Source organism: Enterococcus sp. S22(2020), assembly GCF_020295385.1.
GTDB classification, from domain to species: Bacteria; Bacillota; Bacilli; order Lactobacillales; family Enterococcaceae; genus Enterococcus_L; species Enterococcus_L dunnyi.
The window spans coordinates 5,281-120,623 of record NZ_JACFUD010000008.1 but is presented as its reverse complement, the minus strand read 5'-3'; the positions used below and the strand labels follow the sequence as shown (position 1 = coordinate 120,623).

Genomic DNA, 115,343 nt, shown 5'->3' with positions numbered 1-115,343 from the left:
TAGAAAAACTGGGGGTCCTAGACTTTTTTGGTCATATCGTCGATCCTGAATCGTTAAAAAATGGGAAACCTGATCCAGAGATATTCGTAAAAGCCGCACAAAGTATCACCGTTGCACCTGAAGATGCAATTGGTTTTGAAGATGCACAAGCGGGAATCGAAGGAATCAAAGCTGCTGGCATGTATGCTGTAGGAATTTCAGCAACAGAAACGCTAGCCGGTGCAGATTTACAAGTTGCTTCGATGACTGAATTAAGTGTTGAACAACTTATCGAGCGTTAAGTATTCATTAAAGTCAAAATAAAACCAGTTGATGCTACGCGCTTCAACTGGTTTTATTTTATCCATCTCTTGACTCTGATTCATTCTGTTTTCTCTACAGAACGACTTAGAGGTTCTTTTTCATGATCAAATCGATCTGTTCATCTGTGCCCATAAAGAAAGAATGCTGCCCAGCTTGTACAAAACCCATTTTTTCATAAAATGCAAGTGCTGGAACGTTCTTCTCCCATACACCTAGCCAAAGAACCTCTTTTTTCAACTCTTTCGCTCTAGAAATAGCTTTTTCATATAGCCTTTTTCCTAATCCAAGTCGCTTAAACTGAACATCGACATAGATACGCTCGATTTCCATTCCATTATCAGCGATCGGCTCTGTTTGTGCCTCACCTACATTCAGTTTTAAATAACCTGCCAATCGATCATTGGTGTATATAAAATAAAATTCTGATTCTTTCGCTGCTAATTCTTTGGATAATTTTTCATTAGAATACGCATTTATCAGGTATTCATTCAGATCATGAGGGTCATTGTCTTTCGCAAATGTATCTGAAAATGTTTGGATACTGATTTGCTTTAATTGTTCTAAGTCACCTGTTCCGATTTTCTTGATTTCTATCATGATACATGCTCCTTCAGAAGTCTGTCATACAAATAAGATTCTATTCTTTAGTGTAACAATAACTTCTTATCTTATCAATTTCAATGGCATTATCACACTAAAAAACGTGAGCGATCAATAAACTTGAAAATCTTCCAATGGCAGGACTTTCATTTTCACTACGCCAACGATCATCTGAACATCCACTAATCCATAGTGACGGCTATCTGTAGCATAGGAACGATTATCTCCCAGCAAAAGATATTTTCCTTTCGGAATCATTTGCTGAGAGATCATATCAGCAATCGTAAAATCTTCGGTGAAATTCATCCCGTTTCGTTGACTTTCATTGACCTCATCGACAATGAACTTTTCATCTATCTTTTGCCCATCTACATAGAGATGATCCTCCCTATATTCTATTATCTCACCTGGAAGTCCGATCACTCTACGAATCTGCGTTGTATTTCCTTTTTTAAAAAGAACTAGATCAAACCGTTTGAGCTCTTTGGTCTTGTTGACGATCACAACGTCATCATTACGCAGAGTTGGGGACATGCCATAGCCTGTGATCGTTGAAAATTGGATAAAAAAAGAGACACCTAAAGGAATCAGCACACTTGCACCAGCAATTGCCAATAAAAGATCTTGAAGCAACTGCAATCTTTTTTTCCGTTGTCTCTTTTTCTTTTTTTCTTCCAGCAAACGTTTTTTAGTGGGTTTAGTTGAATGTGTCTTCATTGTTTTTTTTGATTTTGAACGGTGTTTCTTTCTTTTCTTCGACTTTCCCCATGGAAACGAAGTACTTAAGCTTGTGATTATCGACGTTTTGTTCCGCTTCTTCCTCTTTTTCTTCATCTTCAATCAACCCATTATTTTTCTTCTTTCAACGTAGCTTCATCAACTTTATAATATTTAAATACAGGTTGTTCATAATTTTGTTCAATTTTCTTGATGCTTGCAATATACTCTTCTGATAGTGCAGGATCTTCAAAGAAATTTTTGTATTTCATATTGGCGTTTTGTCCAAGTTCCATGATTGCTTTATAGTAGCGGTTTAGCGCAAGCTGTCCTTCTTTTGTATTCACTTCACTTGCTTTTTTTGTGCCATAACTTGCCATGGATCTAGACAAATATTGGATATTCTGATTGATCTTGTCCTGATCATCTCCTTGAGTTTTTGCTAATTCTACTTGATCATTAAAATCTCGTAGAAGATAATATGCTTTAACGATCGAGTCAGAATCAGTTCCTGTAAGATTCATCGATTGATAGTACTTCACATAAAAAGAGCCGCCTGCCATGATTCCGCTCATTATGACTAGGGCAATAAATCGTATCAAAGCGCCTTTTCTAGCTTTTTGTAATCTACGTCTTCTTATCGCGAATTTTTTACGCTTTTTGGGATTCTTGATCTTTTTACTAGGAAGTTTTTTTAAGTTTTGTGAATAGGCAATCATCCGCAAAAGAGAATAGATAGCAAAAATAATTAATAAAATCGTAGTGGCTATCCCGCCTATAAATATCCATTCTAGGATTGTCACATGATCCCCTCTATTCTACCTGTCTATGTTTTTTATTTATCTGATTACTGCTTGCTTTTTTTGTTGACCTTTTTATTTTTCTTTCTTGAGCTTTTTTTCTTTTTACGTAGGCTATAGATCAGTAAGAATAAGACGACAATGACTGCTAATACGCCGCCCACGATCGCAGCAATTATTTTCCAGTCGATCCCTTTTTCTTGGACTAAACCAACATCTCGTTCATTGAATTTCCCAGCTTCTTCTTTTGTGATCTTAAAATCTTTCGTCCATTCCTTTTTGTATCCTTCGGAGCTGGCTAAAATTTTCGCTGTATACTCACCTGGAATCATCTCTTCCCCGTTCATACTTACAGGAAATTCTAAAAACGTATTTGGCGCCATACGCATTTCTTCTTTTTTCGCTTCATATAAAACAGTTTCACTGCCCTTTTTAGTCACTTGTACTTCAACCATCAGATCGTTCACATAATCAGCCACAACATTAGATAAATTAACGAAAATCGTATTACGATAATTAGATTGTCCTGCACTGACACTATTGAGTTTCAACTCTTTTTCTAGTTTTTTGTCTGTTTCTGTAAGAACCATCGCGATCGCATAGGCATATTTATTGATCACGATCGAACCGCTTGCTTTTCTTTCTTTTTCTGAATCTTGTTTGATCATATAAATACCGCCCAAAATCACACCATCAAAGCTTGTTTCAGGCATTTTGATCTTCATTTCATAATCAATGGTTTTACCAGCTGGCACTTCAACCGTCTTTTCACCTGTTACGATATCTTCAAAAGGGAATTTTAGCGACGCGTCATTTTTTATCTCAACTGGACTATATTCGATCACGCCATTACGATTGGTTTTTGCACCAGTTAACGCGATATCTACTTTAATATCTTCATCACTTGGGTTCGTCAGCGTCATCGATACTGTCTGCTCTTGTCCTGGAGACATTTTCAACTTATAATAACCTGTTTCTTCTATTTGATTTTCTGGATAATTGATGGAATAGGAAAATCCTGCCCCATTTGCTTCTTCTGCTGCAAAGACTTTCGCTGTAGAAAAATTGAGCATGATCAGCAACCCTAAAATGATCCCTGTTATATATTTGGCTAATTGTTTCATCAGAATACCTCTGGCTTTCCATAATATTTAAAAAGTGGTCCTGGATACATGTATCCAGTCCCTATGTAAAATAGGCAAACCGGCGCAAGTGATCCGGTCTGCCTAAAAGACAACCTAAAGTTGCAGTGCTAAATGAATAATAATTATTGAGCAACCATTGTCCAAGTAACTTTAGCAACGTAATCCCCAGTTGGTGCAGAAGCTGCTACCGCTGCTGGAACAGTCAATTTAACAGATGATCCTGTTGTATCTAATGTATTTTCAATACCGTCAACACCAACAAAACCAGCACTTTGTCCGTATTCTGCAAAGTATTCACCTTTACCAGCTCCAGCGTCTGCTGTAGCAACAACAACTGCTGATGCTGCTGGGTCTTCAGTCAATTGGAATACTGTAGCGCCCATTTTTGGCATAGTGCCTAATTGTGCAGTGTTGTAATTTAAAATACCGTTTGAATAGTCGATCGTTGCACCAACTAATTTATTTGAACCGTTAGCAAATTGTTCTGTCATTTTAGCTTGGATTTGGTAGCCGTTTCCACCATCACGCAAGTCTGCCCATTGAACATATTGACCACGTAAACGTTCGTCGTTCATATCAGCAGTCAGTTTTCCATCTGTAATAACTGGATTGCCTAATGCATCTTTTTCAGCTCCGTAGATTTTAACTGGCTGTGAAAATTTTTCAACTGTTGCTGATTGTCTAGAGAAAGTACCAAAGTTTAAGTTAGATACAGCTTGGATGCCGTAAGGACCTTTGTTTGGTTGAGTAGTGATTTCTTCACCACCACCATCTGTAATAGGTTCTGTTGGTTTTTCCGGGTCTTTTGTATCTGTTCCGCCGCCGACTTCCCCTTCAGTGATTGTTACTTTACCAGTTGAGTCTAATTCTGTTGCATCGTCTGCCGCAAAAGCTTGTGTGCTCCCTAGTGTTGATAACCCGATAACTGCTACTAATGAAGCAGCGCATAATCTTGTAAATTTCATTTCTTGTTCCTCCTAGTTTCTTTTTGTGTTTTTTTCATCTATTGAGGTATCTCGGATAAAATCCAAGTTAACTCCGTTTGGTATTGGACCGGATAGATTTTCGTCGAATCCGGTATGCTCAGACTGATTGCTGAGTTTCGGTAAGCTTGCTTTTGATAGGTTTCATCAATCAGCGCTTTTCCAGCTGCATCGGTTTCTGGTGTGAGTGTGTTTGCTTGCGCTTTTTCAGTACCTGATGAGCCGAATTCTATCGTCCATGTGCCTGTTCCACCGCCGGCATCTGCTCTGGCAACTTGATAGGCTTGTCCGATTTCATTGATCGCAATCGTATCTCTTGTCACGGTCGGTGCAATACTTGCGCCAAATGAATTGGCCCAACCTTTATCCAAAGAGAGGACTGCTCCTGTAAGTTGTTGATTCTCTTTATCTTGAATCACTGAATTCGTAAATTGAGTGGTTTGTTTCACTTGTAAGGTCCAGCCATAAGCATCATCTCGTTCATCCGTGATTTGGATATAGCTGCCTCGTGCTGGTGTATCATCCTTAAATAATTGTGCCCTTGCATTATACGTTCTGTTTTTCCCCGTAATTTTGGCACGCCCGAAGTCTAGCGATGACGCATAATCGATCCGCAGTGTTCCTTCTGTAGAAGGCCCTTCTCCTGGATCAACATCTGTTCCTGGGTTTTCTGGATCAACTGGCTTAGTCGTACCGCTTCCTTCTACAGTCACTTTACCTGTCTGATCTAGTGCATCTGCTTCTGAGGCAAATGCTATTTCAGACACAGCAAGGCTACTTAAAGTCATAAGAAGAATCAAACTTAGCTTATTCTTTTTATTCATTACTGTGCCTCCTTCTTTTGTCGTTTCTTATAAAGAAAGACAAGAAGAATCAACAGCAGCAATCCGCCGCCGATCAACCCATAATTTTTAACGAGCTCACCTGTGCTAGGCAGCTTTCCAACTGGCTTAGCTACAGCTTTTTCAGAAGTCACTGGTTCAGAAGAGCTTTGCTGCGGAGGCTGCGACTCTGATGAACTAGTTTCTGTTTCATAGAAGGTGATTTTACCTTCTGTAATGACTTGTCCGCCGACACCCGATTCGGCAAATGCCGTACTAGTGCTGAACAGTACCCCGACAAAAAGAACGGAGAAGATTGCGAATAAAACATTTTTTCTCATTTTCAAAGTTACTCCATCCTTTCGTTATGGGCCTGCTTCAAGAGACCAAGTGATTTCTCCTTGATACTCGCCTGTTTTCTGTGCATCCGCTCCAGTGACTGCAAGTTTGACCCCATCACCATCTGTATTCCATTCTTGACTGATGTTGTAGTCTCCGCCCTTATCCTTTTTGAAGACTGTTTCCGCACTGGTTTCGCTCAGCTCAATATCATTGTCGCCGTATTGATAATGGATCGCATTTTTTAAAATATTCGTATCACCTACACGAGTCATTGGTTTCGTCACACGTGCTTTCACATCCCAAGAGGATTTTTTAGTTGAGCTTCGTGTGTCGCGAACTGTTAAATCTTTCCCCGTGAGCGTTGGATTTTTTACATGTACATCCAATGCGGTAAATTGAATCGTACCGAAATCGATCATATCCGGTGCAGAGGCAAGGTAAACGATACCGCTATAATGATACTGAACAGTCATGTTAGAAGTGACCGTTATATTTCCTTCATTCGCTGGGCGTTGGGTGATTTTATAGCCATCATTTTCTAATGCAGTTAAAACAGCTTTGACGTCATCATTTTTAGTTAAATCAATCACCGTTCCGGTAAGTGTATCGATCGTGATGGTTTTACTTTCATTGACGATACCATCTTCATCGATGAACTCAATGGTGAGAATTGAATTTGTTTCACCTACTGTGATCGGTACTTTGATTTCTTTTGATACGCCTTGAGCTGTCGTGATCACTACGATGACTTCTGTTACGTCTCCTGTTTTAGAACCGGATGTGATTGCTCCTGTTTCTTTATACTTGATAGAAGTGATTTCATCTAATGCTGAATCCGTATCTACTCGTAAGTTCTTGATTAGATCGGCAGGATCAGGATAGACTGTTTTGATATCGATGTTTGGATCGACGGTCAAATCTGGTACAGGATCGGCATCAGGAATCCCTTCGTATTTGATCAGTGACATACTTTCTTCCGTAATATCTGATTTAGCTTCCGTTGTTTTTCCATTGAAAGTAGTTGTTAATGTTACTGTTGGTGTGGATGTTCCTAAACTATCCGATAAGAGACTGTTTTTCCCCATTTCAAGATGTAGATACCCATCTGTTGGGTCATAACTATAGTCACTAAACACAAAATCAGCGTTTGGTTTCGCAACGACTTGATAGCGAATGTTTTTTCCATCAAATTCATCACTCGTTGAGTCTTTTGCTTTGATTTGCCATTTTTGATCTGAAACTTTGACTGGCGCTTCAAATAAATCAGACAAGTCGACTGTTTCATCTTCGTGTAAAACAGGTTTTACCGATTCAATGTCATAGCCTTTTGGTACATTTATCTCCATTACATAAGAATCTGAACGGTATTCTTTTGGATTGAATGCATTTAATGAATCGACACTAAATTTTAGTTTCGTGTAATCAGCTTCCGTATGGGTCGCATCATTTCGTTCACCAATGACTAATGGAATTCCGGCTTTATAACGTACTAGGTCGTTTTCTCCCAGCGGCCATATAAAATCAACAGCACTTATACCAGCACCCGTATCTGTTGCACGCCTCCATTCAGAGGTATTAAAGCTTTGAGTCATTTTACTACTATTGATAAATCGACCTAAAGAAGTTTGTGGTTCAGCAACAAGAGCATTAGCATCCCTTGTACCAGAAATTTGAAGATTGTTGTCAGTGTCAAATCTTCCCCATAGAGATGAGTCATTTCTTACATACAAATCACTCATTGTTGCATCTATCGGTGTGACTACTTTTGCTGCATTAATCCGGTTGTACATCCATAGTCCTGAAACTAAAGCAGGCTCTCCCGTATCTGAGTAGGTAAAATCCCAAGTGTACTCGTAGTCATACGTACTAGCTGTACGTAATTTGCGCATCTTGAACCCTAAGAAAAAAGAACGCCCTTTAGTTGATGGAAATGCAGATTCCGCTGGAAAGTCGGTATCGAACACACTGTAAGTTGGTGCGTAAAATTGTAAACTAGTTATAGAATAAAGAGTAGGCTGTCCGAGAATTGTAAATTTTACATCAATGCTCTTTCCTTGATACGTTCCTGCATGTTTCACCTTTACCCAGTATTCTTTACCTATATTAGCTGTCCCACCAAAAGGAACAGCTTCATATCCTTTCAAGTACAATCTGTCTCCAGTATTTGTAGCAACAGTACTTATATTTGTGCTAGTAAGTGTTGAACTAGCTTCATAACTAGTCTCTGGATTGAGCCTCAATTGTAAAGAATCCTCATAACTAAACTCGAGTGGACTCAACGGATCGATTATCGTCACATCTGGGGTATCCAGTAGAGAAGTATAGCCATAGTTTTCCATATACTCTGGTGTCAAATCTGCTGCATACCCTTTTTCAGGGCGAATCCCCACCAAAACAGCCAGTAATGTCAGACTTGAAAGGATAAACAGTAACATTTTTCTTTTTTTCATTGTCTCACCTCCTTTCAATTGACTCAGATAAATGTGGATTCTATAGGTAGATACCTTAGTCTAAATGCATTTTGTAGCCGATACCGTGTGCGGTCTGAATGTATTTGTCTGCCGGATAGCCATTCCTATCTAACTTTTCTCTTAAACGGAAAACGACATTAGCAACTCTTGGCTTTTGATCGTTGTAGGCCTTTTTCCAGATCGATTGGTAGATTTCCTGATGGGTAAACGGCTTGCCTATATCACTTTGTAACAAAGATAGTAGCTTATATTCGATACGAGTCAGGTTAACTTTACGCTCAAGCTCAGAAATCGGCTCTAATCGATTGTCCATTGGACTATCTTTATAAAACGTAGGCGTCCGTCGTTCAAATTCGATCAATCTAGATGATTTATCCGCGCGATACTTCATTTCATTTTGAATGATCAGCTGTACTTCCTTCGCTTGGGATTCTTCTCCAATATTCAAATTCGCTCCTAATTGTAAATAAACTAGCCGATTGACCATATCTGTTTCTTTTTGGTAGATCACTATGTATGCATTCGTTATTTCCCGAATTTTAATGATTGTTGAGCATGTAGTACTCATTGAAAAAGTTGAAGAATCACTGAGCATAAACACTACATCTATGTCCGAAAGTTCTTGTGTAAGATTCTTTATATCTAATCTTAAAATCTTACAGTCAAGTCCACCAAGAAACTTAGTGGAAAGTTCTTCGATCTCTTCTTCTGAGTATGTCTGATTTAATACACCGATTTGATGCATCTTTCTTCCTCCTCTGCTATTGAAAATAGGGTCAAACTAACTTATCTCACTGATCTTGTCAGTCGAATCATTTGTTTCTTTAATTTGATTCCTTTATACTTATTTTTGTACCTTTTGATAAAATTATTAAAAAGGTTCATTTTATAAAATTCAAAATAAAAAAGAAATAATACGTGCTGTTTTTTTGAAGATAAGCGATATAACTATTAGAATTTTAACTTTTTATTTCGTATTACTATTACTAATAAGTATAAAGCACAGAATCCATTGATAAATAACTATCTATCAGAAATTTTGACTACAGTGTTGACGGCTAATGGAAATAAAAAAAAGAAAACTTCGATCGTTTTCCTTTTTTTATCTCTTAGTTTATTTAGTTGAAATCGTGCGAATTATTTTTGAGATAATAAATTATCTACTTTTTGCATTTCCTTTTCTCTTTGTTCAAATAACGAGTCTGCATATGTGTCCAACGTCAATTTGATCGACTGGTGCCCCAAGATTCTGCTTAAGCTGGCAATATCCATGCCTTGTTCTAAGCAACGAGTAGCAAAGGTATGACGAAGTGAATGGAAATGAATAGCTGAAAAGCTGGTCGAATCGATCATTTTCTTAAATCGATAATTGATTACTCTCGGTTCTGCGAAGCTGTTTTTACTTCTAACAATATAAGGGCTAGTCGCGTGCGCTCTTCTTGCTAATAAGTAGTTCTTCAAATTTTTAGCAAGAGGAATGATCCGTTTGGATTGTGCTGTTTTAGGTGATCCTGCAATCAATTCAGTTTTAGCTTTGGTGCTATTCTCGTCTATGACACGAGTGATCGTGCGATTGACTCGAAGTAAATTTTGTTCAAAATCGATATCCTGCCATTGCAGACCGCTGATTTCTCCGATCCGCAATCCTGAATAAAGGGCTAAAATAACTGGTGAACACTCTGGATCTTTGAAGGCTAAAGCCTCGAGCTCTTGTTGCTCTTTTAAGCTTAGCGCATGAACGGCTGGTCGGGTTTGTTTAGGTAGTTGAACGAAATTACTGGGGTTGTTGATAAGATATTTTTGCTTGATTGCTTCATCAAAGGATTGTTTGACTAGATTCATTACTAGCCGAATCGTTCCAGCAGATAAACCTTGCATTATCAGGAGATCCACAAAGTATTGAATATTTTCTTCTTTGATTTCTTGTATGTATTTTTCTCCTAAATGAGGAATGATGTAACGCTTGGTCAATCGAAAATAGTTCGTATAGGTCGTAGGTTTCACTTTACGTTTGACCGTGATCGATAACCAGTTTCCAAGCCATGTCTCGTAAGTACCTTGATAGTGGCTAAAGTCATAGGAAGTGTGTAATCTTTTTGCTTTTAACACTGTCAGCTTGTCTTTAACATCTGTGTATTTCTTTCCATATACATATCCGTATATAATTTTTTTCTCAGGTGTCCGCTGCTTCACATAACGACCTTCCCAACGCCCATCTTTACGTTTGTAAATGTTCTCCCCTTTTTTTACGATCGTAATCAGTCCTTTCACTTTTGACGGTTTTTTTGACGGCTAACAAATTCTCGACTCAAACAGCCTAAAATCGTCAAAATAATTTATTAATTTTTATATTTAGAGACAAAAATTAATATTAAATAAAAAAAGTCGTTGACATCCACATTTTTTTTATATAATATTAATGCGAACTAACATTTATCCAAAAAAATAAGCTACTTCTTATTAGTAATAGTAATAAGAAGATAGCAAATCGCTTTTGCTGAAACTGTTTCTCATAATTTATCACTTTTATATCTTTTTCGCTAGTTTATTTTTGTAATATAAAATTACAAAAATAATTTTATACTCTAAAGAATATATATATAATAGAAACTACAATTTAATCACTGCACTCTACATTTATCTATGTTTAAAAGCATATTTTAGACAAATAAAAAGAACTTGGGACACGTTGATTTGAGCGTATCCCAAGTTCTTTTTTGAAATGACCTATCGATAGATTATTTTTAGCAACTTCCTTATAATACATATGCATGTATTTCTATAAGGGGGATCTGTACGATGTACGAATTTTTTGACCGTGAAACTAGAACGATGCTGACATTATTACGGACTTTGTATCTTGAAGAGCATTGGTGTTCAACAGAAGAGTTGATGGAGCGGACTGAATTAGACAGAAGAACGGTATTAAAATATCTAAAATTGCTGCAAAAAACTGCTCAAAATCATGAGCATAAAGGATTGATCGATACAAAAAAAGGGGCCGGACATAAGTTTGTTGGAACAAAAATAGAGTATCGAACGCTAACATTCCAGCTCATTACATTGTCGGTGCCTTTTTCGTTTATTTCTGACCTTTATTTTCTAAAAAATATTGATATTGTAAGTTTTTGTGAAAAACATTTTATCAGCGAATCCGTAGTAAAAAAAATCATCACTGACCTAAACAGTTTTTTTTTACCTTATCACATTCAATTAGTCGTAAAAAAAGGAGTTGTAACTGTAACTGGCGAGGAAGTTTCCATTCGCTATTTTGCTTATCTATTTTTCTGGGGCTTATTTAGAGGAATCACTTGGCCTTTCGATTCAGTTATTTCAGAGAGAGAAGCAGATGAATTTCTAAAAAAGCAATTTCCAAGCTGGACTCTTATAAAAAAAGTCTCACGTTCGCAATTTACTTTTATCTTTGCTATCAATATCAGCCGTATCAAAACCGGACATTCCTTATCTTATGAACAATTGCCTCCTTTTACAAAAGATTTGAATCGAGAGGTTTTCTTCTCTACCACTAGTCAAGTTGATTTTAAAACACTGCATTCCGAATTCAATCTGCTTTTTGATATACCAGAAGCCGAAGTAGATTATTTCATATTAGTAGCTCAAACCCGTGTTCAAATGTACCTATTAAACAACTTTCTTAGTAAAGCCCTTGATTTTCACAGGAACAATCAAACAGTGACTTTTGACATATTCAATTTGATCAATGAACAATTTTCAGTAAAAACAAAAATTACTGATACAGAGACGCTCAATATCATCACCAGCTTGATCCTGTCTACTTGTTTAGCTGTCATTCTCTTTCCTAATTTTGACACAACGATCACTAATTATGATTATAACAACTACCTCTATAATACTTATCCATTTTTAAAAGAAGAAATGAAAAAAAAATTGAATAAGATAAACGAATCAGTAGAGTTATCGTATCTTTCTAATCATTCTTTATTGGTCCCCAGATTATGTGAGTTGTATTGTTTAGTTGGACACCCAACTGACTTTAATCCCGAAATCGTGATAAAAATGGAAACAGATCTACCCGTTGTTATGGAAAAGATCCTTTCAAATCAATTACATTCTACCTTATCACCTTTTTCAGGACATCCTTTTTATCACCAATAATACCAAATGAAAAGATTACACCCGATCTGATCATCGCTTCAACTAAGATTCACGGAATAGAAAACTCAGAGATTTTTGTTAGTTATATCAATCCATCCTTTAATACAAAGGACATAAAAATAATTGTAGATAAAATCAATTTGATCAATACTATAAAAGTAAAACAAGAACAATACTCTAATCACTTAGAGTAGATAAGAAAGCTAGGCTGATCTAATAAATGCATGCTTGAGAAATTGCTATATACGTTATTTCTCAGGCTTTTTCTTATGAATAAGCCAAACAAAGATACTGAGGAAGGTAAAAGAGAAAAAGGTTATTCGGATAGAAGGATCGCTCTCATCACACCTATCGCACAATTCTTAAGATATTCTAAAACATTTCATTTTCATTTCTAAACAAAGACATTTATGTTACGATATTATTACAAAAAAAGAATTGGAGTTATGAAAATGAAAAGGAAACTGTTTAGCGAACTATCACCATTGACTTACGAGATATCGATCCAAAAGAATATTCTGCAGAGAAAGCTGCAAGACTTTATTGTCGCAGAGCCGCTTGCTCAAACAAAGCAGCATGCGCTGTTACCTGTATCCGTTTACAAACATACCTCACTCATCCGTAGAAAGTTAGGGAATACAGACTTGACTTTACAGGAAAATAAAGCTACCAATCTTCGCATCGCTGCACCTAAGGTATCGAATATTCTGATCAGACCAAACGAAACATTCTCTTTTTGGCATCTTGTTGGTAAATGCTCAGAAAGTAAGGGATATAAAAATGGTGTGACCATTTTTAACGATACCGTTCGTCCTGGTCTTGGCGGCGGTCTTTGTCAATTTACAAATTTGATCCATTGGATCGTACTTCATTCACCACTTGAAATCACGGAGCACCATCATCACGATGGACTGGACCTTTTTCCAGATTACGGTCGTAAAATCCCTTTTGGAACAGGAACATCGATCGTTTATAATTATCTAGATTACCGTTTTAAAAATAACACTGAAAATACTTATCAGCTCGTGATTTCTCTTAGTGATACTCACCTTAACGGCGAGCTTCGCTCAGATAATGAACAAGCATATAGTTATCATATACATGCTGAAAATGAATACTTTTCAAGAGAAAATGGAGACGTTTTCCGAAATGGGCAAATTTTCAGAAAATGCATTGATAAACGTACTGGAAATGTATTGGAGAAAAGGTTGATCAAGAATAATCATGCTCGTGTGATGTACGACACGTCAAATCTGACTATAATAGAATCAAATTGATTGAACGAATAGAATCATTCAAACAGAGCAGATACCTAAAAAAACGGTCTCTGCTCTGTTTTGGTTCACTATTTAAGCACTGCTAGCTTTTTCCACTTTCTCTGCCTTGGTTCAAATAATTCTTCGTTCGAGAGTATTTCTAACCTAGTGCATAGTTCATCTACGCTGTTTTTCAGTAACTGCCTTTGCTCGATCAATGTATAATTTCCATAGGTTTCATATGGTGGAAAAAAAGGACAACACGTTCGAACGATGCCATCAATTTACCGATCGAAACAAAATTTATGTATCCAAAAACTGACTGTCTTATCGGCAAATGGTCACTTCTTATTATCAAGAAAATGAGCTCTGGGAAACATTATTTTCAACGATTCAAAAAGAAGATTTTGCTGAACTAGGTCCTTCTATCACTGTCTTTCATAATAAAAAAAGTGAGCCAATACAGTAAAATCTGTCTGTTATTCAGACGATTCGCTGTTTTTGGATCACTTTTTTTTGATGATCGATCATATATAGCATTGGCTGACTATAAACATACACATAATCGTATTGTCTTTTTTTTCGTTTCCGATAGATATGTGTCGCCAATTGCTCAATACTTTGCTCATCATTGCCAAAGACAAAAATAAAAAGATTATTCTCCTTATAAATCGTATAATTACCGCTTTGCAGCTTTTTCACTTTATTATCATAGGCTTCAATCAAATTAAACAAGGAATGCCAGTTTGCGATCGAAATACCAACTTTTTTCTGATTATTTTCCGGCAGTGGCAATTCTACACGTAAAATACCTGTTCCGTATTTTTTCTTGATCACTTCTAAAATTTGTCGATCATCGTGAACACTGATATCATCTAGCTGCAATACTTTTAAGACGCTCTCTTTTAACGATTGTGTCACTTCGATACCGATATTTTTTGCTGGATTTTGAATATCAGGCTTATCCAACAGACGTGCATCACGATACTTGTCTGGCTCTGCTTTTTGAAGAATATCTAGTGCTTTTCGTTCATCAGGACGTTCCATCGGTTCCATGTATTCACTCCTTGCGTTGACTTGATATAGATACGATATACTAAACTGAGAAATAACGCAATGTAAAATCAAGCCGCTCAAGGCTATGTCTTCTGCACCCAAAACTTGAGATGATTACAGCAAAAAGCCTGCATATCAATAAATGCAAGCTCTTTGCTATCTGATTTTATTGATTTGTAAGAGATTTCTTAGACCAGCCAGCTAATGTTAGAATCAGTAACATCAGCCCTACTGCTAAAATCCAACTTTGTTGGCTTGTTTCATTCGTTGCCGGCAATTGCTTGCCTGTAGGTTTTGTCGTTCCAGCTGGCTTCGTAGAGCTGATTGTCCCATCAGTAATCGTAACCTTGACTACCTGAGCAAGTTCTTGGATGGCAAACTCATAGCCTGGATATTTTTCTGACAGCTGCTTCATCGTTTCCTCTGCCCAAGTATACGTATAAGTAAATTCCGTTGTTCCAGTTTTTAGTGCTTTCCAATTGCCGTCTTTATCGATTTCTATGATCGACGGATCTTTGATTGAGAATGTAAACGAACCTATCGGATTTTCCATGCCTTCGATTGGTTTGACTTTTAGCTGTCCTGTATCTCCGACTTTGCCTTCGATAGAAGCAAGATCAAGCATCGGTGTAATATTCATTGTACCCATAGGTGTTACTTCCGCTTTGATTACTGTAGCAATCGAATTGGCTCGTAATATACTTCCAGGATTTTTATCTTGGATCGCCTTGTATGATTCATCGGAAAGTTTATAGTCTAAAACAAATTCTGTTGTTCCAGCTTTTAATGCTGTCCATTTTCCGTTTGCATCTACAGAAATAATATCTTTGTGCTCATCCTTGATGTATGCTGTAAACGTCCCTTTAAGGTCACTGACACCGCCCATTGGTTCTACTGTAAATTGTCCTGTGTCTCCAATTTTAGCTTTGATTGCACTTACATTATATTTAGGCGTTATTCCTACTATCTTTTCTTCTGCTACTGTTATAGGTACTTCCTTAGCAATTGATTTTTGAGCTAACTCATGCTCTGGAAATTTCTCCTGAATCTTCTTCAAGGAATCCTTGGACCATTCAAAGTCGATTGTGGCTTTAGTAGTACCAGCTTTCAGTCCTTGCCAAATTCCTTTTTCATTGATAGAAAGAACGCTAGGATCTGCTACTGTGACTTTAAAGGTTCCTTTGAGATCTTTGATCCCTTCTACTGGTTTCACTTCAATACTTCCTTTTTCACCGACAGTTGTTTTGATGGTTGAGACAGTATATTCTGGTGTAATGTCCAACACTTTAGCTTGTTTCTCTGTTTGTACAGTACTTTCAGAACTTGTTGTCATCAGCGTTTCTGTAGAAGAACTAGCTTCTTCTGCGAATGAACGACCTGCAAACGACAATGACACGGTGCAAAACAACAATCCCAACATCAAACATTTTTTATTGATCACCTTACTCCTCCTTAAATTCTCATTATTTAATCCAAGTTAATCGTAGCAAATTTCTAACATTCAAGCAATCTTAATTTTAGCTAATATGAGTTAGAAGCATAAAAAAGCAAGAAATAAGACGCGTGTATGCTTATCTCTTGCTTTGTTTTAATATTTTATTTTGGCATTACATCTGCCGGTATAGCTGATTGATACTTTTGACCACCAACCGTTACTTGATGTTCTGCTTTTGCTTTTTCAACTAATTCAGGATTCGTCAATAAATCGTATGCTGTTGTAGCGATCGTTTTACCAGCGGCTAACAACCCTTTATGAGCTACAGACGACTTTCCATTTGCGACCCATTGCCATGAATGAGGCGGTGTTCCTTGCGGCTCACAGCCGATCAAGACTTGTGCTGTTGGACAAACCCAGCTGACATCCCCAACATCTGTCGAGCCTGATGTTGCATTTGAAAAGGCCAATGGTCCAATTTGGTCTAAGACTGGTAGTGTGCCTAAGCGTTGGATTTCTTCTTCGCTTGCTGTTGGATTCATTTGACGAGCTCGTGTGATCAACCCAGCTTTAGTAGCATCGTCTAGGCTATCATAATATCTTTGGCTATATTCTTGATCTTCTTTCGTTAAGTTCAGATCGCCGAATTCTTTTAGATTTTCATACATTGCCGTTGTCATTGCTTGGTTTGGCAAGTAGTTGGCGCAGGCAGAATCAAAAACGATTTCTAGTTCTGTTTCTGTCATCAATGCTGCACCTTCTGCGATTTTATTGACACGTTTATAAATCGCTTCAGCCTGATCCAATTTTGGTGCGCGGATAAAATAATAGAGGCTTGCTGTTGGTTGAACTACATTTGCTGATTCACCGCCAGCATCCATGAATGCATAATGGACACGCCCTTCATCAATGATATGCTCACGTAAAAATTGGACGCCGATATTCATCAATTCTGCAGCATCTAATGCACTGCGTCCTTGTTCTGGTGCTGCAGCCGCATGTGCCGATCTTCCTTTAAAATTATAATAAATTTGATAGACTGCTAAGCTGCTCAACCCCCAAGCCATACTTGTATCCATCGGATGCCAAGCCAATGCAACATCTAAACAATCAAACACACCGTCTCTAGCCATGAATGCTTTTCCGTAACCACTTTCTTCTGCTGGACACCCAAATAATTTGATCGTTCCAGTTAATTCTTCCTGCTCCATCAAATCCTTGATACCGACCGCTCCTGCCAAAGCGCCGGTTCCCAATAAATTATGTCCACAGCCATGACCATTACCGCCCTCATGTTCGGCTTTTTGTTCGCCAAGATCTGCAACCTGACTCAAATTTCCTAAAGCATCATATTCCGCTAAAATACCGATAACAGGATTTCCGCTGCCATAAGTCGCGACAAACGAGTGCTCCATATTCGCAAGGCCTGTTTCAACTGCAAATCCTTCTTTTTCTAAAATTTCTAAAAATGGTTTCACTGATTCAGCCGTCGCAAATCTTGTTTCCGGTGTTCCCCAAATTTGATCCGCTGCAGCGGTAAATTGTTCTTTTTTCGCATCGATCAGTTCTGTGATTTTTTGTTTTGCATCCATCATATTCTTCCTTTCTTTTTTTAAATCAACATTTCTTTTACCCTAACAAAAACTCCTTTAACGTTCAATCCCAAATAACTCTTTTGCGATTCGCTTACCCGTTTTGGTCCCAGCTAATCCGCCGATCCCAGTCTCCCGAATATCTGCCGGCATACTGCGGCCCACACGATACATAGTTTCTACAACTTCATCTGCCGGAATCTCGCTTTCAACGCCGGCTAGCGCCATCTCCGCCGCACTGATTGCATTCGAAGTGCCTCCTGCATTTCGTTTGATACATGGAATTTCCACCAGTCCTGCAACAGGATCACAGGCTAAACCGATCAGATTATTCAACGCGATCGCAAAGGCATGGCTTGCTTGTTCCGGCGTACCTCCTGCCATTTCAACTAAGGCTGCCGCTGCCATTCCTGAAGCCGAACCGATTTCTGCCTGACAGCCGCCTTCAGCTCCTGAAATCATGGCGTTATTGGCTGTAACGAAACCAAACGCTGCTGCAGTGAATAAAAATTCCAGTTGAGTTTCTTGACTCGCCTGCAGTTTTTCTCTAAAAGCTAACAGCACACCAGGAACGACCCCTGCAGAACCAGCTGTCGGCGTTGCACAGATCATCCCCATTGCTGCATTGACTTCATTCGTTGCCACTGCATAACACAGCGCTTTAACAAAGGTAGTATCTGTCAATACTGTTTTGCTATCTAAATAGACTTGTAGTCTTTTTGCATCATAACCAGTTAAACCTGAATGAGAGCGTACCCCTTGAATCCCTTTAGCCGCAGCTGCTTCCATCGTTTCCAAATTCAAAGTCATCTGATTCATGATCTCTGTCCGGCTGCGTCCGGAGGTTCTGATCTCCTGTGCGATCATGATTTCTGCGATCTTACACTGATTTTTTTTTGCTAGTTGTACTAATTCTTCAATCGATCCAAACAAAAAATTCACGTCCTCTAATTTAGCCGGTCGTCGGCATTACTGCTGTGATGCCCGGTATTTCTTTGATTTTTGCTACTAATTTTTGACTAATGTCACTGACCGTTTCTACAAAAAAGACGGTCTCTTGATTCAACTGCTGAACTTTTACAAATTCAGGGCTTTCCAAAGCATTTTCAACACAAGGAATTGCTGTGTTTGGTTGATCCGCAGTAAGAACCAATCCGTTCCCCTGTTCTTGGTTCAAAATGGTGGAATGGTGATTGATTTCTGTCAATTGAATGCTGCCGCCGCCAATCGAAATGGCTGTTAAATTTAACTTCTCCTGCTCATCGATCAATTCTAAATTGACAGTATTTGAATGTTCCGTTTCTTTCGTACTGACAAGGAATTCAATTTTTACTCCCTGTTCTTCCGCGATCTCGATCGCGTCTGGAATCCGTTCATCATGTGTTTCAAACCCAAGAACACCAGCGACGATCGCAACTGCCGTTCCATGTCCTTTATAGGTTTCTGCAAAAGATCCAAAAAACGTCACGATCAATTTTTGAGGCGTATGCTTATAAAGTTCCCTTGCCATATTACCGATCCTGACTGCTCCTGCTGTATGTGAACTAGAAGGTCCAACCATGATCGGACCTATGATATCAAAGGCACTTTTATATTTAAATTTTCTCTCTGACATTATGCTTCTTTTTTCACTCCTAGTACGCAAAGTCCGCAAAGTAAGCTAGCTGCTGCCATAAAGCCGAAAGCTAATGTAAACGAACCGCCTGCAGCTTTGATCAATTGACCTAAGATCATTGGTGCCAAAAAGCCGCCTAGTGTTCCTCCGGTATTGATGATCCCGATAGAAGAACCAATGATCGACTGATCCATGATTTTGTGCGGCCATGTAAAGATCGCTGTAAAAGCGCTGACCGAAACCATGCTGACTGCGATCAAACAAATCATGGATAAGACTAGATTATTCGAAGCAACAAAAGCAGCAACTAAAATCGCAGCTAAAACAGTAGCGCTAATGATGAAGATCCGTTCTTTTCCTAAGAAAAGTTTTGATAAAAGAGCCCCAGCAAACATTGTTGCTGCTGTTTGGAATACGGCATTCACTGCTAGTAAATAACCGATCGTTTTAATATCGATCGCAAATTTCTGTGCTAAATAGCTTGGCAGCCAAGACATGTTTCCATAAAGCAGGAAATTCAGCAAGAGCATCGCTACAAATAAAACCAAAACATTTCTGTTAGTGATCACCTGACTAAATGTAATTGCCGGTTTATCCTTTGCCCCAGTTTTTGCACTGGCTACTTGATTAGGTACAAAAAGTCCTACTAAAACTAAAGCGACAGCGAACAATGTACCTAACGCCAAATATCCGTAACGCCAATTAGCATTGATCAAGTTTGTTCCTAAAGTAAAGGCTAAAATCCCGCCGATCCCAGACGTAGAAAGAATCAAAGACTGTACGAAGGTTCTACGCTCCTGCGGAAAATTATCAGCAATCGATTTAGAACAGCTTGGTGGATAACCACCATGACCGATCCCCGCAAAAAAGCGGATGACCATAAACAACATCAAACTACTGACTGCACCGAATGCGAATGAAAAAATTGAAATAATTGCTAGTGACAGCATCAATACTTTTTTTGCCCCGATTTTATCTGCTAACCAACCACCTGGAATTTGCATCAACGAATAACCAAGGAAGAAGAATGACATGATCATCCCCGTTTGTCCTGCGTCTAAATTAAACTGCTTGGTGATCGGTAAGACAGCAGTAGAAATCATACTCTTATCCATATAAATCATCGAATAACCCGCCATCAAAGCGAAAATCAGCCCAACACCACTTTTACTTGTTGTTTTTTCAACTTGTGTTTCCATTTTTTTCCTCCATTACTAAAATATAAGAAAACGTTTTCTATGCATTCATTATATAAAAGCCTCAGCATATAGAAATTACTTTAATTGCTCGATACAAGGTCAATATTATTGATTTTTTGGTAAAGAATAAAAAAAGAGCAAAAATAGCAATGCTACTTTTGCTCTTCGTCTTTATTCTCAGTACAATGGCTGCAATAAATATAGTTGGCAAGCATTCAACGTCAGCGTTGCCTCCAACTGATAGCCAGTGTTGGTAATCGATTCTTTCTTCAATTCAAACTTTGGGGCAATTTTCTGCTCTAAATAGCTTTGCAGCTCCCTGTCTAATTCAGCTTGACCACCAATTCTGATCCAGTCATTATAAATTCCGCCATGATCTTTGTCCAACACATATTCTCTGATCAAATAATTCCCCTGCGGCAATCCATCCAACTGAATCAACAGCTTTTTCGTTTGGTATCTCACTTGAAAGGTATCCACCGAATAAAGTGGATCTAAATAGCTAGAATTGTAGAGCAACAATTGATATTGTCCCTGATTTTGAGTCAGCATGTACCCAGAGCCACTCGCTACTATCTCACCTTTCAAATGATTTAAAAATCGAAGTGAAAAGAACAGTGGACGACGCAGTCCTTCATAAAAAAAGACAGATAAGCTACTATCTTCCCGTACATAAGTCTGCCGCTCCTTCACTTTAATATTCAGCCAAAAAGCAATCCCCGTTACTTCTTTAGATAATTCAAGGATCGATTCTAGAATCAGAGCCGAGCGGAAAAAGGTTCCTGAAAAGGTGTTGCCTTCACCAACCAGCGTATTCCAATCCGTTAAAAATAGCTCCGGATCCCAAGCAGATGTCTCCTGTTTTTTTCCTTGTGCATAAGTTGAAACCACTGACTTTACACGTGCAAGCAGTTCCTGCTGATAGTCTTTAAAATGCAGTGCGTGCTCGTCTTTGATAGCTTCTGTTGCATACGGATCTGCATGAAAGCTAATAAAATCAGGTAAACAACGCTGCTTACTCTGCTCCTCAACAAATGTCTGATATTGTTGATATTCTTTTTCTGCTAACGAACGCAAGGACATCAAGCCAATCTTGACTGAGGGAATCAGTTGCTTCAATTTGCGGTAAAAATAGTGATAGCCCCATCGATTCTCTTCACTCCACTGACCACTGTCTTTTGGAAACGACCACTGAACATACCATTGCCCCACTTCTTCACGACCATAACGATTCAAAAAATGCCGTATGATTTTGATTTGTTTATCACACCAGAGCTGAACCTCTTTTTTATCCGTATAATCCTCTGGTAAAAATAATTGGATCATTGGCTTCAACTGAATCTTGATCAAAAAATCAAACCACTGGTTATTTAAAATATACTCAGATACCAACAGGACATCATTTTCAAAATTGGTTTCTTCACAAAAGCCTTCAAATTGAACAAAATCAAAAGCTAACTCTTCTCGTAAAATACACAGCTCTCTTTGAACACCTCTGGCTAGACCCTCACTAGCTGGACCGATCTTGATGATTTTTTTACTAGCTTGATAGGCTGATTCCGGCGTATCTGTCACCGTCAATTCCAGTTTTTGTTCGATTGTCGCATTTTCATCTTCGATATCTTTTTCGACTAGGTATTTTGCCAACTCCTGCAATGCCGCAGCACCAGTGATTTCTTGGTAATCTTCTGATTCTATGGTTTGATCCTCTTGAGTTTTTGCTAAAGAATATTTTTTTCGGTAGCTTGCCGGCGTTACTCCATGTTGTTTTTTAAACACTTGATGAAAGTGTTTAGGATTTGAAAAGCCGCTATCCATAGCAATTTTGATCACCGAGTTTTTTGTTGAGACTAAGGCCTCCGTCGCATGCATCAAGCGAATTTGATTCAAATAATCTGTAAAGGTCATTCCTACCTGCTTTTTGAACAAACGAGACAAGTGATAATAAGACATTCCACTGTTTTCAGCAAGTGACTCTAGAGAAATCGGCTGATCATATTCTTTTTGAATTTGTTCCAGCACTTCATTTATTCTGTCATCAGTTGTCTCTTGCTTAAGCTGAGGAAGTAGATTTCGATCATTTTTAAACGTCTTCACCAAATAATTTAATACGCTGAATAGATGCTGATACACTTCAAGCTCATTTTCGCCGCTTTTCTTAAAATAGGCAGCCATCAAATGAGCCAGCAAGGCCCGTAGCTTATTAAACTCCTCCTTACTTTTGTCTTCTGAGCTTGAACAATCGATATATGGCAGCCAATTTTCTTTAAAATTAGTAGTCAGTGGTTTTCTAGAAATACGTAAATATAGCAGGAGGTTTTTGTCAGAGCTCTTCACCTGATACTGATGCAGCGGATTGATCACTAATAGATCATCTGACTCTAGTCTATATTCCTTTTCTCCGGTGGTTACTGTCATACTTCCGCTCAGCATAAGAAACAGTGTTAAATCTTCACTCATTCGAGCCGGTACATCACTCACTTTCATTAGTGATAGATGAAATGGACGTTGGTTATCTTCTCCCATGATCTTGACCTTCCTTATTCGCTCTAATTTATTGAACAAAATATATCATCAAACGGAAGGGGAAACAAGTTGTCCTTTTTTTACTATATTGTCTATACTAGGAGTACTTAAAAAATAATCGTACGTATAAGGAGGAAGTCATGAAAATCAGTCAAGGAGATATTTTCAGAAGGCGGGAGCAATTGATCGATTATTTACAGCAAAAAGAACAAGCTTCGGTCATTGAATTAGCTGAATATTTTAATGTTTCAGCGGTTACGATCAGAAGAGATTTGCTCTTTTTGGAAAAGAAAAAAATGATCGAACGTTTTTATGGCGGGGTGAAATTGGTTCATGTATCGCAACAAAAAATCGACCACACACTTGAAAAAAGTCATTTTCCAGTCACTGCGTTCATCGATAAATTATCACCATTTTTAACGGATCGGCTGCAGCTCTTTGTTGGTGCTGGACTATTTTCCACCGAGATCATCCATGCGCTATCTTATTTCGACATCCTTATTCTAACAAACGATGCATCGGCGATTTCTATCTCTCATCCAAATAAAAGAGCCCTGATTTCCATTTGTGGGGGTGAATTAGAAAAAAATACCCATGCACTTGTAGGCGATTTTGCTACCTACGCATTCACGAAAGTCGAAGCAGATCTTTGTATTATTGAAGCGGCTGGTTTCAATACTCATGAGGTCACGACAAATACATTGAATGAATCATTTGTTTATCGCACAATGCTCCAGCATACGAACGGACCTAAAATCGTTTATACTCCTGCTGGCAATCTCGAAACCGTCGGATCGTTTATGATCGATCGAACCTTTCTATTTAGTCATCTTTACACGGATGCATCGATTCCAGAGGCTATATTGAACAACTACATGACACACTCGATCGCCATTGACGTCTTAACTGAATAAAAAAGGTATACTAAAGAAGCTTGTTTTCTTATGACATTAGATTCCTTTTGAAACACTCGAACTGTTCATAAAAATACTTTCATGAACAGTTCTTTTGATTGCATTGAATTCCCTGGACCAATCGCTTATTCTAAGTTCAAAGAAAACGCTTTACAAAAATAATAGATTGGAGACACTTATGACTACATTTCCTAAAAACTTCCTATGGGGCGCATCGATTTCCGCCCATCAAACAGAAGGTGCCTATAAAAGCGACGGCAAAGGCCTAAGCGTGCAAGACAAACGCCAAAGAGATAATCATGATATTGCTGACTTTACGGTCGCAGTTGACCATTATCATCATTTTAAAGAAGATATTCGTTTATTAGCCGAAATGGGCATCAAAGTTTTTCGTTTTTCAATTGCCTGGACACGAATTTTTCCTGAAGGTCGAGGCGAGGTCAATGATTTAGGATTGCAGCATTATAACGATGTGATCGATGAGTTACTAAAATACGGGATCCAGCCTTACATTACCTTGAACCATTTTGATTTGCCCCAAGCGTTAGAGGATGAAGGCGGCTGGAGCGTTAGAAGTACCGTCGATGCATTCGTCCACTACGCTGAAACAGTTTTTGAAGCTTATGGTGATCGAGCAAAGCACTGGCTGACGATCAACGAGCCGAACATCATGTTGCTAGTCGATAAAAAAATCTTAGGGAAAGAGATTCCTCTACAAGAAAAATATCAGCAGTTTCACCATTTGATGATTGCAGAAAAATATGCATTTAAACGTTGCCACGAGCTGATCGAAGATGGAAAAATCGGACCAGTACCGAACATCTCACTTGTTTATCCAGCGACTAGTAAGTCAATGGACAACCAAGCAGCACTTTATTTTAACAGCGTCAGAAATTGGGCGTATCTCGATTTTTCTTGCTTCGGCCGCTACAATGCCGTATTCAAAGATTATCTGAACCGTAATGATGTATCGATTTCTTTTGCACCTGAAGATCAAGAATTGATGGAAAATCACTTCCCAGATTTTGTGGCGATGAACTTTTATACGACAGTTACCGTAGAAAAACCAACAGAAAGAGATGGTATGGCTAACGGCATCAGCGATCAGCAGAGTGAAGATATTATGGAGTGGGGCTTTTATAAAGGCTTTACTAATCCTTATTTGAAGAAAAATGAGTTCAACTGGACGATCGATCCGGACGGGTTGAAGACAACTTTACAGACATTGTATGACCGCTATCATTTACCCATCATCATTACTGAAAACGGCTTAGGCGCCAAAGATGAACTTACAGAAGACGGTAAAATCCACGATGCCTACCGAATCAACTACTTACAGCAACATATCGAACAATGCGGCTCAGCGATCGAAGCTGGTGTAGAGCTGATTGGCTATAGCCCTTGGTCAGCGATCGATTTGGTGAGCGTACATGAAGGAATCAGCAAACGATACGGCTTTATTTATGTCGATCGTACAGAACATGATGCAAAAGAAATGACTCGCTACAAAAAAGACAGTTTCTACTGGTATCAAACGTTGATCGAGACAAACCAACTGCCCTCATAAGGAAAGGAGAAAAAAATGAATAAAGTATTTACCTTCTTGGAGACTAAACTAATGCCGCCGTTGAATAAAGTTGCAAATCTGCGCTTTATTCGAGCAATCATGCAAGCCGGGATCATTACAGTGCCATTTACAATTGTCGGATCGATTTTCTTGATCATTAATAATTTACCGCAGATCATTCCGCCATTAGCACCATTTTTTGAGAACACGATCCTGAAATTCGCACCGATTTACAGCGTGGCAACAACCATGTCGATTGGTTCGATCGCTATTTTTTATTGTTTGGCCACTGCCTATTATTTAACAGACATTTATCGTAAGGAAGAAAATGATGGTTTGAGCAGTTTTGTCGGTGCAATTCTAGGGTTGTTCGCATTCTTGATGACGATCGTTCAAACAGATATCGTCGATGGCAGCGCTCAGCTCATACAAAATCAAAGTGAAACGGCCATTACGTACAATGGGGTCGCACTTGGCGGCTGGGTCACTCGTTTTGGCGGAGTCGGCATTTTCATCGGGATCATCACTGCTGTCATCGCTACTCAAATTTACCACTTATGTGTAAAGAAAAATATCACGATTCGGATGCCGGAAGGCGTTCCAGATGGTGTCAGTAAAGCTTTTGCATCACTGATTCCAGCTATTTTCATTGCTTTTGTCATGTTGTTTATCAATACGATTCTAGCTGTTTTCCATACTGATTTGCATGGGTTACTTTCAAAACCCTTTGAATTCGTAAAAGAGTTGACTGGTTCTTGGCTGGGGATCATCGTGATCATGTTATTGATCCATTTATTATGGGCAGTCGGCGTTCATGGGACGGCTGTCATTAAAAACAGCTTCATCAATCCGATTTTACTTGTTGCTTTAACGGAAAATATCGATGGCGGGTCTAATATTTTCGCTGGAGATTTCGTGAATATGTATATTTTTATTGGCGGCGCTGGAAGTACCTTAGGATTAGTTTTGTTGATGATTTTTGCGGCAAAATCAGATCAACTGAAGGTTTTAGGCAAAGCGGCTGTTTTACCTGGCCTGTTCAATATCAATGAACCAGTGATTTTTGGGGCACCGATCGTCTATAATCCTTACTTGATCATTCCGTTTATCGTGACACCTTTGATCAATGTTACGATCGCTTATTTTGCCACTTCTTGGGGATTGGTCAATAAAGTCATTACTGGGATTCCTTGGATCTCACCTGTGGGGATCGGGGCGTTCTTGGGAACTGGCGGCGATTTTCGTGCGGTGCTGATCGGGTTTATTAACCTAGCCGTGTCGATTATTTGCTATTACCCCTTCTTTAAAATGTATGATGGAAAATTGTATGCGGAACAGACAGCTATCGTTGAAAAAGACTAAATCAGTGTAGTTCATGTTTTCAATAGACTTGATATGAATATGCTTGTTTTGCTTTCTCAGTTTATACTATTTATTAAGAGCTTTAGCCATGACTCGAAGAATTTTGACTAAAGCTCCTATTTTTTCTCCATCTACTAATTATTCCCCATAAACTCTCGAAGCTGTGTACTTATTGATCAATGGCGTCAGTAAATTCATCACTAAGATCGCCACGCCAATACCTCCTGGCAAATCTAAGCTGATTCTTAATAACGCTGTAAACACACCACAACCAAGAGCAAAGATATATTTTCCTTTGTCTGTTATTGGAGAAGTTGTATAATCTGTGACCATAAAAATTGCAGAAAAGACCAATGCGCCACTTAACAAATGTGCATTCGCAAATGAAAAATTGAATACACTATAAATGAGTATCAGCAGATAAAATGAACCTATCGTAATTATCGGAACAAACGGGTTGATAATCTTCCGTATAATCAAAAATACTGCTGAAAATAACAGTACAAACTTACAAGTTTCTCCTATCGCTCCACCTAAATTAATACCAAAAAACAAATCAAATACGTCGGGTGTAGTCGTAGAAATATCTCTAGAAAAACTGCCCAAATCAACTAAGGGCGTTACTGATGCCACAACATCTTGCTCTGATGTCCCACCGTTTGTTAACCACGGTGAAAAACACAATTTCAATAAGACACGTGCTGCTACAGCTGGGTTAAGCCAGTTCCTCCCAATTCCGCCAGTCAATTGTTTAATAACGATCACTGCAATAAAATCCCCAACCAATAAAATCCACAATGCTACCGTAACAGGTAAGGTCAAAGCTAAAAGCCAGCCTGTTATCACTGCACTACAGTCACTTATAGTTGTTCGCTTACCGAAAATTGTTTGAAAAAAATATTCAAAACCTACGCAAGCACTAATACTTATCAGAATCATTATCACGGACCAAAAGCCAAAAAAGTAAATAGCTGCAAACGTTGGAAATAATAATGCGATCAACACTTGATGCATAATCCATTGAGAACTCCATTTTTCTTTGATATGAGGACCTGTGAATGATCCTGTACTTATATATTCGTTGTTTATCATCATAGCTCCTCCAATACTTTTTGTTTTGCTGCCCGAATATCATCCAAAATATCAATTTTAGATGGGCAAATATACGAACACGCCCCACAATCAATACAATTCAGCACACCTAAACGTTTCATTTCACTAACATTTCCAGAGCGGTAGGCATGGCTGATAGAAATTGGTTGTAAGTTAACTGGACAAGTATTGATACATTCAGAACAACGAATACAATTTTGTGTCCTTCCGCTATTTACCTCTGCCGATGTAAGAGCTAGTACCAATGACGTAGTTTTAGTTACTGGTTCATTTAAGTTTTGAATCATTTTTCCCATCATCGGCCCCCCATTGATCAGCTTTGCTGGACTTTCAATAAAGCCGCCACAGCCTTCAATAACATGATCGATCGGCGTTCCGATTCTCACGCGTAAATTTTGCGGATGTTTAATTGAATGACCAGAAACTGTTATGATACGTTCTGTTAAAGGCAGATTCTCTTTAAAAGCATAGAATGAGCCTAATAGTGTAGATACATTTATGATCACTACATTCAAATCGATCGGTAATTTTCCTTTAGGGAGCTCTTTTCCAGTCACCGTTTTAATGACAAGTTTTTCAGCTCCTTGAGGATATTTGCTAGGCACTATTTTTAAATCAATGCAGTGATTTTCTATTTTACTTTGCAAATGAGCGATTGCCTCTGTTGATGATTGTCCGATAGCGATCACACATTGTTTGATTGAAAGCATTTCTTGAAATAGAGTGATTCCTTCGATAATTGCTTTCGTATACTCTAAAATAATTCTTCGATCCGCCGTTACAAATGGCTCACACTCTACAGCATTTATGATCAGTGTTTCTACATATTGCTGTTCTTTCAAGAAAAACTTTACATCTGTTGGAAAACCAGCTCCTCCCATACCCACAATTCCATTATCTTTAAGTGCAGATACCACATCCTCAGGCTCTGACTGTGGTATTTCATAGGTATCTTTAAAGTCGTTTCTGATAACCACAACTGTGGTTTTTATATTTCCAATCACTCTCTGTTCAATTTTTTCGACTGTCCCTGAAACTGAACTATGTATATTTGCTGAGATCGCCCCATCTTTTGCGCCAATCAATGTTCCGATTTTCACTGATTCTCCAATAGTCACAATAACTCTTGCTGGTTTCCCAATATGCATATTCATCGGCAAAATGACTTTTTCCGGTGCTTTTAGGTCTTGAATCATAGACAACTCTGTCAGTCGTTTATTCTTTACTATTTTGACACAACCACGCTTTCGCTTTACGCTAAAAAACATCTCTTTCCCTTCTTTCTGTTTGTATTTCTTTCTCACCTGTAGATAAAAAAATAGTAAATCAATGCGGCAACCACAATTGTTAGTTGTAAAACCAAGCCTACTATTTCATATTTTTCTCTTTTCATAGCTGCTCCTTTCATTTTTCTTATCCTTTTTTCGGATCAACTTTAGCATAGCATCCAGTAAAAATGCAGAAAAATTACTTTTTTCCCGCTATCTTCAAAAAATGAACTTTTAAATTTCTAAAATATCCATTTAGATAAAAGAACATCAAATAAACCTCCTTTTCCTACATTATCTACGCTATTTTTTCGACCATACATGTAAATGAATACAAATCAGTATTCAATATTTTCCTTTCATCTAACCAAAATTGGCTTTACATAAAATAAAAAAGCTACCTTTCTTCTACAAATGATCTGTAGAAAAAAAGTAGCTTTTGTTAGTTGATCTAACGATGTTTCGTTTCGAACAATGGACTTACTGGTTTATTTTCATGAATACGTTTGATTGCATCACCAATCAATTCACCAACGCTGACTTCATCGATTTTCTCGATTTTACGGTCATCTGATAAGTAAATCGAATCTGTTACCACTAAACGTTCAATAGCAGAATCTTCGATACGCTGTAAGGCAGGACCAGATAATACTGGGTGTGTACAAGACGCATACACTTCCTTCGCTCCTGCTTCTTTCAAAGCGTTCGCTGCTAGTGAGATCGTACCAGCTGTATCGATCATGTCATCGATCAAGACACATGTTTTCCCTTCAACGTGTCCAATAATATTCATCACCTCAGCAACATTTGCTTTCGGGCGGCGTTTATCAATGATTGCGATCGGTGATTTCAAGTACTCAGCTAACTTACGGGCACGAGTCACACCACCATGGTCAGGTGAAACGACAACCACATCATCGCCTTTGATGTCACGTTCTAAGAAGTAATCTGCAATTAATGGCGCACCCATTAAATGATCCACTGGGATATCGAAAAATCCTTGGATTTGAACCGCATGTAAATCTAGTGTCAACATTCTTGTTGCTCCAGCTTTTTCAAGCATGTTTGCAACAAGTTTAGCTGTGATCGGTTCACGAGCACGAGCTTTACGGTCTTGACGTGCGTAGCCATAATACGGCATAACCACGTTGATTGTTTTTGCACTTGCGCGTTTCAATGCATCGATCATGATCAATAATTCCATTAGGTTATCATTGACAGGACTACTTGTTGATTGGATGATGTAGACATGTGAACCACGAATACTTTCTTCGATATTCACTTGAATTTCACCATCGCTGAATTGATTTACAGAACATTTTCCTAATTCGACACCAACAGCTTCTGCAATTTTTTCTGCTAAAGGACGATTCGAGTTAAGAGAGAAGATTTTCAATCTTGGATCAAAATAATGTTTTGACATGGGGACCTCCGCTTTCTTTTACTGAACAATAGTTTCCTTATAAATAGTAGTCACTTTTCTGAAATAAATCAAGTGATTTTAAAGGATTCCTAAAAATTAAGAAGATTTTCTAATAAAAGCAGAACTTAAGTCGTTAGAAAAAAATACCCAAAATATAAATATGTTAAATTTGCCATTTTCTTTTGAACTTTTATAGGATTTTCTAATGACAGCACTTAAAATATATATTACTATTTAGATGAGTCTCAAAAATGAAAGCGCATTATATTTATGGGGCGTTTTTTATTATCTATATTTTTGCTGAGAGTCACAGTGAGAAGAATTGAACTGATGATGAACAGTACAAGCTATTTATTTGAAAGTATCGACCATTTGTCATTATCTAGCTGTACAAATCAATCCTTATGAAAATAGACAAATGATCAATGAGACTAAAGGCGTCTCAATTCTCATTTTCTACTTTTCTATAGGATCAAACGATTTGTTCCGCTTTAAATTTAAGGAGGAATTTTGTGAAGAAGTCTGTTTTGAAGAAAGTTCATCTAGGGTTACAGGTATTAATGGTTTCCGCATTGCTTGTAAGTACGAGTGCTCCAACCGTACTGGCAATTGAAAACACTTTAACTAATGATACGGGGACGACAGAAACTGCAACAACTGAAAATCCTACTGTATCAAACGCTACTCAAAGCGAACCACTTGCAGAGCAACAAACAGCAGATGTTGCTGAAACTTTACAACGATTAACTATTTTGGGAACTTCGGATGTCCATGGACAATTATGGAACTGGTCATATGAAGATGACAAACAAACACCTGTTGGTCTTTCTCAAGTCAGTTCAGTCGTAGCCAATGTACGCTCAGAAAATCCGAACGGCACGATCTTGATCGATAATGGGGATATCAATCAGGGAACGATCTTGACTGATGATCTGTATAACAAAGCACCACTGATCGATCAGCCAAATCCAATGATCAAAGCAATGAACTACATGAATTATGATGCAATGGTTTTGGGGAACCACGAATTCAATTTTGGGTTAGATTTGATCAAGAAACTGAATAACGAAGCCAATTTCCCTATTTTGTCTGCCAATACGTATGTTAAAGAGACGAATAACCGCTTTGTCGGCGGAACCATGAAAAAAGATATTGATTTAGATGGCGATGGTACGAAAGATTTAACTGTCGGCATCATCGGTTTGACTACCCCTCAAATTCCTTTATGGGACGGTGCTAAAGTCGATAGTCTTTATTTCAATCCTCTAAAAGATGAGGCGGAGAAAGCCGTTGCTGAATTACAGGATGACACCGATGTCATTATTGCATCGATCCACGCAGGTCGTGAAAATTCCGACCCAACAGCAGCTGCTGATCAGGTAATCAATAATGTTGCTGGAATCGATGCGTATATTTTAGGGCATGATCATCGCTCATTCGCAGAAAAAATCCAAGGACCAAATAGCCTAGTTCCTGTCGGCGGACCCAAAGATACAGGAACTGAACTTGTTCGGATCGACCTTGACCTAACAAAAACAGAAGACAAATGGCACGTTGCCAATAGTACTGCTGCAATCGTCGATACAAAAACAGTTGCTGCAGATGAAACGCTCAAAGAACAAACAAAAGAATACCACGAAACTACAAGAGCATTTATTTCTGAAAAAATAGGAACAGCTACAGCAGACTTTTTACCGCCGGAAGAAGTTAAGGGAATCCCAGAAGCTCAATTACGCCCAACAGCGATGATTTCGTTGATCAACAACGTTCAACGAAAAGCCACAGGTGCACAATTAGCTGCTTCTGCATTGTTCAAAGCTGACAGTAAGCTAAATGCTGGCGATATTTCTTATTCAAATATTTTTGATATTTATAAATATCCGAATACATTGGTCAGCGCGAATATCACTGGAGCAAATCTGCTAACATTCATGGAGAAACAGGCAGATTACTACAATACTCCTGGACCGGATGATTTGACGATCAGTTTCAACTCAAATATTCGCGTCTACAATTATGACATCATCTCTGGTGTTTCGTATAAAATCGATATTTCCAAACCAAGCGGTGAAAGAATCATCGATCCAACGATCGATGGTCAGCCGATCGATCCAAATGCAAAATACACAATGGCAATGAATAATTACCGCTATGAGGGTCTGCTGGCACAAGGCTTGATAACAGAAGAACCTCTCGTATCGACAGACCCGGAAACATTACGAGGGTTGATTGCTGATTATATTCGAGAAAAGCAAACACTTGATCCAGAAGAAGAAATCGAAGAAAACTGGGAAATCATCGGATACAACTTTGACAAAAAGTGGCGCGATCTTGCTATTCAATTAGTCAACGATGGTATTTTACACACTGAACCTGCTGCCGATGGACGCACACCAAATGTCAAACCGATCACGAAGCAAGATGTAGTAAACGCTGGTTATGAACCAACTTCGATCACGATCATGCATACCAATGATGTACATGGTCGTTTAGAAGGCAATGGTAAAGACGTTTTAGGTATGGCTCGTTTGAAAACTTACAAAGAACAGATTCAGCCTGATTTGCTTTTGGATGTTGGTGATGTGTTCCAAGGATTGCCGATCTCTAATTTCTCAAAAGGTATGGACATGGCTAAAGTCATGAACGAAGTCGGCTACGATGCGATGGCTGTCGGAAATCATGAGTTTGATTTCGGTTTTGACACAGCAATGGCCTACAAAGATATCTTAGACTTTCCGATCCTTTCCAATAATACATTCAAAGATGGTAAACTAGCCTTTGACCCGTACAAAATTATTGAAAAGAACGGTAAAAACTACGCTGTCATCGGTGTTACTACTCCAGAAACAGCAACTAAAACACATCCTAATAATGTTGTGGGTATAACATTTGCTGATCCGATCGTAGAAACAAAAAAAGTGATCAAAGAAATCAACGAATCTGGAAAAACGATCGATGCTTATGTCGTGATCGGTCATTTAGGCATAGATGAAACAACACCGCATGAATGGCGTGGAGATACTTTGGCTGAAAGTCTAAGTAAAGAGTTTACTGATTTGAACATCACGGTTTTAGACGGTCACTCTCATACTGCAGTCGATGGTGGTAAACGCTTCGGTAATGTGATTTATACTCAAACTGGAAACTATTTAAACAATGTTGGGCTAGTAGATGTCGACTTAGTTGATCATAGTAAAAAGACAGCTTCTTTGACCGCTGCAGAAACTTTAGCAGAGTTGCCGGAAAATCCTGCAGTCAAAGCATTAGTTGATGAAGCTAAAGCGAACTTTGAAGAATGGGGCGCTAAAGTCGTTATTGAAAATAATCCTTATCAGTTTAATGGTGAACGTGATAATGTACGAACTAGAGAAACCAATTTAGGAAACTTGATCGGTGATGCTATGCTTGATTATGGTCAGGAAGGCTTTAACCATCAAACTGATTTTGCAGTAACGAATGGCGGTGGTATTCGCGCTAATATCGAACCAGGAAAAGTAACATTAGGTGACGTGATCGCTGTATTGCCATTTGGAAATAGCATTTCTCAAATAAAAGTAACTGGCGCACAGGTGAAGGATATGTTTGAGTTGTCACTTCGTTCTATGGCGCAAAAAGATGAGAACGGAACGATCATTCTTGATGAATACAATCAGCCAAAACTAGGAGCAAACGGCGGCTTCCTACATGTTTCAAGTACGATCCGTGTATATTATGATTCAACTAAAAAAGGTTCATTGTTGCCAGCAGATGAAGGAAATGGCACTGATAAGACCATCGTAGGAGAGCGTGTCCTTCGTGTGGAAGTACAAGACCGAAAAACAGGAGAATTCGCACCTATAGATGAAGGGGCAACCTATTACATGGCAACCAACGACTTTTTAGCAGCCGGTGGAGATGGCTATGATATGCTTGGTGGCGAACGTGAAGAAGGACCTTCGTTAGATACTGTTTTGATCGATTATTTAAAACAAGCATCCAACTTGCGGTTATTTAACGCTGCGACAAATATCGATCTTGCTCAATATAAGGAAGCTTTCCCAGGTGAACGAATCGTTTCGATTTCAGAAGCTGATTTCAACGAGAAGTTCAAACCAGAACCAACTCCTGAACCAAAACCTGAGCCCAAACCAAAACCGATTCCTAATCCAAATCCAAAAGATCCAGAAAAAGAAAAAACTCCGGATAAAGAAAAAACACCTGACAAGAAAACTGCTGACTATCCAAAAATGGGGGAAAAAGTGGCAGCTTATGGAAGTTTAGGTGTGATACTCATCGGACTTTCTGGATATGGTGTTTATGAATATAACCGAAAACGTAAAGCAAGTTAAAAAAAGAGAAGTGCTGTTATTATACAGCACTTCTCTTTTTTTATTCATTCATATAAGGAAGCTTTTTCGCATACCCTGCTTTATTTTCTTGTCTCGCTCTAGCAATGGCTAAATCGTATTCCTTTACATCTTCTGTAATCGTCGAACCTGCTGCGATCACTGTGTTTGCCTCAATTTGAACAGGTGCGATCAAGTTGGTTGCCGAGCCGATAAAGGCATGATCGCCAACCGTAGTGCGATGTTTATTTTTCCCATCGTAATTCACAAAGACAACACCACAGCCCACGTTGATATCTTTCCCTAAATCTGCATCACCTACGTAGGTCAAATGCCCCACTTTGGTATGCTCTGCAATCGTTGCATTTTTCACTTCTACAAAATTGCCGACATGAACATGTTCACCGATCTCAGCTTTCGGACGAAGATGAGCAAATGGACCGACATCTGCATTTTTACGTACAATACTTTCTTCAACAACTGATTGCGTGATCTTAACATTGTCTTCAATGATACTATCAACGATCTGAGAATGTGCCCCAATGAAACAATCCTCACCAATGACTGTTTTTCCTTTTACATGAACACCAGCTTCTATCACTGTATCAGAACCGATCACAGCGCCTTCATCGATATACGTTGTATCAGGATCGACAAATGTCACTCCGTTCATCATATGCATCTTATTCAAGCGTTGATACATGATTTTATTAGCCAAAGCTAAAGCCACGCGGTCATTGATTCCCATCGCTTCTTCAAAGTCAGACATTTGATAAGCCGCGATCGCTTTACCTTCTTTTTTCAGAATTTCAATAATATCTGTTAAATAGTATTCCCCTTGCGCATTGTTCGTATTGATTTTAGATAGAGCATTGAACAGCGCTTCATTGTCAAAACAAAACGTCCCTGTATTGATTTCCTGAACACGCGCTTCTTGTTCCGTAGCGTCTTTTTGCTCGACGATTTTTTCAACGATCCCAACATGATCACGAATAATACGTCCATAGCCTGTTGGGTCTTCTGCATGAGCAGTTAAAATCGTTGCGCTGGCATTTTTTCCTTGATGATAGTCAAAAAGATTCGTCAATGTTTCAGCGGTCAAGAGTGGTGTATCCCCTGTAATGACTAACGTTGTCCCTGTTTTTCCTGCTAAAAGTGACTCAGCTTGTAATACAGCATGTCCTGTCCCTAATTGTTCTTCTTGTAAAGCATATTGGCTACGCTCACCTAAATGGCTTTTGATTGCTTCAGCCCCATGTCCAACGATCGTTACGACTTCACTTGGATTCGTTTTTTCTACTTGATCCATGATGTGTTCCACCATTGGCTTACCTGCAACAGGATGTAATACTTTGTATAGTTTTGATTTCATACGCGTTCCCTTACCGGCAGCGAGGATGATGACATATCTGTTTTCCAATTGCTTCACTCCTAAAAGTTGTTTTATGTTCATTTCATTACTTCAATCTTCATTCGAATCATGTTTTAGTTTAGCTTACTCCTCGTTCTTTTTCAACTGAACCAATTTGTTTTTTACTATACCAATTAGGCGAAAGTGCGTTATAATAAGTTAAAATTTGTAAAAACTGCTGAATAGCTTGTTCCGTTGTTGCTGAGAATCACAGCGAAAAACTAAGCTGATGATGAACAAGTACAAGACTTTCTTAAGAAAGTCTTGTACATCTGCATTATCCAGTTGCTCAAGCCAGCCTCTCGGAAAAAAGATAAAAATAAATTATGACAAATAACGCCATATTTTATTTTTCCTATTTTTCTGTCAAGGCTAAACGGCTTGTTCCGCTTTTATTGCTATCCAGCTACTCAAATCAATCCTTAGGAAAATAGATAAATTGTCAGTGAGACAGAAAACGTCTCAATGTCAATTTCCTAATTTTCTACAGGATTAAGCGATTTGTTCTGCTTTTATTTTAAGGGGGTGATAATATGATACTAATTCAAACACGCGTATCTCAATCAAAAGCCCAGTCTTGTTGCTGCATATAAAGTACTTTGGTTGGTTTAAGGATCTCCTTTGACACGAAGTACTTTATCACTTGACTGATAGAGAGGAAATCCATCATGACTAAAAAAATACAACCATATCAATTTAATTTTATAAGAAAACAAGCGAATATTTTACTGCAGGCTCATTTATCTGTGAATGATAAAAATACAGTAAAAACACTCCAAGCAATCGTTCTTGAAAAAATCAATGAACAATTTGGTGAAGACCAGGAAGAATTTCAACCACTGCTGGATGGTTTTTTAGACGCTGCAACTTCAAAGCCAAAACTTGATCAATTTTTAGAAGGTCTTAAAGAAGCTGTTCTGCCGTTTTCACCACCATCAAAACAGCAATTGACAAAGCTATTCAAAAAAACAAAGAAATTAAAAATCCCTGAATGGGATGAATTAGATCTTAGAGACTATACTTTTTATAGCTGGAATGACAGTGGCAAGCAGCAAAAATTTATTGTTGCTTCGATCGACGGAAAATTCGTAGGCGTCCAAGGAAGTATTTCACCGACTGTCCAAAAGGGAATCTGCCCGATCTGCCATGAAACATCTGAAGTTTCACTTTTCATGTCTAAAGTAAAAGAGTCTGGTGATGGCATGTACACGAAACGTGGAAACTATATCTGTTACGACAGTGACAAATGTAACCACAATATTGAACGAAGAGAAGAATTGGAAGCATTCGTTCAGAACGTGCTGTTTACAAAATAATTCTGATATTCATAAAGGTCGATACCGTTTAACTGATGGTCTCGATCTTTATTTATCACCTAACCATTCTATCCTATTTTAAATCCTCTTTCGTTCAGTTATACTTAATTCTAACGAGTATAGCAATAGGAATGAAAGAGGGTTTTTAGGTATGTCAGAATCATTCTCTGCACTAACTGACTGGTGCAAGAAAAACAAAACACTCCTGCTTATGACAGTGATTATCTATCAAGCAGTGACAGTGGCAATTGGAATCGTCAATTTCCCATATATGGATGACACCGTTCGTCAGCGCGTTGGCAACACAGATTTCGCCAGCACCTATTCAAGATGGGGCAGTGAACTAGCTTCTTGGTTCGTGCAGGGAAGTCGTCATTTAACAGATATGGGGCTTTTCACGCACATTTTGACTGGATTCATATTGACAGTCGCCAGTGTTATCGTCGTTTTCACCTTGAATAATAAAAAATTAAGTGCTCTCTCTTTGATCGTTTCTACGTTGATCGGATTGAATCCTTGGTTTTTGCAAAGCATCAGTTTTAGATTCGATAGCCCTTATATGGCATTGAGTATTCTATTTTCTGTCCTACCGTTCCTTTGGTGGGAAAGTAAGGCTCGGATCTTTTTTATTCTATCAGCTTTCAGTATTCTCATGATGTGCAACACGTATCAAGCTTCTTCAGGTATCTATATTGTTATGGTCTTAGCACTTTCCTTAAAAACATTATTGGCTGGCGGAAAAATAGGTCCCGTGCTAAAGAAGAGCCTCTTATCAGCAGGAGCTTACATCGTTGCTATGATCGCGTATTTGATCGAAACAAAATTCAACCCTGATTTGGCAAACCGCGGAGGTAACGTTGCGATTGCTGCTTTCAAAGATATCCCCAAAACTTTGGTTGCTAACATATCCATGTATCTGCACAGCATCATCGATCAAAGTACAAAAGTTTGGATGATTTTATTCGTTCTTTTGATTGTACTATTCATTGTAGTGAGCTTTGTTCAGGCTAAAGAGCGGTCGTTAAGTCTTCTGTTTATCGGTCTTTATCTGGTCTTGGGAGCCATTTTAAGTTACGGTGTATTTTTGATTTTCCCAGAAAAATTAGCACTTGCTGCACCTCGATATGCTTACGGCTTTAGTGTTTTCACAGCAATTACTTTGATTCTGCTTTTAGATCATAAACTGTCTCCACAATGGAAAAATATGGCAATAAAAGGAACGATCAGCTTATTCTGCTATTATTTACTATCCTTTCCATTTGTTTATGCTTCGGCGTTACACTACCAAAAAGACGCCTTTGTACGTCAAAGTATGATGCTGGCGATATCTTTAAAAAATCTAGTTACAGCAAATACGAAACAAGTGTATGCAACAATGTTGTTTAAAGACTCACCTGTTTTTAACAACACGAAACAGAATTATCCTATTTTACAAGAAATGGTTCCACCCAATTCAGCCATCTTCTTTCCTAATCAGGTAGTATTCAAAACCTATACAGGCATGGATATAATGATCGAATCGTTTGATTTTGCTACCTTTGATAAAGAACATAGTGAGTTGAAATCTTCTGACTACTATTATGATATTTACGAAAAAGATAACCAGCTTTACGTCTTAGTAAAATAGTTAAAGAGTGCGGGACAAAACTAATAATCAGTTTTGTTTCGCACTCTTTAACGTAATAAACGATAGATAACAGGCAGATTCTTCAATAACTTCCCCAAAAGTCGAACCTGATCGACAGTTATCTCAATCTTGCTCTTGTTCTAAAACATCACCAGTTTGAGCATTGATCTTCACTGTATTTTCTGACAATAGACCTGTTTTGATCGTGATCTCCCAGTAAGTCGTTGCTAATTCTTTCTCCAATGACCACTCGATCGCTTCCCCATCTTTCACTGTTCCTTCAGCTATTTCAGTCGCTTCTTCCAGTGAAATGAGATCTTTCAGATCCAAAGCATTATCTTCTCCTTGATCGTCACGATCGACCTTTTCTTCACGCTCTTTTGTTACTTCGCCTGAATCTGCATCCACTCGAATATCAAATTCTTTCGTTCCCTCAATCCCTTGTATTTTATAAGAATATGATCCAAGAGAATCTTCTAAATCAATTGAAGTGATGGCTGCACTTGGATAGATTTCTTCAAACGCTGCGATTGCATCCGGCAAACTGATTTTGATCGTTTCCAATCGACTACCCACTGCAGTACTCGTCTCATTTTTTGTTTCCAAATTACTTGTCCCAGTCTCTGTTTTGTTGTTGTTCGCACAAGCACCTAGTGTCAATAACATCAAGGCCATGGAAATGATTATTTTTTTATTCATTATTTTCGTCCTTTCATATAGGTTACGCATTTCTATTTCTCATTTTCGGCTTATTTATACTTTTGATCATTTAAACCAAATTCTTTACCAACACCTCCTTTAATGACCTATCTCATTTAATTTAGTGTTCAAGCTTGTTCTAAACTACTTTTTAAGTGCCTCTAATTTTTAATCTTTTCAGAAGCGTAAACGCCTGAATCAACTCGCCTTTTGCATTTTTTTCGAAAGTCGATAAAGGTCCTTACCATTCCACGAATGATCGTATACATCGGAAGCGCGACAATCATTCCTAAGAAGCCTAAAAGATTCCCTGCAATCAACAATAGAAATACAGCAATAATTGGGTGGATCTTACTTACTTTGTTCATTACGATCGGTGATACCAAATAAGATTCACCAAATTGAATAGCTGTTATAAATAGGATCAACAATATGGCCGTTTTCAAATCCTGACTCAACGCATATAAGAGCGCCGGGATCACACCGATAAATGGGCCAAAATAAGGAACGATATCCATCAATCCGCAAATCAATCCTAACAAAAGAGCATTGGGCAACCCAAGTATTTTAAATACCAGATAGCTGCTGACGCCTACGTACGCACATACCATCATTTTTCCACTGATATAAGTAGAAGCAGCGTTATGAAAATCCCGACACCAATCCTTGACCAACTGCTGATAGTCTTCAGGTGTTATTTCCTGCAGCTTACTTGGAATTTTTTCACCATCTTTAAACATATAAACTAGTAATAACGGGATCGTAAAAATAATGATGGCGGAATGAGAAATGACCTCTACGATACCGCTCAAACTCGATCTCGCACCAGAAATCACTTGAATAATGACTCTCCCCATTTGATTCAAGTCCAAAGATTCCAGCAAAGGAGTCACTTTTTCTTCCAATACAGAGCTTTCAACCAGCTGACTGATCGAATAAATAATCGTCGGAATTTGAGCTACAAATTTACCAATTTCTGTAATGATCATAGGCATAACGACTTGGATCCCTATGAAAACTACCGATAAAATCAATAAAACGATCAAAAAGACGGATAGATTTCTTCGTTTAGTTATTCGTTCCAGCTGCTTAAAAATAGGTAAGAATATATAAAAGATAAACACTGAAATCAAAATAGGTAGTAAAATACTTGATACGATCGCCTCTAATGGTCTAAAAATGAACGCTACTTTGGAAAATATAAAGATCGTTGTTCCGATCAAAATTAAGACAGCCAGTATAGCAACCATTTTTGACTTTTTTAAAAGATCCATTTGTACATCCTTTCCCTATCATTTATGTAACTATTTTTTTGAACCACCCTATTGTTCTCCTATACCATCAAAATGATTTCAGATTTACACAAGACTGAGTATAAATAGTTACTTTTTCACTCATATTTCCAAATAGATCTCCCACTATTTACTACATCACAAACGCTTCTTATCTACTTCAATTTGACTCGTTCTAGTGCCCCATCTATTATCTTTTAAAGTCAATAACGCATAAAAGCGAACTAGATGGATAGTAAAAAAGTGAAAAATACCATATAACGGTGCTAATAAGTAGCACAATGGGTGTTTGAACATGTAGTGAACATTCCGAGCATATGCAGAAAGACAAGCCAATAGTAAAAAGAACAGCCAGTCTTTCAATGTTAAATTACCGAAATGCCAAATGATATTATATGAAATAGCACCTAAAAATACGATCCAGAGGAAAATTTCGGTTATTGACCAAATAAAAACCATCGGACGTTTTCTCAACAATTTCATAGACAGAAAGCTTTCTCTAAAAAACGATTTACTCCATCTTGTCTGTTGCTTTAAAAACACACTAATTTTTTCTGGAACGTCAGTGATACATTTAGCTGACTCCTGATAAACCGTTTTTCCACGTTCATTTGCGTAATTTGTCAGACACCGATCGTCTCCAACATGGGCAAGTGACCCAAATACGGTTTGATTTAAATAGCGATCCAAATTATCCATCACAACAGTGCGTCGGTAACAACTGATTGGACCAGAGCAGACCAAAATATTTCCTGTGACAGATTGTGACGCTCGTTCTACACGAAAGGCATTATCATACCTCATATCCAATAGATACGATAATAATGAATTCTTTCGGTTTCTAGCGTTGATATGTCCTGTCACAGCTTGAACGTTTGTATCCTTAAACGGACGCATCAACTCATATAACGTCGAAGGAAAAATTTCTCCATCTGAATCCATCGTGAAAAAAATGTCTCCAGTGCTACGCTCAAACGCATATGCTTGCGCAAATCTCTTCCCTTGGTTATGAGGCAATTGTCCGACAAAAACTTTTTGAACAAAATCTAGAGGAAGTAAATGGTGAATTTCTTCTAAAACAGTATCCAATATATATCGTTGACTACCATCATCAACAATAAATACTTCTTTGATCGGATAGGTTTGTTTCGATAGACCCTCTAATAACTTTAAAAGCGCTGATTTTGATTCATTATAGACTGGAATGACTACGGTCACTTCTAAGTCTGGTGGTGTGCTGGTATCTACCCGATAAAACATCGATAAGCCTGTCTTGATAACTAAATATGAGATCATAAACCAACCATATATACTAAATGCACTCGAAATATGACCTGTTCTCCAAAAACCAATCAATCCTATCAATAAGGCGCAAAACAGGAAAGTAATACACGACAGTATGATATGCTCTCTACGTTTCTTCTTAATTTCCACTAATTTTGCTCTCCTTGATCCTAAGTTTTCTACGTAGATGATGGTTAGATGACCCGCCACCTATCCTAAATACTTTTTCTTCATTTATCTTATACGTTCGACTCATATCGACGATTGCTTTACTTTCGCTCAACAATAATTGATAGTCAATCGAATCATGTTTTGTCAAAATAACGACACAATCATAGATCGAATACATACAGTTATTTTCTTGCATCACCGAAATTATTTCTCCCTGTGAATCTCTAAATGAAGGAACAAATGGATCAAGAATATCTATTTTCGCATGTTTTTGCTTCAATTTTTCGTAGATGTCTAGTGATGGAGATTCTCGAATATCACCAACATTTGGTTTGTAAGATAGACCTACTATCAATATTCGAGCATTCTTGATCGATTTTCCTTGTCCGTTTAAGCTCTCTTGGATTTTAGTTAGTACATTGAAAGGCATGTTCATATTAATATCCTGAGAAAGTTCAATAAACTTGTTGAAAAATTTATTTTGTTTTCCTTTCCAATAAAGATACATAGGGTCTAACGGAATACAGTGCCCTCCAACGCCAGCGCCTGGATAAAAAGGCATAAATCCAAACGGCTTAGTTGCTGCTGCATCGATGGATTCCCAAATATCGATACCCATCCGCTCACACATCATAGCCATTTCATTAATAAAGGCAATATTGATACTTCTAAAGGTGTTTTCAAGCAACTTACTCATCTCCGCTGTTTCCGGGGAGCTAACTATGATGACTTCTTCTATGATTGAGCCATAAAGAATTTTTCCAAGTTCTGAGCTTTCAGCAGTTATCCCGCCTAACACTTTAGGGATGTTCTTAGTTTGAAATTTAGCATTCCCTGGATCGACTCTCTCTGGTGAAAAACATAAGTAATAGTCTTTCCCAATTTCCTTATCCCCTTGCTCAAATTTCTCATAGAACAATTCTCTTGTAGAACCTGGATATGTAGTACTCTCAACAGAAATCAACAACCCAGACTCCATATATTTCTCAATTTTGTTCGCTGTAAATTCTAAAAAACTAATATCCGGCTCTTGATTTTGATTCAAAGGAGTCGGCACACAAACACTCAATGCATCCAACTTACAAATATGTTCAAAATCTGTTGTCGCAACAAATTTCCCTTCTTCTACTGCAGATGCCACTACCTCTTCATTTATATCCAAAATGTGGGAGTACCCAGCATTCAAGCTCTGGACTATCTTTTCATTGGTGTCGATTCCGATAACCTCAAAACCTGCGGATACAAACTCCATTGCTAACGGCAATCCGACATAACCTAACCCAATTACACCAATTTTAGCTTCTCTATTGTTGATTTTCTTTACTAATTTTTCATTCAATGGATCGAGCTCCTATTCATTTTAATTTAGGAAATAAAAGAAATATTGTAGGTAATAAAAAATAATAGAATAGTTGCCCGCTCTTTTTTTCAAGTGACTTTCCTTGTTATTCAATTATGTTTATTTCATTTGAGACTAAACCTAAAAACTTCATCTTAACTTTCCGTATGTATTCTCTTGTATCTGTTTTTCACTTTCGATTTCTTACCTCTTGATATTACTCAAGCTCCAATGAAAATATACTTTTCCAATCATATTTTCAGCAGAGATCAATCCGTATACTCGACTATCCGCAGCATACGGTCGATTGTCTCCGAGTACTAAGTAGTAACCTTCTGGAATTGTTTTTGTCGAAGTTAGATCCTCACTCGTAAAATCTTCAGTGAAATTTTTACCATTGCGTTGACTTTCATTGACTTCATCTACTATGAATTTTTCGTCAACAGGCTGATCATCAACATATAACGTGTCCTCTTTATAAACAATTTTTTCACCTGGTAGTCCGATAAGTCGCCGGGCCTGAACATTATTTTTTTCATTCATAAAAGTAACCAGATCGAAACGCCTCAAGTCCGTTCTTTTTTTGATAAGCAAGATATCTCCATCTCTTAAATTGGGAATCATACTATGTCCCTGAACAGTCGTCACTTTAAAGAAGATGGAACCGATCGCCAGCGATAAAAAGATCGTAAAAACGGTAGTGAGAATAATGTCCCGAAGTACCGTCTTCTTTTTCTTTCCATTCTTCCTTCGAATGGATCCTTTCGTCTTCCTTTTTCGTTGATTTAAGGACTTAGAGACTTGCTTTTTCTTGTTATGTTGATGTGTATCAGACGTTTTCCTTCGTCTGTTTTCTTGATTCATTCTTTTTTTCATCGCAAACAACTCAAATCATTTTTCTTCTGAAAATGCGTCTTCGTTGACCTTATAATAGGCAAATGCAGCCTGCTCATATTCTTGTGCTTTGGCAATATCCTTCAAAAATTCTTCGACTAATGTAGGATTGTTATAAAAATTCTTCGTCTGTGTACTTGCATTCATCCCTAATTGTTTTGTTGCATTGTAATAACGATTCAACACAAGCTGACCTTCTTGAGAATTGACCGTACTAGCTTTTTTCGTTCCATAACTAGCCATGGCTGTAGAAAGATAACGGATATTTTGCTGTAGCTTTTCTTCTTCATCGCCTTGATCCCTTGCTAAAATCAGCTGCTCTTCAAAATCTCGAAGCAAATAATAGCCTTTGACAACAGAATCAGAGTCATCTGCGGTTAGATTCATCGATTGATAGTAAGAAAGATAGCCCGAAGCACCCGCAAACGCCACACTTACGATCATTAAAAAAATCATTAGTTTCAAGCTGCGTTTTTTCTTTTTTTGAAGGAGTTTTCTTTGTCCCGCAATTTTTTTATTTTTCTTTTTGCTCTTAAATTTTTTCTTTGGTAGTTTGGCAATTTTTTTCTTCTGTGTAAAGTACTGAAGCAAGAAGAGGAGGCTGCCGATAAGTGCCAAGATTGCTGCTGCAACTCCTCCTATAAATATAGTTTCCAAAATAGACATTTGCCTCAGCCCCTATTCATCTAGCGGTCGCTTTTTACTCTTGGTTCCGTTCGCTTTTTTCTTTTTTCGTGCTAGTTTTTCTGCTTGTTCTTTCTTTTGCTGCTTTTTACGTAGAAATACGATCAATCCGTAAACTACTCCACCTAATGCTAAAACAGCACCAACGATCATTACGATCAACTGCCAGTTAAAGCCTTTTTCCTGTACTAAACCGACATCCCGTTCATTAAATTTATCTGCGTCTTCCTGTGTGATCTCAAATTCTTCTTTCCACGCCCACTTTTGATCACCGGAGGTTACTAAAATATTGGCCACATAAGTACCTGAAACCATTCTCTCCCCGTTCATACTGATCGGAAATTGGATAAAGGAATTTGGCGCCATGCGCATTGCCGTTTGTTTACGTTCATATAAAACAGCTTCATTCCCCTTTGCATTGATTTGGGTCTCTACTGTCATATCATTTAAGAATGCTGGGATCACATTCGAAAAATCCACGAAAATCGCATTTCGGTAGTTGTTTTGTCCGGCAAATACTTTATTCAGCTTCAAGTCTGGCGTCAGGTCCTGGTCCGATTCTTGAAGTAAAAGACCAATGATATAGGCGTATTGATTAATAATTCGAGAGCCGCCTTCATTAGACACATTTCCATCCTGATCAGCTTTCATCAGCTGGATTCCTCCAGCAATCACTCCTTTTGTTCCTGTTTCAGGCATCTTGATCTTGATTTCAACTGTTTTTGTTTCACCAGCTGCTAAGTCAACTGTTTCTGGACCTGAAACAATATCTTCAAAATCAAACTGTAAAGAAGCATCATTTTCTATTTCCGAATCACCATATTCGATCACACCATTTTGATTAGTAACAGCGCCATTCAAACCAATATTGACCGTAATTTTTTCAGCACTAGGATTCGATAAGGTGAGCGTAATCGTTTGTTCCTGTCCTTTATTCATCTTTAATTTGTAATAACCAATATTGTCTTCCATTTGATTTTCTGGAAAGTTAAGGCTATAAGTAAAACCTGTAGCACCGGCAACATCGTCTGCCGCTTCACTACTGTCATCTGCATAAACCGAACGACTAAAAAGAACACTCGGCAAAAACGTCAACATGATCAATAAAACAATTCCTATTACTCTTACTCTTTTTTTCATCTCTATAACCTCATGTCTTTTTATTTTTTCTATGTATATTACTATTGATTCAAATCATAATCCCGAATAAACGGTGAGAAAAAAGTAGCTCCCTCGGAAATAAGCTAAAATTCACAAAAATTTGAAGAACAATTTTCATGAATTTCTTCTTATTTCTCGGAGCTAAACGCTTTTTTCTCAGCCTCTTTAGGAAAAGCTGATATTATTGAGCAGCTACGACTTTCCAAGTCACTTTAGCTGTATATGTGTCAACAGCCATGTTTGATGCTGTTGCTGCTGGAACAGTTAATTTAACAGAGTTTCCTTCTGTAGCATCTGTACTGTTACCAAAAGCCATGATATAACGTCCTTTTCCTTCTTGTGCTGCTTGATTTGCAGTCACAATTGTTTGAGCGCCACCATTTTCAGTCAATTGGAAAGCTGGTGTTAGATTTGAAGGAATTGCATTTGTGTTATCACCTTGCGCTGCTACAAATCCATTACTGAAATCAATAGTAGAACCGCTTAATGCGTTTGAGCTAGCCCCCGTAAATTGTTGTGTCATTTCAGCAGTTACAGTGTAGCCAAATGTTCCCCCAGCACGGATATCACGCCATTGCACATAAGCACCACGTGTTGCTGCTTCTGGGCCTTCACCGAAGCTTGCTGCTGTTGCATAAGCTGTTACTTCGTTTGCTGATGTTTTGATTGTGCCAAAGTCTAAGTTAGAAGTTCTTTCAATCATCAATGGTCCTAAATCTGGGTTTACAGTTTCGCCTGGTTCTGGATTAACAGGTGGTAAAACCACATCTGGATTTTCTGGATCGACAACGCCTGGGCTTTCTTCGTCGCCACCTTCTTCAACTTTTACAGTTCCAGTTGATTCTAATTCTGTTGGAGCTGCCATTGCTGCTGTCGGCGCTAAAGCACCTAGTGTTAGTGCAGCTACGATCGCTGCTGATGATAGTGTTGTTAATTTCATTTGTATTTCCTCCTGTATGTTTCTTTATAATTTATTTGATAACCTGGACGAATCCAGAAGTATCACATGGTTAAGGTAACTCGGCTAAAATCCAAGTCAGTTCTGTTGCATATTGTACTGGGTAGATTTTTGTTGCATTCGGAATAGCCAATCGAACAGCAGAATTGCTATAAGCCGGCTTTCCAGAAAAATCATCGATCAGCGCATTGCCCGATGAATCTACCACTGGAAGTAATGTTGTCTCCATATTGTTGCTATTTGTTTCAGAAGCGCCAAACGTAATCGTCCAGACACCACGGCCACTGCCTGGTGAAGCTGTTGCTAAGTCATAGGCTGTGCCGATTGAGTTTAAAGCAATCGTTTCCCGGGTAACCGTAGGTGATTCACTTGTTCCACTACTATTTGCCCAGCCTTTATCTAGAGATAAAACGGCACCGTTCAACTCTTGCTCATTGGCATTTTGAATCACTGTATTTCTAAATTGATGATTCTGTTTGACTTGTAAGGTCCAGCCAGTTGAATTGGCACGCTGATCAGTGATTTGGATATAGCTGCCTCTCGGACCAGTCTCACTTCGAAATTGTTGTGCTAATGCATGATAGGTGCGGTTTGTACCTGAAATTTCAGCTTTGCCAAAATCAAGCGACGACACATAATCAATACGTAGAGGCCCTTCTGTGGACGGCCCTTCACCAGGATCAACGACTTCTTCAGGATTTTCCGGGTCTATCGGATTTGATATTGCACTGCCTTCAACAGTTACTGTCCCTGGTTGTGTGATAGAACTATTTGTCGCTTGAGCAGATGAACTAAAAAACGTTAAGCTTGTCAACACAATGATCATGCTGGTAGTGATTTTAAATTTCTGTTTCTTCATCTATTTCTCCTCCTTTACTCGTTTGCGTACTAAGAGTAAAAGAAGGAAGAGCACGAGCAGACCTATTCCGACAAAACTAAAGTTACGGATAAGTTCCCCTGTACTTGGAAGCTTGCCAACTGGTTTTACGACAACCTCAGACTCTTGTTCAGTGGATGACCCTACTTCCGGTAAATTTTCACTCGGTTCGAGAGAATCTTCATAAAATGAGATCTTTCCCCCCGTAGTTACTTGTCCGCCAGCTCCTTCTGTTCCATAAACAGTCGAAGGTACTACGGCTAGGCTGATCAGCAAAATCAAAGAGCTGAGTAAAATAATCAATTTGTTCATTCTCATTTTCTCTCCTCTTACGGCTGTCCAGCCATTACTTTCCAAGTGATCACACCAACATAGTTTCCTGTGTGGACAATATCTGATGATTCAATTTGCAATTTTACACCGTCTGTGCCGGTTTGTGATCCCCAGCTATTACTGATATCAATGCTTCCAGCAGAGCCGTCAGCATTTAGAAAGACTGTTTGTGCATTCGTATCTAAAATCGTTTCTTTTCCTCGATACACGTAACGCAAAGCATTAACCAACTCTTGTCCTTCTGTATTTCTCATTGGGGTCGATAGTGACGCTGTCAGTGTCCAGCCATTTGCTGTATCTGCTCTTGTATCAGTAACGATCAACGGCTGGTCGATCGATGGATCATCTACACGTTTTGTTGTTGCGTTGTAAGTAAGTGAACCAAAATCTAAAGCATTCGGTGCTGACGCTAAACTCAAGATACCTTGTAGTTTGTATCTGACCGTTACTTCTGTATTATTGATCACTACCTCCGTCTCATTGTCAGGACGTTCGGCGATTTCATATCCTGCACTTTCTAAATCAGTTAATTGTTTTGTCACACGCTCTTCTTTAGTCAAATCGATTTTATCTCCAACCTGACTGTCGATCGTGATCGTATAGCCAGGAAGTACTTGACCGAGTTCATTGATAAATTCGACCGTCAATACAGCATCTACATCGACTACTGTCACTTTGATCGTGCCAGTAATATCTTGTGCTAAGCCAGAATCTGCAGCTTTAACTGTTAATGTGACTGTATATTCTTTAGGCTGGATATTAGCGATGTCATTTAACCCGCCAAAATCAGTGACTGTGACCAACTGACTTAAATCTGTTCGTACTCCTCCAGAAAGCATAAATGCTTCTGCCTTAGAGTTCTCCAGAATATAGGTAATCAATTCCTGTTCAGATAGGCCACGAATATCGACGTATGATGCTTCGAAATCTGACCCAGAAACACCAGCACCCTCATCGTATACGATCAAAGTTGAATCAACTACTGTCGTATTAGGATCAGCTTGCCCATCAGCATTGACTGCACGATCTGAAACTTTGATTTTAACTGTATGTTCTCCAGGTGTCTGTGCAGCTTGCGCGGCAGTCTCAGGATCGTCATAAGCAAAATCAAATCCTGTATTAATTGGACTGGTATCTGCCACATCCTTGACCATATCTTTTGGATCAGGTAATCCATCATTTAAAGAAATGTAATAAGTCACTCCTGACGCAGTTGGCGGTGTTTTATCAAGAACCGTTTGTGTCACTTCTTCTGCCTTCAAACTAGCAAAACCGTAAGCATGAATAACAGATCCTGCTGTAAAATAGTTTCCAGAAGGAACGGTGATCGACCAGTCTCCGTTAGCATTAGACTGCGTTGTAAAGTTGTTTCTAAATTCTATTGGCGTCGTCGTATCCTCTACTGGTGAAACCACATTATCTGTAGATGGATCCAATGCAGGTGAAATAGAATTATCAACAGGTACATCCCATAGACGAATATAAGCATTTGGGATTGCATAACCATGAACAGTTATTGAACTTGAATCTCCATGATTATCTGTAGCCACACTATGAATGGCAATATTTGGATCAGGAACTCTCGTAAAAAGAACTCGCTGTGCTTGTGTTGTAAAATTCTGATTGAAATTATTCAATATTGCACTGGTCATAGCATTGGACAGAGTGATTGTCGGCTGTGCATTTCCCCCATAAGTAAGACGCATATTACTCATTGGTTCATATTGAAAATCTGATCCACTATCATCTGCAGAACCATTCATGTTGCCATAATTCCATTGATAAACATTTTGGACAGATACATCCAAAATTCCTCCGGAGGAAATCAATCCGCTACTTGCATTATTAGTCCCTGTTAGAGTTCCATGCTTTTGTAAATTTACTCTAACTGCGTCGCTAAATTGGAATTTCGTTGTTGTTGCTGTTCCTCCCATATATATAAGGTTCTGAACATAACTCGTACTATCACTTTGAACATCTAATGAACCTTTTGCATTAATCGTAAATGTAGATGCTGCATTGGCATGAATTAAATTCGTATTAGAGGCTCCCATGTTTTCACCTTTAACATTTAATGAGCCGTCAATTGAAATTGTTCCACCACTCATCCAGATCGGCGTTTGAGAAGATCCCGTTCCCGTCCCGGGATTTGAATTACCAGTCCCGTTATATGCGGTTGTCAAAACATTCAACATAGCGCCTTCTTTTACTGTTAAAACAGACGTTGTTCCTTGAAGATTAATCACTGTTCCATTGGTCGCGTGGTTATTGATCATGTTTACTGTTGCGTTTTTACCAACAGTCAGTGCAGCAGAATTTCGTAAAGTTACGTTTGTATTCCCGCCTTCTGCCGTAGTAACTGCATTGCCACGTTCAAATGTTACTTGTGCACCTTCTCCTACATCAAAGTTTCCGCCATTTATATCTAAAACATTACTTCCCCGTGATGATAGATAGAACTTGGCATTATCTAAAACTTTGGCAGATGACACACTCAATGAGGATTGGCGTTCATTGTTTACCGACCAGGTTCGTATTGTATCGCCATTTTTACCAATCGACGTATACGTAGCTTGCTGCTCTAAATGAGTGTCTCCATCAATATATAACTCTGTCGTACCAGCTTCCATAAATTGAGAACCATATCCCTGATAGTCCTTCAGCGTCATCTTACCGCCTGAATCATAAATCAACGCTCCCCAATAGTTTCCATGATAAACATCCATATTATTGAAGCTGATGTCCCACGAACGCCCACCATTATTATTTGCAGAAACAAAGTGATGCACGATCGCACCAAAATCCAGTGTATAGCCATTGCCCTCTACAACTACTTTTCTTGCTGTACCAGCAATGTCAAAATAGTTATGCACCATTCCACCACTCGTATTTGCCCGCGTCGTACTTCTAAATATTTGTTGAGAAGCACCTCCAGATGGACTAAATGCAAAATAACTTGTAGCAAATGTACCTGCTGTAGTAAATAAATCTGCTGTAATTTCAATGTTTGGTACATTATAGTCATGAAGTGCGACTAAATAACCAAGCATTGTCTCAACTTGACGAGTGTGGGTGGCTTCACTGCCAAAATTTATTTGAGTATTTGTTCTTGCCGCACCCGTCAATCCATTCGTTGTCGCACTAGCTGCTGTATGAGAGGATTTATAGATTGGTCCCGAAAAGTTTTTCGATATGACATCAATATTTACAAAATCAAAAATCCAAAAACCTTGAGAACTGCCTGTAGTAGAGGCATTCAGTAATCCTATTGCTAAATTTCCAAAGTCAAAGGTATGACCATTTCCGTTAATTGTGATACTACGGGAACTCGCAGCCTTATTAATATAGAAATATACATTCTCTGCACTAGCCATATCCACAGTATCTGTGCTAAATAGACCATCGTAATTTTGTAAAACACCTGACAATCTAATATCATTCTGTAATGAAATCGTTGTGATAGACGTATCCGCTAAAGCTTCAACAAAACTTTGCCAATCTGTGATTTCAGCTGTGTTCTCAGCATTCAGGCTAACTGAAACTTCGTCTGCTAAGGGTTTGATTCCCTCGAGTGCTTTTATTTCCGATGATTCCTCGACAGAAATTTTCAACTCTTGTCGTTTCGTCGAATCTATAGTGTCACTCAATTCAAATGTATATTCACCACTAGCATCTGCGGTAAGCATCAATCGTACATTTTCTTGTTCTACATCCATTGAAATAGTCAATACTCGTTTTGTTTCATTCCAACTAAAAACTGGCAGTTCACTTTCTTTTTCTTCTTGAAGCATATTCTCTTCAGCTTCAATATCAAAAGTTATACCTTGCGGAATGAATAGATTTAGTTCTCTTTTGATTTCTGCCGGAACTTGTTCTATTGCATCTGACTTTTCTTCAACAGTCGGTTGAGGTATCTCTAACTCTGTCTTTTGCCCGAGTTCCTCCATATCTCGTGTATCAGAAATATCTAAATGGAAAGCTTGATTTTCACTAATCTTTTCTTCTACCAACGTAAGAGAAAGGGGCTCTTTAGCAAATAGCTTAGTCGCTGAAAAATAAACTTGTCCAAATACAGCCAAACAAAGAATTGAAACTGTAAGGATGTTGATATACATTAATCGTTTTTTTCTTGTTTTATTCATTTCATTCATTTTCCCTCCTTGTATCTTAAATTTTTAGCTATTATACGCGACCACCTCCTTTAAAAGATTCGTATCTTTATTTGAATCAAGTAGATATCCAACCGAACGAACCGTGCGTAAAATCTTTGGATCAGCACCGCCTTGCTTTAGCTTATTTCTTATATGGAATGCAACATTTGCTATACGATAGGTTTTTATAGAATTATCCACTTCTTCCTTCCCTCCCCAAACATAATCTGAAATTTCTTCATATGTAAATGCCTGATTGACTCTGCTCGCTAACAAAGACACCATTCGATACTCCAAACGTGTAAGGCTCACCTCTGACTTATTCGGTAGTTTCATGCTACAATTTAAGGAGTTCAATTCGAGCTCATTGCTGGCCTTTGATTCACCTATGTTTTTTTCGTCTGTTCTGTGAATCAATTTTAATGTGTTCTCAATGATGACAAACATTTCATCATCCGATATATTTCTGCCAAGATTACCTAATACACCTAATTCAAGGTTGATTTTCTTACTGATTTCATTGTCAGTCTTTGACTTTACCCATATCGGTAAAAGTGATTGTCTTTTGATCGATAGAATCAATTCAAGGACTTGATTTTGATTTTCCTCTGAGCTGTAAATCAATACGCCGTGCATCGTATCTAATTGCGCCAATAATTGTTGTTCATCAGAAAAGTGAAAGTCACATATTTTAATAGAAGTTGGTATGAAATAGTCTTTAGTATTAAAAATTGCCAAATTATACATAATTTGATTTCTCCTTTCTTTTGTTTGTGCACAAAAAATATATTATATTCCCCTTTTTTACACAAACTAGGTTTGTCTAGCCAAAGGACAAATCAAAAAGAACAAAAACAGCCGATTCGAACCAAAAACTCGTCGTTTTTTAATTATTATTTAATTTAAATATATTTTTTTAATAAAAATATGAGAATTTTCTTTATGTTTTTTCTTCAAGAGGAGAAATTTTAGATAAAATCTGCCTTACTTTTTTTGTTATGATTCTAGAATATTATGATTTTGGAGGAAATAATATGAATGAAATAGGTTATAAATTATTATTAGACACATCAACTAAACGAAAAATTACTATTTTAAATTTATTATTGGAATCGGAATTACCTATTCTAATTTCTGAATTAGCTGAAATATGTGAAGTTTCTCAAAAAACCTTAAGAAGGGATATTCAAGCCTTAAGTAAGCTGTTTCCAGATTCATTGATTTTAGAAAACTCTTCATTGATTCTAAATATCTCGACAGATATGAATCCGATTTTGAGCTATATCGAAGAAGAGGTGAAAAACAATATTTTATTTTCTATCGTGGAAGATACTTTCTATGGCCGTAGTGAAACGATCGATTACTTATCAGAAAAGTTCTTCATCGCTGAATCTACTCTTCGTAAATATCTATCTGTTTTAAAAGAGGTATTAGAGGATTTTGATTTGACCCTGAATCTTTCACCAATCGAAATACTTGGAGATGAAGTCAATGCTCGTTACTTTTATTTCCATTTTTTTGAACAAGTGGCAGAATACAATCAACATTCTTATTTAAAAAGCAGGCATATGGACTTGTATGCGATATTGAGGAGTCTACTCCATAATTATGGCTTGATCCTTAATGTTGACTATCATCGATTCGTCCGCTGGATGACCGTCAGTGAACAAAGAATACGGCAGCAAAAGTTAGTCTATCTAGACGCAAAAATTTTAGATAAATATCGCCATAGTGATACATTTATTATGTTGAAAGCAGCAGCGAAAAAATCATTACGTCCAGATTCTTACAACTTGATTACGGACTCTGAAATCGTGTTTGCATTTCTGATTTCCTTAGACACGATCGTTTATGATGAGAAAAGCCACTTTTTGCCAAATAGCTTTTTACAGGCAACAGAGGATTTCGAGCACTTAGTCACTAAATTTTTCCAACATTCCGGTTTGAGTTACCCCTTAAATGTTGAACTAAAAGCAATCATCAAGGCCTTTCTGGTGAATGAAAAAGCATTACAGGAACTTTCTCCTTTATTTCAAAAAAATGATTCTAAATTCAAAGCCTTGATGGAAAAAAAATACCCAAAAACAATCGAAACTTGGACGACCATTCTTAAAGATAATCATGATTTCTTATATAAAGAAGATTTAGCGATCAGCTTAGCTTCCTTAACTGAAGCGAAAGTCAATCGCAGCAGTAAAATCCTTTTTGCTTTGAGCGGAACTTCTGCTGAAACAGCTTATTATAAATATCTGGCGCATAAATATGTACCGAAGACAGCGGAATTGGCTTTCGTATTCAACCAGCCAATCGACAATAATTTGATCGAACGGCTGGATATCGATGTCTGTATTTGTAATTTTCCTTTGCCTTCATCGGATATTGGCTGCACCTTCTTTAAATTTTCTAGTGTGCCTTTAGATCGGGAATGGGAAATCTTAGCTAAAAAACTGACCACTATCTAAGGTATTTTCTACAGCTAAAAGGGACTGGGACATAACTCTACGAGTTACGCCCCAGTCCCTTTTAAAACGAATAAACGGTGGAAGCAGAAGTAACTCCTTCGGAAATAAGCTGAAATTCACAAAAATTTGAAGAACAATTTTCGTAAATTCCCTCTTATTTCTCGGAGTTGAACACTTCTGTCCCATCCTCTTTCTGATTTTATCTATTAATTGCTATCATTCAAACGATGGATCTCTGCCAAATCCTCCTCATCAAATGGTCGATCTTTATAATAAAAGGCACGATCTCTACTATTGATTTCCCGCAACACTTTACACGGATTCCCAACAGCAACTGAATTAGCGGGGATATCTTTTGTTACAATACTACCTGCACCGATCACACTATTTTCACCGATCGTCACTCCAGGACAAATGGTTGTATTCGCTCCGATCCAACAGTTATCTTCAATAGTAACTGGATCTGCATACATCAATCTCCGATGATCCGGATGAATTGGGTGCCCGACCGTAGCAATCGTTACTCCTGGTCCAAACGCTACTTTATTTCCAATAGTAATTTTCCCATCATCAATAAATGTACATCCCATATTCAAATAGCACTCTTCACCTAACTGAATATTGTAGCCGTAACAAAAGTAAAATGGTGGTTCGATCCATGAATTGACTTTTGTCCCAAAAATGTCATCCAAAAGTTGAAAACGTTCTTCTATTTTATCTGGTGACAGCTGGTTAAACTGTCTCATCTTCTTTTTGGCTTGCATCCGTTCCTCCGGCAGGTTTTCACAGTTATCTAAAAACAATTTTCCAGCAAGAATTCTTTCTCTCATCCTCATAAAAAACGTCCTCCCTTATGTACCCATTCTTTATTCCATTAAATACGTGTTCATCTACTAAAAAAGGAAGCAAAAGAAAACTTCTGCTCCACTTTAACAATTGTTTTCAATTAGATTGTCTGCTTGACCAAGCTAGGGTGAACGACCATCACCTGTCTTAAAAATGGGAATTCGCTGACCATTTGATCAAACTCATCACCTGAATCAAGAAACTCCGTTGTTCCTTCAATATAAAAACCAGCACCAGCACCGATCGTGCCTTGAACCTCTCTAGAAGCTAATGTTATTTTGATTTGATTATTTATCGCTAAATCTGCTTGTGTTGAATGCATGCCAGCCATTGGCAGTAAAATACGATCATCTTCTGTCAATTTCAAATAACTATTCCACGTATTCGTCACATGCGCATCATTATTCGCCCATGTCGTCAAAGAAACAGGTCCTTCATGTGCCAAAACTTCTTTAAATTTTTCATTGAACATACCTTTTCCTCCTATTTATATATTGATAAAAAATAAGAATAAACCATTATTCTAAGAGTACCACAAAACGTTGATTTTAAAAGGCGAACAAAAAGTAAAATAATCAATAGTTATTTTAGCAAATACATGATAAATGATCTTCTTTTTAAACAAAATAACTGCTAATTAGTATGACGTAAAAAATAACTTTTAATATCTTCCAGCATGAAATCCTTAATTAAGGTAACCTCCTGTATTCGAGCGCCTTTTTGCAAAACCTCTTCACAAGAAATAAATGACCAGTTCTCTTCATTGCCGCGATATTTAGGATTATTTGCATAGACAACTCCTGTGACTCCTGACCAGATAATTGCAGAACTACAGAGTGGACAAGGTTCAAAAGTAGAATAAAGCCAGTAATCTTGAGGGAGTTTATCTACGTTTAACTTAGCACAAGCCTCCCTTATCGCATTGATTTCGGCATGTGCAGTCGGATCATGGATTGCGGTCACTGTTGTCTCACCCTGTGCTATGATATTCATTTTTTCATCAATAACTGCTGCGGTAATCGAATGGTTTGTCCATTGATTGTGGATCAACTGTGTCATTATTTTTTCATTGGGATGTTCACACATGCTTTCATCACACTCCTATACTTTTTTACTGCTTATCTTTACGAATTTCTTCTGCAGCATTCTCATGGTATGCTGTTCCCATTAAGTAATAATACATATCCGTATTCTTTTCAGTCTGCGGCATGTTCTTCAAACAATCTTTCGCATAATTTTGAATTTCTTCGACACTAATTTCTAATTTGTCTAATAATAATTCGTTTAAAAATTTGACACTTAACAATTCCATTTCTAGCTCTCGAATTTTTTCGTCCATCTCTATCGCCTCTTTCCATGTAGCTAGAGCTTCATATAGCATTGTAACTGTTTACATTTTTTTAGTCACTATTGTCAAAATGATTTTTCTATTACCATCTTCAAATTTCCTATAAATACCTTTTCCGTATAGATCATAGACCCATTACTAAAAGCTGGTTTAATCTTATTTAGCATACTTTTCATTTTTCATTTCTAATCATTTTTGATACCACTGTTTGATTTATATCATATCAAATTGATTTTCCTATGGAGGAAATTCTTAATGTTGAGTCAATTTTTTTAACGGAAAAACTTGAATTAAAGAGCCTTGATTGATTCTTTTGAAAATTGACAAAACTACTTCATTCACTTAACATTAAATATGAGAGATTGATATTTTACATCAAAAACGAGCCTTTTCGATAGTTCATCTAATCAATGATTCAATGAGTACAATTAGAATAATCCTGTCTTAGGAAGAGCTTTTATGAAAGTGGGGAATAGTTATGGACACGTTTAAAAATTTCATGTTTGGTCTCACTAGTCTAGTCGGAGGCATTTGTATTTTTGGCGGTGGAGTTTTGTTTGCTTTCATGTTCGTCCTTCTTTTCATTTCTTGTGTTGTACTAGAGGCTGTAACTAATCGTAGTAAAAGACATATGACTAAATCATGATCTGTTCCTCCATTAATTAATGGAGGATTTTTTATTTATATATTCAAAATCAGAACTTTTTTGAAGTCACTCAAAAGAGCAAAGTTTTTCAACAATTTATTTGTTCAAAATAAGCTGCTAGTTGATCCTGCTCTTTACTTTCTAAGTATATTACAGGAGTTTGTTGAAATCGACTCGTATCTGTATCAACTTGTTGATCCAAGAATTTTGTATATGGACTGATTAGTTGCTTCATTATTTTTAATAAGCTAAATATCTTTTCTTTGGAAGACGTGTCAAATGTTTCTATTAACAACTGATATTCCTCTTCATTAAGAGATACGTTTGTTTTTTTCAAACCCTTGTTCGAAAGTAATTTTCCATGTCATTATCTGAACCAACTCATCTCTTGTCAAATTCAAATAAAACTGATTTACATAAGCAATCTTCGTCCACTTATAAACCAAAGTTTTTAAAGGCTTGGACAATATCGACTTCCATAGTATAAATTATTAACCATGAAAATTCCCTGTCGCAGAGTTAACTGTTACATAAGCATTATCACCAGTGTCAATTTCATTAACAAATACACCAAAATAGCCATTTCCATAATCTACATATTTTTTTACAGTAACTTGATAATTTTCGTATAATTTATTCTCAAATGTTGTTTTCCAATCATCTGTACTCGTATCCTGCTCGGACTCCATCGGTGCTGTACTAGTAGTAATGCTTTGATTATTTTCTTGAGCTGCATTAGCATTTTCCACCTGACTAGAGTTCTCAGGTCTCACATTTTGTGGCAGTTGAGACTCCTTTTCACTTGTTTGTTTCACTGTATTATTCGAAGACTGTAGAGTGCTTGACTCTTTAGTGCTTGTGTTTTGTAGTGAGCTACTTGAGCTTTCATCTACTCTCTCCTTCGCTCCATTATTTGAGCACCCACCCAGTAAAACAGATAAACATAACATTGACACAACTAACATTGATTTCATTTTGCATTCCTCCTTTTAATTAACAAGGTAATTATATTACAATAACATTACATTGTAAATACAATGTAATAATATTTATCTAAATAACCATAATACTTTTTAAATAAGCGTTTTAAAGATTACGATAACATTACAGAAATAGAGTAAATCTGATTAATTTGAACCTAAACTGTCAATCATATATTAAAATTACTGAAATATCCTCATTTTAGTATTCAATTTTGACATCATAATTAACTGAGCGATTTCAAATAGATCGATTTCATTTTTTTGTATAAATTGCGTAATTTTTTCGACTTATTTAGCATATTGAAGAATAAAGCTCATTGAATAGCAAATTTACAAACGGATTTTGAAACTTGCGCCATTTAAACAGGAAATCAACAATTATTGACTCAAATCCAACGTTTTTGTTAATCAAATACGTAACAGAAACGGACACGTTTCTTTGTGTTCATTTTCAGTTGAGCAGTATACTAACTAAGATTGTAACTTTTTGCAGTCCAGTATTCTGATTCTAAATTTTGATAGTTTACAGCAAAAAAACATGCTCTTTTTTTAGTGACATATCTACACAACTCGATTAAATCCTCAAATGTTACAGATTTACACTTTTCTATTATCGATATGTATACTATTATTTTATTCATATACAAGAAGGGAAGTTTTATATGAAAATAGGACAACGTCTAAAAGAAGCTCGAACTTCTAATAATTATTCTCAACAAGAAGTTTCCGAAATACTTCATGTTTCAAGATCAACAATCTCTAGCTGGGAAATTGGCAGGACATATCCCTCAATTGAACTACTAATCAATCTTAGTGATCTCTATGGAATATCTCTTGATCAACTCTTGAAAGAAGACAAAGAAATTGTAAGAGAACTTAATAAAAGCTCACAGTATAAAAAATGGATCGTGGTTCTATTCTTTTGCATTCTCATCCTTTTAATTATACTTCTGTTTACTAGCATAAACTTTTCTGAAAAAGCCTCTTCCACTTTAAATTTCATTCAATGTTTTTATACAGGAGGTATATTTTGAGCACTCGAAGACATTTATTTATACTTTACTTGATCTTATATGTTGCTGTATTTTTATTTAAAATTCCGAATTTCATAATGAATGGTTTTTTGTTGTCACTTTTTAACATGTTCGTATATTTGATACTCTTTTTTAGCGGGTTGGTTTTATATCACTCGACCTTTAAAGACAATTTGAATTGGGTCCTTACAAATAAGCTCAAGACACTTTTAATACTATTTTTAGGTTTCATAGGGGAAAACATCGCTAATCTATTAGCTGCTTTAGTAATTACTTCCAGCAAGATTCCGAATGCGCTTACAAACGATTCAAATATTATTCAAGTTAGTTCTAAATTTCCACCTATAATTATTCTCTTAATTCTAGGGATTGCGGGGCCTGTTGTAGAAGAAATATTTTATAGACAGATATTAGTTACTAAACTTTCCCAAACAATTCCTTCATTATTTGCAATTGTAGTAAGTAGCTTGCTCTTTGCATCTGTTCATGTGCATCATATTACTTTTTCTGAGCTAATACTTGTAACACCTCACTTTTTCTCAGGAATTGTTTTAGGAGTTATTTATATTAAAACAAATAATGTTTTATTTACAATAATTTTGCATGTTTTTCTAAATATCACAGGCCTTATTCCATTATTCTTGAGTTAAGTACGGGAAATAAAATCAATAACGGTAACTTAACTAGACTATTCTGAATATTTTTGGCATTGGCACTTTATTATGCAAAATAGGATAGAGAAGTTCTCTATCCTAGATTTTTATTTTCAGCAATTCTATTGAATATCTGAGATCCTTATCATAGTTACACTCTCACAATATTCAACTGCCTATACTCTATCGGGAAAAAAACTATCCAATACCATTTGTATAAACCTTAAACAAACAATTGAATCGCCATAAATTTTTCCAAAACAACTACTACACTTCTTATTTCAGAGCTCTCAGAGCTGCTATTTTGATTTTCTCCTTTTTTATGTTGTTTATTAGCAAACTTTTCAGCTTCTTCTCTAAGGTCATTGGTAATTTCTAGTGACTGATTTCTATCCATTTCTTCAGCAATATATTGAACATAATCATACGCTTCATAAGGTACCTCAGAGGTATCATTTTCTTTTTGATATTTCTCTACATAATAAATATACTCATTCACTTCTTTTTCTGTCATTGCTCGGTTGATCTGAGTTGGCGCATTTGGATCATCTTTAAAGTCTTCTTTTTCCTCTTTCGTCATCTCTCTGTAGAGATTAGGATGCATCAGTTCACCCGTGCCATTTAAAACATGATCTTTCATGGAATCAAAACTTGCTGCATTTACTTGGACTTCAAAAATTAGAACGCCCATACAAATCAATCCAAAACTTATGATTAGTTTATACCAATTTTTTCTCATTACTCTTCTCCTATCTCTCATATCATTCTACGTATTTTGAATCTTGAAGCTGCCAATTTCCTGTAACAAAATCATATACAACTATTGATTGATCATCTTCTCACTCATGACCATTTTTATACAGCCTTATAGCTATCCTATTCGTTCTTTTTGGATCAATTTTAGAGTTGGTTGTAAGGATCGTTACTCCGTTTAATACCGTTGTCCGACTCGCATTCTTTCTACTGACAAGCATATCAGATTTTTCATTCGATTGTTAGTAATTTTTACATAATGTGTATAAATGACTATGGGTACCCCTGTCGTATTAGAAAATTTATTTTTTCATCAATATTATTCTATAATGTTAGCTTTGGCTTATGCTATTCTTGATCTACAAAGGAGAACGCTATGCTAGAAAACAGACAAATCGTTTATAACTCACAACTAGAAATCGAAGCGCTAGTCTTTGATGGTATCCAGCAAAAATTTCCAAATCATTTCCATGACTACTATGTGATTGGTTATATTGAAAAAGGCAGCAGAAAACTATCTTGTAAAAATAAAGAATATATTCTTAAAGAAGGAGATTTTATTTTCTTTAATCCGTATGATAACCATGAATGTGAATCCATAGATGGTAAACCGCTGATCTATCGAAACCTGCATATTCGCCCAGAGATCATGGAAAAACATGTGCAGGCACGACTATCATTAACTAAAAATCCGCTTTTTACTGTAACTGTTCCTGAAACAATGCAAGAAAATCAACTATTTTTACAATTACATGAACGGCTGATGAATGAACGGGCAAATGATGCTTTTGAAATCGAAGAATTATTTACCTTGCTGTTGAATGATCTACTATCAAATTTTTCAAGTCTTGAAGAATCAAAACATCCGACCATTCCACACAAAATCAATGAAACAAAGGAATTCATTGAAGAAAATTATGCACAAAAGCTTTCACTTGCTGAATTGAGTGTATTCGCAGAAACGAATCAATATACATTCATTCGGCTATTTACAAAATACTTTGGTTTGACCCCTTTTCAATACCTGATCACGACTCGGATCAATCAGGCCAAACGATTATTAAAAAGTGGCATCTCCATCACTGAAATCGCTATGGAAACTGGTTTTAGTGATCAAAGTCATTTTACCCGAGTATTCAAAGCGCAAATCGGTGTTACACCAAAAATGTATCAAAAAATTTTTATTGCTTAAAGAAAGGATGTACATAATGGTATCAGAACAAAAATGTGTGATGCTCATTGATGAAGCATTGCCTATAGGCTTGATTGCCAACACGACCGCTATATTAGGCGCAACTTTAGGAAAAGAATTTCCCGCTGGTATAGGCGCTGATGTTTATGACTCTAATGATCAAGAACATCTCGGAATCGTTAATTATCCTATTCCTATTTTGAAATCCTCTGGAGAGTCATTGAGCACTCTTAGAACAGTTTTAAATGATGAGCGTTATTCAAGTTTGACTGTCATCGGTTTTTCCAATATTGCTCAAACCTGCGGCTCCTATGAACTATATACCGAGAATATGAAAAATACAGCTCCGGAACAGATCCATTATTATGGCTTATGTCTACATGGAAGCAAAAAGTTAGTGAATAAATTGACTGGTAGTTTGCCTTTATTACGTTAAAATACTCTAAAAGAGGTTTGCTATAGCTGCTGATAAAAAATTAGAAGTAAACAGCTTCTTTGATACTACACAAAAAAAGCTGCACTATCTGATCTTAAAACGTCAGATAGTACAGTTCTTTTTTATTATCAAGCTTTTATTTTGAATTACGTTTATTGATCCAATCCGTCGATACATCCATCGCTGCTCGAGTCGCATTGCTTTGATCCATCGAATTGACCATAACAAAGTCATGAATCATTCCTTGGAATCTAATTTGTGTGACATCAACACCTGCTTCACGTAAATGACGGGCATACTCTTCTCCTTCATCTCTCAATACGTCTGCTTCACCATTTAAAATCATTGCAGCAGGCAAGCCTTCAAGATCCTCTTTTGTAGCTTGCAATGGAGAAATCGTTTTGATCGTAGCGTCTTGTCCTTCTGGTAGATAGTTGTCCCAGAACCATTTCATTCCATCTTTTGCCAAGAAATAATTTTCAGCAAATTGATTGTATGATCCTGAATCAAAGGAATGATTTGTCACTGGATAGTACAATAATTGTTGGCTGATTTTAGGGCCTTTACGATCTTTTGCCAACATCGTTAAGACAGTCGCCATATTTCCGCCGACACTGTCTCCTGAAATCGTCAAGCGACTAGTATCATATTCGTCATTAGCATCATCAACTAGTTTTAATAACGTTGCATAACATTGTTCGATCGCTACTGGATATTTTGCTTCTGGTGAACGATCATATTCTGGAACGAACACAATAGAATTTGTTCTAACAGCTAATTCTCGAACTAACTTATCATGTGTATGTGCACTGCCTAATACCCAGCCTGCACCATGAACATAAAGGATCACTGGGAGTTTTCCTGTTGCTTCTTTTGGTTTTACGGTGCGTACATTGATCGTACTGTGATCACCTAGATCCCATTGCTGATCGTTGATGTCAGCTTCAAGTTTTTCCACTGGTGAACTTTGGACTTCTTCAAGTAAATCACGTGCATCATTAACTGGGAGCTGATAGATAAATGGTTCTTTTGCATTTGCCTCACTGAATTCAAGTGCTGATTGTTCTAAAGAAATTCTTTTTACCATACTGCTACCTTCTTTCCAATGTTATACCCTCATATTAAGCCCATATTCCAACTAGTTCAAATAGTACGCTTTATTAAAAAAAAAATACAAGCAGAATTTAATAGAATTCTGCTTGTATTTTAAGCTATTATGCTAAATAGACCATAACCATTTCTTTATAGATATCGATCATTTCCAAATAATTATCAATATCGACATATTCATCGACTTGATGGGGTGTTTCATTGCCCGGACCAAAAATAATCACAGGAAATGCTTGCTTCCCTTTTGTAAATTCTGCTGCATCTGTGGTTCCAGACACACCGACCATCGGAATATCTACATTTACTTGCCTTTTAGCTACTTGCTGCGCAATTTTAGCAATATCCGAGTTCTTTTCACTTTTCACCGAAATTTTATTTGCTTCGATCGTTAGCGTTAACCGATAATTTTCTTTTTGATTCAACTCATCGATCAGCTCATTCATTTTTTTGATGACTAGATCATTATCATACCCTGGAATCGTTCTGATATTTCCTTCCAGACTCGCTTCACTTGGGATACTGTTGATTTGTTCCCCGCCGGAAATCATCGTCACATTATAAATGAAGTCACCTAACACTTCATCAGTGTGTGTTTCACTGCGGAATAATTCATTGGCTCTTGTATAGAAATCATTCAAATGATCGATTGCATTCACGCCTAATTGCGGCATAGAACTGTGGGCATTTTTCCCTAGAGAAGAAACTTTAAAATTGATCGATCCTTTATGTGCATAAACGATTCCGGCATATCCTGAAGGTTCACCGATGACCATAGAAGTCACATCATCAACATATCCTTCTTTGGTCAGCTGTTCAGCACCAAGCTCACCTACTTCTTCACCGACTGTGGCCAATAACCGTAAACGACCATTAAAGTCAGCTGCTTCTTCTTTCAACTCGATCATAGCAATTGCCATAGCTGCCAAACCACTCTTCATATCACAAGTGCCGCGTCCAAATAGCTTCCCATCACGAATTTCTGGTTTAAATGGATCTGACGTCCAGTCTGCAGCATTTCCAGCTGAAACAACGTCCATATGTCCTGAAAAAGCCAAGACCTTCTCACTTTTTTGATTGCCGATTTCAACAATCAAATTATCACGATCCTTATCATATTCTAAAAATGAAGAATCGATCCCATGCTTTTTAAATAGCTTGCTTAAATACTCTGCAACTTCCTTTTCATTACCGTTGACTGATTTGATTGCAACAAGGTCTTTTAAAATTTGAATCTTTTCTTGTTTTTCCATTGTGTATGCCTTCTTTCATTAGATACATCCAAAGTTCTTCATTATGTGTGGAAAAAGGTTGGATATTCCATTTCACACATCTACTATACACCTATTTAAGATTTTTGTTAAATTAAAAAAGGCTTTACTAAGTACCATTTGTACTTGAGTAAAACCAAAGTCAAAGCTATTTTTCTTCGTCAAAATAATTCCCAGGAACTACATTGATCGTCTTCGTTTGAGTGTCTACATCTTTCACATACAACAATGAAGTATAATCTTCGATTGCCCGTTGACCATTGAATTTTGATTCTGCAAAAACAGTGATGCCAACAAGTTCAGCTTCAAACTCTTCGATCAAGCTCTTCATTCCGTTGACTGTTCCGCCACCTTTCATGAAATCATCCACAACCAAGACTCTAGAACCGCGCTTCAAGCTGCGTTTTGATAATTCCATTTTTTCGATCCGTTCAGAAGAACCAGAAACATAATTCACACTAACCGTTGATCCTTCAGTGATTTTTGAATCGCGGCGCACGATTACAAAAGGTACATTTAAATAGTAGGAAACTGCTTGAGCGATCGGTACACCTTTAGTCGCTACAGTCATCACTGCATCTACCTGCTCATCTAAATACTTGGAAGCAATGATTCGTCCAACCTGACGCAATAATTCCGGCTGTCCCAATAAATCAGAAAGATAGACATATCCTCCCGGCAGCAAGCGATCCTGTTCTGACAAGCGATCACACAAAGATAAAACCAATTCCTTAGACTCTTCAAATGGGATTTCAGGAATAAACTGAACGCCTCCAGCAGCGCCTGGAATCGTTTCAAGAATCCCTGTTCCACGCTCTTTAAATGTTTTTTTGATAATTGCCAAATCTTCACTGATCGATGACTTTGCTGACTTGTAGCGTTGCGCAAAATAAGTCAATGAAACCAATGTATGTGGATGCTCTAACAAATACTGCGTCATATCGATCAAACGCTCACTTCTCCGAATTTTCAAATCCGTCACTCCTTTTTCTTTTTATAGATCTATTCGTCATGCTCTTTATGAGTATACCTGCTTAAAATTTAATGGTACGTCCTTTCAATCTATCGTTCCCTATTATAAGGTGTTTGATGAAAAAATTCGAGCATTTTTTGAAAAAAATGAAAAATAGTTCGCAATTTAGAAAACAAAAAAGAAGATAGGAGAAAAAACTTTCGTTTTTCCTCCTATCTTCACTAAAATAAGTTGTAATCAACCGCGGCTCATCTTCTTATTTCGCTGTATCGTCACGATGATCTTTTTGAATACACTGACCAAAATAAACAATCCAATAAAAATCAATGTGATACTGGCACTTGGCGGTGTCTCTAAATAATAAGAACCCGTCAATCCTGTTAACATGCCAATCAATCCCATGATCACACTAATGATGATCACTGTATTAAACCCTTTACCGATCCGCATACCGATCGCAGCTGGTAATACCATGATCGCTGAAATCAACAACGCTCCAGCAATCGGAATCATCACTGCGATCGCAACTCCTGTGATCACGTTGAACAACATCGACATCCAATGGATCGGAAGACCATCGACATGCGCTGTATCTTCATCAAAAGTCAGTACATACATTGGTCGTTTAAATAAACAAAATAAGACCACTAAAACAACAAATAAAACTGCTAAAATAATGACCTGCTGCCAGGTGATCGTCACGATCGAACCAAATAAATAGGACTGGATGCTGGCTGCAGAATTACCGCCGCTCAAATTCATCAGCACAAGCGCTAATGCCAGACCTCCTGACATCAAAATAGCAATCGAGATTTCAGAATATGTGCTATAGATCATGCGTAGATATTCCAAGATCACTGCTGCGATGATCACAACAACCAATGTCATGATATCCGGGTTCCAATTCAGGAAGAATCCTAAAGCAACTCCTGCTAATGATACATGAGATAGTGTATCTGCCATCAACGATTGTCTTCTGATCACAAGAAATACCCCCAGCATTGGAGCTATCACTGAAATGAAGGTCGCCGCTAAAAAGGCTTTTCTCATGAACTCATATGAAAGCATCTCCACTGTGAATCCTCCTTCCGAACCAAACGAATTTGTCGATCCGCGTATGATTTTATATCTTCATGGTCATGAGTGATCATCAAGATCGCTTTGCCATGATCGTGCGCATTATGCCTTAACAGGCGATAAAACTCGTTTCTGGACGTTTCATCCATTCCTGTTGTTGGTTCATCTAAAATAAATAAGTCCGGATCTGTCGCAAAAATACGAGCTAAACTGATTCGTTGCTTTTGTCCGCCAGAAAGTTCCCCGATCCGTTTATGACGCATTTCCCACATACCGACAGCTTTCAATGCTTTTTCCACATGCTGATGATCCCGTTTAGTCAATGGCTTGAACCAGCGACCACGCGGAAAACGACCTGATCGGACCAATTCGATCACCGTACTTGGAAAACCCGCATTAAATGAGGCCACTTGCTGAGGAATATAACCAATACTCAGCTTTTCCCCTTCACTATTTTCTTTAGAAATCGTGATCGTCCCTTTAGTTGGTTTCAACAGTCCTAAGCTGCTCTTGATCAAGGTCGATTTTGCTGCGCCGTTTTCTCCAGTCAAAATCACAAATTCACCTGGATCGACATGATAAGATACACCTTCTAGGACCGGCTCATCATCATAATAAAATGTGAGATCTTTAACTTCTAGATAATGCATGATCTTGCTCCTTTTTTGAGGTTGGAGCAGAAGTATCCATAAGAAGAAACTACTTCTGCTTCCACCGTTCATTTGTACTCAATAGACTAGATTGTATCTCATCTATTTAATGCTTTTTTTCAAGGCTTCAAGATTGGCTTTCATAACAGAAATATAATCTTCCCCTTGTTCTTGTTCTTTTTTCGTGATGCTTTCCAATGGATTAAGTACTGAAAGTTCCACACCTGTTTCTCTAGATAATGTTTCCGCTACTTTTGATGAAGCTGAGGATTCAAAGTAGATGACAGCAACATCATGTTCTTTGATATATTTTTTTAATTCAGCTAAACGACTTGGTGAAGGCTCTTGATCTGGAGAAATTCCTGCAATCGATTCTTGTGTTAAACCATATTGTTTTGCCAAATAACCAAAAGCAGCATGCTGAGTCACGAATGTTTTGTTTTTTGCATCAGCAAAAGCCTCTGTATACTCTTTATCAAGAGCCGCAAGTTTTTCAAGATACTCTTTTGTATTTTGTTCAAATGTTGCCTTTTGCTCTGGGTATTTTTTGATCAATGCATCTCGGATGGTTTCAACTTGCTTTTGAGCCAATATAGGATCCAGCCATACATGAGGGTCTAATTCGTGATCATGATCGTGTCCTTCATGATCTGATTCTTCTTCCTCATGCTCATGTGCCGCACCTTCCATTAAATCGATAGAACCAGCAGCTTCAACAACAGCTACTTTTTTTTGATCGACATTTTCTAAGACAGCTTCGACCCATGTTTCTAATTCATGACTATTATAAATAAACGCATCTGCATCCGTTATTTTAGCAATATCCTTAGCACTTGGTTCATAATCGTGTGGCTCTGTTCCTGCCGGGATCAATAATTGAACGTCACCAGCATCTCCCACAACATTTTTCGCAAAATCGTACATTGGATAAAAAGTTGTGACAACTTTTATTTTACCATCTTTTGCTGCTTTATCAGTTTCTTTTGTTTGTCCGCATGCAGTCAATGTCGTAACTACCGCTATCAAAAGAATTCCTGCCATATATAGCCATTTATTTTTTCTCATTTGGTATCCCCATTTCGATTTATCTTATTTAAATCGTAATATTTACGATTTGGTAGCAAGAACTAATTTAACAGAAGGAAAGGGGTACGTCAAGAGAAAATAGTAAAGTAAAAAAAATCTGTAACCGATAGTGGCTACAGATTTTTTTTCTATTTCAACGTTCTCACAAGATAAACCTCATCACAAAAGCCTTTTAAGCCATTGTAAATCCGCTGAGCACGCGTCTTTTTCTCACATAGAGCAAAAACGGTCGGTCCGCTGCCGCTCATCAGTGCTGCATCTGCCCCATAATTGATCATTCGATCTTTGATTTGCTGAATGACTGGATGTCGTTTGATCGTCACACCTTCTAGAGCATTACCGATTTTTTCAGTCATCAATTGATAATCGTCTGTTTCCACTGCCTGTCTGATCCCAGCAATATCAGGATGTTGAATACTGTTGAAAGACAAGCTGCCAAAAATCGAACTTGTCGAGACACTCATCCTTGGCTTCACTAAAACAACCCAACATTGAGGCATCGAAGGTAAAAACTCGATTTTTTCTCCCCGACCTGTAACAAAAGCTGTCCCGCCATGAATACAATAAGGAACATCTGAACCGATCTGACTACCTAGTTCAGCTAATTTTTCCAACGATAGATCCAGATTCCACAATCGATTCAACCCACGAAGTGTCGCTGCACAATCGCTGCTGCCGCCAGCTAAACCTGCAGCAACTGGGATTCTTTTTTCTATTGTGATTCTGACCCCTTGCGTCAGATTAAACGTTTTCTTCAACAGCTCTGCTGCTTGATAGACATGATTTCTTCTATCTACAGGTAAAAAAGAACTGTCTGTTTCGATCACGATCTTATTTTCCGGCAGCTCTTCAAATAGCAGTCGATCTGCTAAATCCACACTAGCCATGATCATCTCTAATTCATGATAACCATCTTTTCTTTTATAGAGAGCATCCAACCCCAAATTGATTTTTGCGGGTGCTTTTTCTATGATTTCCATTATTTTCACCTATCTAACTCTGTTCCTTCAACCAACTTCACAATCTTTTAAATTCTAACATATGTTGTTTGAGATGTATAGATTTGTAGAAAAGTATTCAATTTTCCTCAGAAAATACGCCCCTTTCTTCTATACAAATAAAAAACCTAAAACAACCAAACTGAGGTTATCTTAGGTTTCATTACAGATAGATAGTCAAATTATGACATTTTCACTTTTACTTGATTTCACTTCTATTTTTAATAATTTTATTTACGATCCCATACTCTAGAGCCTCTTCAGCGCTCAACCAATAATCTCTAGCGGTATCATTTCTCACTTGTTCAATATCTTTACCAGTTTCTTTCGAAATCAGTTGGTTGATTTTTTCTCTTGTACGGATAATTTCCTTAGCAGTAATTTCCATATCACTGGACTGACCTTGTGCGCCACCTGAAGGTTCATGAATCATAAAACGGGTATTAGGAAGACAATAGCGTCGTTCCTTTTCGCTGGATAAATAAATAAGTGCTCCAGCACTGACCACCCAGCCTGAACCTATGATATTTACTTTTGGTTTGATAAAATTGATCATATCAAAAATCAGATAGCCTGAATCAACATGACCTCCATTACTACTAATAAACAAATTGATTGGTTCATCATTGATTGACTCTAATAATAGCAGCTGATTACAAACTTCCTTCGCCATCTGCTCATTTATTTCTCCAGAAATGATCACGGTTCTCGTTCCAATCATTTTTTCAGTCAATACATCTTGTTGTTTTGTTTCTTGCTTGGTGTTTTCTTGCTCATTCATCGCATATCCTCCTTTTTTACCTACCACAATACTACCATAATTCTCTTTACTTATCATAAGTATTACGGAAAAAGAGAGGAGATATCACTCTTTGAGCGATATCTCCTCTCTTTAAATTCCAGATAAACGATGGTAAAAAAGTAATGATTGCTTGAAGTTAAGCACTTCTGTCTATCTTCTTTGAATTATTTTTAGACAGCTTCACTAACAAACTCAATTTCGACTGTGCGAGTCAGCACATCAGAGTAACTATAAGAAACTCGTTCGAATGAGTTTTCATCTGGATCTAAATCTACAACGAAGACAGATGGATATGTTTCTGTCAAAATACCTTTACGTTCAGTTTGACGCTTTCTGCCGGTCTGAGCAACTAATGTGATTTTGCTGCCGATACGACATTCTAAATCTTTCTTAATTGACGCTAAAGTTGTTGGCATTGCATTCACCTCAAACTCCATTGTAACACATACAGATAAAAATTTCAAGTTTACCATAGCAGAAAATGAAATGCAACTAATTCTATCTTATTTTTGATAATTATTTCATGTGAATTTTTCTATAAATTCTCATTTTAATCATAAATAATTGATTTCAATTTCTTTTTTGCTCGATCATAAGCACTTCTGACTGTGACTTCGCGGCTTGCAGTTGCCTTTGCGATTTCTCCAATCTCTTTACCATTCATAAATTCCTGAAACGTCGTTCGTTCAAACGGTGACAGAATCTGAGGTAATTCTTCCAGCTTTTCTCTGATGATCATCTGTTCCAATGCATCTGCAGCTTCAACGCTTGCATAATCAAAAAAAGATTCTCCTTGGCTTTCCATTTTTTGATCTAACGAAATGGATTGCACATCTACAGTCCGTTTCACTGCACATTGTTTTCGCACAAGACTACGAATATGATTTTCAAAGTTCGACTTGAAAAATTTCCCGATCGAAACACTATAAGTTTCTTCATATTTTTCCAAAGAACGGTAAAAAATGATCCGCCCTTCCTGAAGCCAGTCTTCTTTGTCGAAATCTTTCAAATAGTACTTTTTTCGAAAGTTGTATACGAGCGGATGATACTTTCGATACAACCGATCAAACGCTATTCCATCTCCTTTTAAAATGTGTTCATACTTATCCATTCCCTTTTCTCCTTCCAAACATTTCTTTTGCGTAAAATGTTTGGAAAAATCGTACCATTAACCCCAAAAAGGATAGAAGCGAACAAGTGTTTAATCTTTCTTTTTAGACAATTCGTCCATTTTTTCGGACAATTTTGACAATTGTTCTAAATTCCAAGGAGAATTTCTACGAAAATCTTGAAAATGGATATCTGTTGCATGGATGGCTATTGTACGCTCAGATTTTTTTACGCTTTTATACAACTCATTTGCAGAGGTTCGTAAAGCACCCTTAGAAAAAACTAACCATTGCTCTGCCAAATCACTTGTTGCTACGGTAACTTGAGTTAAACGATCATTTTTTTCTCCTGCGATTCGTTCAATGTAGCTATCGGCCGTTTCATCTTCTTTAGTGAAAATAACTGTTAATCGATACTTTTTATAGGTTTGCTGGATTCCTGGAACCAGCTGAGCATCAAAGACAACAATCACTTCTAGATCTTCGTATTTTGCATAATTAGAGAGACGATGCAGCAAAGCTTCTCTAGCATCTTCTAGTTTGTTTTGATTCTTCAATTTCACTAGCTCAGGCCAAGCACCGATCATATTATAGCCATCAACGATGAGTAATTGCTTTTTCATCTTTTATTTTCACCTTCTTTATCATTAGAATAGACGGCCGAAACAATTTTTTCAGCGCTTGATATAATTTATAACGGATTACGTCCTCGATACACTTCATACATCAATAATCCCGCAGCAACTCCCGCATTTAAACTTTGTACATGTCCAGTCATCGGGATCGTCAATAGCTCGTCTACTTCTTTATGCAATCCCTGACTCATCCCACGACCTTCATTGCCAATGATCAATGCAATCGCTCCTTGAGTATTCCACTGGCGGTAGTCCGTGCCTTTCATATCTGTGCCAAAGATCCAAAAATCATGCTCTTTTAAGGTTGCGATACTTTGCGCTAAATTCGTCACACGAGCAACTGGAATATATTCTACAGCGCCTGTTGATGCTTTGGTCACGACTGGCGTGATGCCGACTGCCCGATGTTTCGGGATGATGATCCCATCCACTCCTGTTGCATCAGCTGTTCTTAAAATAGAGCCGAAATTATGCGGATCTTCCAAACTATCCAAAATCAAGAAAAATGGCGTCTCAGTCTTTTCTTTTGTCTTTGTTATCAAATCATCCAGTGTCAAATATTCATAGGCTGTGATCGCCAATACGATCCCCTGATGCACACCATGATCTGTCAATGTATCTAATTTTTGTTTAGGTACCCATTTTACTGGTACTGCATGTTCTTTTGCCAGTATTTTAAGTTGCTCGACTTTTTCACCTTTGCTGTCTTCTTGAAGGAACAATTTGTTGCCGCGTCCTTGCTGAATCGCTTCGATCGTCGCATGGTTTCCGAAAACAAAATTATCTTCAACGGCTTCTTCAGTTGGTTTACGGTCTTTTTTGACGACTTCTTTTTTAAATGACGGCTTTCTTTTTTGTTTGCTGTCTTTGAATGAACGTTTTTTATCATTACGCATCTTTTTCACCTACTTTTTTGATACACCAGTCGATCAATTCTTCCAAGCGTTCTGTTTGTTTTGTTAAATGAAGATACCCCATCAATGACTCAAACCCTGTAGCTATACGATATGTTGTGATATCTGCATTTTTTGCTGAGGTATGGCTTTTAGCATTACGTCCTCGTTTATACATTGTTTCTTCTGTTTCATTCAAAATCTTTTCTTCCAGCATCGCCTGAATCAAAAAAGCCTGTGCTTTAGCTGATACATAATGTGTCGCCATCCGGTGCAGCGTATTGGGTTTTGTTTGGCCTTGCTCTACTAAATAATCTCGAATGTAGATTTCATAGATTGCATCGCCTACATAAGCCAGCGCTAAACCATTCAATTGTGTATAATCTCTCATTCACTTCTTCTCCATCTAGTCCCTTGGGCAGTATCTTCCAAGGTTATTCCTTTATCCTTCAGTAAATCACGAATCTCATCACTGCGGGCAAAATCACGGTTCTTACGTGCCTGATTCCGTTCTTCGATCAATTGATCGATATCGTCATCCAGCAGTTCATTTGAGAGGAAATAAATCCCAAAAATACTCAGCCATTGTGTAAACTGATCTAGCGCCTTCTCTGTAACTATTGCTGATACAGTTTCTTGTTCGCTATATTGGTTCAGCCATTTTGAGAGCTCATAGACTACAGTGATCCCATTTGCTGCATTGAAATCATCATCCATCTCTGTTGTAAAACGAATTTCCAGCTCAGCCAATTCCTGTAAGCGACGTTCGTCTTCGTCTAATCGCGGAGCAGCATTTTCTTTTCTGAAGGACAAATTCTCAAATGCATTTTTCAGTTTCTGAAGGTTGACACCAGCTTCTTTGATCGTTGCCTCACTGTAGCGGATCGGACGGCGATATTGTGTCGTCGCCATAAAGAAACGCAGGATTTGCGGATCGATTTGTTTTGCTAGTTCATGCACTGTTACAAAATTTCCCAGCGACTTACTCATTTTTTCATCATCTTCGCCAATTGTTACATAGCCATTATGCATCCAATAATTAGCAAATGTCTGCCCTGTTTTTGCTTCACTTTGAGCAATTTCATTTTCATGGTGAGGAAATTCTAAATCTTGACCACCGCCATGGATATCAATTGTATCACCTAAATGCTTCGTTGCCATTACAGAACACTCGATATGCCAACCGGGGCGTCCTGCTCCCCATGGTGAATCCCAAGAAATCTCGCCTTCTTTAGCACCTTTCCATAAAGCAAAATCCAATGGATCGTCTTTTAATTCTTGTTCTACTCCTGTACGCTGACTGGCTCCGACTTCAAGTTCATCGATCGATTGGTGGCTAAGTTTTCCATAACCATCAAATTTACGTGTTCGATAATAAACATCGCCCTTTGATTCATACGCATACCCTTTGTCGATCAACGCTTGGATAAACATCAGGATATCCGGCATATGATCCATCACCCGAGGATGGCTAGTTGCTGGCTGCACATTTAACACTTGTGTATCTTCTTCAAATGCCTGAATAAACCGATCTGCCACTTCCGGTGCTGTTATTCCTAATTCATTCGCCGCACGAATGATCTTATCATCGACATCGGTAAAATTGGAAACATAGTTCACTTCATAGCCACGGTATTCTAAATAACGTCTAATCGTGTCGAATGCGATCGTACTTCGGGCATTGCCAATGTGGATATAATTATAAACTGTTGGTCCGCAGACATACATCCGGACTTTGCCTTCTTCTATTGGTTGAAAGGTTTCTTTTTCCCTTGTTAATGTATTATAAATTTGAATCATCGTTCTCCTCCATTCTCTTTCCTTTGATCCTAACGACTTTCGCCGGTACTCCTACTGCAGTCGCATCATCAGGAATGTCAGTCAATACAACCGCTGCTGCACCGATTTTTGCCCGTTCCCCGATTGTGACAGGCCCCAGAATCTGTGCATGTGCGTGGATCATTGCCCCTTTTTTGACTGTCGGATGACGTTTCCCTGTGTCTTTTCCTGTACCGCCTAGGGTAACACCATGAAACAATACAACATCTTCCTCAATTTCCGCTGTTTGACCGATCACAATACCCATACCATGATCAATAAAAACTCCTGATGCAATCCTTGCTCCCGGATGAATCTCTATCCCCGTTAAAAAACGCCAAAACTGTGCGTGGATTTTTGCCAGCAAATACAGCCGATGCCGATAAAGAAAATGTGAAAAACGATGCCAAAACAATGCATGCAGCCCTGGATAGGTAAGCAATGCTTCCAATGTTGAACGTGCTGCAGGATCATTTTTTTTGATTGCTTCAACCGCTTTTTTTAACCAACCCATAACTTTTACTCCTTTCCTTTTAATATCAAAAAAAGCGTCTTTTAAACGAAAATCATTCGTTTAAAAGACGCTTTTGCGTGGTTCCACTTTTTTTCGCAGGTCTCCCTGCCTCAAAACAGATAACGGTTGTTGGCCGTTTTCAGCTACTTGTCGCTGAAACTATTCAAAGATGCATTTCAAAAAGAGCTGACAACTGTTCTCACCATCCACAGTCTCTCTAAAGACACGCGCTTTTTTACTTCTTCTTCTCAATATATTTTGATTATAAAACTTTGTTTAAATGGTCTAATGCTTTTTCTTTTCCTAAAAGCTCAATTGTATCTCCTAATTCAGGACCATGCATTTGGCCTGAAACTGCTACACGAATCGGCATGAATAAGTTTTTACCTTTGACACCTGTTTCTTTTTGAACAGCTTTGATACCAGCTTTAATATTCTCAACATTTACAACATCCATTGCTTCCAGTTGCGCTTTGAATGCTGCTAGTACTGTTGGTACTGTTTCTCCTGCCAAGACTTCTTTAGCGGCTTCATCTAATACTGGATGCTCATTGAAGAATAAGTTTGATACTTCAACGATTTCAGCAGCATAACTCATTTGTGGCTGGTATAGACTAACAACTTTTTTCAGCCATTCAATTTTTTCTGCACTTGGATCGGCTTCAATACGTCCATCTGCTACTAAATAAGGAATACACATAGCTGTAAGTGTATCAAGATCCAATTGTTTCATGTATTGGTTATTGACCCATTCAAGTTTCTTGCCATCAAAAGCTGCTGGCGATTTACTTAAGCGTTCTGGATCGAAAATTTTGATCAATTCTTCTTGTGAAAAGATCTCATCTTCGCCAACAGGTGACCAGCCTAATAATGCAGTAAAGTTGAACATTGCTTCTGGTAAGTAGCCAAGCTCACGATATTGTTCAATAAATTGTAAAATCGATTCATCACGTTTGCTCAATTTTTTACCTGTTTCAGAATTGATGATCAATGTCATATGTCCAAATTCAGGAGCTGTCCAGCCAAAGGCTTCGTAGACCATCAATTGTTTTGGTGTATTCGCAATATGGTCATCTCCGCGTAAAACATGTGTGATTTTCATCATATGATCATCAACAGCTACAGCAAAATTGTACGTCGGCATGCCATCGCGTTTTTGAATAACGAAATCGCCGCCGATATTATCTGATTCAAAAACAATTTCACCTTTGACCATATCGTTAAATGTATAAGACGTATTTCTTGGTACACGGAAACGAATAACTGGTGTAAGTCCTTGCGCTTCTTTTTCCGCTTGCTCAGAAGGTGTTAGGTCTGCACATTTACCAGAGTAATGAGGCATTTCCCCACGGGCACGTTGCGCTTCTCTTTCCGCTTCTAATTCTTCTTCTGTACAGTAGCATTTATACGCACGATTGCTGACTAATAATTGATCGATCAACGGTTGATAAATTTCGCCGCGTTCTGACTGGCGGTATGGTCCGTACTCACCAGGTTTTTCGGGCGACTCATCCCAATCCATCCCTAGCCACGCCAAGTTTTCTAATTGGCTTTTTTCGCCGTCTTCAATATTTCTTTTTTGATCAGTATCTTCAATACGGATGATAAAATCGCCATCATTGTGACGAGCAAATAAATAATTGAATAGTGCTGTTCTTGCATTTCCGATGTGTAAATGTCCCGTTGGACTTGGTGCGTAGCGTACACGTACTTTTGACATTGTGCATTCCTCTTTCTATTTTTCAAGTAAAGCGACCGCGATCGCTCCCATACCTTCTTCATGACCAATAAAGCCCATTTTTTCCATTGTTGTTGCTTTTAAATTGATTTGATTTGTTTCAATCTGGCAGGCAGCAGCAATATTTTCTTTCATTTTATCTAAATGTGGCTTCATTTTTGGTCGTTCAGCTAAAATTGTACAATCAATATTGCCAATAGTAAAGCCAGTAGCTAAAACTTTTTGATTTGCCTCTTGCAGCAGCTTGATCGAATCCGCATCTTTAAACTCTGGATCTGTATCTGGAAATAAATGACCAATATCTCCTAAGCCAGCAGCACCTAAGATCGCATCCGTTATTGCATGTAATAAAACGTCTGCATCAGAGTGTCCTAATAAGCCTTTTTCAAATGGCAGTTCGACACCGCCGATAATCAATTTGCGTCCTTCTACTAATTGATGGACATCAAATCCCTGTCCAATTCGTATCATTTTTTTCACCTAACTTCTTTTTCTTTTCACGATAGCTTCACCGATCAACATATCTTCTGGTGTAGTAAGCTTAATGTTTTCATAGCTTCCCAATACCATAGAAACAGGCAGGCTACTGTATTTTTCAATCAACGAAGCATCATCCGTCCCTAAATATTGCTGTTTTTCCGCTTGTTCATGAACGGCCACTAAGTCAGTCCCATAAAAAGCCTGTGGTGTCTGTATTTGCCATAATGTTTCACGTGGAACCGTTTCTTGAACGAATCCGTCAACGACACGCTTGATCGTATCTTTAACTGGAACACCTAAAATTGCAGCTCTGGTTTCAACAACCTTGCGATGGAGTGCTTTTAACTGTGCCAAAGTAACAAAGGGTCTAGCGCCATCATGGACCATCACGATATTTTCTGGGTCGATCAACATCTTTAGTCCGTTATGAACACTGTACTGGCGCTCACAACCGCCTGGTACGATCGTTACAGGACAATGCTTTTTCTTGGTTTCTTTTTTGACCATAGCCGTTAATAAATCCTGCTCATCTTCTTGCGTCACTAAAATAATGTGCTTACAAGCTGGATCATTTAAAAAAGTTTCTAACGAATAGGAAATGACAGGCTTGCCGATTAGATGAAGTAAAATTTTATTACGGCTTGCTCCCATTCTCTTACCTTGCCCTGCCGCCAATAAAATGACTTCGTAATCCAGCGTTTTGTCTCTCGTTTTAGCTCTTTTCATGGGCTTTGTTTTCTTCTCTACTATCATCGATTCCTCTGCCGGAATGTGCTGGTTTTGCGAAAATCATCCGACCAGCAGCCGTTTGCAGTGCACTTGTTACAACTACTTGGATATGTTCATTCATATAATGCTGTCCATCTTCCACGACTACCATTGTACCGTCATCTAAATACGCAACGCCTTGTTGGCGCTCTGTTCCGGCTTTTACGACCATAACATTCATCGTCTCACCTGGAATTACCACTGGTTTGACTGCATTAGCTAAGGCATTGATGTTCAAAACAGGGACATTTTGAAACTCAGAGACTTTATTCAAGTTATAATCATTCGTTACAACAACACCATCTAATAGTTTTGCCAATTTGATCAGCTTACTATCGACCTCAGAAATATCTTCAAAATCACCATCGTACATTTCGACAGAAATGCCATCTTCTTTTTGTAAAGCATTTAAAATATCCAGTCCACGACGTCCGCGCACGCGTTTCAAGCTATCACCAGAATCGGCAATATACTGTAATTCATATAAAACAAAGTTAGGAATCAAAATAACCCCTTCTAAAAAGCCTGTTTTAGCAATATCGTAAATTCTACCGTCAATAATAACACTTGTATCCAAAATCTTATACTTATGGAAACGATCTTCCACTTTGCGTTCTAAAACTTCCCCGTCATTTTCATTCTGCAGTTTCTTTTGTTTCGGAGTAAAAATCTTGCGCCATTCATCGATCCGCGTAGTTCCCATCCGAAAACCAAGATATCCAAAAATGATCATGACTAAGATCGGCAGCACGCTATTCACAAAAGGAATATTTAAATTGTACATCGGAATCGAGATGATCGCTCCAATGATCAGTCCGATGATCACACCGACACTACCAAATAAAAGATAAGTCAAACTCAATTCATTCAATGCTGCTTCTATTTTTTTGACACCTGATACAATATACTTCGCTAACCCTAACGATAAAATAAAGAAAATAAGTGCACCAATCAAACTGTTAGTAAAGTTATTGTTCAGCCATGTATTATCCGCTTGCTGCGCCATTTCCCAAGCCATCGGTAATAACGAAATACCCAGACTTGCGCCAACGACGATCATCAGCAACGTGACGACACGTTTTTGCATAGATCCATCCTCCAATATAGTCTTATTTAAAGAATACAGGCAGCCTCCGTCTAAATAGATAAACCGAGCGCTACCTTATACTCTATTGAAATACTTTTCTTAATGTTTCACCGATCGTAGCTACACCGACGATTTCGATGCCTTCAGGCGGTGTCCAGCCGCCTAAATTATTTTTTGGTAAATAGATTTTAGTAAAGCCCAGCTTTTGCGCCTCACGCACACGTTGTTCAATACTATTTACACGACGAATTTCACCTGTCAAACCAATTTCACCAATAAAACACTCTGTCGGCTTTGTGCCATTTTCTTTATAACTTGAAGCAATACTGACGGCAACAGCTAAATCGATCGCTGGTTCATTGATTTTCACACCACCGGCAGCTTTCAAATACGCATCTTGATTTTGTAATAATAATCCTGCCCGCTTTTCCAAAACAGCCATGATCAATGACACTCGATTGAAATCTAACCCTGTCGTCGTTCGTTTGGCATTTCCAAACATCGTTGGAGTAACTAGCGCTTGAACTTCAACTAAGATCGGTCGTGTTCCTTCCATCGCTACGACGATCGCAGAGCCTGTCGCATCAGCTAAACGCTCTTCCAAGAAAACCTGAGAAGGATTGGCGACCTCTTCCAGCCCGTGTTCTCTCATCTCAAATATTCCGATTTCGTTTGTAGAACCGAAACGATTTTTAACGGCTCTTAAAATTCTAAATGTGTGATGCTTATCTCCTTCGAAATACAAGACCGTATCAACCATATGCTCCAACATTCGAGGACCGGCAATCGAACCTTCTTTCGTCACGTGACCTACGATAAAAATAGCGATACCGTTGGTTTTTGCTAGCTTTAAAAGTTCTGCTGTCGTTTCTCTTACTTGACTGACACTGCCGGCAACACTGGTCACATCCGGCTGTGTCATCGTCTGAATAGAATCAATGATCACATAATCTGGTTCTAATTTTTCAATTGCTCTTGAAATTTCATTCATATCAGTCTCTGCATATAAATAAAACTCTGTATCGATCGCACTTAAACGCTCTGCCCGCATTTTGATCTGCTCAGCACTCTCTTCTCCAGAGACATACAGCACTTTCCCGCCGCTTTCAGCGAGTTGCTGAGAAACCTGTAGAAGTAACGTGGATTTACCGATTCCCGGATCGCCGCCGATCAAAACTAATGACCCTGGAACAACTCCGCCGCCTAACACACGATTCAGCTCCATCAATTTCGTTTTGACTCTCGGTTCTTTTTTAGGAACGACCTCAGCTAATCGCTGCGGCTGTGTCTTTTTACCTGTCAAGCTTACTCGAGCTCTGCGGTCTGTTGTATCCTGAATGACTTCTTCCGTCATTGTATTCCATTGTCCGCAGTTCGGACAACGTCCTAAATATTTTGGGGAGATATATCCGCAAGTTTGACATTCAAATTGAACTTTTGCTTTTTTTGCCATCTGTCTATCTCCTCGTTTGTTCTATTCCTTTATTTTATCATACAATAGGTACCTTATACTAAGACTAGCCACCAAAAAGTTGATCGAAAAAGGAGTACTCATGATTGTTATATATCCACTGATCTAATTTTTACCGGAAGAACCAAATCCGCCAGTTCTTTCTTTGTCTACATTATCGATATCAGCCAATAGAAATGGTTTAAATATTCCTTGTCCGATCCGTTCACCTTTTTCGATCACCATATCTTCATAGCCAAAATTAATAAACTGGAACATGATATGTCCTTCATTACCTTCATTATTATAATAATCGCGGTCGATCACACCAACACCATTGGCCAGCATCAAAAAGCGTTTCAGCGGATTAGAGGAACGACTCACTAACTCTAAATACTCATCTTCTGCCATGTAAGCTTTGATCCCAGTTTTCACCAAAACAGGTTTTGGAGCAGTTCCTTGTGCTTGTAACTTCCAAATGCTTGGTACTACTACTTGTTCTGCTGCTTCAAAATCATAGCCAGCAGCGCCTTTTGTTGCACGCTCCGGAAGTGATATACCTTGATCTTTATAGCTAGAAATAATTTCAAATCCTCGTTGTTTCATTAAAAAGCTCCTCTACTTGTAAACTATTTTTATTTTACCATATTCCCCATGCACCTAGGCTAGTTTTATAACATCTTTAATATTCTCACATGCTTTTTTACTGTTTTCACATCATTCAAGATGATTTTGTTCTATTTTTGTACCTGAATTGTCTTTGATTACAATAAATCCAATGATCAAAAAGAACAGCATGAGACCGATCAAGCTAATGACATGCACTGTTTCAACAAGATGAACAGCAGCCAAACTTGCCGTTCGATGTCCCGTGATTTGCAGTACTGTTTTTACTGGCAGTTCCTCTTGTCTAGCCAATATCCACATCAAACTCATCATCAACAGTTGATGTGTCACACTTCCTTTCGTTTGTGTACTGTATTTTGTGATGATCCGCTGATCTTGAGGCAGCATTTCATCTTGATAATAATTTCGATTCAAAAATGCACCTGTTGCATTGATCGTACAACTCAACAGAAAAATCCCTACTGGAAATAGCGTTGAAGATAAAAGAAACATCAACGACACTATATAGCTGCCTAAATGAACGATTTTTGGATCGACTGTAGAAAACAGACGGTACAAAAGTTTGATAAAAGCAGCTGCACCAATGATACCCAAAACATAGGGCAAATATAAATTTACTAATAAGCCGTTTGCTCCTAAGCGTAAAGCTACGTAAAGCGTCCCAAATAGCATCAAGAAATTCATACACATTCCATTAGCAAACGTCAACAGATTCAGCCATAACGGTAGTTTCCAAGCCTTTCTTTGACGATTCAAATACCATGCGGCAATCACAAACAACACTGAAAAGCCAATGATCCCAATATCTAAAAGCTGAGAATCAAAAAGTAAGCGTGCTGAGCGAATGAATAACAATAGAATAAAAAAGCTGATGAATAAAAAGAACTCTTTGACTGAAATGACTTGCTGGTCCACCTCATTAAAATCAATTTCATAATCTGGATAATGTCTCACTGCATAATAAGCAGATGCATAAAGTAAAACATACTCACCCAGAACTAAAGAAGTCCGCCATTCTCTAGTCAGCGTCAATGAAGCAACAATGCCGCCTAAAATCAATAAAATAAACACATATTTTCGAGCGATCGGTGTGGAATGCCCTTGATATTTCTCATGATAATTCACTGTTGTATTAGCGGCTGGAAGCCAAGAAGCACTAAGGCCAATCAGGACAGCTGCCAGCAAATAAGCTGGGAAATAAATCTGTCCTAGAACACCAATGAAACAACCTATCCCACCAATTAAAATAGAAATGATCAAAACATTAAAACTCGTCAGTGCCAACTTAAAGCTTTTCAATAGAAAAATTCCTGTCATCCGAAATGTATAAAATAGGACAAAGGGCAATGCCTTCTCCCACGTTAGTCCATCATTCAAATTCAAAAATAGAAAATAAGGGATAATAATAAGTGTATTTGCTAAAATAAACGGCGCTACTTGTACAGCACTAAGCGCGATTTCTTTTAATTTCGTCATGTTGCGTTCTCCTTTAAAACTGTTTGTATGTAGGTAGTCTACCACGTTCATCAGAAAAGTAAAATCAATGACGGAGCAAATTTACTCAGCTACTGATAGATACGTAAAAATAGAAGGTTTTCATTTTACTTTGACAGAAATTTTGGCTTTTTTTACTCCTTTTGAAAATATTTGTGAAAAAAATATCGAAACTTACTTTTTAATCTTTTTTTAATTTAAGCTTTCTGTTATAATGGTTTTCACATTTACTATACATAATAGTGAATGAAAGAGCATATTAAAGGAGAGATAGATGTATGAAAACTGTTTATAATTTTTCAGCTGGTCCCGCCGTTCTACCAAAAAGTGTTTTGGAAAAAGCCCAATCCGAATTGGTGAACTATGAAAACAGCGGTATGTCCGTAATGGAGTTGAGTCATCGTTCCTCCCTTTTTGAAGCTATTATTGAAGATGCTGAAACGTTACTCAGAGAATTGATGAATATTCCTGATAATTATAAAGTACTATTCTTGCAAGGTGGTGCTAGTACACAATTTACGATGGTTCCTTTAAACCTTGCGCAAAACAAGAAGGCCTTGTATGTCAATACAGGATCTTGGGCGAAAAAAGCGATCAGCGAGGCTAAGAAGATCGACAATGTAGCCGTAGAAGTGATCGCTTCTAGTGAAGACCAAAATTTCACTTATATCCCTGAAATCCGTAGAGAAGATATCCCGCAAGATGCTGCTTATGTGCACATCACAACGAATAATACGATTGAAGGAACAACGATTTATGATTTACCAGATACTGGTGATGTTCCTATTGTTGCCGACATGTCATCAAATATTTTATCTATCGATTACAATGTAGCTGATTTTGGCTTGATTTACGCTGGTGCACAAAAAAATATTGGTCCAGCTGGTCTGACAGTTGTGATCGTTCGTGAAGATCTGATCGGTCAGGCAGATGTCTTAAGCGCTATGTTAGATTATGATATTCATGCGAAAAATGGTTCTATGTACAATACACCGCCAACCTATAGTATTTATATGGCAAAACTAGTCTTCGAATGGATCAAAGCACAAGGCGGAGTTAGCGAAATGGAGAAACAAAATAAGGAAAAAGCCGCACTTTTATATGACGAGATCGAGGCATCTAGCCTATTTTCTTCTCCAGTTGTTAAAAAGGACCGCTCGATCAATAACATCCCATTTGTGACTGGAGACGAAGTTCTTGATAAAAAGTTCAATCAAGAAGCTTTGACAGCTGGATTTGAAAACCTCAAAGGACATCGTTCTGTCGGCGGTATGCGCGCTAGTCTTTATAACGCATTTCCCAAAGCAGGTGTTGAGGCCCTAGTTACATTCATGAAAAAATTTGAAGCAGAAAATGGAGGAACGAACTAAATGTATGATATTAGAACATTCAATGCCATTGCTCCAGTTGGGCTAGCCCGTTTTGATGAGCAAAACTTTACGATAAATCAAACTGAAACCCCTGCTGGTATCATCCTGCGTAGTCAAAAACTTCATGATTATGACTTTCCTGACTCTGTGCTAGCAGTTGCTCGAGCAGGTGCAGGCACCAACAACGTCCCTGTTAAACAATGTACAGAAGACGGAATCGTCGTCTTTAACACACCTGGCGCCAATGCCAATGCGGTAAAAGAGTTGGTCATCGCCTGCTTATTATTATCTGTTCGCCCGATTCTAAAAGGGGCAAACTGGGTCCAAACCTTAACAGGAGCAGACGCCGAAGAACAAGCAGAAGCTCAAAAAAAGCAATTTGCTGGAACTGAGCTTGAAGGGAAAAAATTAGGTGTGATCGGGTTAGGTGCTATTGGTGCCATGGTCGCTAATGACGCTTATCGTTTGGGGATGGAAGTAACCGGCTTTGATCCTTTCGTTTCTGTTGATACCGCGTGGAGTATTTCTCGACGGGTCAAACGAGCGCAAAGTATGGAAGAAGTATTAAAAACCTGTGATTTTATTACTATTCATGTTCCGTTATCAGAAAATACCCATCATTTGATCGGTAAAGAACAATTGAAGCAAATGAAAAAGACAGCCGTTCTTTTGAACTTTGCCCGTGGTGAGTTAGTTGAAACATCTGCGGTTCTTGATGCTATCGATCAAGGAGAAATCAGCAATTTTGTCACTGATTTCGCAGACGAACGTTTATTGAACAACGAAAACATTTTAGTTTTACCTCACTTAGGCGCTTCAACAGAAGAAGCAGAAGTTAATTGTGCTAAAATGGCGGCGCGAACATTGAAGAAATTTTTGGAAACAGGCAACATCAAACGTTCTGTCAACTTCCCAACGGTAGAAATGAGCTTCAACTCACCTTATCGTTTAACGATCATTCATAGAAATGTGCCAAATATGCTTGGTCAAATTTCAACCAGCATCGCTACATTAGATATCAATATCGACAATATGATCAATCGCAGCCGAGATGATTATGCATACACCATTCTTGATATTGCTGAAACAGATGAAGAAAAAATTGCAGCTGCGGCCGCAAAAATCCAATCATCAGAAAACATCATTCGTGTCAGAACCATCAAAAATACTGAGGCGGTGAGTTATTAATGGTCATGATCCATCCATTCAAAGGGATTCGTCCTTCGGAAAAATTTAGCGCACAAATCGCTACGCTGCCTTATGATGTTCTAAGCTCTCAAGAGGCAAGAGAACTGGGAAAAAACAATCCCTATTCTTATCTACACATTGATAAAGCTGAAATCGATTTGCCTGAAAGTTTGTCTCCTTATGATGATCAAGTCTATGCAAAAGCTGCCGACAACTTACAAGCCTTTTTACAAAAACAATGGCTTATACAAGATGATCAGCCACTCTTCTATCTTTATGAATTAACCATGAATGGTCGAGCACAAACAGGGCTTGTCGCTTGCACAGCAATCGCTGATTACACCGATGGAAAAATCAAAAAACATGAATTTACACGACCAGAAAAAGAGGTCGATCGCATCCGTCATATCGAAGCTTGTGATGCAAACACCAGCCCGATTTTTCTAACCTATCGCCGTAATCAAACGATTCAAGAATTGATGGACTTCTGGAAAAAAACACAAACACCAGTCTATGATTTTACTGGTTTCCACGATGTCATTCATCGAGTATGGCTGATCAATGATACCCATGTGATCGAGCAACTAGAAACAGCATTTGCTCAAGAAGTTCCTGCATTATATATTGCTGATGGTCACCATCGGACAGAGTCCGCAGTCAAAGTAGGACAAAAGAAAAAAGAAACACAACCTAACGCACCTGAAACAGCAGAGTTCAACTATTTTTTATCAGTGATTTTTCCAAAAGAAGAACTCGAGATTCTAGACTACAATCGAATTTTGAACGTTCCGATCGAAGCTGATTTCTTTACGCGTTTAGAAAAGATATTCACAGTAGAAAAAGTTGAAACAGGTAAACCTGATCAACCAAAAACATTTGGCATGTATATAGCTGGACAATGGTATCAATTAACAGCTAAAAACAGCATCTTGTCAGACGATCCAGTAGATGGATTAGATGTTTCTCTACTTCAAAATCACGTATTCGCCGATATTTTCGGGATTCAGGATATCCGAACAGATAAACGAATCGATTTTGTTGGAGGCATTCGCGGAATGAAGGAATTGGAACAAGCGGTAGATAGTGGTGAATGGACAGTTGCTTTTTCAGTTTATCCGACAACGATGGATGACTTGCTGAATGTGGCAGATGCTGGAAAAATCATGCCGCCAAAATCAACTTGGTTTGAACCAAAATTATTAAGCGGATTATTTGTTCATGATTTAGAGACAAAATGAGCAGAAAGCTGTAAAATAGAATTAATTTAGATGTTGAGACAAGACGAACTGTTTTGTCTCTTCATTAGTATCTATGTGAGGTCAATCATGCGAAAACAATTAAAAGAAGCAAAACGAATCGTGATCAAAGTCGGAACAAGCACTTTGATCTACCCAAATGGAAATATCAATTTAAGTGCCATCGACCAACTGGCGTTTACCTTGACTGATTTACAGAATCAAGGGAAAGAAATCATCTTGGTTTCCTCTGGTGCCATCGGAGTCGGCTTAAATAAATTGAATATGGACAAGCGTCCTCCTACCATCCCGGAACAACAAGCGGTAGCTGCTGTAGGACAGGCTGAACTGATGAACATTTACAACCAACGTTTTTTAACATATAGTCAGCAAATTGCTCAACTATTATTGACACGAGATGTCATTGAATTTCCAGAAAGCCGCCAAAATGTGATCAATACGATGGAACAATTGCTTAAAATGAATATCATTCCAGTCATCAACGAAAATGACACTGTGGCAATCGATGAATTAGATCATTTAACTAAATTCGGAGATAATGACCAGCTCTCAGCTATCGTTGCACAACTCATTCAAGCAGATGCCCTGATCATGTTATCAGATATTGATGGTTTCTTTTCTGACAATCCAAATACGAACAAAGAAGCCACACTTTTTTCAGAGATCAACGAAATCAACGAGGAACTTCTAGAATTGGCAGGCGGTAAAGGCAGCCGTTTTGGTACCGGAGGCATGTACAGTAAATTGAAAGCTGCTGAACGAATCCTTGAACACAATGGTGCGATGATTTTAGCAAATGGCAAACAACCCAAAATAATTTTTGATATTTTAGACGGTGAAATGATCGGCACATTATTTATTTAGTTTGAAAGGAGATTGCTTTATGACTGACCTAAATATATTAGGAAAACAAGCAAAAGAAACAGCTTATCAGCTCAGCTTGATGGACACAAAAGTAAAAAATGAATTATTGCTGCATATGGCGGATGAACTAGAAAAAAATACTGACATCATTTTGACTGAAAATCAAAAAGATTTGCTTCAAGCCAAAGATAACGGTATCACCGATACCATGTTGGATCGCTTACGTTTGACTAGTGACCGGATCAAAGAAATGGCAGAAGGCATTCGCCAAGTTGGCACTTTACCTGACCCGATCGGAGAAGTCGAGAAAATGTGGAAAAATGAAGATGGCCTGATGATCGGAAAGCAACGGGTTCCATTGGGCGTTATCGGAATCATCTATGAATCTCGGCCAAATGTCACAACAGATGCTGCCAGTCTATGCTTTAAAACGGGTAATGCTGTTATTTTGCGTGGAGGTAAAGAAGCGTTCCACTCAAATAAAATTCTAGTCGAAGTATTACAACATGCGCTAAAACAAAAAAATGCTTCTCCTTTTGCGATCCAATTTGTTGATGATACTTCTCGTGAGACAGCACAGCAATTGATGAAGTTAAATGACTATCTTGACGTGTTGATTCCTCGCGGCGGTGCCAACCTGATCAAAACTGTCTTAACAACAGCTACTGTTCCTGTGATCGAAACTGGTACAGGGAACTGTCACGTTTATATCGACAAAGATGCGCAACTAAAAATGGCAACAGATATCATCGTCAATGCCAAATGTCAGCGCCCTTCTGTTTGTAATGCTGCAGAAACGTTGTTGATCCATCAGGATATCGCTGCTGAATTTTTACCAGTGATCGAAAAAGCGCTAGCTGAATATGAGGTTGAACTACGTGCGGATGAACGAGCAGGAGCGATTTTTTCCCGTTCCGTTCCTGCAACGGAAGCCGATTGGGAAACAGAGTTCAATGACTACATCTTAGCTGTCAAAGTCGTGGATTCTTTAGAAGAAGCCATCCAGCATATCAATCATTACAATACAAAACATTCTGAAAGTATTGTTAGTGATAATTATTTTGCGACACAGCAATTTTTGAAGCAAGTGGATGCTGCTGCAGTCTACGCAAATGCCTCAACTCGTTTTACAGATGGCTTTGTTTTCGGCTTTGGGGCAGAAATCGGGATCAGCACTCAAAAACTGCACGCTAGAGGACCAATGGGCTTAGCTGAGTTGACCTCTACTAAATATATCGTTTATGGTGATGGTCAATATCGCAAGTAAGGATTTACGCATATCTGAGTAAGAAAAGAGTGCCAGACAAACCTAAACATCTATTTTGTTTCGCACTCTAATTCCGAATAAATGGTGAGAAAAAAGCAGCTACTACGCTTCGGCCACATTAGCTAACACATAAAATTTCAAGTGATGATCACTACGTTTGGAAGGCTTCTTATTTCTCGAATCTAAACGCTTTTGTCTCAACCTCTTATTTAACAAATGATCAAGGAGGATTTTTTCATGAAACGAGATGGACATACACATACTGAATTTTGCCCTCATGGCAATGTCGAGGATACAGAATCGTTGATTCGCAGAGCTATCCAATTGGGATTCAAAGAATATAGCATCACTGAACATGCTCCTTTGCCTCCAAGCATACAGGAAAAAGCAGCTGGAGATCCTTTAGTGTGGACAACTGCTTCAATGGCTCTTAACGATGTGGATAACTATTTTAAGAAGATGAATTTATTGAAGAAAAAATATGCCTCTGATATTCTTATCCACATTGGTTTTGAACTAGATTATTTTTCTGATTATCAGGACTGGACAAAAGACTTTTTAACAGAGTACGGTCCCCTAACAGATGATGGTGTTTTATCTGTTCACTTTCTTGAAGGCAAGAGTGGGCTGCGCGGAATCGACTATTCTTTCGAGGAATATAGAGATGGTATTGTAGAACACTTGGGCAGCTTTGAACAGGCGCAAACTCTTTATTATCAAACAGTTTTAGCCTCCTTAGAAGCAGATTTAGGACAATGGAAGCCTACGCGTTTAGGACATATCTCTCTATGCCAAAAGTTCCAAAATTTCTTTGATGAAGCAACGGACTATTCTTTAGAAAACCAAGCACTTGTCCACACCCTTTTGTCCCGAGTGAAGCAAGAAAATTACAGCCTTGATTTAAACACTGCGGGTTTTTATAAACAAGGTTATCAACAGAGTTATCCACAGGTGTGGATAATTAAAAAAGCCCTTGAACTAGGTATTCCTTTGGTTTACGGATCTGATACCCATGCTTTAACAGATATAGGTCGTAGTTATTCCGATGTGGAAAACTTTCTTTAAAAAGTAAACAGCATTTTCTGTATGGAAACAGAAAATGCTGTTTTTATTTTGATTAGATAGCATGTGCACTATCATAATGTTCTTGAATTTCTTCAGGTAATTGATCCGGCAGCATTGTTGCTATGCGCATTTCATCTCCATCTTCAATAGCTATATCATAATACCAGCATTTGTATTTAAGCATATCCAGTACTTTTTCTAATTTTTCTATTTCATTTTCAACTACTACACGCTGCTTCTCAAACAGCTCTTTCCGTTGGGCATACGTTTGACTGCCTTGAGTACTCCAATCCATGAATTTTTTGATATCTTTTATTTCTAAACCTGATTTTTTTAAGCATTCGATGACCCTTAATGCTTCTATTTCATTTTCTGAAAACCGTCTTGCACCAGACACTCTTTGCATATTAGGGAATAGACCTTCTTTATCATAGTATCGTAACGTCGATATTGGTAAATGAAACATTTCTGACACCTGTCCGATCGTAAACATCATTTTTCCTCCGTTTTTCATTTTATCCCTTGACCTAAAGTCAAGTTTAGGTTTTATCATTTTAATATACAGAAAAATCACTGTCAAATACAGTCAAAGGAGAAATGATATGATGGAACATTTAACAATGACACAAAGCTGGGACAAAGTTTTTCCGAAAAGTGATACGGTCGATCACCGAAAAGTAACTTTCCATACGCGATATGGGTTAACCTTGGCTGCAGATCTTTACGAGCCCAAAAACTCCACTGGTAAATTAGCTGCGATCGCTGTTGCTGGACCGTTTGGAGCAGTTAAGGAGCAATCGTCAGGATTATACGCACAAACAATGGCTGAAAAAGGGTTTTTGACCCTTGCGTTTTATCCGTCTTTTACAGGTGAAAGTAGTGAGTAGTGGTCAGCCCCGCTACGTTGCTTCTCCTGATATCAACACAGAAGACTTTCAAGCAGCAGTCGATTTTCTTTCTACACTAGACCATGTCGATCCGGAAAAAATCGGTATCCTTGGAATCTGCGGCTGGGGCGGTATGGCATTGAATGCAGCTGCCATCGATACACGAATCAAAGCGACTGTTACCGCGACAATGTACGATATGTCCCGTGTAAATGCCAATGGCTACTTTGATGCGATGAATGAAGATGCCCGATATGATCTACGTAAAAATTTAAATGCACAACGAATAATAGATTACAAAAATGGATCTTATGCAAGAGCCGGCGGCGTGATCGATCCGCTTCCTGAAGATGCGCCATACTTTGTCAAAGACTATCATGACTATTATAAAACTGCTCGCGGCTATCACGAACGATCCCTCAACTCAACGGACGGCTGGAATGTCACTTCATCGCTTTCTTTTATGAACATGCCTCTTTTGCAGTATAGTAATGAAATTCGCAGTGCTGTTTTAATGATTCATGGTGAAAAGGCCCACTCTCTCTATTTCAGTCAAGATGCGTTTAAACGATTAACTGGTAAAAACAAAGAGCTGCTGATTCTACCAAATGCATCACACACAGACTTGTATGACCAGTTGGAGATCATTCCATTTGAGAAAATTTCAGCTTTTTTTGAGAAGCACTTTGATTAAACGTTTATAAAAAATGATAAAAGAGGAAGATATTACTCTGCAAGTTTTATCTCCCTCTCTTTATTCTATTTAGGTATTCCTTTCACAACAACTAGCTCCTAAAGACGATCTTTAGTTGCCTTTCTTTATAGCCAAATACTTTTCACGTGCTTCTTTTGATTCTTCTTTCATCGTTGGATAAGCTTTTTTTATATCATTTGCGGTAATGAAAAAGAAAATAATGGCTATAACTTCAATCGGAAAGACTGTTAATCCAATTAATATTAAAGATGCATCACCTGTTCCACCCATTGCAAGTTCTGACATCATTACGATCGCCAAGATAAGACCAACTATTTCTGCAACATACATCAATATCGGTGCGATATACTTTTTTTTGGATACCAACTTTAATTTACTTACGCCAACATGAGCCAAAATAGTAAACGCAAGTATGATCGTGCCTACCGATTTTATATTTATTCCTAAAAAAGATAACACGAATACTACTATGATAATTAGAGGGATCGAAATATAATAACCGTATATTTGATAAGGTTTCATTTTCTCTTTCATCTCTTGCTTTGCATTCCTCAACTCTTCCTTCAATGTTTCTAGCTCCTTTGATTTTATTAGGATCAATCATTTAATCCTGCCTTTTAGTATAGAATTCTTTAAGCTATTATTTTATCATATAAAAAACAGTTGTTCTTATCTATTTATTAGGGAAAATCCTAATTTTTTGACGTTAATTATTTTTAATCGTTAGGAGATTTTCTGCTACAGTTAGACAAAGCACTAACAAACGTTTAAATTTTTTTAGATTTTCTACCTCAAGCAATCAATTTTTCTAGGGATATGCTACACTATAGTTAGTCTATTTATTACGTTGTGAGGTCGATTATGAGGAAAAAAATTCGTGCATTTACCAAAGAAAACTGGCCATATATGACCGCCAGCTTTTTCATTCCTTTTTTTGTAATGGTCATTGTTTATTTAAGTCTTGGTATCTATCCAGGGAGCAGCCGCAGTGTGATGGCGAGTGACTCCTTTTCACAATTTTCTAATTTTCATGCAAGCTTCAATAATGTTCTTCATGGAAAACAAAGTATTTTTTATACATGGAATGCTTCTCTGGGTCTAAATTATCTTTCTTTGATTTCTTATTACCTTGGCGGACTTTTTACACCCCTTGTATTACTTTTTAAAAATCAAAATATTCCTGATGCACTCTATCTGATTACCTTACTAAAAATTGGATCAGCGGGTCTGTCTTTTTGGGTCTTTGCAAGAAATACCTATAAGATGCCAAAATGGGGCCATGTCATGCTTAGTGTCCCTTATGCACTGATGTCATTTGCCACTGCTCATTCTGAGATCATCATGTGGCTGGATGCCTTTACCTATTTACCGTTGGTCGTATTGGGGATTCATCGATTGATGGATAAACAAAAACCAACATTGTTATTCGTCAGCTATTTGCTATTGTTCATCTCTAATTTTTACATGGGCTTTATGATCGGTGTCTTTTCATTCCTTTATTTCATTGCTCGAACATTGACCAATTGGACGCTATACAAAAAAAGGATCGTTTCTTATGGGTTGACCTCTTTACTAGCAGGCGGCGCATCGATGATTTTAGTCCTACCAGCTGTCCTTGATTTAAGAGCAAATGGGGAAACCTTGTCTCAAGTGACTCAATTCAAAACAGAAGCAACTGCTTTTTGGGATATTGTCATGAAAAATATGATTGGTGTCTATGACACGACTAAATATGGCTCGATCCCTTTCATTTATATTGGTTTACTTCCGTTGATTTTCTGTGTCTTTTATTTTGTCACAAAAGAAATTCCTTGGAAAAATAAAGTGCTGTTTGGTAGTTTATTCGTTATTTTGATCGCTAGTTTTTACATTACACCACTGAATTTATTTTGGCATGGGATGCATGCGCCGAATATGTTTTTATTCCGCTACAGCTTCTTATTTTCTTTTCTGGTGGTGCTTCTAGCTGGATATGGCTTTGAGAAATTCAAACAGGATGATTTAGGTTTGCTGGCAGGAACGACGATTATTTTGATCGCTATCTTTGCTTTAGCAGAAGGTACAAAAAGCGCAACAAGCTATGACTATATTCCGATCACCACGTTTATCTTGACGGTCGTATTTTTACTTTTATATTTAGCTGGGATCGTTTTTTACCAATTGAAAAAAATTCCGATGAACTATCTGATCATCTTATTACTATTATTGGTATCAACCGAAGCATTTATCAATACAAATGCCATGTTAAACGGTATTTTGGAGGATTGGAACTATGCTTCCCGCAGCTTGTATAGTGAGCCGTATCCGTCACTCAAGCAGCTAGTCGATAAAACAAAAAAAGACAATGATTCCTTCTATCGTCTGGAAAACCTGAACCCTGTTTCATCGAATGATAGTATCAATTACGGCTATAGTGGTGTCAGCCTGTTTTCTTCAATAAGAAATCGTCATTCCTCTTCTTATTTGAATGACCTAGGTTTTAGAGCAAGGGGAACCGCGCTGAACATTCGTTATCCGAACAACACACTGTTGATGGATTCATTAGTCGGGATCAAATACAACATTTCTGAAAGTGATCCTTTGAAATTCGGCTTTTCCCCAATGGATAAAGCTGGAAAATTCTCATTATATGAAAATAGCAATGCACTGCCTTTAGGCTTTTTAGCTGACAAAGACATTTATTCTGTAAAACAGCCAGCCAATGACAATTTAAGTAGTCAAACTAATTTATTCAACGCATTAGCTGACCAGAAACAAAACTATTTTACATTTTATCAACCAACGATCCTCAATAAAAACAATGTGAAGATCGAACAAAACGGAACATCTGTAACTTACCGAGAGGTTCAAAATAACGTCGCTAAAGATATTACATGGACGGTCGATGTACCAGCAAACACACAAGCATATCTTAGCCTGTTCCCAACAGACTTTGCTCAGCTTGAAAGCTCAACAGCAACTATGTCGGTAAATGGGACAAGTCAAAAATCTCAAATCAACATTACTGGACAATACTATAATCTAGGATATTATGACACTCCTACAACGGTCACATTCACGGTCAGTTTCTACGGTACAACAGCCGTGAGCTTTATGGAGCCAAAAGTGGTTGGAATGGATACCAAGGCCTTTGAACAATCTGTTCAGGCGATTCAAGATAAAGGTGCTGATCTATCTGCTAAAGGCCGTAAGGCAACTGGAACGGTCACCGCAGATAAAGACCAAGTGCTTTTAACAACGATTCCATATGATAAAGGCTGGAAGGCTTATGTCGATGGCAAAAAAGTTCCTGTAAAAGCATTTAAAAAAGCCTTTGTAAGTATTCCTGTAACAAAAGGTGAACACACGATCAAATTCGTTTATTTGCCGGAAGGCTTTATCCTTGGTACAGTTTTATTCGTTACCTGTATTGGTGGTTTTGTATTTTATGTACGCGTGATCAATAAGCCTAAGCTGGCTTTGGTCAAACCTCGGAAACGGAAACGGAAGAGAAAATTTTAAGTATCACTTACATCACTCAATTCATCCTGCTTTATTAAATAGCTAGGTTCTGTTACAAAGCTTGAAAAAACAAAAACATTTCTCCAATGTTTCCTACTATTAAACTAGAACGCTCATTAAATCATTCATTTCATGAATCACTGAAAAGTCAAAGAGATTTCCCTCTCTTTGGCTTTTTTATATAAGGCATGTATGATTTCAATTTCTTTAATCGTTGAAGAGGCAGTCCTTATAGACTGATATAATTTATGTCTTTTCTTTATGGAACGATGATCTTGTTCAATGATATTATTGAAGTATTTATTCATTTGATGTTCGGTTTTAGCAAATAACCCCTCAGATTTAAGTCGACTAAACGCACTGCTTAGTGAAGGTGCTTTATCGGTAACAAGAACCCAAAGTTCACCAAATTGTTTGATTAATCGTTTAAAGAAAGCATAGGCGCTCTGTTTATGATGATTCTTTCGCAACCAACTATCTAATGTTAACCCAGAAGAATCAACTGCACGATACAAATAATGCCACTTTCCTTTTACTTTAATGTATGTTTCGCCCATTCTCCAAGAGCCGCCAACAGATTTATTTCTTTTCTTCCATAAATAATAAATAACCTGGAACAATAGAAATGCCAAAAGAATAATCCATCTTAATTTTCTCCGATGAACTATTCTTCTGGCATCATTTATTATTTATCCTTTATCACTAACTGGCTACTATCAATCATGGTTAATGTATAAATTCCATTAGTTATTGCAATATTTGTGTAAGAAACTTGTATCTTATCTCCAATTCCTATTTTGTTCTGAATATCTTCATAAGTACCTTCAAATGGTATAAAAACATATATTTTACTTGATCGCGGAATATCTAAGCTATCAGAATTTTGTGTAGAACTTGCTTCTTCAATTGTTGTAATTACAAAAGACTCACTTCTTATTTCTTTAACATATCCAATTAAATGATTTATATGTGCAGAGTTTTCTCCGGAGCTATCGTTCAAGTTTTCCTCATCCTTTTTGTTAACACAACCTACTGTGATAAAGCAGAGTACTAAAAATAGAATATTTATTTTTAATAGTCTCATGAAATACTCCTTTACTTATTTAAATTGTTTGAATTCCTGACCAAATAATACCATATGTGTCTAAAAAGTTTCCTGGTATATAATTTACATACTTTGCAGCTGCAAACCATCCATCAGCTACTACTAAATAATTAGCTTGTTTAGACGACATATAGCCTTCAACTGCCACTGCATGACCTGTTCTTTCTTTAGTATTAGCTTTTATAATCCCATAAGCAAAAATAGCTGGCTTTTTATTGTCAATCGCTGATTTAAACTGTCCAAAACTAGGTGAAGAAATATTTTGATATGAAATATTTTTTTTCTTCTCTTTAGCAAACTGAACAAACCCAGCACCAATGTTTCCATTATTTGTAGAACCATATTTAATGCCATTCTGAACCTTATATTGTGTTGTTTTTGCATATTTCCAAAGTTTAGGGTAGGCAACTTTAGTATTATGTTCCAAATTCGTTCCTTTAGCCAAAATATCCATTGCAGAAACTGCACAGCCCCAAATGCCCGTTTGGCTTTCAACTTCACTCTCAATACTAGGAATGAACTGTCTCCAGCTTCTAAATTGAATATTAGTTAGCCCTCTAGCTGTTTCTCTCAATAATACTTTATCTTGGCTATCATATTTACTAGTAGACACCAATTGATTCAATTCAGAATCTGTTACAAATTCTGAATTTGTTACTGTAACATCTTCAGCGCTCTCTTCCATTTCAATGACTTCTTGTTCTGTTGTCAAAATTTCATTATCTGAAGTAACTGTAACAGTATCATTAACTTCTACAGAATACTTTAAGGGCTCAACTTCAATAACTTTTACATCCTTATTTTCAACATTTGAGTTAACATCCACTCCCTTTGCTTCTGCCATTTCAACTGTTTTGTCTACAATATCACCAACATTTTCATCTATTGAACATTCCATTAGGTATCCAGGTACTCGGAAATCATATACGGAATAACCATACGGTGTTTCCTCTGACTTATAGCTAACAACAAATCCAATAGCAGATTCATTTTTATCATAAAGTTTTGTGATATCAGCAATAGTAACCTTTACCTCTGGCTTGATTACTTTTGCTAATTCTAAAGCAAGATTGGAAACTGTTTCTTCATTGACTTCCACCAATTCATTTTCAGTGGGTGAACTAGTTTCAGCTAAAACTGTTTGTCCCCCAAACGATAATGATGAAAAAAGTAAAACTGCAACTGACAATTTAGTAAACATACTTTTTAGTTCCATTTTACTCCTCCTTTTCTAATTAGAATCTAATCATATCAATAAAACTAATCGATGTAAACATTTCTTTCCAAAAAGAATTTAATTGTTATTAAAATATATTATTTTTTTCTTTTGAAAAATTTGATTTTCTCGTTTGTCTAGTGTGAAATGGAAAAAAACAATAAATAAGGCGACCAACTATGCCCCATTTTAAAGGTAAACAATTCAAGCAAGATATCATCCTTGTAGCTGTGGGCTATTACTTAAGATATAATTTAGGTTATCGTAATGTTTCAGAAATCCTGAATGAGCGTGGAATCAATGTTTGCCACACGACTATTTATCGATGAGTACAGGAATACAGTCAGGTTATCTATTATTTATGGAAGAAAAGAAATAAATCTGTTGGCGGCTCTTGGAGAATGGGCGAAACATACATTAAAGTAAAAGGAAAGTGGCATTATTTGTATCGTGCAGTTGATTCTTCTGGGTTAACATTAGATAGTTGGTTGCGAAAGAATCATCATAAACAGAGCGCCTATGCTTTCTTTAAACGATTAATCAAACAATTTGGTGAACCTTGGGTTCTTGCTTCCGAGATTTCTTCCGTCTAACCGCAAACAAAAAAGAGCTGGTTTGATTACCAGCTCTTTTCAATACAACAATTATTTTGTTTAGTCTAGTTTTATTTAGTATCTTCAGCAAATTTCGCTGATTGTGTACCTGCTTGACGTCCAAACACTATAATATCTGCAACAGCATTCCCGCCAATTCTATTTTGCCCATGAATTCCACCAGTAACTTCACCAGCAGCATATAATCCATTGATCACAGAACCATCTTCTTTTTCGACTTGCGTATCTGTATTGATTTTCACGCCACCCATCGTATGATGGATCCCTGGTGCAATTTTAATTGCATAAAATGGCCCTTTTGTTAAATCATAATCCATTGCTGTTTTACGTTCAAATGCAGTATCAGATTGACTTTCTACTGACTTGTTCCATGTATTCACTGTATTTTCTAAAGTCTTAGCATCTACATCGATTTTTCCAGCTAATTCCTCAATTGTTTTGCCTTCAATGACTACGCCTTGCTCTTTATAAAAATCAACTTGTTTTGCACGTTTTGCCAATTCTGAGTCAAATATCAAATAAGCATAGTGCTCTGGAAGTGCAGTGATTGCAGACGAAACATTATCACGTGTTTCAAGTTCATTGTAGAAACGCTCGCCTTGCTGATTTACAAGAATAGCACCTTCACCACGTACTGTTTCGCTAATAAGCATACCTGTTTCTTGAACAACGGTTGGATGCACTTGAATTTGCTCCATATCGACAACTGCGCCGCCAAGCGACTCGATCATTTTGATACCGTCTCCTGTGCTTCCTTCTGAATTCGTGCTGACATATCCTTTTAAATCTGGACGATATTTTTCGATCATTTCTTCATTGGCACCAAAACCACCTGTTGTCACAACAACTGCTTTTCCTGAGATGACTTTCTCTTCCCCATTCACTTTAGCAGTTACTCCGTTCACTTGACCGTTCTTTTCATTTATTTTTACCACATCAGTGTTTACAAATAAAGGTATTTCTTTTTCATGAATATTTTTAATCAAGCCATCTACTAAATAAGTGCCGACTGCGCCGCCATCGTGTGGTCTGTGAATACGCTTCTGACTGGCACCGCCACTATAACTAATGTTGTCTAGAGTAATTCCCATAGAATCCAGCCAATCAATAGCAGAAGCAGAATGATCTACTAAATAATGTAGTAGCTCTTGATCATTAGTGCCTTTTCCACCTTTTAACGTATCATCAAAAAATGATTGATTACTATCTTCGATTTTTTGTTCTTTTTGAAATTTTGTCTCTGAAGCATTCATTCCGCCTGAAGACTTCAGTGTATTGCCGCCTGCAACTGGTAATTTTTCAAGAATGACTGGATTCATACCAGCATCTTTTGCAGACAACGCTGCTGCCATACCCGCACCACCAGCGCCGACAATAACAACATCATATTCGTCTTTTAATTTTGATGGGTCTGTGTATTCTTGTGCAGAAGCCCCAGAATTCGCTTCAATAGAACTTCCTGTGCTCTTTTCTGTGCTTGATTTACTTGTTGAAGAACTATCTCCTCCACATGCACTCAATGCTAGAACCATTGTTAACCCCACAAAAACAGATTTCATTTTGTTTTTTTTCATGATTATCCTCCTAAATCAATTACAGCTATTCGCTTGAGAAACAGTGAACAAGTATATTTAAAATAAAATATCCCTTTTTACTCAATACCATTTATCAAATAAAAAATTTGTTCATCATTTCACTATTTATATTAAGTCATTTAATAACATAAATCAATGCTTTTATCATAAAAATAAGATCATTCTAAGCGATTAAAAATCTCTTAGAAAGTTAAATTTTATCAAAAGAAAACTATTTCAATCTACTTTATAAATCAATCGAAAAACAAACTAAAATTTTTATTTTATATGTATAAAATATGAAAGTGTGTCCTTAGACCGTCATCTTCTTAATAAGAATTAGTGATTCAATGAACTATTAGTGCACATCATTTCACTATTCTTAAATCTTTAGAAACTATTTTCCCATTGACATTCTAGTTCACTTCAATGTTATCATTTTGGCATAGGAGAACAGGAGGTCTTTATATGAAAATAAGTGAACTATCCAAACTTACAGGAATCAAGAAAGAAACCATAAGATACTACGAGTCTATTGGTTTACTTACGCCTGATCGAAATACAAACGGCTATAGAAAGTATACAGAACAAGAATTAAAAGATCTTAGCTTCATTTTAAAGCTCAAACGTTTATCGATTCCATTGAATGAAGTAAAGATGCTGATGGATATAAAACGTCAGAAGACAAGTATCGCATGCAAGGAAGAAACACTGCACTTTTTAGATCGTTACATCAAAATAAGTCAGGATAAATTAGTATTTTTAACAAAATCCATCGATATTTTAGTTGATATCAAACACATTGTTGGTAAAAATAACCCGAATGAGGAAAATGAAATCATTCAACGCTTAGCATTATTTGAGGAGGAATTCTAAATGAAGCTTATTCTAAAACTTGAATCTATCTGCCTCCTTCTCATTGCTTTATTCTTCTACTTTTCTGTCTTTAAATTTAGTTGGGTAGTTCTCTTCGTTTTTCTATTTGTACCTGATCTATCGATGATTGGGTATCTCTTGAGTGATCGAACGGGTGCGTATATCTACAATATTATTCACAATTTAGTATTACCAGCGATTCTGCTTGCACTAGGTCTTTTTTTCGATTCTTCATTTTTATTGATGTCATCGTCGATCCTTTTCATTCATATTTTTATGGATCGTTCCTTAGGCTACGGGTTGAAGTATTTAGATAGCTTTCACCACACTCATTTACAATGAATACATTAAAAAGTCCGAGAAAAACTAGAAAACAGTTTTTCTCGGACTCTAATTCTTAAAAAACGGTACTAAAAGTCAGGTGCTTCTCTTTCCTTAAATGCATTTCCCTATCGCATCAAAAAACCATTGTTTAAACTGACCACTATCTAAATCCACACAAACACGGCAATTCGCAGTTTTTCCTAAATAACCATTCAAATCAACCAATGTCGCACCAGCAGTCAGTGCACCTTGTGTTTCAACCGCCACATAGGTCTCTCGCACGTCAAACATTTCTGGTGCTAGTAAATAGGCAATCGCACAGCCATCATACATATGCAGCCCAACATCCAAGTTACCGCTGCGGTAGCTTTGAAACAGCTGATCGATCATCTCTCCTGTCTTATTCATCTTCTTAAGCTTCTTGCAGTCTGCAGCTGAGATCAATGCTTTTTCACCCACATCTAAACCAACCATCGTCAAAGGTAAACCACTCTCAAAAACAATTTTAGCTGCTTCTGGGTCTGCTGCGATATTAAACTCCGAAAGAACACCAGTATTTCCTCTCGCTAAAGAGCCGCCCATCAAGACAAGCTCCTCGATTCTTTCAGAACATTCCGGGTACATTCGAAGCAGCAACGCGATATTCGTCAATGGTCCAATTGCCACGATCGTCGTCTTTTCTTTTGTTTCCATCAAAGTCTTATACATATCGATCACTGCATGGTTTTTCGTCAGCAGTTCATATTTAGATTCTGTAAATTCATAACCATCCATCCCTGTACTCCCGTGAATTTCACTCGCATCGATCGCATCGCGAAGTAAAGGACGGCCTGATCCGATCGCCACTGGAACCTCTTTATCCCAAAACGCCAACAGCTTCAGTAAATTTTTAGTCACCTTATCTACACTGACATTTCCTGAAACCGTTGTAAATAATTTTACATCCAACCTTTCATCAAATAATGCAGCTGCAATCGCGACTGCATCGTCGATTCCTGGATCTGTGTCGATAATTATTTTTCTTTTTTTATTCACTCTACCTTGTCCTTCCTTTAGACCTTAGCGTCATCAAGCTCTTCTTCCAAATGACCTTAACTTAGCCAAAGCACTCCTTTTTGTATAAAAAACAGGAAACAAAAACATATCTGCCTCCTATCTCTTTCTATTTTTAATAATCCAATTGTTTTAAATGTAATAAAAATGCATCTGCCTTCAGACGTTTGATCGTATATAAACATTCAATTTGTCGGCGGAGTTTTTTATCTTCTTTCGCAGCTGGATCAAACGCTTCCAATAACTTACTGATCCCATATTCAAATAACACACCGCTGCCGCCACTGCCAATAGTAAAGCCGATCGATTCCGTGTCATTTAGCTGACCTTTTTTTATTTCTGCCACTGTTTTGGTAAAATCACCTTCAACGATTATTTCATCGATTTTCTTATCTAATGCGGCAATTAATTCCGCCTTTGTGCATACCTTTACTTGCTCTATGATCATCATAAAAAACCTCCTTTTTTAATTATTATACGCTATTCTATCATTTTTACTAGTCGTACTTAAGACTGAAAATAAAAAAAATTTCCCGATTTCTGTCTTTTATTCGGTACAAAAAAAGTCAAAGACATAACTTATTAAAAGCTGTCCTCGACTTTTCTATTATGAAATGATCATTGCTTCTTCGACAAGGGAAACTCTTTCTCCCTTCCCACGCTCGACCAACAACGCTAATTGGATACATGCAAAGAGTACATTACTTTGCTTAGAGTATGCATAATATCTTGCTTCCCAATGGCTGACATAGCGTTCTTTTTCTTGTCTTGTATCTTTAAAACCATATACCTGATCACCATATTTATAAAAAATATTGACCAAACGTTCTTCTAAAAATGAATATTTTGTTTCTCCCACATTTGAAAGCGGTGCTGTACCTAAATCGATGATTTGGTAGCCCTGTTTCTGATACTCTGAAATGAAATGGGTCAAGATAAAGTCAGTTAGATGCTCAGGTGCCTCGTTAGAAAAACGTAAGAGATCGTAAGAAACCTTATATTTTGGCTGGATCGGTTTTGCTGTAATAAAACCAACAACCTCATGATGTGCATTTCTTACGATACCCACATCACTCAATGACAAATACTCTCGATCAAAGCTGCCGCCGACAAAGTTCCGTTCTCGTTGACTGCCCAACCATTCTTCAGAAACGTTGGCCAACGCTTGAAACAACTCCTCAGATACTGGATCATGATACATCGTGAATGTATAACCCAAATTAGACAAATGCTGTAATTCCATGCTGTTCGTTGCCAAAGAGGTCGGAATCAAGTCAGAAGAAGAAAAGTCAACCAGACCTTCTTCACCTACCTTCATAAAATTATAGCCTAAATCATGTAAAATCATCGTGTATTTCTCACCAATTCGATAAAAGGCTGCCTGATAGCCAAGTAAATCCGCTGCATCCATAAATGCCAGCGTAGCCTCTGCCCATTTTTGCTCATTACCGATCGGATCGCCTAAAATGAAACATTTATTCGCCTTTATTTGATAAGCGAACAAAACTTCATCCTGGTTGTTTTCCTGATAGTAAAAGTATTCATAGTTTTTTAAATAAAGGAGATGACTACCTTCTGTACCGCCATATTTACGAATCAGCTGGGTCAACCGTTCTTCCTGAAAAGGTTCGCCCAAGCGCATAGACGTATCTGCTAAATATTGATACAACGTAATCAAACCGATCATTGATATCCCCAACCCGATAAGTCCTGAAAACCAAACATCGTCTGATGGAAACAATAAAAACATATGCGGCAACGGACCAGTCTTATCTGGGTGAGAGCTATAATATCCTGCGACTGCATAAATAATAAAGAGAAAACTGAACAACACTCCGTCTAAAACTAATGCGCCCCAAGAATAAACAAATTTTTCTCGATAAAATTCCTTTCTTGCCAAAAATACAGCGGAAAGAATCACAAGGTAAACCAAGATCAGCTGCCATGAAGCCGTTCTCGAAATCGTATTGACGATCCCAAAGATCAAAAGACCGATCGTTGGTCCGTAAGCCTTTTTCACCTTCATCGAAATTCCTCGAGCTAGTCCCAGCAACAAAAAGCCAATCAGCATATTAAATGTTTGATCTAAGAAATCAAACGAAAATGGCAATAAAAATTTAAATAGTCTGCTGACATTCGATAGATTCGTAACGGTGGACAGTAAGACCATCATGATCCCAGCAAAATAAAGGGCAGTCACTAAAATAAAATGTGCCACTTTTTGTGAAAAGACCTGTGGTAAATTATCAAGGAAGCGATTGATTTTCACACCTGTTTGATGGACAAATAAAAGAATTCCCGTGATAAATGGCAATACATAATAAAATAAACGATAAAAAATCAGCCAAACAACCGCTGTCGATTGACTCACGCCAAGTTGGGAAAGCCCTAAGATCATCAATACATCAAATGTTCCCATACCACCTGGCACCATCGTCAGCATCCCTATCAAGGTCGCAATCACAAACATTGGGTATACAGAAATCAATGAAACTTTGACCTGCATCAGTGCCCCAACACTCAAAAAAACGAACATCGCACCTAGCCATTGACCTAATGAAGCACCAAATAAGAGAAAAATGCCTCTTGGAAAAAAATCCTTAAATAATGTATATTTCTTTAATTGAGTAAAGAAAAATAATACTGGTGCAATCAAGCTTCCTGCAAGCAGCCACACCCAATATTCTCGAAACAAACTGTCTGGACGTATAAAAAAAACATCAATAAATGCAATAAACGATAAAATCGATAAACCAGAAATCATGAATAATGCTACTTTAGAAACCGTAGCAACAACTTTTTTTCGAGACGCATCTTTTCCATAAAAATTAGCCCGAAGCGTTGCGCCAACAACTCCGCCGAAACCCGCCAGATTATTGATCGTATTTGTGACCCATGCAGAAACAAACCACTCCCAGCGATTCATTTTCGGTTTTCCTTGCTCCTCAAGCACACTGACAACGACTAGATCATAAAGTAGCATCGGCAGTACTCCGATCATCCCAACTAAGATCATCCCTAGTAGACGAAACCGATTTTGCTGTCCCATCGTCTGAAACACATCCTGCCATGTCATTCCCTGTACGATATGAGTAACTTGGTTCGCAACAAAAATCAAAACCGAACCAAGAAAAATCAATTTCAATAATAAACTATGCTCCTTCATCCAATGAAGTAGCTGATTGAATCTCCTTTTCATTGATTCACCGCCTTTCTAATAAACATCCACTTCCCCATTCAGCTCAGCAGCCCAATGAGGTGTCCTAAATACTCATTTTTAGTTTTCTTTTATATGTTAGCGTAAAACCGCTTATTTTTCCACTATTGCTTAAAATGCAAAAAATATGATAGAAGCGCATCAGCACACTTCTATCATATCTTTTCTTTTTATGTTGTCCACTTACTATGTTATCTAAAGATACACAAAACAAATAGGAATTATGGCTTTAGAATATATCCTTTGGATCTGATCGTTTGGATCATATATTTTTTATTCTCAGGCAACTTGTTTCGGATGTGAAAAATGATATTCGCTACCCGATAAATCTTCTTATCCTTCGAGCCATTCCATAAGTATTGAAATAACTCCTCATAAGTGACTGTATCATTCATATTTTGATATAGAATTTCAAATGCGCGAAACTCTTTTCTTGTAAATGTGATTTCCTGCTCCTTATCAACAACAATACACTGCTTATTATGGTCTAAAATAAGTGAATCCAAAGCATCTTTTGGCAAACTGTCAGATAAAGTACAGCCAGTGCACAGATAGTTGTGTATCGTCAATAGCAACTCCTTCATTTCTGTTGTTTTAGATATGACCCCGTTAGCACCCAATTGGAGATAAATCAGTTTCTCATCTGTGACATAGTCTTTAGCAATCACCCAAATAGGCAACTGTTGTTCCTTGAGATTAAGTAGATATTCTATCGTTTTAGAAACATCATTTTCTTTGTTTTTATCTATTAAAATGATGTCGATTCCTTCTACGTGATCACTGCCTTGAACCTTCGTAGCTTCATAGCCATTTTGAATCAACAATGTCCGTAGATCTGTATCATAGCTAGATGTTGAAAGCAAGCCAATACGTGTCATCTTTTTCTCCTTTGTAAAAGATATCAGTCTTCGTCAAAATGTATCTTCACTTGTTCTAAAAATTTATAGCGTATCCTCCAAAGTCCAAGTCAATGTACCATTATAAGCACTTCCGTTGATCTTTGTCAGCTCTTGAATCTTTAATCGAATATCATTGACTTCAAGCGCATAGTAGCCCGAAGCGCCTCCGTTTTTGGCGGATAATATCCCTGTATCCGTTTCAGTACTAGAAAAGTTGGAAGGGACGAGTGAGTTTTCCTTTAGTCTATCTGACGGTTCAATGATCGTTGTTTGACTCGGAGGAATTGAGACATCATCAGTATGATATTCTTTTAATTTATTATCTGTAAAAAGATACTCCACAGTCTCTAAACTATCGCCTGATTTACTCTCCGTTAAATGTGAAGCCGTTAATTGTACTTTCCAACCATTTGTCTCTTCAGTCCCTCTCATATCACTTACAACTACATATACCGGCAACTTGGTCGTTGTCTTAAATGTTTCTTCTTCTAAATCAGCTAAATGATGCGAGCCAAAATCAAAAATATCAGGAACCCACAGCAAACTCAGTCCAGCTTTTTCCTCTTTGATTATTTCCACGGTGAATTTATCTGTATCATACAAGCTAGCGGAAAGAATCGATCCTTCAAATGATTCGCTTTCCATCGCTTGTTCAGCTTTACTATTTTTAAAATGGATTTTGACCGGAAAGTTTTTGATATCTTGAGCATCGATCCCAGTAACGAGAACTGCTCCGCTTGTGCTCAGATCCACTCGGGCATTACCAGTAATATCCTGCCCGTTCTGTTCGATCCATAAATCGCCCAGCGTCAATTTGTCGGAAGGATAAGCAATGGTAAGCTGTGCATCTTCTAAATTGATCTGATCTTCACTCGCAGCAACATCTGTCACGAAATCGACTGCTGTATCTCCTTGTTTCGCATAAATATCATGAATATCCAGCATCACTTGATTCACAGGCTTTTCTTCTCCTGTAAATAAGACCATGTTGAATGCAACAATATCTGTCGTACCTGAAACAGAAGTACTTGAAGGGATCGTCCAATTCAAATCTGCAACGCCTTGATAAAAACCTGGCATCAAAATAGTAGCTGGCGCCGATGGATCACCGATCGTAATAGAAACCTTTTTCTTCATAAACGTTTCAGGCTGAGAAAAAATATTCCATTGCAAGCCCCAACTCGGCGTATAGGTTTTGTGCATTTGATAATACACAGAATGATCTGCAGGCTGTTTCAATACAATGTATTTGTATAATGTTTTTGTATCTTCACTCGTCATATCCTCATCCCGATAAAACTGATACTCATACGTTTCACCTACATTCAAAAATCGATCACTATACTTTTCGTAATCAGGAAAAGCATACAATAGCATCTCTTTAGGTAAATTAGCTCTGACAGCATCTGTATCCGAACTATATAGATTACGCAGTGAAGTTAAAATACCTTTAAACATACTGTTACCGGAAAAACTATCTGTTTCGATCCTTTTTATCACTGGAAGTGCAATACTGGTCAGTGCGCTTCCCGCACTAGTACCGGATTTCATTGATAAAATAGAATGACCGATCACTTCAACTTTCTTTACAAGTAAACGTCCTAAAGAAGAACAATTGTAAAAGGCTTCGTCACCGATCGATTTTGCTTCTGGTGCACTTATTTGCATGAGTTTTGTACAATTATAAAAAGCTCTAGCAGGAATAGCTTTTAATTTAGGTAAAAGAAGAGGATCACCGCTTGAATTAAGACTAAACCCGTAGGCATTTCCTCCCGTTAGATCGGCACATTCTTCAAAGGCGCCTTCTCCCATTTCAACTAAACTATCAAGAGTAAGATATTTTAGAACTTTGGCATTTCTAAATGCTTGCTTTCCAATTTTCGTTACTTTTGGAAATGATAATAGCGTCGTTGAAGTCGTACCGCTCTCATCCGGACTAACCAATGTACCACGTAATAATGATTGACCATGAAAAGCATAATCACCGATTTCCTCAACTTTTGGTGCATAAATACCGATCAGCTTGGCATTGACATTAGTTAATGGCGGTGTGATCTCACCTGCAACCACAGCAAAAGAATCACCTATTCTTTTTATTTTAGGCAGTATTAGGTTAGCAATAGGTACACTCGCAGTAAGACTCTTTAAGACACCGTCTCCCGCTACCATATCCGGAAAAGTCAGACGAGCCATATTTCTAAAATAAGCTGATTTATTTGCTAGTATCGTTACGATCGGGCTTCTATCATAAGCAGAAAAATCCGCAACCGCAATATTAGATACTTTGATCGATTGGACTTGTGCCAAATCAAATTGACCACCAGCCTGACGAGTAGCCTCAACCAACGCCGTAAAAGCATCTTCTAAATATGTATTTGCTTGCGCCTTTTTATCCGGATCCTTTAAGTCTAGGTCGAACAACGTTTTGGCCGCTTCTGGAGCGATCACTTCTGCAGAATAAATTAAACTATTCGTTGTAACGGGAGTCATATTTACACGATACGTCTCCTCATGTACGACAATAGCATAGCTTAGCGTATTAGTTGCGGTAGCTCTGACAGCGGCCTGTTTTGAATCCTCGATATTTGTAGTACTACTTATTTGGGTTTCTTGATCCCCCTTAGTCACTGATTCAGTAGAATCATCAACACTCAGCACACTTTCGCTCGATTCACTCATCGTTGCCGCTGTCGTAGCCTGTAGATCTTGGCTGTTCATTGTTTCTTCTTGTCTATCGGATGTATCAGCTGATACTTCTAAATAACTTTCCTGACTGGAAAATGTCAGAACAACAAATGCTGTTCCCAATAAAACATATACCCCTCTATTCATACTCACACCTCTTTTTATCACAATTCATCAGCTCATCAATTGACTTCTTATTACAATGAAGGTATACATGCCCAAAGCAATCCAGCCAACAGATAAAGCCGTTAGAAACAAACTAACCACAAGTTCTTTAGAAAATCCTTTTCGTCCGGATGCTATCCTAATAACCAAAATAAGCGAAGTAATAAATAGTATTACGCCAAGTATCACGGGTAAATAAATCCATATATTCATTGTATTTTTCCTCCTACTAAAACACTCAGATTTTCCGTCTTAACCTTTTGAATAAAAACAATCCTAGAAAAATGAGCAGTACACCAAGTAAACCAAAAAATTGGCTTTTCTTCTCTCCAGTGTTAGGAAAATTCTTTTTTCCGCTCCCAGAAACATCTGACGGCATTTTACTTTCAGAAGTAGCAACAGTAGTGGAACTTTGTTGAGTACCCGTGAATGTGATACCTACATCAGTAGGATCGTTTTGAGAAGCCGAGGCAAAAAGAGGACTCGCTTGAAAAATGATGCTAACGATTCCTAAAATCAATGGATATAAAAGTTTACGTCTCATGCGTTTTCCTCTTTTCTCTTTTTCCTTTACGTTTATTTATTTTCTTTTTTTGTTTCTTTTTATTCTTAAGCGAGAAAAATTGTAACAAAGCAATTGCTGCTATAGTTAGACCTGCCAATAGAGCAAACAAATAATTATACATTTTGGGTAAGGTCAATTTATACACTGATTTTTTATTCACTTCAGATGCTTGCTTTGGACTGACAGTGAATTCTTCATCCCAATTCCAGGAATCTTGATCATTTTGAGCAGTGATTTTCACCCTATAGGAGCCTGCTTCAAGATTACCTAAGCCTAATTGAATAGGAAAATCAAAAGATGTGTTAGGCGCAATAGACATATTCTCTAAATTCTTTTCTCCGATCACTTTACTACTGCCTTTTTTATACAGCTTTGCAGACATCTCCAAGTTTTGAATCACATATGGATTAGGATTTTGAAAATTGACTGCTGCTGTTTTATAGCCATTAATAATTTTTGCTGCTGCCGTTTTATAGAGTAAATCACCACCGACATTGTATGGCTTTTTATCCTCTGTTAACAAAATACCTATAGTATAGCCATAATTTGTCGCAACGCCTTTATTTTTTTTCCCTTCATCTAGATGTTTCAATACTCTGATCGCACCCAGCTTAACACCTGAGAAAGCCTCTGCTGAAGGACTGATTTTAATTTCAACGACTTTCGTTTCATCCTTTTTTAAGGTCAGTGATGGATCAGCTATCGATACCAATTTAGTCAATGGCGTTTTTAAGCTCTCATCTAATTGGGCGTTCACCTGACTATAATCGATATTTCCGTTGATGCTGGTTGAAGCATTCACTATATTAAGATCTAAAGCAAGCTTTTCACCGCTAGTATTTACTATTTTTAGCTGTAAAATTTGTTTTTCACCAGGAACGACTGCCGGATAAAAAAAGCTTAAGCTTGGATCTACTTGTGTTTCGGGACGAATAGCTTGAACAGAAAAACCTACATTTTTTTCTACAACTGCATCTTTTTCGGCAAAAGTAAAAAGCGGAAACCCGCTGCCTAAGATAAAAACTATTGCTCCTATAAAAAGAGTTCTTTTTATTTTTGAATTCATAACACTTACTCCTAAGTAAAAGCTAAGTGAGCTATCAAGACAGCTCACTTAGTTCTAAGATATAATCAAAATTACAGTGTATCTTCTAGTGTCCAAGTGACCGTACCAGTATAATTTCCTTCTTTTGCCTGACTTTGAGGAACTTGTAGCGTAACATTTCCAAATTCAGCTGCATATTTCCCGTTTTCAACAGCAGAACCTGTTGCTGTCATTACTTCTTGTGCAGCACCGCCAGCAGCTAACTGGATGTTTGATGAAACTGTCACATTCGACCATGAACCCGGTGCGTCAACGATTGCTCCAGTTGACTCTGGGACAACAGTATTATCTGTCGGTGTATATTGTTTTACTGCCGTATTTGTGATATTGATTTGTGCTCCAGCTAACGAATTAGAACCAGATTTCAATTCACTTGAAGCAGCTTTTACAGTCCATTGACCGTGAGCATCTGTTCTTTTATCTTCAACGACTGTATATTTTGGTAGTGGATTTTGCATTTCGTACGATGTACTTGCAGTCGCATTATCTGCCACATCATGATTACCAAATTCAAACGTTGTTGGAACCCAAATCAAATTCAAGTCGCCCTCTGGATTAGGATTCGGTGTGTGTCCAGAAAATTCGATGTGTGTGTCTGTACTCATTTCACCTTGAGGTGCTGCTAAAGCCTTAGTTCCTCCAACACTAGCTAAAATCACTGTTGATAAAAGTAGTGAAGAATAAATTGCTGTTTTTTTCATAAAAAGTCTCTCCCTATTTGTGTTTTTTTTGTAATTTCTATTACAATTTAATTATACAAAAGTTATTTCATTATAAAACGCCGTTTCACGCAGTAAAAAAGGCATTTTATGCATTTAATCGGTACAAATCCTTTAATTCTCTTTTAAGTTTCAACATCACTTTTGTGCTAAAATATATTTTTTGTTGATCTAAAAATTCAATATAATTATCATCTAAATTTACTTTTTTTACTTTATTAAGATTAATAATATATGATTTTAAATCTTTATAAATTTGTTTAGATGATATACTCTCTTTTAATTTCCCTAAGGTGCCTTTCGCAATGTGTTTACCATGTTCTGTGTAAACCATCATATAATTACGTTCCTCTTTGATTGTCTCGATAAACGTAATCTCCTCCCAAGGAATAATGATATCTTCTTGTTTGTAGCTGATCAGCAAACTATTGTTACTACTCATGCGTTCCAGCAGATTCTGCTCTATTTTTTTTAATATTTTTTGAAATTGACAGCTGATATCCTGTGTATTCTCAAAGATAATAAATGATTCCTCACTATATCCTTCGTTCACCATCTGAACTAGGTCAAACCCTTCTTTACATATGTAAATAAATTGGGTGGAACACTGCATTCTTTTAATTTTACTAGTCAGCTTTTCCCATCCTTTTTCAGTTCTCATCAAGACGATCGTATTTCCTTGTGCAACGTTTACTCTTTTTAAAAACTTGTCTGCAGAGTCATCAAAATACGCTTTGATTTTTAATCGACCATTATAATCGGCCAAGTGCTTTGCCAATTTTTCCTGAGCAGTTTCATTTTCTTCAAACATATACAAATTACACTTCACCTGCTCTAGCATTTTCTCAACTCACCTCATATTTTTTTATTTATCTCATTTTCTTAGATACAACATGAAAACATGTTTATAGTAAATTCCAAAAAAATAAAAGTAAATATTTTTCAAGAATTTACTATGCCAAGTTTCTTGGCACCATAGTATCATCAGGTTTTTCGAAAAAAACGAATATTTTGAAATGATGAAAATACTGTAAATCCACATTGACAAGCTCATATCTATTTGATAAATTATTAAAATATTACAAATAAAAATAAAGGATATATTTCATGAAATTAGGGAATTATTTGAAAGAAGAACGAAATAAGAAAAATTTGACCCAACAACAAGTTGCTGAAAAGATCCATGTTTCTAGGCAGACGATCTCAAATTGGGAGAACGAACATAGCTATCCCGATTTAGAAAGCCTGGTCTCTTTAAGCGATTTATATGAAGTTTCATTAGATCGATTACTAAAAGGGGACCAACAAATCGTCACCTTTTACAGTGATTTAGCAAAGGTGAATAGAAAAACAACAATTATTTTTTATTTCTTTTACTTTCTTAATGTACTTCTAGCTCCTATGACTATTTTTTTTGACTTTTTTTATGATAATACTGGAGTAACGCCCTTTTCAGTATTGTTACATGGGGGCTTAACGATCAATCTCTTTTTTCTAATTATGTTTAAATTACTACTAACTTCAGATACTTTTTCTAAAATAAATATTCGCAATAGTTTATTCTTCATAGGGATATTTAGTGTCATTCTGATTTCATTTGCCTATTTCTCTAATTTAGAAAATAGTATAGATGACTATATTAAACTTGGTTTTTCTTTAGGAGAGTATGCCTTTATGTCTGTCAAATCTTTAAGTGTTCTGATGCTCTTTCTTTATCCTCGCAGTATCAAAAAATAACAGCCCCATGCTAAAAATATTTATTATATTATTCTATATAAGGAGTTTATAAAATGTTAAAAAATAAATTATCTATCCTTTTCTTTACGCTAGTATCTGTTTGCTTTTTGATCTTAGATGCTAAACCAACTTTCGCTGCCGCTGAAGGAACTCTGAACATTCATGTACAAAGCTCTAATGCCGCTCATCCAATCGAGGGATCTTATTTCACAATCACTGGGATCACTGACCCTTCCTATTTCCAATTAGTGCAAACAGACACCCAAGGCAGATTGTCACTTCCACTTCCTGTTGGTGATTACACTATCCGTCAAATTGCAACGACTTCTGCTAGAGAAAATGTAGGTATTTCTTCTATTGGCTACAGTAGAACCATTTTAGCTGGTCAAACGGCTACCGCAGAAGGAAGTGCACTTTATATCGGTGGAGATTATGCTTTTGTAGATAGCCCCGATATTGTCTATTTAAACAAAGGGGATTATTTTGATCCAAGTATTGCTGCTCAGGGAATTAGAGCCTTCAATCTCAATTTTGGTCCCGTTTTGGGTACAGAAAAAAAAGCAGGTGGAACATTCTTTGAGTACTACAACAATGTGAATACTGCTGTTCCTGGTGAGTATATTTCTGTTTATCTTGCACTGCAAAATTCATTCAGTACAAGAACCACGCATGTCTTAAAAGTGGTCGTTTTAGATACTCCTGTAGCAGCTGGTGATGTAACGATCAAGTATCTTGATCAAAACGGAGATGAGCTTATTCCTGCTCAGACAATCAACGGTAACGTAGGGGACACTTTTGATACTTCTACAGATCAATACCAGTTAACTATTGATGGGTATTCTTTAGATACTTCGAAACTTCCTTTTAATATGACGGGCACGTTTACCGATACTCCACAAATTGTTTCTTATGTATATACTAAAAATCCTGTTCCTGCTGGCGATATTACTATTCAGTACCTTGATCAAAATGGTATCGAAATCAGTCCTGCCCAAACTATCAATGGGAATGTAGGCGATTCCTTTGACGCTTCCACAGATCAGTACCAATTAACTATTGACGGGTATTCTTTAGATACTTCAAAATTGCCTTTTAATATGACGGGCACGTTCACTGACACTGCTCAAATTGTTTCTTATGTGTACACAAAAAATCCTGTTCCTGCTGGCGATATTACTATTCAGTACCTTGATCAAAATGGTACCGAAATCAGTCCTGCCCAAACTATCAATGGGAATGTAGGCGATTCCTTTGACGCTTCCACAGATCAGTACCAGTT

The 115,343-nt window shown here is 37.6% G+C and carries 104 protein-coding genes, 4 pseudogenes and 1 other annotated feature (1 of these 109 running past the window's edge); of the genes and pseudogenes, 27 read left to right on the top strand and 81 right to left on the bottom strand.

The features are described from left to right. Positions 1-281: the final stretch of a beta-phosphoglucomutase gene (gene pgmB, locus H3T55_RS15405; protein ID WP_225534981.1), read on the top strand. 370 nt of this gene lie to the left of the window's left edge; 281 of the gene's 651 nt are visible here — the last part of the coding sequence; the start codon falls outside the window, past its left edge; it ends in the stop codon at positions 279-281. 106 nt (positions 282-387) lie between these two features. Here the strand turns inward: pgmB and H3T55_RS15400 are convergent, their stop codons facing one another. The 11 genes from H3T55_RS15400 to H3T55_RS15350 all read right to left on the bottom strand — a co-directional run bounded on the left by H3T55_RS15400 (position 388) and on the right by H3T55_RS15350 (position 10,453). Beyond that, a complete protein-coding gene (locus H3T55_RS15400; RefSeq protein WP_087641777.1) occupies positions 388-900 on the bottom strand; it encodes a GNAT family N-acetyltransferase in 513 nt (170 codons plus the stop codon). A gap of 114 nt (positions 901-1,014) precedes the next feature. Further along, positions 1,015-1,620, bottom strand: coding sequence for a signal peptidase I (lepB, locus tag H3T55_RS15395; RefSeq protein ID WP_225550239.1), 606 nt, complete (start codon positions 1,618-1,620; stop codon positions 1,015-1,017). Continuing rightward, the gene (locus H3T55_RS15390; RefSeq protein ID WP_225550237.1) at positions 1,601-1,747 is read right to left on the bottom strand and encodes a hypothetical protein; all 147 of its coding nucleotides are present in this window, start codon (positions 1,745-1,747) and stop codon (positions 1,601-1,603) included. Before H3T55_RS15390 ends, lepB (H3T55_RS15395) begins: the two co-directional genes overlap by 20 nt. A 4-nt stretch (positions 1,748-1,751) precedes the next feature. Continuing rightward, positions 1,752-2,423 carry a hypothetical protein gene (locus tag H3T55_RS15385; RefSeq protein ID WP_225534983.1) on the bottom strand — a complete coding sequence of 224 codons (672 nt, stop codon included), beginning with the start codon at positions 2,421-2,423 and terminating at the stop codon, positions 1,752-1,754. Between the two features lie 44 nt (positions 2,424-2,467). Further along, entirely contained in the window at positions 2,468-3,544 is a 1,077-nt protein-coding gene (locus tag H3T55_RS15380; RefSeq protein ID WP_225534984.1) for a DUF916 and DUF3324 domain-containing protein, read from the bottom strand. A gap of 143 nt (positions 3,545-3,687) precedes the next feature. Beyond that, a complete protein-coding gene (locus H3T55_RS15375) occupies positions 3,688-4,530 on the bottom strand; it encodes a WxL domain-containing protein (RefSeq protein ID WP_225534985.1) in 843 nt (280 codons plus the stop codon). A gap of 38 nt (positions 4,531-4,568) precedes the next feature. Then, positions 4,569-5,372, bottom strand: coding sequence for a WxL domain-containing protein (locus tag H3T55_RS15370; RefSeq protein WP_225534986.1), 804 nt, complete (start codon positions 5,370-5,372; stop codon positions 4,569-4,571). Continuing rightward, positions 5,372-5,710 (bottom strand): LPXTG cell wall anchor domain-containing protein, encoded by a 339-nt coding sequence (locus H3T55_RS15365; RefSeq protein ID WP_225534987.1) that lies wholly within the window; start codon positions 5,708-5,710, stop codon positions 5,372-5,374. Before H3T55_RS15365 ends, H3T55_RS15370 begins: the two co-directional genes overlap by 1 nt. A gap of 24 nt (positions 5,711-5,734) precedes the next feature. Next, complete coding sequence (locus H3T55_RS15360) at positions 5,735-8,161, bottom strand: hypothetical protein (RefSeq protein ID WP_225534988.1); 2,427 nt, start codon at positions 8,159-8,161, stop codon at positions 5,735-5,737. 55 nt (positions 8,162-8,216) lie between these two features. Then, positions 8,217-8,927, bottom strand: a complete 711-nt coding sequence (locus tag H3T55_RS15355; protein ID WP_225534989.1) for a winged helix-turn-helix domain-containing protein — start codon at positions 8,925-8,927, stop codon at positions 8,217-8,219. Between the two features lie 392 nt (positions 8,928-9,319). Next, positions 9,320-10,453, bottom strand: coding sequence for a tyrosine-type recombinase/integrase (locus H3T55_RS15350; protein WP_225534990.1), 1,134 nt, complete (start codon positions 10,451-10,453; stop codon positions 9,320-9,322). A 528-nt stretch (positions 10,454-10,981) separates the two neighbouring features. Between H3T55_RS15350 and H3T55_RS15345 the strand changes: the two genes are divergently transcribed. After that, entirely contained in the window at positions 10,982-12,319 is a 1,338-nt protein-coding gene (locus H3T55_RS15345; RefSeq protein ID WP_225534991.1) for a helix-turn-helix domain-containing protein, read from the top strand. 452 nt (positions 12,320-12,771) lie between these two features. Then, positions 12,772-13,596: a VanW family protein gene (locus tag H3T55_RS15340; protein ID WP_225534992.1), complete on the top strand. Its 825-nt coding sequence runs from the start codon at positions 12,772-12,774 to the stop codon at positions 13,594-13,596. Between the two features lie 68 nt (positions 13,597-13,664). Here the strand turns inward: H3T55_RS15340 and H3T55_RS15335 are convergent, their stop codons facing one another. The 8 genes from H3T55_RS15335 to H3T55_RS15300 form a co-directional block, all read right to left on the bottom strand. After that, positions 13,665-13,850 (bottom strand): ClbS/DfsB family four-helix bundle protein, encoded by a 186-nt coding sequence (locus H3T55_RS15335; RefSeq protein WP_225535136.1) that lies wholly within the window; start codon positions 13,848-13,850, stop codon positions 13,665-13,667. 208 nt (positions 13,851-14,058) lie between these two features. Then, positions 14,059-14,631, bottom strand: coding sequence for a hypothetical protein (locus H3T55_RS15330; protein ID WP_225534993.1), 573 nt, complete (start codon positions 14,629-14,631; stop codon positions 14,059-14,061). 166 nt (positions 14,632-14,797) lie between these two features. Next, positions 14,798-16,072 carry an LPXTG cell wall anchor domain-containing protein gene (locus H3T55_RS15325; protein ID WP_225534994.1) on the bottom strand — a complete coding sequence of 425 codons (1,275 nt, stop codon included), beginning with the start codon at positions 16,070-16,072 and terminating at the stop codon, positions 14,798-14,800. 155 nt (positions 16,073-16,227) lie between these two features. Next, a complete protein-coding gene (locus H3T55_RS15320; RefSeq protein WP_087641764.1) occupies positions 16,228-17,658 on the bottom strand; it encodes an amidohydrolase in 1,431 nt (476 codons plus the stop codon). 57 nt (positions 17,659-17,715) lie between these two features. After that, positions 17,716-18,591, bottom strand: coding sequence for an L-serine ammonia-lyase, iron-sulfur-dependent, subunit alpha (gene sdaAA / locus H3T55_RS15315; RefSeq protein ID WP_225534995.1), 876 nt, complete (start codon positions 18,589-18,591; stop codon positions 17,716-17,718). A gap of 19 nt (positions 18,592-18,610) precedes the next feature. Next, positions 18,611-19,273 (bottom strand): L-serine ammonia-lyase, iron-sulfur-dependent subunit beta, encoded by a 663-nt coding sequence (gene sdaAB / locus H3T55_RS15310; protein WP_225534996.1) that lies wholly within the window; start codon positions 19,271-19,273, stop codon positions 18,611-18,613. After that, positions 19,273-20,472 carry an MFS transporter gene (locus H3T55_RS15305; protein WP_225534997.1) on the bottom strand — a complete coding sequence of 400 codons (1,200 nt, stop codon included), beginning with the start codon at positions 20,470-20,472 and terminating at the stop codon, positions 19,273-19,275. Before H3T55_RS15305 ends, sdaAB begins: the two co-directional genes overlap by 1 nt. A 177-nt stretch (positions 20,473-20,649) precedes the next feature. Beyond that, the gene (locus tag H3T55_RS15300; RefSeq protein ID WP_225534998.1) at positions 20,650-22,998 is read right to left on the bottom strand and encodes a helix-turn-helix domain-containing protein; all 2,349 of its coding nucleotides are present in this window, start codon (positions 22,996-22,998) and stop codon (positions 20,650-20,652) included. 140 nt (positions 22,999-23,138) lie between these two features. Between H3T55_RS15300 and H3T55_RS15295 the strand changes: the two genes are divergently transcribed. The 3 genes from H3T55_RS15295 to celB all read left to right on the top strand — a co-directional run bounded on the left by H3T55_RS15295 (position 23,139) and on the right by celB (position 26,841). Beyond that, positions 23,139-23,912 (top strand): DeoR family transcriptional regulator, encoded by a 774-nt coding sequence (locus H3T55_RS15295; protein ID WP_225534999.1) that lies wholly within the window; start codon positions 23,139-23,141, stop codon positions 23,910-23,912. Between the two features lie 178 nt (positions 23,913-24,090). After that, positions 24,091-25,479: a glycoside hydrolase family 1 protein gene (locus H3T55_RS15290; RefSeq protein ID WP_225535000.1), complete on the top strand. Its 1,389-nt coding sequence runs from the start codon at positions 24,091-24,093 to the stop codon at positions 25,477-25,479. 15 nt (positions 25,480-25,494) lie between these two features. After that, positions 25,495-26,841: a PTS cellobiose transporter subunit IIC gene (gene celB, locus H3T55_RS15285; RefSeq protein WP_225535001.1), complete on the top strand. Its 1,347-nt coding sequence runs from the start codon at positions 25,495-25,497 to the stop codon at positions 26,839-26,841. Positions 26,842-26,979: 138 nt separating this feature from the next. Here the strand turns inward: celB and H3T55_RS15280 are convergent, their stop codons facing one another. The 3 genes from H3T55_RS15280 to H3T55_RS15270 form a co-directional block, all read right to left on the bottom strand. Further along, a complete protein-coding gene (locus tag H3T55_RS15280; RefSeq protein WP_225535002.1) occupies positions 26,980-27,933 on the bottom strand; it encodes an RnfABCDGE type electron transport complex subunit D in 954 nt (317 codons plus the stop codon). Then, a complete protein-coding gene (gene rsxC, locus H3T55_RS15275; RefSeq protein ID WP_225535003.1) occupies positions 27,933-29,222 on the bottom strand; it encodes an electron transport complex subunit RsxC in 1,290 nt (429 codons plus the stop codon). Before rsxC ends, H3T55_RS15280 begins: the two co-directional genes overlap by 1 nt. Positions 29,223-29,673: 451 nt before the next feature. Continuing rightward, positions 29,674-30,645, bottom strand: a complete 972-nt coding sequence (locus tag H3T55_RS15270; RefSeq protein ID WP_087641755.1) for a ribose-phosphate diphosphokinase — start codon at positions 30,643-30,645, stop codon at positions 29,674-29,676. 512 nt (positions 30,646-31,157) lie between these two features. Between H3T55_RS15270 and H3T55_RS15265 the strand changes: the two genes are divergently transcribed. After that, positions 31,158-34,973: a 5'-nucleotidase C-terminal domain-containing protein gene (locus tag H3T55_RS15265; RefSeq protein WP_225535004.1), complete on the top strand. Its 3,816-nt coding sequence runs from the start codon at positions 31,158-31,160 to the stop codon at positions 34,971-34,973. A 40-nt stretch (positions 34,974-35,013) separates the two neighbouring features. Here the strand turns inward: H3T55_RS15265 and glmU are convergent, their stop codons facing one another. Continuing rightward, the gene (gene glmU / locus H3T55_RS15260) at positions 35,014-36,390 is read right to left on the bottom strand and encodes a bifunctional UDP-N-acetylglucosamine diphosphorylase/glucosamine-1-phosphate N-acetyltransferase GlmU (RefSeq protein ID WP_087641753.1); all 1,377 of its coding nucleotides are present in this window, start codon (positions 36,388-36,390) and stop codon (positions 35,014-35,016) included. 659 nt (positions 36,391-37,049) lie between these two features. Between glmU and H3T55_RS15255 the strand changes: the two genes are divergently transcribed. Then, a complete protein-coding gene (locus tag H3T55_RS15255; RefSeq protein ID WP_087641752.1) occupies positions 37,050-37,697 on the top strand; it encodes a FusB/FusC family EF-G-binding protein in 648 nt (215 codons plus the stop codon). Between the two features lie 151 nt (positions 37,698-37,848). Next, positions 37,849-39,324, top strand: a complete 1,476-nt coding sequence (locus H3T55_RS15250) for a glucosyltransferase domain-containing protein (protein ID WP_225535005.1) — start codon at positions 37,849-37,851, stop codon at positions 39,322-39,324. A 123-nt stretch (positions 39,325-39,447) separates the two neighbouring features. On the opposite strand, the gene H3T55_RS15245 is transcribed toward H3T55_RS15250, so the two are convergent. From H3T55_RS15245 to H3T55_RS15190, 12 genes are all read right to left on the bottom strand, one after another. Further along, positions 39,448-40,023 (bottom strand): PepSY domain-containing protein, encoded by a 576-nt coding sequence (locus H3T55_RS15245; protein WP_225535006.1) that lies wholly within the window; start codon positions 40,021-40,023, stop codon positions 39,448-39,450. A 161-nt stretch (positions 40,024-40,184) separates the two neighbouring features. Further along, complete coding sequence (locus H3T55_RS15240; protein WP_225535007.1) at positions 40,185-41,297, bottom strand: AI-2E family transporter; 1,113 nt, start codon at positions 41,295-41,297, stop codon at positions 40,185-40,187. A 156-nt stretch (positions 41,298-41,453) separates the two neighbouring features. Beyond that, complete coding sequence (locus tag H3T55_RS15235) at positions 41,454-42,749, bottom strand: glycosyltransferase family 2 protein (RefSeq protein ID WP_225535008.1); 1,296 nt, start codon at positions 42,747-42,749, stop codon at positions 41,454-41,456. After that, on the bottom strand, positions 42,739-44,109 hold the full coding sequence (locus tag H3T55_RS15230) for a nucleotide sugar dehydrogenase (RefSeq protein WP_225550235.1): 1,371 nt from the start codon (positions 44,107-44,109) through the stop codon (positions 42,739-42,741). Before H3T55_RS15230 ends, H3T55_RS15235 begins: the two co-directional genes overlap by 11 nt. A gap of 204 nt (positions 44,110-44,313) precedes the next feature. Next, positions 44,314-44,985 carry a signal peptidase I gene (gene lepB, locus H3T55_RS15225; protein ID WP_225535010.1) on the bottom strand — a complete coding sequence of 224 codons (672 nt, stop codon included), beginning with the start codon at positions 44,983-44,985 and terminating at the stop codon, positions 44,314-44,316. Positions 44,986-45,000: 15 nt separating this feature from the next. Continuing rightward, entirely contained in the window at positions 45,001-45,669 is a 669-nt protein-coding gene (locus tag H3T55_RS15220) for a hypothetical protein (protein WP_225535011.1), read from the bottom strand. Positions 45,670-45,681: 12 nt separating this feature from the next. Next, entirely contained in the window at positions 45,682-46,827 is a 1,146-nt protein-coding gene (locus H3T55_RS15215; RefSeq protein WP_087641745.1) for a DUF916 and DUF3324 domain-containing protein, read from the bottom strand. 202 nt (positions 46,828-47,029) lie between these two features. After that, on the bottom strand, positions 47,030-47,788 hold the full coding sequence (locus H3T55_RS15210) for a WxL domain-containing protein (protein ID WP_087641744.1): 759 nt from the start codon (positions 47,786-47,788) through the stop codon (positions 47,030-47,032). Positions 47,789-47,858: 70 nt separating this feature from the next. Continuing rightward, on the bottom strand, positions 47,859-48,665 hold the full coding sequence (locus H3T55_RS15205) for a WxL domain-containing protein (protein WP_225535012.1): 807 nt from the start codon (positions 48,663-48,665) through the stop codon (positions 47,859-47,861). After that, positions 48,666-48,995, bottom strand: a complete 330-nt coding sequence (locus H3T55_RS15200; protein WP_225535013.1) for an LPXTG cell wall anchor domain-containing protein — start codon at positions 48,993-48,995, stop codon at positions 48,666-48,668. Between the two features lie 17 nt (positions 48,996-49,012). Next, a complete protein-coding gene (locus tag H3T55_RS15195) occupies positions 49,013-53,167 on the bottom strand; it encodes a pectate lyase-like adhesive domain-containing protein (protein WP_225535014.1) in 4,155 nt (1,384 codons plus the stop codon). 24 nt (positions 53,168-53,191) lie between these two features. Further along, the gene (locus tag H3T55_RS15190) at positions 53,192-53,914 is read right to left on the bottom strand and encodes a DNA-binding response regulator (protein ID WP_225535015.1); all 723 of its coding nucleotides are present in this window, start codon (positions 53,912-53,914) and stop codon (positions 53,192-53,194) included. A gap of 287 nt (positions 53,915-54,201) precedes the next feature. Between H3T55_RS15190 and H3T55_RS15185 the strand changes: the two genes are divergently transcribed. Further along, a complete protein-coding gene (locus H3T55_RS15185) occupies positions 54,202-55,629 on the top strand; it encodes a helix-turn-helix domain containing protein (protein ID WP_207114594.1) in 1,428 nt (475 codons plus the stop codon). A 66-nt stretch (positions 55,630-55,695) separates the two neighbouring features. Here the strand turns inward: H3T55_RS15185 and H3T55_RS16750 are convergent. The 7 genes and pseudogenes from H3T55_RS16750 to H3T55_RS15155 form a co-directional block, all read right to left on the bottom strand. Then, a pseudogene (locus H3T55_RS16750) lies at positions 55,696-55,815 on the bottom strand (DUF3788 domain-containing protein); the annotation flags it as partial. 20 nt (positions 55,816-55,835) lie between these two features. Then, entirely contained in the window at positions 55,836-56,465 is a 630-nt protein-coding gene (locus H3T55_RS15180) for a sugar O-acetyltransferase (protein ID WP_225535016.1), read from the bottom strand. Between the two features lie 110 nt (positions 56,466-56,575). Then, positions 56,576-56,947 (bottom strand): pyridoxamine 5'-phosphate oxidase family protein, encoded by a 372-nt coding sequence (locus H3T55_RS15175; protein ID WP_225535017.1) that lies wholly within the window; start codon positions 56,945-56,947, stop codon positions 56,576-56,578. A gap of 161 nt (positions 56,948-57,108) precedes the next feature. Next, complete coding sequence (locus tag H3T55_RS15170; protein WP_225535018.1) at positions 57,109-57,561, bottom strand: nucleoside deaminase; 453 nt, start codon at positions 57,559-57,561, stop codon at positions 57,109-57,111. Positions 57,562-57,586: 25 nt separating this feature from the next. Next, positions 57,587-57,814, bottom strand: a complete 228-nt coding sequence (locus H3T55_RS15165; RefSeq protein WP_225535019.1) for a hypothetical protein — start codon at positions 57,812-57,814, stop codon at positions 57,587-57,589. 743 nt (positions 57,815-58,557) lie between these two features. Next, positions 58,558-58,704, bottom strand: coding sequence for a hypothetical protein (locus H3T55_RS15160; RefSeq protein WP_225550233.1), 147 nt, complete (start codon positions 58,702-58,704; stop codon positions 58,558-58,560). 256 nt (positions 58,705-58,960) lie between these two features. Then, complete coding sequence (locus tag H3T55_RS15155; RefSeq protein ID WP_225535020.1) at positions 58,961-59,443, bottom strand: hypothetical protein; 483 nt, start codon at positions 59,441-59,443, stop codon at positions 58,961-58,963. 671 nt (positions 59,444-60,114) lie between these two features. Here H3T55_RS15155 and H3T55_RS15150 point away from each other — a divergent pair. Both H3T55_RS15150 and H3T55_RS15145 read left to right on the top strand, forming a co-directional pair. Continuing rightward, positions 60,115-60,486 carry a helix-turn-helix domain-containing protein gene (locus H3T55_RS15150; protein ID WP_225535021.1) on the top strand — a complete coding sequence of 124 codons (372 nt, stop codon included), beginning with the start codon at positions 60,115-60,117 and terminating at the stop codon, positions 60,484-60,486. 107 nt (positions 60,487-60,593) lie between these two features. Next, on the top strand, positions 60,594-61,136 hold the full coding sequence (locus tag H3T55_RS15145; RefSeq protein ID WP_225550230.1) for a CPBP family intramembrane glutamic endopeptidase: 543 nt from the start codon (positions 60,594-60,596) through the stop codon (positions 61,134-61,136). A gap of 226 nt (positions 61,137-61,362) precedes the next feature. On the opposite strand, the gene H3T55_RS15140 is transcribed toward H3T55_RS15145, so the two are convergent. Beyond that, complete coding sequence (locus tag H3T55_RS15140) at positions 61,363-61,878, bottom strand: hypothetical protein (protein ID WP_225535023.1); 516 nt, start codon at positions 61,876-61,878, stop codon at positions 61,363-61,365. Between the two features lie 390 nt (positions 61,879-62,268). On the opposite strand from H3T55_RS15140, the gene H3T55_RS15135 reads away from it, so the two are divergent. Both H3T55_RS15135 and H3T55_RS15130 read left to right on the top strand, forming a co-directional pair. Continuing rightward, positions 62,269-63,084, top strand: a complete 816-nt coding sequence (locus H3T55_RS15135; RefSeq protein WP_225535024.1) for an AraC family transcriptional regulator — start codon at positions 62,269-62,271, stop codon at positions 63,082-63,084. A gap of 16 nt (positions 63,085-63,100) precedes the next feature. After that, on the top strand, positions 63,101-63,520 hold the full coding sequence (locus tag H3T55_RS15130; protein ID WP_225535025.1) for a DUF2000 domain-containing protein: 420 nt from the start codon (positions 63,101-63,103) through the stop codon (positions 63,518-63,520). Between the two features lie 136 nt (positions 63,521-63,656). Here H3T55_RS15130 and H3T55_RS15125 read toward each other — a convergent pair whose 3' ends face one another. The 22 genes from H3T55_RS15125 to H3T55_RS15020 all read right to left on the bottom strand — a co-directional run bounded on the left by H3T55_RS15125 (position 63,657) and on the right by H3T55_RS15020 (position 84,079). Next, positions 63,657-64,607 carry an alpha/beta hydrolase gene (locus H3T55_RS15125; protein ID WP_225535026.1) on the bottom strand — a complete coding sequence of 317 codons (951 nt, stop codon included), beginning with the start codon at positions 64,605-64,607 and terminating at the stop codon, positions 63,657-63,659. Positions 64,608-64,734: 127 nt separating this feature from the next. Beyond that, positions 64,735-65,880, bottom strand: a complete 1,146-nt coding sequence (locus tag H3T55_RS15120; protein WP_225535027.1) for an ArgE/DapE family deacylase — start codon at positions 65,878-65,880, stop codon at positions 64,735-64,737. A 166-nt stretch (positions 65,881-66,046) separates the two neighbouring features. Then, positions 66,047-66,871: a pur operon repressor gene (gene purR / locus H3T55_RS15115; RefSeq protein ID WP_087641713.1), complete on the bottom strand. Its 825-nt coding sequence runs from the start codon at positions 66,869-66,871 to the stop codon at positions 66,047-66,049. A gap of 237 nt (positions 66,872-67,108) precedes the next feature. Then, positions 67,109-67,939 (bottom strand): metal ABC transporter permease, encoded by an 831-nt coding sequence (locus H3T55_RS15110; protein WP_087642055.1) that lies wholly within the window; start codon positions 67,937-67,939, stop codon positions 67,109-67,111. After that, complete coding sequence (locus tag H3T55_RS15105; protein WP_087641712.1) at positions 67,918-68,598, bottom strand: metal ABC transporter ATP-binding protein; 681 nt, start codon at positions 68,596-68,598, stop codon at positions 67,918-67,920. The genes H3T55_RS15110 and H3T55_RS15105 overlap by 22 nt, the downstream gene beginning before the upstream one ends. A gap of 102 nt (positions 68,599-68,700) precedes the next feature. Further along, positions 68,701-69,663 carry a metal ABC transporter substrate-binding protein gene (locus H3T55_RS15100; RefSeq protein ID WP_225535028.1) on the bottom strand — a complete coding sequence of 321 codons (963 nt, stop codon included), beginning with the start codon at positions 69,661-69,663 and terminating at the stop codon, positions 68,701-68,703. Positions 69,664-69,812: 149 nt separating this feature from the next. Next, positions 69,813-70,664 carry a 4-(cytidine 5'-diphospho)-2-C-methyl-D-erythritol kinase gene (gene ispE, locus H3T55_RS15095; protein ID WP_225535029.1) on the bottom strand — a complete coding sequence of 284 codons (852 nt, stop codon included), beginning with the start codon at positions 70,662-70,664 and terminating at the stop codon, positions 69,813-69,815. Positions 70,665-70,881: 217 nt separating this feature from the next. Next, the gene (locus H3T55_RS15090; RefSeq protein WP_087641709.1) at positions 70,882-71,463 is read right to left on the bottom strand and encodes an ATP-dependent Clp protease proteolytic subunit; all 582 of its coding nucleotides are present in this window, start codon (positions 71,461-71,463) and stop codon (positions 70,882-70,884) included. 191 nt (positions 71,464-71,654) lie between these two features. Beyond that, on the bottom strand, positions 71,655-71,900 hold the full coding sequence (locus H3T55_RS15085) for a Veg family protein (RefSeq protein ID WP_069663217.1): 246 nt from the start codon (positions 71,898-71,900) through the stop codon (positions 71,655-71,657). Positions 71,901-72,034: 134 nt separating this feature from the next. Next, positions 72,035-72,595: a sigma-70 family RNA polymerase sigma factor gene (locus H3T55_RS15080; RefSeq protein ID WP_087641708.1), complete on the bottom strand. Its 561-nt coding sequence runs from the start codon at positions 72,593-72,595 to the stop codon at positions 72,035-72,037. Between the two features lie 90 nt (positions 72,596-72,685). Next, the gene (locus tag H3T55_RS15075) at positions 72,686-73,216 is read right to left on the bottom strand and encodes an NYN domain-containing protein (protein ID WP_087641707.1); all 531 of its coding nucleotides are present in this window, start codon (positions 73,214-73,216) and stop codon (positions 72,686-72,688) included. 68 nt (positions 73,217-73,284) lie between these two features. Further along, on the bottom strand, positions 73,285-74,133 hold the full coding sequence (rlmB, locus tag H3T55_RS15070; protein ID WP_412523582.1) for a 23S rRNA (guanosine(2251)-2'-O)-methyltransferase RlmB: 849 nt from the start codon (positions 74,131-74,133) through the stop codon (positions 73,285-73,287). Next, on the bottom strand, positions 74,117-74,512 hold the full coding sequence (locus tag H3T55_RS15065; protein WP_225535030.1) for a Mini-ribonuclease 3: 396 nt from the start codon (positions 74,510-74,512) through the stop codon (positions 74,117-74,119). Before H3T55_RS15065 ends, rlmB begins: the two co-directional genes overlap by 17 nt. Next, positions 74,509-75,921 (bottom strand): cysteine--tRNA ligase, encoded by a 1,413-nt coding sequence (gene cysS / locus H3T55_RS15060; protein ID WP_225535031.1) that lies wholly within the window; start codon positions 75,919-75,921, stop codon positions 74,509-74,511. Before cysS ends, H3T55_RS15065 begins: the two co-directional genes overlap by 4 nt. Continuing rightward, on the bottom strand, positions 75,905-76,453 hold the full coding sequence (gene epsC, locus H3T55_RS15055; RefSeq protein WP_087641703.1) for a serine O-acetyltransferase EpsC: 549 nt from the start codon (positions 76,451-76,453) through the stop codon (positions 75,905-75,907). The genes cysS and epsC overlap by 17 nt, the downstream gene beginning before the upstream one ends. A 60-nt stretch (positions 76,454-76,513) precedes the next feature. After that, positions 76,514-76,714: a binding site (T-box leader), on the bottom strand. A 1-nt stretch (position 76,715) separates the two neighbouring features. Then, positions 76,716-78,173, bottom strand: coding sequence for a glutamate--tRNA ligase (gltX, locus tag H3T55_RS15050; protein WP_225535032.1), 1,458 nt, complete (start codon positions 78,171-78,173; stop codon positions 76,716-76,718). Between the two features lie 15 nt (positions 78,174-78,188). After that, positions 78,189-78,662, bottom strand: a complete 474-nt coding sequence (gene ispF / locus H3T55_RS15045) for a 2-C-methyl-D-erythritol 2,4-cyclodiphosphate synthase (RefSeq protein ID WP_225535033.1) — start codon at positions 78,660-78,662, stop codon at positions 78,189-78,191. Positions 78,663-78,671: 9 nt separating this feature from the next. Further along, positions 78,672-79,397 (bottom strand): 2-C-methyl-D-erythritol 4-phosphate cytidylyltransferase, encoded by a 726-nt coding sequence (gene ispD / locus H3T55_RS15040; RefSeq protein ID WP_225535034.1) that lies wholly within the window; start codon positions 79,395-79,397, stop codon positions 78,672-78,674. After that, positions 79,384-80,526, bottom strand: coding sequence for a PIN/TRAM domain-containing protein (locus H3T55_RS15035; protein ID WP_087641700.1), 1,143 nt, complete (start codon positions 80,524-80,526; stop codon positions 79,384-79,386). The genes ispD and H3T55_RS15035 overlap by 14 nt, the downstream gene beginning before the upstream one ends. 82 nt (positions 80,527-80,608) lie before the next feature. After that, entirely contained in the window at positions 80,609-81,979 is a 1,371-nt protein-coding gene (gene radA / locus H3T55_RS15030; RefSeq protein WP_087641699.1) for a DNA repair protein RadA, read from the bottom strand. A 123-nt stretch (positions 81,980-82,102) separates the two neighbouring features. Next, positions 82,103-82,582, bottom strand: coding sequence for a dUTP diphosphatase (locus tag H3T55_RS15025; protein WP_087641698.1), 480 nt, complete (start codon positions 82,580-82,582; stop codon positions 82,103-82,105). A 111-nt stretch (positions 82,583-82,693) separates the two neighbouring features. Beyond that, positions 82,694-84,079: a hypothetical protein gene (locus tag H3T55_RS15020; RefSeq protein ID WP_225535035.1), complete on the bottom strand. Its 1,386-nt coding sequence runs from the start codon at positions 84,077-84,079 to the stop codon at positions 82,694-82,696. A gap of 296 nt (positions 84,080-84,375) precedes the next feature. Here H3T55_RS15020 and serC point away from each other — a divergent pair, with 296 nt between their 5' ends. From serC to hisJ, 6 genes are all read left to right on the top strand, one after another. Next, entirely contained in the window at positions 84,376-85,467 is a 1,092-nt protein-coding gene (gene serC / locus H3T55_RS15015) for a 3-phosphoserine/phosphohydroxythreonine transaminase (RefSeq protein WP_225535036.1), read from the top strand. Then, positions 85,468-86,655: a 3-phosphoglycerate dehydrogenase family protein gene (locus H3T55_RS15010; RefSeq protein WP_225535037.1), complete on the top strand. Its 1,188-nt coding sequence runs from the start codon at positions 85,468-85,470 to the stop codon at positions 86,653-86,655. Beyond that, positions 86,655-87,893 carry a DUF1015 domain-containing protein gene (locus H3T55_RS15005; RefSeq protein ID WP_225535038.1) on the top strand — a complete coding sequence of 413 codons (1,239 nt, stop codon included), beginning with the start codon at positions 86,655-86,657 and terminating at the stop codon, positions 87,891-87,893. Before H3T55_RS15010 ends, H3T55_RS15005 begins: the two co-directional genes overlap by 1 nt. 87 nt (positions 87,894-87,980) lie before the next feature. Next, complete coding sequence (gene proB / locus H3T55_RS15000; protein WP_225535039.1) at positions 87,981-88,775, top strand: glutamate 5-kinase; 795 nt, start codon at positions 87,981-87,983, stop codon at positions 88,773-88,775. 19 nt (positions 88,776-88,794) lie between these two features. Continuing rightward, positions 88,795-90,042 (top strand): glutamate-5-semialdehyde dehydrogenase, encoded by a 1,248-nt coding sequence (locus tag H3T55_RS14995; RefSeq protein WP_225535040.1) that lies wholly within the window; start codon positions 88,795-88,797, stop codon positions 90,040-90,042. 237 nt (positions 90,043-90,279) lie between these two features. After that, positions 90,280-91,107 (top strand): histidinol-phosphatase HisJ, encoded by an 828-nt coding sequence (gene hisJ, locus H3T55_RS14990; RefSeq protein ID WP_225535041.1) that lies wholly within the window; start codon positions 90,280-90,282, stop codon positions 91,105-91,107. A gap of 52 nt (positions 91,108-91,159) precedes the next feature. Here the strand turns inward: hisJ and H3T55_RS14985 are convergent, their stop codons facing one another. Further along, positions 91,160-91,600 (bottom strand): MerR family transcriptional regulator, encoded by a 441-nt coding sequence (locus H3T55_RS14985; RefSeq protein ID WP_225535042.1) that lies wholly within the window; start codon positions 91,598-91,600, stop codon positions 91,160-91,162. 109 nt (positions 91,601-91,709) lie between these two features. On the opposite strand from H3T55_RS14985, the pseudogene H3T55_RS14980 reads away from it, so the two are divergent. Then, a pseudogene (locus tag H3T55_RS14980) lies at positions 91,710-92,688 on the top strand (alpha/beta hydrolase). A gap of 111 nt (positions 92,689-92,799) precedes the next feature. Here the strand turns inward: H3T55_RS14980 and H3T55_RS14975 are convergent. Beyond that, complete coding sequence (locus H3T55_RS14975; RefSeq protein WP_225535043.1) at positions 92,800-93,276, bottom strand: hypothetical protein; 477 nt, start codon at positions 93,274-93,276, stop codon at positions 92,800-92,802. Positions 93,277-93,570: 294 nt separating this feature from the next. On the opposite strand from H3T55_RS14975, the gene H3T55_RS14970 reads away from it, so the two are divergent. Continuing rightward, a complete protein-coding gene (locus H3T55_RS14970; RefSeq protein WP_225535044.1) occupies positions 93,571-96,210 on the top strand; it encodes a YfhO family protein in 2,640 nt (879 codons plus the stop codon). A gap of 99 nt (positions 96,211-96,309) precedes the next feature. Here H3T55_RS14970 and H3T55_RS14965 read toward each other — a convergent pair. The 3 genes and pseudogenes from H3T55_RS14965 to H3T55_RS14955 all read right to left on the bottom strand — a co-directional run. Continuing rightward, a pseudogene (locus H3T55_RS14965) lies at positions 96,310-96,824 on the bottom strand (IS6 family transposase); the annotation flags it as partial. 71 nt (positions 96,825-96,895) lie between these two features. Further along, positions 96,896-97,294 carry a hypothetical protein gene (locus H3T55_RS14960; protein ID WP_225535045.1) on the bottom strand — a complete coding sequence of 133 codons (399 nt, stop codon included), beginning with the start codon at positions 97,292-97,294 and terminating at the stop codon, positions 96,896-96,898. Positions 97,295-97,313: 19 nt separating this feature from the next. Then, the gene (locus H3T55_RS14955; RefSeq protein ID WP_225535046.1) at positions 97,314-98,531 is read right to left on the bottom strand and encodes a hypothetical protein; all 1,218 of its coding nucleotides are present in this window, start codon (positions 98,529-98,531) and stop codon (positions 97,314-97,316) included. Positions 98,532-98,710: 179 nt separating this feature from the next. On the opposite strand from H3T55_RS14955, the pseudogene H3T55_RS14950 reads away from it, so the two are divergent. Continuing rightward, positions 98,711-99,109 (top strand): annotated as a pseudogene (locus H3T55_RS14950) (IS6 family transposase); the annotation flags it as partial. 86 nt (positions 99,110-99,195) lie between these two features. Here H3T55_RS14950 and H3T55_RS14945 read toward each other — a convergent pair. Further along, on the bottom strand, positions 99,196-100,719 hold the full coding sequence (locus H3T55_RS14945) for a flavocytochrome c (protein ID WP_225535047.1): 1,524 nt from the start codon (positions 100,717-100,719) through the stop codon (positions 99,196-99,198). A 468-nt stretch (positions 100,720-101,187) separates the two neighbouring features. Between H3T55_RS14945 and H3T55_RS14940 the strand changes: the two genes are divergently transcribed. Further along, positions 101,188-101,595, top strand: a complete 408-nt coding sequence (locus H3T55_RS14940; protein ID WP_225535048.1) for a MerR family transcriptional regulator — start codon at positions 101,188-101,190, stop codon at positions 101,593-101,595. Then, on the top strand, positions 101,596-101,937 hold the full coding sequence (locus tag H3T55_RS14935) for a DUF4260 domain-containing protein (RefSeq protein ID WP_225535049.1): 342 nt from the start codon (positions 101,596-101,598) through the stop codon (positions 101,935-101,937). Positions 101,938-102,030: 93 nt separating this feature from the next. On the opposite strand, the gene rihC is transcribed toward H3T55_RS14935, so the two are convergent. The 10 genes from rihC to H3T55_RS14885 all read right to left on the bottom strand — a co-directional run bounded on the left by rihC (position 102,031) and on the right by H3T55_RS14885 (position 113,168). Continuing rightward, positions 102,031-102,954, bottom strand: a complete 924-nt coding sequence (rihC, locus tag H3T55_RS14930; protein ID WP_225535050.1) for a ribonucleoside hydrolase RihC — start codon at positions 102,952-102,954, stop codon at positions 102,031-102,033. A gap of 133 nt (positions 102,955-103,087) precedes the next feature. Beyond that, positions 103,088-103,423, bottom strand: a complete 336-nt coding sequence (locus H3T55_RS14925; protein ID WP_225535051.1) for a hypothetical protein — start codon at positions 103,421-103,423, stop codon at positions 103,088-103,090. Positions 103,424-103,579: 156 nt separating this feature from the next. After that, on the bottom strand, positions 103,580-106,171 hold the full coding sequence (mprF, locus tag H3T55_RS14920; protein WP_225535052.1) for a bifunctional lysylphosphatidylglycerol flippase/synthetase MprF: 2,592 nt from the start codon (positions 106,169-106,171) through the stop codon (positions 103,580-103,582). A gap of 239 nt (positions 106,172-106,410) precedes the next feature. Continuing rightward, positions 106,411-107,067: a winged helix-turn-helix domain-containing protein gene (locus H3T55_RS14915; RefSeq protein ID WP_225535053.1), complete on the bottom strand. Its 657-nt coding sequence runs from the start codon at positions 107,065-107,067 to the stop codon at positions 106,411-106,413. Between the two features lie 63 nt (positions 107,068-107,130). After that, positions 107,131-109,920, bottom strand: a complete 2,790-nt coding sequence (locus H3T55_RS14910) for a leucine-rich repeat protein (RefSeq protein WP_225535054.1) — start codon at positions 109,918-109,920, stop codon at positions 107,131-107,133. A gap of 27 nt (positions 109,921-109,947) precedes the next feature. Further along, a complete protein-coding gene (locus H3T55_RS14905; RefSeq protein WP_225550228.1) occupies positions 109,948-110,151 on the bottom strand; it encodes a hypothetical protein in 204 nt (67 codons plus the stop codon). A 25-nt stretch (positions 110,152-110,176) separates the two neighbouring features. After that, the gene (locus H3T55_RS14900; protein ID WP_225535055.1) at positions 110,177-110,482 is read right to left on the bottom strand and encodes an LPXTG cell wall anchor domain-containing protein; all 306 of its coding nucleotides are present in this window, start codon (positions 110,480-110,482) and stop codon (positions 110,177-110,179) included. After that, on the bottom strand, positions 110,472-111,569 hold the full coding sequence (locus H3T55_RS14895; protein WP_225535056.1) for a DUF916 and DUF3324 domain-containing protein: 1,098 nt from the start codon (positions 111,567-111,569) through the stop codon (positions 110,472-110,474). The genes H3T55_RS14900 and H3T55_RS14895 overlap by 11 nt, the downstream gene beginning before the upstream one ends. Positions 111,570-111,640: 71 nt before the next feature. Beyond that, positions 111,641-112,309 carry a WxL domain-containing protein gene (locus H3T55_RS14890; protein WP_087641675.1) on the bottom strand — a complete coding sequence of 223 codons (669 nt, stop codon included), beginning with the start codon at positions 112,307-112,309 and terminating at the stop codon, positions 111,641-111,643. 106 nt (positions 112,310-112,415) lie between these two features. Further along, the gene (locus H3T55_RS14885) at positions 112,416-113,168 is read right to left on the bottom strand and encodes a LytTR family DNA-binding domain-containing protein (protein WP_225535057.1); all 753 of its coding nucleotides are present in this window, start codon (positions 113,166-113,168) and stop codon (positions 112,416-112,418) included. A 266-nt stretch (positions 113,169-113,434) separates the two neighbouring features. Here H3T55_RS14885 and H3T55_RS14880 point away from each other — a divergent pair, with 266 nt between their 5' ends. Both H3T55_RS14880 and H3T55_RS14875 read left to right on the top strand, forming a co-directional pair. After that, complete coding sequence (locus H3T55_RS14880; RefSeq protein WP_207114609.1) at positions 113,435-114,064, top strand: helix-turn-helix domain-containing protein; 630 nt, start codon at positions 113,435-113,437, stop codon at positions 114,062-114,064. 53 nt (positions 114,065-114,117) lie between these two features. Beyond that, positions 114,118-115,343: MucBP domain-containing protein (locus H3T55_RS14875; protein ID WP_225550226.1), on the top strand; the 1,226-nt coding region annotated here is incomplete at its 3' end.

What these genes read in the sequence shown, in the direction of transcription:
- H3T55_RS15155 (WP_225535020.1), bottom strand. Translation starts at nt 59,443, where the DNA reads ATGAAATCAATGTTAGTTGTGTCAATGTTATGTTTATCTGTTTTACTG.
- H3T55_RS14900 (WP_225535055.1), bottom strand. Translation starts at nt 110,482, where the DNA reads ATGAGACGTAAACTTTTATATCCATTGATTTTAGGAATCGTTAGCATC.
- H3T55_RS15150 (WP_225535021.1), top strand. Translation starts at nt 60,115, where the DNA reads ATGAAAATAGGACAACGTCTAAAAGAAGCTCGAACTTCTAATAATTAT.
- ispF (WP_225535033.1), bottom strand. Translation starts at nt 78,662, where the DNA reads ATGATACGAATTGGACAGGGATTTGATGTCCATCAATTAGTAGAAGGA.
- H3T55_RS14945 (WP_225535047.1), bottom strand. Translation starts at nt 100,719, where the DNA reads ATGAAAAAAAACAAAATGAAATCTGTTTTTGTGGGGTTAACAATGGTT.
- H3T55_RS15300 (WP_225534998.1), bottom strand. Translation starts at nt 22,998, where the DNA reads ATGGGAGAAGATAACCAACGTCCATTTCATCTATCACTAATGAAAGTG.
- ispD (WP_225535034.1), bottom strand. Translation starts at nt 79,397, where the DNA reads ATGAAAAGAGCTAAAACGAGAGACAAAACGCTGGATTACGAAGTCATT.
- H3T55_RS14910 (WP_225535054.1), bottom strand. Translation starts at nt 109,920, where the DNA reads ATGAATAGAGGGGTATATGTTTTATTGGGAACAGCATTTGTTGTTCTG.
- proB (WP_225535039.1), top strand. Translation starts at nt 87,981, where the DNA reads ATGCGAAAACAATTAAAAGAAGCAAAACGAATCGTGATCAAAGTCGGA.
- H3T55_RS15295 (WP_225534999.1), top strand. Translation starts at nt 23,139, where the DNA reads ATGAAAATCAGTCAAGGAGATATTTTCAGAAGGCGGGAGCAATTGATC.
- H3T55_RS15170 (WP_225535018.1), bottom strand. Translation starts at nt 57,561, where the DNA reads ATGTGTGAACATCCCAATGAAAAAATAATGACACAGTTGATCCACAAT.
- H3T55_RS15320 (WP_087641764.1), bottom strand. Translation starts at nt 17,658, where the DNA reads ATGGATGCAAAACAAAAAATCACAGAACTGATCGATGCGAAAAAAGAA.
- H3T55_RS15345 (WP_225534991.1), top strand. Translation starts at nt 10,982, where the DNA reads ATGTACGAATTTTTTGACCGTGAAACTAGAACGATGCTGACATTATTA.
- gltX (WP_225535032.1), bottom strand. Translation starts at nt 78,173, where the DNA reads ATGTCAAAAGTACGTGTACGCTACGCACCAAGTCCAACGGGACATTTA.
- H3T55_RS15340 (WP_225534992.1), top strand. Translation starts at nt 12,772, where the DNA reads ATGAAAAGGAAACTGTTTAGCGAACTATCACCATTGACTTACGAGATA.
- H3T55_RS14940 (WP_225535048.1), top strand. Translation starts at nt 101,188, where the DNA reads ATGAAAATAAGTGAACTATCCAAACTTACAGGAATCAAGAAAGAAACC.
- H3T55_RS15165 (WP_225535019.1), bottom strand. Translation starts at nt 57,814, where the DNA reads ATGGACGAAAAAATTCGAGAGCTAGAAATGGAATTGTTAAGTGTCAAA.
- H3T55_RS15245 (WP_225535006.1), bottom strand. Translation starts at nt 40,023, where the DNA reads ATGAATAAAAAAATAATCATTTCCATGGCCTTGATGTTATTGACACTA.
- H3T55_RS14960 (WP_225535045.1), bottom strand. Translation starts at nt 97,294, where the DNA reads ATGAGACTATTAAAAATAAATATTCTATTTTTAGTACTCTGCTTTATC.
- H3T55_RS15185 (WP_207114594.1), top strand. Translation starts at nt 54,202, where the DNA reads ATGAATGAAATAGGTTATAAATTATTATTAGACACATCAACTAAACGA.
- H3T55_RS14885 (WP_225535057.1), bottom strand. Translation starts at nt 113,168, where the DNA reads ATGCTAGAGCAGGTGAAGTGTAATTTGTATATGTTTGAAGAAAATGAA.
- H3T55_RS15305 (WP_225534997.1), bottom strand. Translation starts at nt 20,472, where the DNA reads ATGGAAACACAAGTTGAAAAAACAACAAGTAAAAGTGGTGTTGGGCTG.
- sdaAB (WP_225534996.1), bottom strand. Translation starts at nt 19,273, where the DNA reads ATGTCAGAGAGAAAATTTAAATATAAAAGTGCCTTTGATATCATAGGT.
- H3T55_RS15145 (WP_225550230.1), top strand. Translation starts at nt 60,594, where the DNA reads ATGTTCGTATATTTGATACTCTTTTTTAGCGGGTTGGTTTTATATCAC.
- H3T55_RS15270 (WP_087641755.1), bottom strand. Translation starts at nt 30,645, where the DNA reads ATGTCAAAACATTATTTTGATCCAAGATTGAAAATCTTCTCTCTTAAC.
- H3T55_RS15130 (WP_225535025.1), top strand. Translation starts at nt 63,101, where the DNA reads ATGGTATCAGAACAAAAATGTGTGATGCTCATTGATGAAGCATTGCCT.
- H3T55_RS14935 (WP_225535049.1), top strand. Translation starts at nt 101,596, where the DNA reads ATGAAGCTTATTCTAAAACTTGAATCTATCTGCCTCCTTCTCATTGCT.
- H3T55_RS15195 (WP_225535014.1), bottom strand. Translation starts at nt 53,167, where the DNA reads ATGAATGAAATGAATAAAACAAGAAAAAAACGATTAATGTATATCAAC.
- celB (WP_225535001.1), top strand. Translation starts at nt 25,495, where the DNA reads ATGAATAAAGTATTTACCTTCTTGGAGACTAAACTAATGCCGCCGTTG.
- H3T55_RS15290 (WP_225535000.1), top strand. Translation starts at nt 24,091, where the DNA reads ATGACTACATTTCCTAAAAACTTCCTATGGGGCGCATCGATTTCCGCC.
- H3T55_RS14880 (WP_207114609.1), top strand. Translation starts at nt 113,435, where the DNA reads ATGAAATTAGGGAATTATTTGAAAGAAGAACGAAATAAGAAAAATTTG.
- H3T55_RS14995 (WP_225535040.1), top strand. Translation starts at nt 88,795, where the DNA reads ATGACTGACCTAAATATATTAGGAAAACAAGCAAAAGAAACAGCTTAT.
- H3T55_RS15380 (WP_225534984.1), bottom strand. Translation starts at nt 3,544, where the DNA reads ATGAAACAATTAGCCAAATATATAACAGGGATCATTTTAGGGTTGCTG.
- H3T55_RS15370 (WP_225534986.1), bottom strand. Translation starts at nt 5,372, where the DNA reads ATGAATAAAAAGAATAAGCTAAGTTTGATTCTTCTTATGACTTTAAGT.
- H3T55_RS15090 (WP_087641709.1), bottom strand. Translation starts at nt 71,463, where the DNA reads ATGAATGAGCAAGAAAACACCAAGCAAGAAACAAAACAACAAGATGTA.
- H3T55_RS15330 (WP_225534993.1), bottom strand. Translation starts at nt 14,631, where the DNA reads ATGGAACCGATGGAACGTCCTGATGAACGAAAAGCACTAGATATTCTT.
- H3T55_RS15125 (WP_225535026.1), bottom strand. Translation starts at nt 64,607, where the DNA reads ATGGTAAAAAGAATTTCTTTAGAACAATCAGCACTTGAATTCAGTGAG.
- H3T55_RS15200 (WP_225535013.1), bottom strand. Translation starts at nt 48,995, where the DNA reads ATGAACAAATTGATTATTTTACTCAGCTCTTTGATTTTGCTGATCAGC.
- mprF (WP_225535052.1), bottom strand. Translation starts at nt 106,171, where the DNA reads ATGAAAAGGAGATTCAATCAGCTACTTCATTGGATGAAGGAGCATAGT.
- H3T55_RS14915 (WP_225535053.1), bottom strand. Translation starts at nt 107,067, where the DNA reads ATGACACGTATTGGCTTGCTTTCAACATCTAGCTATGATACAGATCTA.
- H3T55_RS14955 (WP_225535046.1), bottom strand. Translation starts at nt 98,531, where the DNA reads ATGGAACTAAAAAGTATGTTTACTAAATTGTCAGTTGCAGTTTTACTT.
- H3T55_RS15355 (WP_225534989.1), bottom strand. Translation starts at nt 8,927, where the DNA reads ATGCATCAAATCGGTGTATTAAATCAGACATACTCAGAAGAAGAGATC.
- H3T55_RS14985 (WP_225535042.1), bottom strand. Translation starts at nt 91,600, where the DNA reads ATGTTTACGATCGGACAGGTGTCAGAAATGTTTCATTTACCAATATCG.
- H3T55_RS14890 (WP_087641675.1), bottom strand. Translation starts at nt 112,309, where the DNA reads ATGAAAAAAACAGCAATTTATTCTTCACTACTTTTATCAACAGTGATT.
- radA (WP_087641699.1), bottom strand. Translation starts at nt 81,979, where the DNA reads ATGGCAAAAAAAGCAAAAGTTCAATTTGAATGTCAAACTTGCGGATAT.
- H3T55_RS15085 (WP_069663217.1), bottom strand. Translation starts at nt 71,900, where the DNA reads ATGCCAACAACTTTAGCGTCAATTAAGAAAGATTTAGAATGTCGTATC.
- H3T55_RS14895 (WP_225535056.1), bottom strand. Translation starts at nt 111,569, where the DNA reads ATGAATTCAAAAATAAAAAGAACTCTTTTTATAGGAGCAATAGTTTTT.
- H3T55_RS15360 (WP_225534988.1), bottom strand. Translation starts at nt 8,161, where the DNA reads ATGAAAAAAAGAAAAATGTTACTGTTTATCCTTTCAAGTCTGACATTA.
- H3T55_RS15255 (WP_087641752.1), top strand. Translation starts at nt 37,050, where the DNA reads ATGACTAAAAAAATACAACCATATCAATTTAATTTTATAAGAAAACAA.
- H3T55_RS15190 (WP_225535015.1), bottom strand. Translation starts at nt 53,914, where the DNA reads ATGTATAATTTGGCAATTTTTAATACTAAAGACTATTTCATACCAACT.
- H3T55_RS15110 (WP_087642055.1), bottom strand. Translation starts at nt 67,939, where the DNA reads ATGCTTTCATATGAGTTCATGAGAAAAGCCTTTTTAGCGGCGACCTTC.
- H3T55_RS15075 (WP_087641707.1), bottom strand. Translation starts at nt 73,216, where the DNA reads ATGAAAAAGCAATTACTCATCGTTGATGGCTATAATATGATCGGTGCT.
- H3T55_RS15120 (WP_225535027.1), bottom strand. Translation starts at nt 65,880, where the DNA reads ATGGAAAAACAAGAAAAGATTCAAATTTTAAAAGACCTTGTTGCAATC.
- H3T55_RS15065 (WP_225535030.1), bottom strand. Translation starts at nt 74,512, where the DNA reads ATGAGAGATTATACACAATTGAATGGTTTAGCGCTGGCTTATGTAGGC.
- lepB (WP_225550239.1), bottom strand. Translation starts at nt 1,620, where the DNA reads ATGAAGACACATTCAACTAAACCCACTAAAAAACGTTTGCTGGAAGAA.
- H3T55_RS15210 (WP_087641744.1), bottom strand. Translation starts at nt 47,788, where the DNA reads ATGAAATTAACAACACTATCATCAGCAGCGATCGTAGCTGCACTAACA.
- H3T55_RS15250 (WP_225535005.1), top strand. Translation starts at nt 37,849, where the DNA reads ATGTCAGAATCATTCTCTGCACTAACTGACTGGTGCAAGAAAAACAAA.
- H3T55_RS14905 (WP_225550228.1), bottom strand. Translation starts at nt 110,151, where the DNA reads ATGAATATATGGATTTATTTACCCGTGATACTTGGCGTAATACTATTT.
- H3T55_RS15215 (WP_087641745.1), bottom strand. Translation starts at nt 46,827, where the DNA reads ATGAAAAAAAGAGTAAGAGTAATAGGAATTGTTTTATTGATCATGTTG.
- H3T55_RS15105 (WP_087641712.1), bottom strand. Translation starts at nt 68,598, where the DNA reads ATGCATTATCTAGAAGTTAAAGATCTCACATTTTATTATGATGATGAG.
- H3T55_RS15400 (WP_087641777.1), bottom strand. Translation starts at nt 900, where the DNA reads ATGATAGAAATCAAGAAAATCGGAACAGGTGACTTAGAACAATTAAAG.
- epsC (WP_087641703.1), bottom strand. Translation starts at nt 76,453, where the DNA reads ATGGGTTGGTTAAAAAAAGCGGTTGAAGCAATCAAAAAAAATGATCCT.
- cysS (WP_225535031.1), bottom strand. Translation starts at nt 75,921, where the DNA reads ATGATTCAAATTTATAATACATTAACAAGGGAAAAAGAAACCTTTCAA.
- H3T55_RS15020 (WP_225535035.1), bottom strand. Translation starts at nt 84,079, where the DNA reads ATGACGAAATTAAAAGAAATCGCGCTTAGTGCTGTACAAGTAGCGCCG.
- H3T55_RS15140 (WP_225535023.1), bottom strand. Translation starts at nt 61,878, where the DNA reads ATGAGAAAAAATTGGTATAAACTAATCATAAGTTTTGGATTGATTTGT.
- ispE (WP_225535029.1), bottom strand. Translation starts at nt 70,664, where the DNA reads ATGGAAATCATAGAAAAAGCACCCGCAAAAATCAATTTGGGGTTGGAT.
- H3T55_RS15175 (WP_225535017.1), bottom strand. Translation starts at nt 56,947, where the DNA reads ATGTTCAATGAAAAATTTAAAGAAGTTTTGGCACATGAAGGACCTGTT.
- H3T55_RS15080 (WP_087641708.1), bottom strand. Translation starts at nt 72,595, where the DNA reads ATGGATAAGTATGAACACATTTTAAAAGGAGATGGAATAGCGTTTGAT.
- H3T55_RS15205 (WP_225535012.1), bottom strand. Translation starts at nt 48,665, where the DNA reads ATGAAGAAACAGAAATTTAAAATCACTACCAGCATGATCATTGTGTTG.
- H3T55_RS15220 (WP_225535011.1), bottom strand. Translation starts at nt 45,669, where the DNA reads ATGTCTATTTTGGAAACTATATTTATAGGAGGAGTTGCAGCAGCAATC.
- H3T55_RS15010 (WP_225535037.1), top strand. Translation starts at nt 85,468, where the DNA reads ATGTATGATATTAGAACATTCAATGCCATTGCTCCAGTTGGGCTAGCC.
- H3T55_RS14970 (WP_225535044.1), top strand. Translation starts at nt 93,571, where the DNA reads ATGAGGAAAAAAATTCGTGCATTTACCAAAGAAAACTGGCCATATATG.
- H3T55_RS15025 (WP_087641698.1), bottom strand. Translation starts at nt 82,582, where the DNA reads ATGAAACAACGAGGATTTGAAATTATTTCTAGCTATAAAGATCAAGGT.
- lepB (WP_225535010.1), bottom strand. Translation starts at nt 44,985, where the DNA reads ATGAAAAAAAGAATGAATCAAGAAAACAGACGAAGGAAAACGTCTGAT.
- H3T55_RS15180 (WP_225535016.1), bottom strand. Translation starts at nt 56,465, where the DNA reads ATGAGGATGAGAGAAAGAATTCTTGCTGGAAAATTGTTTTTAGATAAC.
- H3T55_RS15005 (WP_225535038.1), top strand. Translation starts at nt 86,655, where the DNA reads ATGGTCATGATCCATCCATTCAAAGGGATTCGTCCTTCGGAAAAATTT.
- H3T55_RS15375 (WP_225534985.1), bottom strand. Translation starts at nt 4,530, where the DNA reads ATGAAATTTACAAGATTATGCGCTGCTTCATTAGTAGCAGTTATCGGG.
- H3T55_RS15280 (WP_225535002.1), bottom strand. Translation starts at nt 27,933, where the DNA reads ATGATAAACAACGAATATATAAGTACAGGATCATTCACAGGTCCTCAT.
- H3T55_RS15100 (WP_225535028.1), bottom strand. Translation starts at nt 69,663, where the DNA reads ATGAGAAAAAATAAATGGCTATATATGGCAGGAATTCTTTTGATAGCG.
- rsxC (WP_225535003.1), bottom strand. Translation starts at nt 29,222, where the DNA reads ATGTTTTTTAGCGTAAAGCGAAAGCGTGGTTGTGTCAAAATAGTAAAG.
- H3T55_RS15135 (WP_225535024.1), top strand. Translation starts at nt 62,269, where the DNA reads ATGCTAGAAAACAGACAAATCGTTTATAACTCACAACTAGAAATCGAA.
- hisJ (WP_225535041.1), top strand. Translation starts at nt 90,280, where the DNA reads ATGAAACGAGATGGACATACACATACTGAATTTTGCCCTCATGGCAAT.
- H3T55_RS15240 (WP_225535007.1), bottom strand. Translation starts at nt 41,297, where the DNA reads ATGGATCTTTTAAAAAAGTCAAAAATGGTTGCTATACTGGCTGTCTTA.
- H3T55_RS15160 (WP_225550233.1), bottom strand. Translation starts at nt 58,704, where the DNA reads ATGAAGCAACTAATCAGTCCATATACAAAATTCTTGGATCAACAAGTT.
- serC (WP_225535036.1), top strand. Translation starts at nt 84,376, where the DNA reads ATGAAAACTGTTTATAATTTTTCAGCTGGTCCCGCCGTTCTACCAAAA.
- H3T55_RS15365 (WP_225534987.1), bottom strand. Translation starts at nt 5,710, where the DNA reads ATGAGAAAAAATGTTTTATTCGCAATCTTCTCCGTTCTTTTTGTCGGG.
- H3T55_RS15035 (WP_087641700.1), bottom strand. Translation starts at nt 80,526, where the DNA reads ATGCAAAAACGTGTCGTCACGTTGCTGATGATCGTCGTTGGCGCAAGT.
- H3T55_RS14925 (WP_225535051.1), bottom strand. Translation starts at nt 103,423, where the DNA reads ATGATGATCATAGAGCAAGTAAAGGTATGCACAAAGGCGGAATTAATT.